107 protein-coding genes (1 of these 107 cut by a window edge) are annotated in these 113,217 nt (G+C 71.7%); 42 read left to right on the top strand and 65 right to left on the bottom strand.

The genetic code is table 11. From position 1 onward, the window contains the following. The 3 genes from D9V37_RS12180 to D9V37_RS21010 all read right to left on the bottom strand — a co-directional run. Positions 1 to 1,143 carry the 5' portion of a UDP-glucose dehydrogenase family protein gene (locus D9V37_RS12180; RefSeq protein WP_121806397.1) on the bottom strand. The gene continues 171 nt to the left of window position 1, outside the view, so the window shows 1,143 of its 1,314 coding nt (coding positions 1-1,143); its start codon is at positions 1,141 to 1,143; its stop codon lies beyond the left edge, outside the window. 55 nt (positions 1,144 to 1,198) lie between these two features. Then, entirely contained in the window at positions 1,199 to 2,905 is a 1,707-nt protein-coding gene (locus D9V37_RS12175) for a WecB/TagA/CpsF family glycosyltransferase (protein WP_121806396.1), read from the bottom strand. A 105-nt stretch (positions 2,906 to 3,010) separates the two neighbouring features. Continuing rightward, positions 3,011 to 3,232 (bottom strand): DapH/DapD/GlmU-related protein, encoded by a 222-nt coding sequence (locus D9V37_RS21010; protein WP_408636200.1) that lies wholly within the window; start codon positions 3,230 to 3,232, stop codon positions 3,011 to 3,013. Positions 3,233 to 3,754: 522 nt separating this feature from the next. On the opposite strand from D9V37_RS21010, the gene D9V37_RS12165 reads away from it, so the two are divergent. Then, positions 3,755 to 4,615, top strand: coding sequence for a glycosyltransferase family 2 protein (locus tag D9V37_RS12165; RefSeq protein ID WP_121806394.1), 861 nt, complete (start codon positions 3,755 to 3,757; stop codon positions 4,613 to 4,615). 36 nt (positions 4,616 to 4,651) lie between these two features. Here D9V37_RS12165 and D9V37_RS12160 read toward each other — a convergent pair whose 3' ends face one another. From D9V37_RS12160 to D9V37_RS12150, 3 genes are all read right to left on the bottom strand, one after another. After that, on the bottom strand, positions 4,652 to 6,022 hold the full coding sequence (locus tag D9V37_RS12160) for an O-antigen ligase family protein (protein WP_121806393.1): 1,371 nt from the start codon (positions 6,020 to 6,022) through the stop codon (positions 4,652 to 4,654). Positions 6,023 to 6,041: 19 nt separating this feature from the next. Next, on the bottom strand, positions 6,042 to 6,869 hold the full coding sequence (locus D9V37_RS12155) for a YveK family protein (protein WP_121806392.1): 828 nt from the start codon (positions 6,867 to 6,869) through the stop codon (positions 6,042 to 6,044). 293 nt (positions 6,870 to 7,162) lie between these two features. Then, positions 7,163 to 8,005 carry a DUF4124 domain-containing protein gene (locus D9V37_RS12150; protein WP_147455933.1) on the bottom strand — a complete coding sequence of 281 codons (843 nt, stop codon included), beginning with the start codon at positions 8,003 to 8,005 and terminating at the stop codon, positions 7,163 to 7,165. On the opposite strand from D9V37_RS12150, the gene D9V37_RS20070 reads away from it, so the two are divergent. From D9V37_RS20070 to D9V37_RS12140, 3 genes are all read left to right on the top strand, one after another. Continuing rightward, positions 8,004 to 8,201, top strand: a complete 198-nt coding sequence (locus D9V37_RS20070) for a hypothetical protein (protein WP_147455932.1) — start codon at positions 8,004 to 8,006, stop codon at positions 8,199 to 8,201. The genes D9V37_RS12150 and D9V37_RS20070 overlap by 2 nt on opposite strands. Before the next feature lie 453 nt (positions 8,202 to 8,654). Then, complete coding sequence (locus D9V37_RS12145) at positions 8,655 to 10,112, top strand: sugar transferase (protein ID WP_158604459.1); 1,458 nt, start codon at positions 8,655 to 8,657, stop codon at positions 10,110 to 10,112. A gap of 7 nt (positions 10,113 to 10,119) precedes the next feature. Continuing rightward, positions 10,120 to 11,220, top strand: a complete 1,101-nt coding sequence (locus D9V37_RS12140; protein WP_121806389.1) for a glycosyltransferase family 4 protein — start codon at positions 10,120 to 10,122, stop codon at positions 11,218 to 11,220. Here D9V37_RS12140 and D9V37_RS12135 read toward each other — a convergent pair. The 5 genes from D9V37_RS12135 to D9V37_RS12115 form a co-directional block, all read right to left on the bottom strand. Continuing rightward, positions 11,205 to 12,230: a hypothetical protein gene (locus tag D9V37_RS12135; protein WP_121806388.1), complete on the bottom strand. Its 1,026-nt coding sequence runs from the start codon at positions 12,228 to 12,230 to the stop codon at positions 11,205 to 11,207. The two genes, D9V37_RS12140 and D9V37_RS12135, sit on opposite strands and share 16 nt — an antisense overlap. A gap of 106 nt (positions 12,231 to 12,336) precedes the next feature. Continuing rightward, on the bottom strand, positions 12,337 to 12,777 hold the full coding sequence (locus tag D9V37_RS12130; RefSeq protein ID WP_121806387.1) for a VOC family protein: 441 nt from the start codon (positions 12,775 to 12,777) through the stop codon (positions 12,337 to 12,339). Continuing rightward, entirely contained in the window at positions 12,774 to 13,133 is a 360-nt protein-coding gene (locus tag D9V37_RS12125; RefSeq protein ID WP_121806386.1) for an MmcQ/YjbR family DNA-binding protein, read from the bottom strand. The genes D9V37_RS12130 and D9V37_RS12125 overlap by 4 nt, the downstream gene beginning before the upstream one ends. Before the next feature lie 7 nt (positions 13,134 to 13,140). Continuing rightward, positions 13,141 to 15,282 (bottom strand): excinuclease ABC subunit UvrB, encoded by a 2,142-nt coding sequence (gene uvrB / locus D9V37_RS12120; RefSeq protein ID WP_121806385.1) that lies wholly within the window; start codon positions 15,280 to 15,282, stop codon positions 13,141 to 13,143. A gap of 70 nt (positions 15,283 to 15,352) precedes the next feature. Continuing rightward, a complete protein-coding gene (locus D9V37_RS12115; RefSeq protein WP_121806384.1) occupies positions 15,353 to 16,429 on the bottom strand; it encodes a DNA polymerase IV in 1,077 nt (358 codons plus the stop codon). 75 nt (positions 16,430 to 16,504) lie between these two features. On the opposite strand from D9V37_RS12115, the gene D9V37_RS12110 reads away from it, so the two are divergent. From D9V37_RS12110 to D9V37_RS12085, 6 genes are all read left to right on the top strand, one after another. Next, positions 16,505 to 17,734 carry a phospholipase D-like domain-containing protein gene (locus tag D9V37_RS12110; RefSeq protein WP_121806562.1) on the top strand — a complete coding sequence of 410 codons (1,230 nt, stop codon included), beginning with the start codon at positions 16,505 to 16,507 and terminating at the stop codon, positions 17,732 to 17,734. 19 nt (positions 17,735 to 17,753) lie between these two features. Then, entirely contained in the window at positions 17,754 to 19,100 is a 1,347-nt protein-coding gene (gene gabT / locus D9V37_RS12105; RefSeq protein ID WP_121806383.1) for a 4-aminobutyrate--2-oxoglutarate transaminase, read from the top strand. Between the two features lie 205 nt (positions 19,101 to 19,305). Continuing rightward, positions 19,306 to 20,802 (top strand): lipopolysaccharide biosynthesis protein, encoded by a 1,497-nt coding sequence (locus tag D9V37_RS12100; RefSeq protein ID WP_158604458.1) that lies wholly within the window; start codon positions 19,306 to 19,308, stop codon positions 20,800 to 20,802. Further along, the gene (locus tag D9V37_RS20895; protein ID WP_269778378.1) at positions 20,802 to 21,335 is read left to right on the top strand and encodes an acyltransferase; all 534 of its coding nucleotides are present in this window, start codon (positions 20,802 to 20,804) and stop codon (positions 21,333 to 21,335) included. Before D9V37_RS12100 ends, D9V37_RS20895 begins: the two co-directional genes overlap by 1 nt. 26 nt (positions 21,336 to 21,361) lie before the next feature. Continuing rightward, positions 21,362 to 22,522, top strand: coding sequence for a glycosyltransferase (locus tag D9V37_RS12090; RefSeq protein WP_158604457.1), 1,161 nt, complete (start codon positions 21,362 to 21,364; stop codon positions 22,520 to 22,522). Then, complete coding sequence (locus D9V37_RS12085) at positions 22,519 to 23,415, top strand: glycosyltransferase (RefSeq protein ID WP_158604456.1); 897 nt, start codon at positions 22,519 to 22,521, stop codon at positions 23,413 to 23,415. The genes D9V37_RS12090 and D9V37_RS12085 overlap by 4 nt, the downstream gene beginning before the upstream one ends. Here the strand turns inward: D9V37_RS12085 and D9V37_RS12080 are convergent. The 3 genes from D9V37_RS12080 to D9V37_RS12070 form a co-directional block, all read right to left on the bottom strand. Next, positions 23,412 to 24,254: a glycosyltransferase family 2 protein gene (locus D9V37_RS12080; protein WP_121806379.1), complete on the bottom strand. Its 843-nt coding sequence runs from the start codon at positions 24,252 to 24,254 to the stop codon at positions 23,412 to 23,414. The two genes, D9V37_RS12085 and D9V37_RS12080, sit on opposite strands and share 4 nt — an antisense overlap. Positions 24,255 to 24,367: 113 nt before the next feature. Then, a complete protein-coding gene (locus D9V37_RS12075; protein WP_121806378.1) occupies positions 24,368 to 25,579 on the bottom strand; it encodes a saccharopine dehydrogenase family protein in 1,212 nt (403 codons plus the stop codon). Between the two features lie 3 nt (positions 25,580 to 25,582). Continuing rightward, positions 25,583 to 27,016, bottom strand: coding sequence for a gamma-aminobutyraldehyde dehydrogenase (locus D9V37_RS12070; protein WP_121806377.1), 1,434 nt, complete (start codon positions 27,014 to 27,016; stop codon positions 25,583 to 25,585). Positions 27,017 to 27,170: 154 nt separating this feature from the next. Here D9V37_RS12070 and D9V37_RS12065 point away from each other — a divergent pair, with 154 nt between their 5' ends. Next, the gene (locus D9V37_RS12065) at positions 27,171 to 28,577 is read left to right on the top strand and encodes an aspartate aminotransferase family protein (RefSeq protein ID WP_121806376.1); all 1,407 of its coding nucleotides are present in this window, start codon (positions 27,171 to 27,173) and stop codon (positions 28,575 to 28,577) included. Positions 28,578 to 28,661: 84 nt separating this feature from the next. On the opposite strand, the gene D9V37_RS12060 is transcribed toward D9V37_RS12065, so the two are convergent. Beyond that, positions 28,662 to 29,246, bottom strand: a complete 585-nt coding sequence (locus tag D9V37_RS12060) for an HAD family hydrolase (RefSeq protein WP_158604455.1) — start codon at positions 29,244 to 29,246, stop codon at positions 28,662 to 28,664. A 23-nt stretch (positions 29,247 to 29,269) separates the two neighbouring features. Between D9V37_RS12060 and D9V37_RS12055 the strand changes: the two genes are divergently transcribed. Both D9V37_RS12055 and D9V37_RS12050 read left to right on the top strand, forming a co-directional pair. After that, positions 29,270 to 30,085: a helix-turn-helix domain-containing protein gene (locus D9V37_RS12055; RefSeq protein ID WP_121806374.1), complete on the top strand. Its 816-nt coding sequence runs from the start codon at positions 29,270 to 29,272 to the stop codon at positions 30,083 to 30,085. Next, a complete protein-coding gene (locus D9V37_RS12050; RefSeq protein ID WP_121806373.1) occupies positions 30,082 to 30,480 on the top strand; it encodes a VOC family protein in 399 nt (132 codons plus the stop codon). The genes D9V37_RS12055 and D9V37_RS12050 overlap by 4 nt, the downstream gene beginning before the upstream one ends. Positions 30,481 to 30,494: 14 nt before the next feature. Here the strand turns inward: D9V37_RS12050 and D9V37_RS12045 are convergent, their stop codons facing one another. The 4 genes from D9V37_RS12045 to D9V37_RS12030 are packed head-to-tail and all read right to left on the bottom strand — an operon-like array spanning position 30,495 to position 34,549. After that, complete coding sequence (locus D9V37_RS12045) at positions 30,495 to 31,292, bottom strand: ABC transporter permease (protein WP_121806372.1); 798 nt, start codon at positions 31,290 to 31,292, stop codon at positions 30,495 to 30,497. Then, a complete protein-coding gene (locus D9V37_RS12040; protein WP_121806371.1) occupies positions 31,292 to 32,200 on the bottom strand; it encodes an ABC transporter permease in 909 nt (302 codons plus the stop codon). Before D9V37_RS12040 ends, D9V37_RS12045 begins: the two co-directional genes overlap by 1 nt. Further along, positions 32,197 to 33,378, bottom strand: coding sequence for an ABC transporter ATP-binding protein (locus D9V37_RS12035; RefSeq protein ID WP_121806370.1), 1,182 nt, complete (start codon positions 33,376 to 33,378; stop codon positions 32,197 to 32,199). Before D9V37_RS12035 ends, D9V37_RS12040 begins: the two co-directional genes overlap by 4 nt. Further along, a complete protein-coding gene (locus D9V37_RS12030) occupies positions 33,362 to 34,549 on the bottom strand; it encodes a polyamine ABC transporter substrate-binding protein (protein WP_232524880.1) in 1,188 nt (395 codons plus the stop codon). Before D9V37_RS12030 ends, D9V37_RS12035 begins: the two co-directional genes overlap by 17 nt. A gap of 150 nt (positions 34,550 to 34,699) precedes the next feature. On the opposite strand from D9V37_RS12030, the gene D9V37_RS12025 reads away from it, so the two are divergent. After that, positions 34,700 to 35,176, top strand: coding sequence for an Lrp/AsnC family transcriptional regulator (locus tag D9V37_RS12025; RefSeq protein WP_121806368.1), 477 nt, complete (start codon positions 34,700 to 34,702; stop codon positions 35,174 to 35,176). 22 nt (positions 35,177 to 35,198) lie between these two features. Here the strand turns inward: D9V37_RS12025 and D9V37_RS12020 are convergent, their stop codons facing one another. After that, on the bottom strand, positions 35,199 to 36,845 hold the full coding sequence (locus D9V37_RS12020) for a fatty acid--CoA ligase (RefSeq protein WP_121806367.1): 1,647 nt from the start codon (positions 36,843 to 36,845) through the stop codon (positions 35,199 to 35,201). 159 nt (positions 36,846 to 37,004) lie between these two features. On the opposite strand from D9V37_RS12020, the gene D9V37_RS12015 reads away from it, so the two are divergent. Continuing rightward, positions 37,005 to 38,264: an endonuclease/exonuclease/phosphatase family protein gene (locus tag D9V37_RS12015; protein WP_121806366.1), complete on the top strand. Its 1,260-nt coding sequence runs from the start codon at positions 37,005 to 37,007 to the stop codon at positions 38,262 to 38,264. Between the two features lie 21 nt (positions 38,265 to 38,285). Continuing rightward, the gene (locus tag D9V37_RS12010; RefSeq protein ID WP_121806365.1) at positions 38,286 to 39,155 is read left to right on the top strand and encodes an alpha/beta fold hydrolase; all 870 of its coding nucleotides are present in this window, start codon (positions 38,286 to 38,288) and stop codon (positions 39,153 to 39,155) included. Here the strand turns inward: D9V37_RS12010 and D9V37_RS12005 are convergent. Continuing rightward, on the bottom strand, positions 39,148 to 40,068 hold the full coding sequence (locus tag D9V37_RS12005) for a DNA-3-methyladenine glycosylase family protein (RefSeq protein ID WP_232524879.1): 921 nt from the start codon (positions 40,066 to 40,068) through the stop codon (positions 39,148 to 39,150). The genes D9V37_RS12010 and D9V37_RS12005 overlap by 8 nt on opposite strands. Before the next feature lie 44 nt (positions 40,069 to 40,112). On the opposite strand from D9V37_RS12005, the gene D9V37_RS12000 reads away from it, so the two are divergent. Next, entirely contained in the window at positions 40,113 to 41,633 is a 1,521-nt protein-coding gene (locus D9V37_RS12000; RefSeq protein WP_121806364.1) for an ATP-dependent DNA ligase, read from the top strand. A gap of 54 nt (positions 41,634 to 41,687) precedes the next feature. Next, a complete protein-coding gene (locus D9V37_RS11995) occupies positions 41,688 to 42,371 on the top strand; it encodes a TetR/AcrR family transcriptional regulator (RefSeq protein WP_121806363.1) in 684 nt (227 codons plus the stop codon). A gap of 288 nt (positions 42,372 to 42,659) precedes the next feature. On the opposite strand, the gene D9V37_RS11990 is transcribed toward D9V37_RS11995, so the two are convergent. Continuing rightward, entirely contained in the window at positions 42,660 to 43,940 is a 1,281-nt protein-coding gene (locus D9V37_RS11990) for an acetyl-CoA C-acetyltransferase (protein WP_121806362.1), read from the bottom strand. 239 nt (positions 43,941 to 44,179) lie between these two features. Between D9V37_RS11990 and D9V37_RS11985 the strand changes: the two genes are divergently transcribed. Genes D9V37_RS11985 through D9V37_RS11975 form a run of 3 tightly spaced genes read left to right on the top strand, consistent with a single transcriptional unit; the run spans position 44,180 to position 47,143 of the window. Next, on the top strand, positions 44,180 to 45,514 hold the full coding sequence (locus D9V37_RS11985; protein ID WP_121806361.1) for a 3-oxoacyl-ACP reductase: 1,335 nt from the start codon (positions 44,180 to 44,182) through the stop codon (positions 45,512 to 45,514). Between the two features lie 5 nt (positions 45,515 to 45,519). Next, entirely contained in the window at positions 45,520 to 46,395 is an 876-nt protein-coding gene (locus D9V37_RS11980) for a MaoC family dehydratase (RefSeq protein WP_121806360.1), read from the top strand. Between the two features lie 13 nt (positions 46,396 to 46,408). Then, a complete protein-coding gene (locus D9V37_RS11975; RefSeq protein WP_121806359.1) occupies positions 46,409 to 47,143 on the top strand; it encodes an SDR family NAD(P)-dependent oxidoreductase in 735 nt (244 codons plus the stop codon). 2 nt (positions 47,144 to 47,145) lie between these two features. On the opposite strand, the gene D9V37_RS11970 is transcribed toward D9V37_RS11975, so the two are convergent. From D9V37_RS11970 to D9V37_RS11905, 14 genes are all read right to left on the bottom strand, one after another. Continuing rightward, positions 47,146 to 48,009 carry an acyl-CoA thioesterase gene (locus D9V37_RS11970; protein ID WP_121806358.1) on the bottom strand — a complete coding sequence of 288 codons (864 nt, stop codon included), beginning with the start codon at positions 48,007 to 48,009 and terminating at the stop codon, positions 47,146 to 47,148. Continuing rightward, entirely contained in the window at positions 48,009 to 48,938 is a 930-nt protein-coding gene (locus D9V37_RS11965; protein ID WP_121806357.1) for a proteasome assembly chaperone family protein, read from the bottom strand. The genes D9V37_RS11970 and D9V37_RS11965 overlap by 1 nt, the downstream gene beginning before the upstream one ends. A 98-nt stretch (positions 48,939 to 49,036) precedes the next feature. After that, positions 49,037 to 50,944, bottom strand: coding sequence for a 1-deoxy-D-xylulose-5-phosphate synthase (dxs, locus tag D9V37_RS11960; protein ID WP_121806356.1), 1,908 nt, complete (start codon positions 50,942 to 50,944; stop codon positions 49,037 to 49,039). An 11-nt stretch (positions 50,945 to 50,955) separates the two neighbouring features. Continuing rightward, positions 50,956 to 51,885, bottom strand: coding sequence for an SMP-30/gluconolactonase/LRE family protein (locus D9V37_RS11955; RefSeq protein WP_121806355.1), 930 nt, complete (start codon positions 51,883 to 51,885; stop codon positions 50,956 to 50,958). 14 nt (positions 51,886 to 51,899) lie between these two features. Next, positions 51,900 to 52,937 (bottom strand): hypothetical protein, encoded by a 1,038-nt coding sequence (locus D9V37_RS11950; protein ID WP_121806354.1) that lies wholly within the window; start codon positions 52,935 to 52,937, stop codon positions 51,900 to 51,902. A 370-nt stretch (positions 52,938 to 53,307) separates the two neighbouring features. Continuing rightward, positions 53,308 to 53,676 carry a hypothetical protein gene (locus D9V37_RS11945; protein WP_121806353.1) on the bottom strand — a complete coding sequence of 123 codons (369 nt, stop codon included), beginning with the start codon at positions 53,674 to 53,676 and terminating at the stop codon, positions 53,308 to 53,310. Positions 53,677 to 53,710: 34 nt separating this feature from the next. Beyond that, on the bottom strand, positions 53,711 to 55,555 hold the full coding sequence (locus D9V37_RS11940; RefSeq protein WP_121806352.1) for a hypothetical protein: 1,845 nt from the start codon (positions 55,553 to 55,555) through the stop codon (positions 53,711 to 53,713). 58 nt (positions 55,556 to 55,613) lie between these two features. After that, on the bottom strand, positions 55,614 to 56,027 hold the full coding sequence (locus D9V37_RS11935) for a YjbQ family protein (RefSeq protein WP_121806351.1): 414 nt from the start codon (positions 56,025 to 56,027) through the stop codon (positions 55,614 to 55,616). Continuing rightward, the gene (locus D9V37_RS11930) at positions 56,024 to 56,320 is read right to left on the bottom strand and encodes a thiamine-binding protein (protein WP_121806350.1); all 297 of its coding nucleotides are present in this window, start codon (positions 56,318 to 56,320) and stop codon (positions 56,024 to 56,026) included. Before D9V37_RS11930 ends, D9V37_RS11935 begins: the two co-directional genes overlap by 4 nt. 102 nt (positions 56,321 to 56,422) lie before the next feature. Next, a complete protein-coding gene (acnA, locus tag D9V37_RS11925) occupies positions 56,423 to 59,125 on the bottom strand; it encodes an aconitate hydratase AcnA (RefSeq protein ID WP_121806349.1) in 2,703 nt (900 codons plus the stop codon). Between the two features lie 357 nt (positions 59,126 to 59,482). Then, positions 59,483 to 59,842, bottom strand: a complete 360-nt coding sequence (locus tag D9V37_RS11920) for an MmcQ/YjbR family DNA-binding protein (RefSeq protein ID WP_121806348.1) — start codon at positions 59,840 to 59,842, stop codon at positions 59,483 to 59,485. Between the two features lie 128 nt (positions 59,843 to 59,970). After that, entirely contained in the window at positions 59,971 to 60,531 is a 561-nt protein-coding gene (locus tag D9V37_RS11915; RefSeq protein ID WP_121806347.1) for a dienelactone hydrolase family protein, read from the bottom strand. 29 nt (positions 60,532 to 60,560) lie between these two features. Further along, positions 60,561 to 61,649, bottom strand: a complete 1,089-nt coding sequence (locus tag D9V37_RS11910; RefSeq protein WP_121806346.1) for a class I SAM-dependent RNA methyltransferase — start codon at positions 61,647 to 61,649, stop codon at positions 60,561 to 60,563. Beyond that, positions 61,646 to 63,673, bottom strand: coding sequence for an APC family permease (locus tag D9V37_RS11905; protein ID WP_121806345.1), 2,028 nt, complete (start codon positions 63,671 to 63,673; stop codon positions 61,646 to 61,648). Before D9V37_RS11905 ends, D9V37_RS11910 begins: the two co-directional genes overlap by 4 nt. A 75-nt stretch (positions 63,674 to 63,748) precedes the next feature. Here D9V37_RS11905 and D9V37_RS11900 point away from each other — a divergent pair, with 75 nt between their 5' ends. Both D9V37_RS11900 and D9V37_RS11895 read left to right on the top strand, forming a co-directional pair. Beyond that, positions 63,749 to 64,396, top strand: a complete 648-nt coding sequence (locus tag D9V37_RS11900) for a potassium channel family protein (protein WP_456299569.1) — start codon at positions 63,749 to 63,751, stop codon at positions 64,394 to 64,396. Next, entirely contained in the window at positions 64,396 to 65,067 is a 672-nt protein-coding gene (locus D9V37_RS11895) for a potassium channel family protein (protein ID WP_121806343.1), read from the top strand. Before D9V37_RS11900 ends, D9V37_RS11895 begins: the two co-directional genes overlap by 1 nt. Before the next feature lie 201 nt (positions 65,068 to 65,268). On the opposite strand, the gene D9V37_RS11890 is transcribed toward D9V37_RS11895, so the two are convergent. The 4 genes from D9V37_RS11890 to dut are packed head-to-tail and all read right to left on the bottom strand — an operon-like array spanning position 65,269 to position 67,443. After that, positions 65,269 to 65,976, bottom strand: coding sequence for a DUF3159 domain-containing protein (locus tag D9V37_RS11890; protein ID WP_232524878.1), 708 nt, complete (start codon positions 65,974 to 65,976; stop codon positions 65,269 to 65,271). After that, positions 65,973 to 66,332 (bottom strand): OB-fold nucleic acid binding domain-containing protein, encoded by a 360-nt coding sequence (locus D9V37_RS11885; RefSeq protein ID WP_121806342.1) that lies wholly within the window; start codon positions 66,330 to 66,332, stop codon positions 65,973 to 65,975. The genes D9V37_RS11890 and D9V37_RS11885 overlap by 4 nt, the downstream gene beginning before the upstream one ends. Beyond that, positions 66,332 to 66,955: a DUF3710 domain-containing protein gene (locus D9V37_RS11880; protein WP_121806341.1), complete on the bottom strand. Its 624-nt coding sequence runs from the start codon at positions 66,953 to 66,955 to the stop codon at positions 66,332 to 66,334. The genes D9V37_RS11885 and D9V37_RS11880 overlap by 1 nt, the downstream gene beginning before the upstream one ends. Further along, positions 66,952 to 67,443, bottom strand: coding sequence for a dUTP diphosphatase (dut, locus tag D9V37_RS11875; protein WP_198412507.1), 492 nt, complete (start codon positions 67,441 to 67,443; stop codon positions 66,952 to 66,954). Before dut ends, D9V37_RS11880 begins: the two co-directional genes overlap by 4 nt. Positions 67,444 to 67,496: 53 nt before the next feature. Between dut and D9V37_RS11870 the strand changes: the two genes are divergently transcribed. Both D9V37_RS11870 and D9V37_RS11865 read left to right on the top strand, forming a co-directional pair. After that, positions 67,497 to 67,937: a DUF3093 domain-containing protein gene (locus tag D9V37_RS11870; RefSeq protein WP_121806340.1), complete on the top strand. Its 441-nt coding sequence runs from the start codon at positions 67,497 to 67,499 to the stop codon at positions 67,935 to 67,937. A 74-nt stretch (positions 67,938 to 68,011) separates the two neighbouring features. Beyond that, on the top strand, positions 68,012 to 68,326 hold the full coding sequence (locus D9V37_RS11865) for a DUF4235 domain-containing protein (RefSeq protein ID WP_121806339.1): 315 nt from the start codon (positions 68,012 to 68,014) through the stop codon (positions 68,324 to 68,326). Positions 68,327 to 68,425: 99 nt separating this feature from the next. On the opposite strand, the gene D9V37_RS11860 is transcribed toward D9V37_RS11865, so the two are convergent. The 3 genes from D9V37_RS11860 to D9V37_RS11850 form a co-directional block, all read right to left on the bottom strand. Continuing rightward, positions 68,426 to 68,716, bottom strand: a complete 291-nt coding sequence (locus D9V37_RS11860) for a DUF4193 domain-containing protein (protein ID WP_121806338.1) — start codon at positions 68,714 to 68,716, stop codon at positions 68,426 to 68,428. Between the two features lie 130 nt (positions 68,717 to 68,846). Beyond that, positions 68,847 to 69,698: an inositol monophosphatase family protein gene (locus D9V37_RS11855; RefSeq protein ID WP_121806557.1), complete on the bottom strand. Its 852-nt coding sequence runs from the start codon at positions 69,696 to 69,698 to the stop codon at positions 68,847 to 68,849. Next, positions 69,695 to 70,828, bottom strand: coding sequence for a ferrochelatase (locus tag D9V37_RS11850; RefSeq protein WP_121806556.1), 1,134 nt, complete (start codon positions 70,826 to 70,828; stop codon positions 69,695 to 69,697). Before D9V37_RS11850 ends, D9V37_RS11855 begins: the two co-directional genes overlap by 4 nt. 63 nt (positions 70,829 to 70,891) lie before the next feature. Here D9V37_RS11850 and D9V37_RS11845 point away from each other — a divergent pair, with 63 nt between their 5' ends. The 3 genes from D9V37_RS11845 (at position 70,892) to D9V37_RS11835 (ending at position 75,343) form a co-directional block, all read left to right on the top strand. Further along, positions 70,892 to 72,184 (top strand): D-arabinono-1,4-lactone oxidase, encoded by a 1,293-nt coding sequence (locus tag D9V37_RS11845; protein ID WP_121806337.1) that lies wholly within the window; start codon positions 70,892 to 70,894, stop codon positions 72,182 to 72,184. A 101-nt stretch (positions 72,185 to 72,285) separates the two neighbouring features. Beyond that, positions 72,286 to 73,272 carry a septation protein SepH gene (sepH, locus tag D9V37_RS11840; protein WP_121806336.1) on the top strand — a complete coding sequence of 329 codons (987 nt, stop codon included), beginning with the start codon at positions 72,286 to 72,288 and terminating at the stop codon, positions 73,270 to 73,272. A gap of 46 nt (positions 73,273 to 73,318) precedes the next feature. Continuing rightward, entirely contained in the window at positions 73,319 to 75,343 is a 2,025-nt protein-coding gene (locus tag D9V37_RS11835) for an SDR family oxidoreductase (protein ID WP_121806335.1), read from the top strand. 201 nt (positions 75,344 to 75,544) lie between these two features. Here D9V37_RS11835 and D9V37_RS11830 read toward each other — a convergent pair whose 3' ends face one another. Further along, complete coding sequence (locus D9V37_RS11830) at positions 75,545 to 76,309, bottom strand: DUF72 domain-containing protein (protein WP_121806334.1); 765 nt, start codon at positions 76,307 to 76,309, stop codon at positions 75,545 to 75,547. Then, positions 76,302 to 77,144, bottom strand: coding sequence for a sulfurtransferase (locus tag D9V37_RS11825; protein WP_121806333.1), 843 nt, complete (start codon positions 77,142 to 77,144; stop codon positions 76,302 to 76,304). The genes D9V37_RS11830 and D9V37_RS11825 overlap by 8 nt, the downstream gene beginning before the upstream one ends. On the opposite strand from D9V37_RS11825, the gene D9V37_RS11820 reads away from it, so the two are divergent. Genes D9V37_RS11820 through D9V37_RS11810 form a run of 3 tightly spaced genes read left to right on the top strand, consistent with a single transcriptional unit; the run spans position 77,143 to position 78,999 of the window. Next, positions 77,143 to 77,628: an HIT family protein gene (locus D9V37_RS11820; protein WP_121806332.1), complete on the top strand. Its 486-nt coding sequence runs from the start codon at positions 77,143 to 77,145 to the stop codon at positions 77,626 to 77,628. The two genes, D9V37_RS11825 and D9V37_RS11820, sit on opposite strands and share 2 nt — an antisense overlap. Before the next feature lie 16 nt (positions 77,629 to 77,644). Continuing rightward, positions 77,645 to 78,316, top strand: a complete 672-nt coding sequence (locus D9V37_RS11815) for a thymidine kinase (protein ID WP_121806331.1) — start codon at positions 77,645 to 77,647, stop codon at positions 78,314 to 78,316. Continuing rightward, positions 78,316 to 78,999, top strand: coding sequence for a TVP38/TMEM64 family protein (locus D9V37_RS11810; protein WP_121806330.1), 684 nt, complete (start codon positions 78,316 to 78,318; stop codon positions 78,997 to 78,999). Before D9V37_RS11815 ends, D9V37_RS11810 begins: the two co-directional genes overlap by 1 nt. Here D9V37_RS11810 and D9V37_RS11805 read toward each other — a convergent pair. The 11 genes from D9V37_RS11805 to D9V37_RS11755 all read right to left on the bottom strand — a co-directional run bounded on the left by D9V37_RS11805 (position 78,976) and on the right by D9V37_RS11755 (position 91,095). Continuing rightward, on the bottom strand, positions 78,976 to 79,983 hold the full coding sequence (locus tag D9V37_RS11805; RefSeq protein WP_121806329.1) for a TauD/TfdA dioxygenase family protein: 1,008 nt from the start codon (positions 79,981 to 79,983) through the stop codon (positions 78,976 to 78,978). The two genes, D9V37_RS11810 and D9V37_RS11805, sit on opposite strands and share 24 nt — an antisense overlap. A gap of 24 nt (positions 79,984 to 80,007) precedes the next feature. Beyond that, on the bottom strand, positions 80,008 to 80,838 hold the full coding sequence (locus D9V37_RS11800) for an ABC transporter permease (protein WP_121806328.1): 831 nt from the start codon (positions 80,836 to 80,838) through the stop codon (positions 80,008 to 80,010). Then, the gene (locus tag D9V37_RS11795; protein WP_121806327.1) at positions 80,831 to 81,646 is read right to left on the bottom strand and encodes an ABC transporter ATP-binding protein; all 816 of its coding nucleotides are present in this window, start codon (positions 81,644 to 81,646) and stop codon (positions 80,831 to 80,833) included. The genes D9V37_RS11800 and D9V37_RS11795 overlap by 8 nt, the downstream gene beginning before the upstream one ends. Before the next feature lie 3 nt (positions 81,647 to 81,649). After that, the gene (locus tag D9V37_RS11790) at positions 81,650 to 82,675 is read right to left on the bottom strand and encodes an ABC transporter substrate-binding protein (protein ID WP_121806326.1); all 1,026 of its coding nucleotides are present in this window, start codon (positions 82,673 to 82,675) and stop codon (positions 81,650 to 81,652) included. Between the two features lie 39 nt (positions 82,676 to 82,714). Next, entirely contained in the window at positions 82,715 to 84,091 is a 1,377-nt protein-coding gene (locus tag D9V37_RS11785; RefSeq protein WP_121806325.1) for an LLM class flavin-dependent oxidoreductase, read from the bottom strand. Positions 84,092 to 84,142: 51 nt separating this feature from the next. Next, positions 84,143 to 85,333: an ROK family transcriptional regulator gene (locus tag D9V37_RS11780; protein WP_121806324.1), complete on the bottom strand. Its 1,191-nt coding sequence runs from the start codon at positions 85,331 to 85,333 to the stop codon at positions 84,143 to 84,145. An 87-nt stretch (positions 85,334 to 85,420) separates the two neighbouring features. Next, the gene (locus D9V37_RS11775; protein WP_232524877.1) at positions 85,421 to 86,551 is read right to left on the bottom strand and encodes an alkaline phosphatase family protein; all 1,131 of its coding nucleotides are present in this window, start codon (positions 86,549 to 86,551) and stop codon (positions 85,421 to 85,423) included. Then, complete coding sequence (locus tag D9V37_RS11770; RefSeq protein WP_121806554.1) at positions 86,548 to 87,159, bottom strand: DUF5998 family protein; 612 nt, start codon at positions 87,157 to 87,159, stop codon at positions 86,548 to 86,550. The genes D9V37_RS11775 and D9V37_RS11770 overlap by 4 nt, the downstream gene beginning before the upstream one ends. A 16-nt stretch (positions 87,160 to 87,175) precedes the next feature. Further along, positions 87,176 to 89,887, bottom strand: a complete 2,712-nt coding sequence (locus D9V37_RS11765; protein WP_121806323.1) for a bifunctional acetate--CoA ligase family protein/GNAT family N-acetyltransferase — start codon at positions 89,885 to 89,887, stop codon at positions 87,176 to 87,178. 9 nt (positions 89,888 to 89,896) lie between these two features. Then, entirely contained in the window at positions 89,897 to 90,157 is a 261-nt protein-coding gene (locus D9V37_RS11760) for a hypothetical protein (protein ID WP_147455931.1), read from the bottom strand. Positions 90,158 to 90,186: 29 nt separating this feature from the next. Next, positions 90,187 to 91,095, bottom strand: coding sequence for a YihY/virulence factor BrkB family protein (locus D9V37_RS11755; protein ID WP_121806553.1), 909 nt, complete (start codon positions 91,093 to 91,095; stop codon positions 90,187 to 90,189). A gap of 18 nt (positions 91,096 to 91,113) precedes the next feature. Between D9V37_RS11755 and D9V37_RS11750 the strand changes: the two genes are divergently transcribed. Then, positions 91,114 to 92,754, top strand: coding sequence for an acyl-CoA dehydrogenase family protein (locus D9V37_RS11750; RefSeq protein WP_121806321.1), 1,641 nt, complete (start codon positions 91,114 to 91,116; stop codon positions 92,752 to 92,754). Between the two features lie 285 nt (positions 92,755 to 93,039). On the opposite strand, the gene D9V37_RS20260 is transcribed toward D9V37_RS11750, so the two are convergent. After that, on the bottom strand, positions 93,040 to 93,534 hold the full coding sequence (locus D9V37_RS20260) for a hypothetical protein (RefSeq protein ID WP_158604453.1): 495 nt from the start codon (positions 93,532 to 93,534) through the stop codon (positions 93,040 to 93,042). Positions 93,535 to 93,852: 318 nt separating this feature from the next. Here D9V37_RS20260 and D9V37_RS20890 point away from each other — a divergent pair, with 318 nt between their 5' ends. Beyond that, positions 93,853 to 95,853, top strand: coding sequence for an LPXTG cell wall anchor domain-containing protein (locus D9V37_RS20890; protein ID WP_121806319.1), 2,001 nt, complete (start codon positions 93,853 to 93,855; stop codon positions 95,851 to 95,853). Between the two features lie 4 nt (positions 95,854 to 95,857). Here the strand turns inward: D9V37_RS20890 and pgm are convergent, their stop codons facing one another. Both pgm and glgC read right to left on the bottom strand, forming a co-directional pair. Continuing rightward, positions 95,858 to 97,492: a phosphoglucomutase (alpha-D-glucose-1,6-bisphosphate-dependent) gene (gene pgm, locus D9V37_RS11730; protein ID WP_121806318.1), complete on the bottom strand. Its 1,635-nt coding sequence runs from the start codon at positions 97,490 to 97,492 to the stop codon at positions 95,858 to 95,860. Further along, positions 97,489 to 98,739, bottom strand: coding sequence for a glucose-1-phosphate adenylyltransferase (gene glgC / locus D9V37_RS11725; protein ID WP_121806317.1), 1,251 nt, complete (start codon positions 98,737 to 98,739; stop codon positions 97,489 to 97,491). Before glgC ends, pgm begins: the two co-directional genes overlap by 4 nt. 48 nt (positions 98,740 to 98,787) lie before the next feature. On the opposite strand from glgC, the gene glgA reads away from it, so the two are divergent. Both glgA and D9V37_RS11715 read left to right on the top strand, forming a co-directional pair. Beyond that, positions 98,788 to 99,978 (top strand): glycogen synthase, encoded by a 1,191-nt coding sequence (glgA, locus tag D9V37_RS11720; RefSeq protein WP_121806316.1) that lies wholly within the window; start codon positions 98,788 to 98,790, stop codon positions 99,976 to 99,978. Between the two features lie 39 nt (positions 99,979 to 100,017). After that, a complete protein-coding gene (locus tag D9V37_RS11715; protein ID WP_121806315.1) occupies positions 100,018 to 100,959 on the top strand; it encodes an NADP-dependent oxidoreductase in 942 nt (313 codons plus the stop codon). Between the two features lie 25 nt (positions 100,960 to 100,984). Here the strand turns inward: D9V37_RS11715 and D9V37_RS11710 are convergent, their stop codons facing one another. Further along, on the bottom strand, positions 100,985 to 102,445 hold the full coding sequence (locus D9V37_RS11710) for a glycine hydroxymethyltransferase (RefSeq protein WP_121806314.1): 1,461 nt from the start codon (positions 102,443 to 102,445) through the stop codon (positions 100,985 to 100,987). Positions 102,446 to 102,706: 261 nt separating this feature from the next. On the opposite strand from D9V37_RS11710, the gene D9V37_RS11705 reads away from it, so the two are divergent. The 4 genes from D9V37_RS11705 (at position 102,707) to cynS (ending at position 106,681) form a co-directional block, all read left to right on the top strand. Next, positions 102,707 to 104,404 carry a nitrite/sulfite reductase gene (locus D9V37_RS11705; protein ID WP_121806313.1) on the top strand — a complete coding sequence of 566 codons (1,698 nt, stop codon included), beginning with the start codon at positions 102,707 to 102,709 and terminating at the stop codon, positions 104,402 to 104,404. 162 nt (positions 104,405 to 104,566) lie between these two features. Further along, positions 104,567 to 105,313 carry a phosphoadenylyl-sulfate reductase gene (locus D9V37_RS11700; RefSeq protein ID WP_121806312.1) on the top strand — a complete coding sequence of 249 codons (747 nt, stop codon included), beginning with the start codon at positions 104,567 to 104,569 and terminating at the stop codon, positions 105,311 to 105,313. 2 nt (positions 105,314 to 105,315) lie between these two features. After that, entirely contained in the window at positions 105,316 to 106,059 is a 744-nt protein-coding gene (locus D9V37_RS11695; protein WP_121806311.1) for a sirohydrochlorin chelatase, read from the top strand. A 181-nt stretch (positions 106,060 to 106,240) separates the two neighbouring features. Beyond that, a complete protein-coding gene (gene cynS / locus D9V37_RS11690; protein WP_121806310.1) occupies positions 106,241 to 106,681 on the top strand; it encodes a cyanase in 441 nt (146 codons plus the stop codon). 1 nt (position 106,682) lies between these two features. Here cynS and D9V37_RS11685 read toward each other — a convergent pair whose 3' ends face one another. Together D9V37_RS11685 and D9V37_RS11680 are read right to left on the bottom strand one after the other, a co-directional pair. Further along, complete coding sequence (locus tag D9V37_RS11685) at positions 106,683 to 107,141, bottom strand: DUF3237 family protein (protein ID WP_121806309.1); 459 nt, start codon at positions 107,139 to 107,141, stop codon at positions 106,683 to 106,685. Continuing rightward, complete coding sequence (locus D9V37_RS11680) at positions 107,138 to 107,893, bottom strand: class I SAM-dependent methyltransferase (protein ID WP_121806308.1); 756 nt, start codon at positions 107,891 to 107,893, stop codon at positions 107,138 to 107,140. Before D9V37_RS11680 ends, D9V37_RS11685 begins: the two co-directional genes overlap by 4 nt. Before the next feature lie 24 nt (positions 107,894 to 107,917). Between D9V37_RS11680 and D9V37_RS11675 the strand changes: the two genes are divergently transcribed. Next, positions 107,918 to 109,378, top strand: coding sequence for a cryptochrome/photolyase family protein (locus D9V37_RS11675; RefSeq protein WP_121806307.1), 1,461 nt, complete (start codon positions 107,918 to 107,920; stop codon positions 109,376 to 109,378). 8 nt (positions 109,379 to 109,386) lie between these two features. Here the strand turns inward: D9V37_RS11675 and D9V37_RS11670 are convergent, their stop codons facing one another. From D9V37_RS11670 to D9V37_RS11660, 3 genes are read right to left on the bottom strand one after another with little or no spacing between them, the layout of a single operon-like run. Then, positions 109,387 to 109,770: a DUF3037 domain-containing protein gene (locus tag D9V37_RS11670; protein WP_121806306.1), complete on the bottom strand. Its 384-nt coding sequence runs from the start codon at positions 109,768 to 109,770 to the stop codon at positions 109,387 to 109,389. Beyond that, complete coding sequence (locus D9V37_RS11665; protein ID WP_121806305.1) at positions 109,758 to 110,528, bottom strand: HipA family kinase; 771 nt, start codon at positions 110,526 to 110,528, stop codon at positions 109,758 to 109,760. The genes D9V37_RS11670 and D9V37_RS11665 overlap by 13 nt, the downstream gene beginning before the upstream one ends. Beyond that, positions 110,522 to 111,367 carry a PPK2 family polyphosphate kinase gene (locus D9V37_RS11660; protein WP_121806304.1) on the bottom strand — a complete coding sequence of 282 codons (846 nt, stop codon included), beginning with the start codon at positions 111,365 to 111,367 and terminating at the stop codon, positions 110,522 to 110,524. The genes D9V37_RS11665 and D9V37_RS11660 overlap by 7 nt, the downstream gene beginning before the upstream one ends. Before the next feature lie 22 nt (positions 111,368 to 111,389). On the opposite strand from D9V37_RS11660, the gene D9V37_RS11655 reads away from it, so the two are divergent. Further along, complete coding sequence (locus D9V37_RS11655) at positions 111,390 to 111,914, top strand: GNAT family N-acetyltransferase (protein ID WP_121806303.1); 525 nt, start codon at positions 111,390 to 111,392, stop codon at positions 111,912 to 111,914. A 101-nt stretch (positions 111,915 to 112,015) separates the two neighbouring features. Next, positions 112,016 to 113,217: 4-alpha-glucanotransferase (locus D9V37_RS11650; RefSeq protein WP_198412506.1), on the top strand; the 1,202-nt coding region annotated here is incomplete at its 3' end.

Raw genomic sequence — 113,217 nt, 5'->3', positions numbered from 1 at the left:
CTCGAGCGCGCCGTCGGTGCTCGCCGAGAACGCCAGGTCGGGCCAGCGCTTCTGGGCGTTGTCGATCGCCTGCGGGTCGGTGACCACGACCTTGGCACCCTGCAGCTGCATCTGGGCGGCGACGCTGAGCGCCGGGGAGTCGCGCACGTCGTCGCTGTGCGGCTTGAAGGACGCGCCGAGCACGGCCACCCGTCGTCCGACGATGGAGCCGCCGCACATCTCGCGGGCCAGGTCGACCATGCGCACGCGACGACGCATGTTGATCGAGTCGACCTCCCTGAGGAAGGTCAGCGCCTGGTCGGCGCCCAGCTCGCCCGCCCGGGCCATGAACGCCCGGATGTCCTTGGGCAGGCACCCGCCGCCGAAGCCCAGGCCGGCGTTGAGGAACTTGCGCCCGATCCGGTCGTCGTGACCGATGGCGTCGGCCAGCATCGTCACGTCGGCGCCGGTGGCCTCGCACAGCTCGGCCATCGCGTTGATGAAGGAGATCTTCGTGGCCAGGAAGGAGTTCGCGGCCACCTTGACCAGCTGCGCCGTGGCCAGGTCGGTGGTGAGCCTGGAGATGCCGGAGGCCAGCGCCTCGGCGTACACCTCGTCCAGCACCGCGGCCGCCTCGACGCCGGCGGGCCCCTCGGGCAGCCCGTAGACGATGCGGTCCGGACGCAGCGTGTCCTCGATGGCGTGGCCCTCCCGCAGGAACTCGGGGTTCCACATCAAGGTGGCGCCCGGCTGCGCCTGGTGCACCTGCGCGGCCAGCTCCTCAGCGGTGCCGACCGGCACGGTGGACTTGCCGACCACGACGTCACCCGGCTGCAGCAACGGCACGAGCGCGTCCATGGCACTGCGCACGTAGCGAAGGTCGGCGGCGTTCTCGCGGGGCTTCTGCGGCGTGCCGACGCACAAGAAGTGCACGCGCGCTCCGGCCACGTCTGCGATGTCGGAGGTGAAGGTCAGCCGCCCGCTGCTCATGCTCTCGCCCAGCAGCTCCTCCAGCCCGGGCTCGAAGAACGGCGGCCGCGCGGCGCTGAGCTGCGCGACCTGCTCGGGCAGGACGTCGACCCCGACGACGGTGTGACCCTGCTGGGCCATGCAGGCGGCGTGGACTGCTCCGAGGTAGCCGCAGCCGATGACGGAGATATGCATGTCGCTCCTTGACGTCGCTGACGAAAGAATCGGGCGGAGGTGGTGCGCCGGCGGTTCAGCCCCGGCGGCGCACCCGCCGCACGGCGGCCCGGCTCAGCATGCCGATGGCGTACGGCGCGTCGTCGACCAGGTAGCGCCGGGCCAGCCGCCGCGGTTCGAGCACGAGCCGGTGGACCCACTCCCCACCGATGCACTGGACCCAGCCCGCAGCCCGCTGGCGATCGCCCGAAGCCATGTCCAGCGCACCGCCGCAGCCGAGGAACCAGGCCCCGGGCAGGACCGGGGCGAGCTCGGCGGCCAGCTGCTCCTGCCGAGGGAACCCGAGGGCGACGAACACCAGGTCGGGCTGGGCACGCCGCAGGTCGGTGGTGAGGCGCCGCATCTGCCACTCGTCGCGCTCGAACCCGGGCGGCGGGGCGCTGACCCCGGCCAGTCGCATGCCCGGGCACAGGCGCTCGAAGGCCTCGCCCGCGCGCTCGGCGACCCCGGGGGCGCCGCCGAGCAGGAACACCGAGCGGCCGCGCACGGCGGCCTCGCCGGCCAGCGACCACACCAGGTCCGACCCGGCCACCCGTTCTGGCAGCGGCGTTCCCTGGATCCGGCTGGCCCAGATCAGTGGCATACCGTCGGGGACGACCAGCTCGCAGTCGTCGATGATCTGGTCGCGCTCGGGCATCGAGCTGAGCTGGCGCATGTGGTCGACGTTGGGCGTCATGATGAGCCCGCCGTCGCCGCGGTCGAGAGCGGCGAAGACGTGCGCGACGATCTCGTCCTCGGACAAGGTGGCCACCGGGACCCCGTCGATGCGCACCGAGTCGACCGCGCCGGGCTCGCGCGCGGCGTCGCTCTGGCTCGAGGAGTCGTCCTGGACCTCGTGAAGCGGCCGGCGGCTGGACTCATCGCGAGCCCAGGTGCCGTGGTCGCCCCATCGGCCGACCATCCGCGCGAGCATGGTGACGGCCACGTAGACCAGCACCGCGCCGGCGTCGTGGGGCCGGCGCAGCAGACGTCGACGCAGCGCGCCGACGGACTCGCCGGTGCTGTGGGCGGTGTCGACCCGCTCGGCACCGAGGTCGTCGTGCTCGGCGATCTGGGCGTTGCCCCGGCTGACACGGCTGCGCACGCGCACCAGGTCGCTCACGGTGCGTGGCGCGTAGACGGTGAAGTCGCCCGGGCTGGTGTGGCGCTCATGGTCGTCGAAGCAGCGCTGGACGAAGAGGTCGTCGGCGATGACGTCGGGGAACGCACCGAACCGTGCCCGGCCGCTGCGCGAGACGCCGTAGACGCCCAGGCCGATCAGACCCCGGCGTGCGTAGGGCAGCTCGCTGAATACGCGGTAGAACGAACGCACGACGCGGCTCGAGCCGCGTACGTCGAAGGTCACCTGCGGCGTGGCCACCCGAGCGTCGTCGGCGGCGAGTGAGTCGATGAGCCCGGGCAGCGCCTCCTCGCCGAGCTCGACGTCGGCGTCGAGGTAGATGCGCGGGAAACCCGTGGCCACCGCGTCGCCGGCGTTGAGCGCACCGACCTTCCCCGCGGCGCCGAGCTCGACCACCTGCAGCTGCGGGAGTCGGTCTCGGAAGCGCCGAGCCACCTCGGCGGTCGCGTCGGTGCAGCCGTTGGCCACCACCACGACGTCACAGGCGCCGATACCGGGTTGGCGGTAAAGCGCCTCGAGACACCGAGGCAGCACCTCGGCCTCGTTGTGGGCGGGGATGACGACACTCGCCTGCGTGGGCGCGAAGTCCTCAGCAACGGTCAAGACCGGGCTACCTCGTCACGAACGGGGAAAGGGCATCATCGACTCTAACCGAACCCTGTGACGTGGAGGTGTCTGCAACATGACGCCCCGATGCGGACGGCGTGCTCAGCCGATAGACTCGTGAGTTTTTTCGCGCCGGCCGATCTCCCTGGCCGGATTGCCTCCGACCACCGTCCACGGCGCTACGTCGCGGGTCACCACCGAGCCAGCCGCCACGATGCTCCCCGTGCCGATGCGACGTCCCGCGACGATCGTCACACCGGCGCCGATCCAGACGTCGTCCTCGACCACGATCCGGCGGTCGGCCACGAAACCCTGCCGGTTCATCGGCAGCGCGGTCGAGTCGACCCGGTGGTTGGCGGCGATGAGCATGCACCGCGGGCCCATCATGACGTCGTCGCCGAGCGTGAGCGGGCCGATGACCAGGGCGTCCATCCCGATGGCGGAGCGGTCGCCGACCTCGATGCCCCGGCCCGACCCGAACCAGGCGCCGTGCTCGATGTTCACCTCGGTGCCGCACCGGTCGAGCATCTGCGTGGCCAGCGCGGCGCGGAAGCGGCGGGCGATCCGGCCGCCGGGACGCGGCGACCACGGCAGGTGACGCCCGATCGCGAGATACAACACGACGGCAGCAGCACGCCTCACTGCCCGCACCGACTACCTCCCGCGCCCTTTCCGCTCCCTGTGCCCCCGGCCACGACGATCGTGACACACGTCCCGCGTGGGCGTCACAGCATCGGCCCAACCGCGCCCGCACCGGTCCCGGCGCCCGCCCACCCCGTCGATACGATCGGGTCTCAGTCGCGTCCCCGCCCTTTTCCCCACCCGACGGGAGGTCGACCGATCCCGATGCCGAACCACTCAGCACCCCAGGTCACCGTGGTCATGCCGGCCATGAACCGCGAGGCCTTCATCGGCGAGGCGCTGCGCAGCATCTCGGCGCAGACCGTGCCTCCGGCAGAGGTGATCGTCGTCGACGACGCCTCGACCGACGCCACCGTCGCGGTAGCGCGCGAGCACGGCGCCACCGTGATCGAGCTGGCCGTCAACGGCGGCTCGGGTCCGGCGCGCAACCGCGGCATCGAGGCTGCGAGCACACCGTGGGTGGCCTTCTTGGACTCCGACGACGCCTGGCTCCCGCACCACCTCGAGGAGCTGCTCGCCGCGGCCGGCGACCACGCACTGGTCACCGCCCCGGGCGCCACACCCGAGGGTCGGGTGATGGGCAACGCTCTACCCACCACTCGCGTGCTGAGCCCGTTCGACGTGCTCACCGGCGACCTGGTGTGCACCAGCGGCACGATGGTGCGCCGCGAGGCGCTCCTCGGCGCCGGCGGCTTCCGCGCTCTGCGCCGGGCTCAGGACCTGGACATGTGGGTTCGGGTGCTCGAGCGCTCCTCGGGCATCGCCCTGTCGCGGATCGGGTTCACCTACGTGCTGCACGACGAGCAGGCCATCCTCGACACCGATCTGATGCGCAGCTGCGTCGACCAGGTGGTCCGGGGCGCGCGCGAGCGTGGATGGCTGAGCCAGCGCGACGCCGACCGGGTGTACGTGCGGCGGCGCTGGGACGACGCCCGGTCCGCCCAGCGTGCCGGGCGCCGCGGCGAGATGACCCATCACCTCGGCTGGGTCGCTCGACGCCCGCACACCTGGCGCACGCTCGGCGCCATGCTCCTGCAGCGACGCCGCGCCCGCCAGGGCGCCTGAGCAGGGCCACCGCACCGCTGCGGAAGGTGCCGCCACTCAGTCGTCGCCGCGCGCCGCGGTCTCGGCGTCGGCCAGGTCATCTGGCGCGTCGGCGGTGCGACGGGTCAGCAGGGCGACGCCGGCAACACCGCCGAACAGCCAGATCAGGTTGTTCGGGAACGGGTAGGGGTTCGGGCTGAGGAGCGTCGGTCCGATCCACACGAGGATCCCGCAAGCGGCGATGAGCCGCCAGGCCTGCATCTCGCGGGTTCGGGCACGGCGGGAGATCACGACGGCGAAGGGCCCGGTGAGCATCGCCGTCCCCCACAGCACCGCGCCGAGGACGCCGGTCTCTGCGGCCAGCGACAAGAACACGTTGTGCACCGCGATCGCGGTGTTGGTCAGCGGGTAGGTGTCGGCCTGCAGCACCCACTGGTCGACCACGTCCACGAAGCGACCCCAGCCCACACCGAAGATCGGCTTCGCCTCGATGATGCGCACCGCGGCGTGGTCGGTGAGGAGACGGTCGTAGACCGAGCGGGCGTTATCGGCGCGGCCTGAGATCGCTGAGGAGAGTGTCGGCACCAACGCCAGCAGTGCGGCGACGACGGCGGCGACGCCGATCGCCGCCACAGGCGCCCAGCGGCGCAGGAGTGGGACGGCTGCGAAGCAGAGCACGATGCTGAGCGCGGCACCGAGCCACACCGAGCGGGTCAGGCACAGCAGGGAGGTGGCCGCGCAGGCGGCGCACGCCACCCCGGCCGCCAGCTGCCACCCGCGATGCCGCGTCAGCATCACCAGCGCGCCGGAGGTCACCATGATCAGCGCTGCCGCCATCCCCATCGGCTCCGAGGCCAGGAACGGGCCGCGCGCACGGCCGGGTTGCAGCCCCAGCGAGGGGTCGCTGATGTAGCGCGGCCAGACCAGCGCGTGCGGGCCGGCGATCTCGAAGATGCCGGTAAGGCCCAGGTAGAGACCGATCAGCGTCAGCGTCTTGAGCAGCAGCATCCGCGAGGCGGCGGTGTCGAAGAACAGCGGACCGAGCACGAACATCGCGAAGGGCACGACGACCCGGTCGGCCAGCGCGAAGGCCTGGCCGGACTCGGCCAGCGTGCCCGTCGAGAGCCAGGACCACAAGATCCACAGCACGGTCGCCGCCATGACCGCGTGGGTGAAGCGCAACCTCAGCCGCCGGGTGCGGTGGTCGAGCAGCAGCATCACCACCGCGAACAGGAGCAGCGGGCGGTCCGGCGGGGCCGGGATCCCGAGCAGGCCGAACTGGCCCGAGAAGACGTTGCAGACCACGAAGCTTAAGAAGAGCCACACGTGCGGCGGCGTGCCCAGCAGGTCGCCCAGCGGCGGGCGCGTCGTCGTCGCCGCCCGGTCCACCCCGGCTGTGCCCTGCCGCTCGACGCGGACCGCGCTCACGGGGACCCCACCGCCCCGCTCACGCCGAACGAAGCCGCTTGCGAGGTCGGCGCAGGCGCTCCAGCAGGTTGGCGGCCAAGAGCGCCACTACGGCTCCCGAGACCACCCCCAGCAGCGCGTACCGCTGCAGCCGGGAGCTGCGGTCGGAGGAGCTGGTGACGGCCTTCTGGACCATGACCAGCTTGCTCGAGGTCGAGGACGTGACACTGCTCTGGTACTTGCTGGCCAGCGCGTCCTTGCGGACCTCCTCGATCGAGGCGGTCTGGGTCGCCTTGACCACGCGCGCCCGCGCGGCCCGGATCGCCGCCGCGCTCGCCTGCGCGGCCGTGAGCTGGTCGAGCTTGGCCTGAGCCGCGGTCAGCGACTGCTGCGCGCGGGTCAGCGAGCTGACCGCGACCTGGTAGGAGTCCAGCAGCGACTTGCCGCTGGTGCTGGACGACTCGTTGACCGCCTTGATCAGCTTGTCGGCCGCCTGCTGGGCGCTGCTGCGCGCAGTGGCGGAGGAGTCCGAGGTGGCGATGATGCGGATGACGTTGCTCTCCGGGATCGGCGTGGCCGCCACTGCGGCGTCGTCGCCGGTGAGCATCTGGTCGTTCACGTAGCGGGCGTAGTTCGAGGCCAGCTGCTCGGCCGCCAGCGGGAAGCCGGCGATGGCGCCCGAGGTCAGGTCGCCGGCACCCACGGCTACGCGAGCCTCGGCGGTGTAGGTGACCGGGCCCACCTCGGCGGCGTAGAAGCCGATCGCGCCACCGAGGATCGCGGCGACCAGCGCCAGCGGCCACCAGCGCAGAAGCGCCTCGACCGGGGTCCGGCGGCGGTCGGGGGCGGGTTGGGCTTGGGCGGACACGAAGGCGGCTCCGAACGGTCGGGGGCTGGTCGGCGATGCGGGCGCTGCGGGCGCTGCGCGAGCAGGACGCGGACGAGATCGGGGGCGGCGAGATCGGGGACGGAAGGACTGAGTCTGCCATGTAGCGCGGACCCGTCCAGCCGGCACGATCGGTTGAGGCGGTCGTCACAGCAGTCCCAGCAGCCTCACCCAGGCCGGGCACGACAGTGGCTGACGGCGAGCCGACCACGACTGACCCGCGGCGGGCTCACCCCGGACCAGGGCTCGACTCAGGGCTCGGACCAGGGCTCGGCTCAGGGCTTGCCGTAGTCCATCGGCAGGGCTTGCAGCCGCTTCCAGGGGAAGTTGCGGAGCACGTCGTAGCCCGGGGTTCCACCGAGCAGCCGGCCCCAGGGGTTGCGGCCGCGGGCGTGGGCCAGGGAGGTGCCGCTCTCAGCCTGCACCGCGACCGCGCCGCCCTTGTCGGTGACGATGAAGCCGTACGTCTTCGCCGCACGGGCGACGATGCGCCCGATGCGGGTCAGGTGCAGCTGAGAGATGTTCACCCGCGGGTCGAGCCGGAACCGGATGCCCTCGGGCACGGCGTCGGGATTGTTGCTGGGATCCCAGCCGTCACTGCGCTGGGCCGGGTAGGAGTAGTGGTAGTAGGCAGCGGCGTTGACCACCAGCAGGTTCATCGCATGGGTGATGCGGCCCTTCTGCAGCTCGCGGATCCCGATGCTGCCGGCGGCGACGGCCAGGCCGGTGGCCGAAGCGCCCATGCCGTCGGCGAAGTAGCCGGCGCTGGTCGAGGCGTGGTCGATCCGGCCGCCCCAGCAGGCGTGCCACTGACCGTTGACGCGCTTGGCCTTCCAGAACTCCCAGAACTGGTCGGTCGACGGCGACCAGATCGACAACTCGCCGTCGGCACCCGTGGCGGGCACGGCGTTGGCGGGGATCGGCACGCTCTTGAAGTGGGCCCGCCCGCTGTAGAGCTGGCTGGGGGTGTAGCTCTTGTTCTGGCAGTTGTCCCACACGACGTCGGCGCGCGGAGTCGTCGCCGGGACCGTGTAGACGCTGGTGTTGTACTGGCTGTAGTTGAACGCCGCGACGCCGTTGTAGCGCGAGCTGACCTGGGCGGCGAGGTTGCGCACCATGGCGGCGCTGCGCGAGTTGAGGGGTGCGTGGCGGACGTTGAGCCGCCACACGCTCCGGGCGCTGAAGATCCCCCGCGTAGGGGAGTACGGCAGCACGCGGCTGGGTCCGCTGCCGGGCGGCGAGACCGAGGTGGTCGCGCTGGGGCTCGAGCTCGGCGAGCTTCCCGACGGACTGCTCGACGGGCTGCCGGACTGACTGCCGGACGGGCTGCCGGACGGGCCGGTGGCAGCGCTGGAGGGTCCGCTCGGCGAGGCTGACGAGCCGGCGGAGGAGCGCCCGCTGTGTCCGCACGCGCTGAGCAGCAGCGCGCCGGTGGCCAGCAGGACACCGGTGCGGAGCAGTCGCCGTCGACCAGATGCGAGACGAGCGTCGACCATGGACACATCCTGTTCTGGAGTCCAAATGAGGGTCGGAGCCCCTCAACGGTAGCGCGGCTTCTGGGTCATTTGCGAAGTTTGATCAGAAAGCCAGCTGTTCGTCGCCGAGATTCTGCCGTGGCGACGTTTCCTCGTGGCGGCGGCTGCACTACGTTGAGGTCTCGGGATCTGGCGGTCGTCCCGGGTGAGTTGGCCGCCACCGGGGATGGGAGACCTCGCGAGCGACGACGCAGCGAGGGTGGACCTGCACGAACGGGGACGGGGAGCCACGATGACGCTACTCGCTGATCGCGAACGACTCGGAGCACTGACCCAGGACCTGCCCAGCCGGGCGTCCCGGTTGGTGCCGTTCGTCGCGCTCGTGCTCGACCTGCTGGTCATCGCCGGCTCGCTCGCGCTGGCCACCGCCGGCCGTTCGAGCGCGTTCCTCTTCGCCCGCCCGGCCGACCTGTCCCAGAGCGCGGCCTACCTGGCGCCGATCGTCGCGGTGGGCTGGGTACTGATGCTGGTGATCCGCGGCGCCTACGCGGCCGACGTCTTCGGCGTCGGTACCGAGGAGTACCGGATCGTGCTGGCCGCCGGTCTGCTGAGCGCGGGGCTCCTGGGCGTGGGGGCCTACCTGCTGCACGTCGAGCTCTCGCGCGGCTTCTTCTCGATCCTGTTCCTGGTCGGCATCCCCGCGATGCTGCTCGCCCGGTTCGCCCTGCGCCGACTGCTGCAGGCAGCACGCCGTCGCGGCGCCCTGGGACGCAGCGTCATGATCATGGGCCACGCGCCCTACGTCGACCTCATCAGCGGGGTGCTGGGGCGTCAGCCCTGGCTGGGGCTACGGGTCGTGGGCTGTCTGACTCCCGACGGCGACGACGGACTCACCCAGGCCGGGGTGCCGGTGGTCGGCCCCATCCGCAACGTCGCCGCCGCGATCGCCGAGCACGAGGTCGACGTGCTCGTGTTCGCCCCCGGCGCCTACACCTCCCCCAGCCAGATCCGCGAGGCGGTCTGGGAGCTCGAAGGTCGCGACGTCGAGTTCGTGGTGGCACCGAGCATGACCGACATCTCCAGCGAGCGGATCAAAATGCGCCCCGTCGGCGGGCTGCCGCTGATCCACGTCACCCCGCCCACCTGGACCGACGCGTCCCGGTGGGGCAAGCGGACCTTCGACGTCGTCGGCGCCCTCTTCTGCCTGGCCGTCCTCAGCCCGGTGCTGGTGGCCTCAGCGGCCTGGGTCAAGCTCCACGACGGTGGCCCGGTGCTCTTCCGCCAGCGCCGCACGGGACGTCACGGCGAGGAGTTCTCCTGCCTCAAGTTCCGCAGCATGGTGCCCGACGCCGAGCGCCGGCTGACCGAGCTGACCACCGACGACAGCACCTCGGTGCTGTTCAAGATGAAGCGGGACCCGCGAGTCACCCGGCCCGGGCGGGTGCTGCGCCGCTTCTCCATCGACGAGCTACCGCAGCTGATCAACGTGCTGCGCGGCGAGATGAGCCTGGTCGGACCGCGTCCGCCGCTGCCCAGCGAGGTGTCCCGCTACGAGGGCCACACTGCCCGGCGACTCCACGTGCGCCCGGGGCTCACCGGTCTGTGGCAGGTCTCCGGCCGCTCGGACCTCTCCTGGGAGGAGGCGGTGCGGCTGGACCTGTACTACGTCGACAACTGGTCGATGATCCAGGACCTCAACATCCTCCTCAAGACGGTCGGCGCCGTGGTGAGCAGCCGCGGCGCCTACTGAGGCCCCGGTGAGCGAAGCACCGCTGCGCGTCGCCTTCGTCGTCGAGCAGACGCTGGGTCACCGCACCCACTCCGAGAGCCTGCACGCCGCGGTCGATCGCAGCCACGACATCGATGCCCGCTGGGTGCCGGTGCCCTTCGAGGTCACCGGACGCGCGCGAGCCCTGCCGCTGTGGAGCAACTGGACGGTGCGGGCCGGCACCCGTGCCCGTCTCGGACTGCGCCGAGTGACCCGCGGCTGGCGCCCCGACCTGGTCTACTTCCACACCCAGGTGAGCGCGGTCCTGGCCGGCCGCTGGCTGCGCCGGGTCCCGGCGGTGATCTCGATGGACGCCACGCCCGTGCAGTACGACAGCATCGGCGCGGCCTACCACCACCACGCCGGCTCTCCCCGCGCCGAGCGGGCCAAGTGGTGGCTCAACCGTCGTGCGCTGCGGCGAGCCCGCGCCGTGATCGCCTTCAGCGACTGGACCCGGGCCAGCCTTATCGAGCACTACGACGTCGACCCCGCCAGGGTCCACGTCATCCCGCCTGGCGTGGACACCACCGTGTGGCAGCCGCGGGCCGACCGCGACGCCGTCCCCGACGAGCCGCTGCGCGTCCTCTTCGCCGGCAACGACTTCGTCCGCAAGGGCGGCCCCGAGCTCCTGCGCGCCTTCGCCGGGCTCGGCCTGCCCGGCGTCGAGCTGCACGTGGTCACCGGCGCCGACGTGGAGTCCGCTCCGGGGGTCCACGTGCATCGAGGGCTGCGCCCCAACAGCGAGGAGCTGATCCGGCTGTTCCAGCGCGCGGATATCTTCTGCATGCCCACGCACGGCGACGCGCTGGGCATCGTCTACCTCGAAGCGGCCGCGTGCGGCGTCCCGGCGATCGGCACCGACGTCGGCGCGGTGCCGGAGGCCGTCGTCGAGGGAGTGACCGGGCTCCTCATCCCCCCTGGCGACGTCGAGGCCCTCACCGCGGCGCTGCGCACCCTGCTCACCGATCCAGCCCGACGCCGCGCCTACGGCACCGCTGCCCGCGAGCTGGCCGAGCGACGCTTCGACGCCCACCGCAACCTCGCGCGCATGCTCGCGATCTGCCGCCAGGCCGCTCAGGGACGCCCGTAGTCCATCGGCAGCGCCTGCAGCCGGTCCCACGGGAAGGCCCGCAACACCTGGGCGGGATTCGTGCCGCTGCGCAGCGAGCCGCGCTCGGCGCTGACCGCGACGGCACCCCCCTGGTCGGTGACGATGAACCCGTAGCGCTGCGCAGCTCGGGCGACGATGCGCCCGACCCGGGTCAGCTGCAGGGACGCGAGGTCCAGCCGCGGATCCAGGCGCAGCCGGATGCCCTCAGGGACGGCGCCGCGAGTGCCGACCGCGGCCGAGCCGTCGCTGCGCTGGGCGGGGTAGGAGAACACTCGCCAGTTCGCCGCCTGGGTCACCGAGAGGCTCATCGCGTGGTCGATCCGGCCGCGACGCAGCTCGCTGCGGCGGATGATCCCGCCCGACAGCGCCACGCCCGACGCGGAGACTCCCGTGCCCCGGCCGAAGTATCCGGCCTGCCGCGAGGCGTGGTCGATCCGGCCGCCCCAGCAGGCGTGCCAGCGGCCGCTCACTCGGTGGGCCTTCCAGAGCTCCCAGAGTCGGTCGGCCGACGGCGAGTACACGGCCAGATTGCCGTCGGAGCCCCCGGCGGGCCGAGCCCGGGCCGGGATGGGCACCGAGCGGAAGGCGCCGCCTCGGCCCACCAGCTGGGTCGGCTGGTAGCCCTTGTGCTGGCAGTCGTCGAAGACCACGTCGATCCGCCGCGTCCGGCGGGGAACGGTGTAGGTGGCCGTCGTGAAGAGGTCGTCGTTGAAGGCGGCGACGCCGCCCCAGTGGTCGCGGACCTGCGTGCTCACCGTGGCCGCGATGGCCGCACTGTCGGGGCCGAGCGGTGCGCGACGCACGTCGAGGCGCCAGGCGCTGCGTGGTCCGAAGACCCCGCCGGCGGGCAGGTGGGCCACCACCCGCGCCGGGCCGGCGCCACGGGCCACGGCCGGGCTCGGGTCGGCCAGCTGACCGAGCACGAGGGGCGCCACCACCACGGCGACGACGAGAGGCGAGGCGGAGCGGAACAGGTGCGAGCGAGGCACGACGGGACACGTCCTGGTCTCGGGGGCGGATGAGCGCCTGGCAACCTATCGGCATCCGTGGCCGGCGTCAGCCCAGATGCGGCTCGCCCGCCCCATCGAGCGCCTCTCAGTCCAGGCAGAACTCGTTGCCCTCCGGGTCCTCCAGCCAAATGAACCCCTGCTCCGGGCCGCCGTCGGGGTCGACCCGGCGCACCTGCCGCGCCCCCAGCCCGACCAGCCGATCGGCCTCGGTCTGGAGCGTGGCCATGCGCTCGGCGCCCGTCTGCCCCGGAGCGGCCCGGACGTCGAGGTGCACCCGGTTCTTCGCCGACTTGGGCTCGGGCACCTTCTGGATGAACAGCCGCGGCCCCGTCTCGCCCTCCGCCGGCACCAGCGCGGAGCGGTCGTTGCGGTGCTCGGCCGGCACGCCCCAGGCGTCGAGCGCGGCATCCCAGGAGTCGAACCCGGGTGGCGGCGGCTGGAGGCGGTAGCCGAGGACCTCGCACCAGAAGGTGGCGAGGGCGGCGGGGTCGGCGGCGTCGAAGGTCACCTGGAACTCTCGGGTCATTGCTTCCAGCCTCTCGGTCGTTGGGTCCTCGGCAGCTTGCCCACCACGATCAGGTACGAGTCGTCGACCGCGGATCGGATCTCGTCGGCGGGGATACCGGCGTCGATCACCAGCTGGTTCCAGCCGCGGCCGCCGAGGTAGGGCATCGAGGAGGCGTGGTGGGGATAGCGATCCAGCCACACGTCGGCGACCTCGCGGTCGGGACCGGCCTTCACCCCGCAGCTGTGCTCGTTGACGAAGCAGAAGATCTTGCCCGCCGGCGCGACCTTCACCACCGGCCACACCGGGTCGAAGGGGTGGTCCGACCAGGCTCCGGGCTTGGCCAGGCAGTGTTCGAGGAGCTCGGCGGCGTCCACCCCGTGCCTACCGGGTGGCTTCCATCATCTGCCGCAGCTCCTTCTTCAGCTCCGAGACCTCATCGCGCAGCCGCGCAGCGACCTCGAACTGCAGCTCGGCCGCCGCGGCCTTCATCTGCTCGGTGAGCTGCTGGATGAGCTCGGCCAGGTCGGAGCTGGGCAGGCCGGCCAGGTCGGGGAGGTTCTCCCGGTCCTGCTTCTCCCGCTTGCTCTCGAGCCGGGACAGCCCGGGCACCGGCGCCTTCTTGGACTTGTCGCCACGCACCCCCGTGCCCTGCCAGGTGGCGAGCAGCTCCTGGGTGGTCTCGTCCTCGCGCGCCAGCATCTCGGTGATGTCGGCGATCTTCTTGCGCAGCGGCTGCGGGTCGACGCCGTTGGCCTTGTTGTAGGCCACCTGCTTCTCCCGGCGGCGGTTGGTCTCGTCGATGGCCGACTCCATCGACGGCGTGACCTGGTCGGCGTACATGAACACCTGACCGGACACGTTGCGGGCCGCGCGGCCGATGGTCTGGATCAGCGACTTGTCCGAGCGAAGGAAGCCCTCCTTGTCGGCGTCGAGGATGGCCACGAGCGAGACCTCCGGCAGGTCCAGGCCCTCACGGAGCAGGTTGATGCCGACCAGGACGTCGTACTCCCCCAGCCGCAGGTCGCGCAGCAGCTCGATCCGCTTGAGGGTGTCGACCTCCGAGTGCAGGTAGCGGGTGCGGACGCCGGCCTCGAGGAGGTAATCGGTGAGGTCCTCGGACATCTTCTTGGTCAGGGTCGTGACCAGGACCCGCTCGTTCTTCTCCACCCGCAGGTTGATCTCGCCGATGAGGTCGTCGATCTGGCCCTTGGTGGGCTTGACGATGACCTCGGGGTCGACCAGGCCGGTGGGCCGGATGATCTGCTCGACGACGTGGTCCTCGCCCCCGACCTTCGCCATCTCGTAGTTGCCGGGAGTGGCCGAGAGGTAGATGGTCTGCCCGATGCGGTCGACGAATTCCTCCCACCGCAGCGGCCGGTTGTCCATGGCGCTGGGCAGCCGGAAACCGTGGTCGACCAGGTTGCGCTTGCGCGACATGTCGCCCTCGTACATGCCGCCGATCTGCGGCACCGCGACGTGCGACTCGTCGACGACGAGCACGAAGTCCTCGGGGAAGTAGTCCAGCAGCGTGTTCGGAGCGCTCCCTCGACTCCGGCCGTCCATGTGCATCGAGTAGTTCTCGATGCCCGAGCACGAACCGACCTGGCGCATCATCTCGATGTCGTAGGAGGTGCGCATCTGCAGCCGCTGGGCCTCCAGCAGCTGGCCGTTGCGCTGGAACTCGGCGAGCCGCTCGGCCAGCTCCTCCTCGATCCCCTTGATCGCGCGCTCCATGCGCTCGGGTCCGGCCACGTAGTGGGTGGCGGGGAAGACGTAGAGCTCCTGGTCGTCGCTGATCACCTCGCCCGTGACCGGGTGCAGCGCCATCAGCCGCTCCACCTCGTCGCCGAAGAACTCCACGCGCACGGCGTGCTCCTCGTAGACCGGGAAGATCTCCAGGGTGTCGCCGCGCACCCGGAACGTCCCGCGGGTGAACGAGAGGTCGTTGCGCGTGTACTGGATCTCCACCAGCCGGCGCAGGATCGAGTCGCGGTCGCGCTCGTCGCCGACCTTGAGCCGCAGCATCCGGTCGACGTACTCCTGCGGGGTGCCCAGGCCGTAGATGCAGGAGACCGTGGAGACGACGATGACGTCGCGGCGGGTGAGCAGGCTGTTGGTGGCCGAGTGCCGCAGCCGCTCCACCTCCTCGTTGATCGAGGAGTCCTTCTCGATGTAGGTGTCGGTCTGCGGGACGTAGGCCTCGGGCTGGTAGTAGTCGTAGTAGCTGACGAAGTACTCGATCGCGTTGTTCGGAAAGAGCTGCCTCAGCTCGTTGGCGAACTGCGCGGCCAGCGTCTTGTTGGGCTGCATCACCAGGATCGGCCGCTGCAGCTTCTCCGCCACCCACGCCACCGTGGCGGTCTTGCCGGTGCCGGTGGCACCGAGCAGGACGACGTCCTTCTCACCGCCCTGCATCCGCTTGGCGATCTCGGCGATAGCGGCCGGCTGGTCGCCCGAGGGCTGGTAGTCCGACTCGACGTGGAAGGGCGCCACGCGGCGCTCGAGATCGGTGACGGGACGCATGCTGCGAGCCTACGAGGACCCACCGACAGTCCGCCCCGATCGGGCCGGCGACGTCGCACGGACGGGCCTCTCACGGGCTGCCGCGGCGGCCGTGGGTGCGCGGGGGGTCGTAGCCGTCCGGCGGTGGCGACATCTCCGCCCGCACGCCCAGCAGCCGCACCGGACGGTCGTCGCCGAGCGCCTCGTAGAGCGCGTAGGCGACTGCCCCGACGACGGCGGGATCGTCGGTCGGCTCGGGAAGCTTGCGGACGCGGGTGGAGGTGAAGAAGGGCGCGAACCGCACCTTGAGGTGCACTCGTTGGCAGGGCCGACCCTCGGCGCGGATGTCCTCGACCACCCGCTCGGCCAGCGTCAGCAGCGCAGCCCGCACCTCCTCGGGCGTCCCCAGGTCCTGCTGGTAGGTGGTCTCTCGCCCATGAGCGCGCGCCACCCAGGGCGTGTCGTCGACGACGCTGCTGCTCACCCCGCGCCCCAACCGACCCAGATGCGGGCCGGTGCCGGGCCCGAACTCAGCGGCGAGCACGTCGTCCGAGGCTGCCGCCAGCTCGCGCACCGTGGCGATCTCCAGCCCGGCCAGCCGCGCGGCGATCCGCGGCCCGACGCCCCACAGCGCCTGGGTGGGGCGCTCGCCCATCACCTCGAACCAGTTCTCGCGGGTGAGCCTGAACCGGCCGCCCGGCTTGCCGAACTCGGTGGCGATCTTGGCCCGCACCTTCGTGTCGCCGATGCCGACCGAGCAGTGCAGCGACGTCGCGGCCAGCACGGCGGCCTGCAGCTCGAAGGCCGTCCGCTCCAGGTCGTCGGTGGCCACGCCGACGAAGGCCTCGTCCCAGCCGAGCACCTCGACCACCGCGCCCGGATGTGCCCGGAGCGTGTCCATCACCGTGGCCGAGGCCGCTTCGTAGACAGGGCGGTCCACAGGCAGGAAGACCGCCTCCGGGCACCGCTTCCGCGCCGTCCGCAGCGCCATGCCGGAGCGGATGCCGTGCTCGCGCGCCTCGTAGGACGCGGTGGACACCACCGCCCGCTCCGTGGGGTCGCCGCGACCGCCCACCACCACGGGCAGGCCCCGCAGCTCCGGGCGTCGCAGCAGCTCGACTGCGGCCAGGAACTGGTCCATGTCGACGTGGAGCACCCAGGAGGTCATGCCCACATCATCGGCACAGTGTTGACTAGTGCCGTGGCTCGTCCCGCTCCGCTGATCAACTTCGGCCACCCCCTCATGCAGGTGCTGCGACGCGCCCTCCTCGGGCTGCTCGGGATCCAGGTGGCGCTCGTCGCCGGGCTCACCCTCACCGACTCCTACCGGCGTCGCGGCAAGAAGCCGCAGCCCTTCCCGGTGACCAAGCCCCAGCAGGTGCCGGTGGGCGAAGGCACGGTGACGACCTACACCTACGGCCAGGACCTCTACGACGACATGATCGCGGCCATCGACGCCGCCCGGCACCAGGTGCTCTTCGAGACCTACATCTGGAAGGGCGACGAGGTCGGCGAGAGTTTCAAGGCGGCGCTCGCACGGGCCGCCGACCGCGGCGTGGAGGTCTACGCGATCTACGACGCGTTCGCGAACCTCGTGGTCCCGCCGGCGTTCAAGCGGTTCCCGCCCTCGCTGCGGGTGCTGGCCTACCCCGTCTACAACGCGGGCCTACGGTTCTTCGACCTGCGCCGATACGGCCGCGACCACCGCAAGATCCTCGTCGTCGACGACGACACCGCGTTCGTGGGCGGCTACAACGTGGGCGCGGCCTACGCCACGGAGTGGCGCGACACGCACTGCCGGATCACCGGACCCGGCGTGTGGGACCTCAAGCGGGCGTTCGCCGACTTCTGGAACAGCCAGCGTGGCCGGCGGTGGGCCGACGGCGACGAGCGGCCGCTGCTGATCGAGACCGCCAGCGCGTGGGAGTCGCGCATCCGGGTGCACCGCAACCTGCCGCGGCAGTGGAGCTTCCCGATCCGGGCGATGTACCTGGACGCCATCGACCGCGCGCGCCGCAACATCTGGATGACCCACGCCTACTTCATCCCCGACGAGAACTTCGTCGAGGCGCTGGTGGCCGCCGCCCGGCGCGGCGTGGACGTGCGGATCCTGCTGCCGCAGACCTCGAACCACGTCGTCGCCGACTGGCTCAGCCGCGGCTACTTCAGCCAGCTCCTGTCCGCCGGGGTGCGGATCTTCCGCTACCAGGACGCGATGGTGCACGCGAAGACCGCCACGGTCGACGGTGAGTGGTCGACGATCGGCACCGCCAACATCGACCGGCTCTCCATGACCGGTAACTACGAGGTGAACGTCGAGTTCATCGACGCCGGGCTGGCCCGGGCCATGGAGGAGGTGTTCCGCACCGACGAGTCCAACGCCGTCGAGCTGATGGCCGGCGACTGGGCCGGTCGCGGGTTCACCCGGCGGTTCGCCGAGGTGGTCCTCGCGCCCTTGCGGCCGGTGCTCTGAGCGGGTCTACGCTCCCCGCATGAGCACGCACGAGGGCGGACCCGGGCTCCCGCAGGAACGACGCATCGTCACCGAGATCCCCGGGCCGAGGTCGCAGGAGATCCACGCCCGACGGCAGGCCGTGGTGGCCGCCGGGGTCGGCAGCGTGCTGCCGGTGTACGTCGAGAAGGCGGGCGGCGGCGTGGTGGTCGACGTCGACGGCAACAGCCTGATCGACCTGGCCAGCGGCATCGCCGTCACCAGCGTCGGCAACAGCGCGCCCGCCGTCGTGCAGGGCGTCACCGAGCAGGTCGCCGCCTTCACCCACACCTGCTTCATGGTCGCGCCCTACGAGGGCTACGTGGAGGTCTGCGAGAAGCTCGCGGCGCTCACGCCGGGCGACCACGCCAAGAAGGCCGCGCTGTTCAACTCCGGCGCCGAGGCGGTGGAGAACGCGGTGAAGATCGCGCGGGTGCACACCGGCCGCGACGCGGTGGTGGTCGTCGACCACGCCTACCACGGGCGTACCAACCTCACGATGGCGATGACGGCCAAGAACATGCCGTACAAGCAGGGCTTCGGGCCCTTCGCCGGCGAGGTGTACCGCGCGCCGATGTCCTACCCCTTCCGCGAGCCGGCGCCGATCACCGGGCCCGAGGCCGCGGCTCGCACCATCGAGGTGATCGAGAAGCAGGTCGGCGCCGACAACGTCGCCTGCGTCGTCATCGAGCCGGTGCTCGGCGAGGGCGGCTTCGTCGTCCCCGCACCCGGTTACCTCACGGCCGTCAGCGAGTGGTGCACCGCCCACGGCGTCGTCTTCGTGGCCGACGAGATCCAGTCCGGCATGTGCCGCACCGGCACCTGGTTCGCCAGCGAGCACGAGGACGTCGTGCCCGACCTGGTCACGGTGGCCAAGGGCGTGGCCGGCGGGCTTCCGCTGGCAGCGGTCGTGGGTCGCTCCGAGATGATGGACGCCGTCCACGGTGGCGGCCTGGGCGGCACCTACGGCGGCAACCCGGTGGCCTGCGCGGCGGCCCTCGGCGCGATCGCCACGATGGAGGAACTCGACCTCAACGCCCGCGCCCGCGCCATCGAGGCCACCATGACCGAGCGGCTGCGCATCCTGGCCGACAAGGCGCCCGCCATCGGCGACGTCCGTGGCCGAGGCGCGATGATCGCCATCGAGATCGTCCGGCCCGGCACCACCGAGCCCGACGCGGCCCTCACCTCGGCCATCGCCACCGGCTGCCACCAGCAGGGCGTGCTGATGCTGACCTGCGGCACCTTCGGCAACGTGCTGCGCTTCCTGCCGCCGCTCGTGATGCCCGATCACCTGCTCGACGAGGCGCTCGACGTGCTCGAGGAGGTCGTCACCGGCCTGGTCTGAGCGCCGTCGGCGGGCGTGGAACACTGGGGTTCCTCACGACGCCGCACGGAAGGGGAGCCCGCAGCCCGTGAGTGATCCGTCTCGTCCGCCCTTCCTCGGGCGTCCCGGTGGTCGTCCGACGTCCGCGCCGCTCCATCCCGAGCCGGCGGGCGCGACGACCATCACGGCCCCGGTCTCGGACGCCCCGGTCATGGAAGCACCGGTCATGGAAGCACCGGAGCTGCCAGCTGATCCCGACCGCTCCGAGTCGCACGCCGCGGCCACGAAGCGAGGCGTGGCCTGGTCCTCGGTGGGCCGGGCCGCCATCCAGGTCGTGCAGTTCGGGTCCGGGCTGGTGCTGGCCCGCCTCCTCTCACCGACCGAGTTCGGTGTGATGGCCAGCCTGGGGGTCGTCTCCTCCTTCGCCATCCTGCTCTTCGAGATGGGCCTCAGCTCGGTCCTCGTCGCCAAGCGCCAGCCCACCGAGGCCGATTTCGCGACGGTGTTCTGGGTCAACGCCATCTCCGGCGTGCTGTTCTTCGCGCTGCTCTCGGCCATCGGTCCGCTCATCGGCAGTTTCTTCCACCAGCCGGTGATCTCCTCGCTCGCCCCCATCGTCGGGCTGGCCTTCCTGGTGAACCTGGGGGTGTGCCAGCAGGCCGTCCTCACCCGGGCGCTGCGGTTCAAGGAGATCGCCGTCATCGAGACCATCGCGGCCGTCCTCAACTTCGGCACCGTCATCGTGCTGGCGGTGCTCGGCGTCGGCGTCTACTCGCTGGCGATCGGGCCGGTGGTCGGCAGTGCCGCCACCTCGGCGCTGCTGTGGTGGCTGGTGCCGTGGCGCCCGCGACACTTCATCAGCCTCTCGTCGTGGCGCTCGATCTGGAAGTACTCCGGGCCGTTGCTGGGCTTCAACGTCGTGAACTACTGGAGCCGCAACGCCGACAACCTGATGATCGGGCGGGTCCTCGGGGCTGGCTCGCTCGGCTTCTACAACCGCGGCTACAACCTGATGCTGCTGCCGGTCACCCAGCTCGCGCAGGTGCTCGGCCGGGTCATGTTCCCGGTGTTCACCGCGATGCGCGACGAACCGGGTCGCGCCGGGTCCGCGTACCGCCGGGTGGTGAGGATCCTCAACCTCGTCTCTGTCCCCATCCTCGCCGGTATGGCGGCCGTCGCACCGGGTCTGGTCCCGTTCCTGTGGGGCCACCAGTGGCTGCCCACCGTGCCCATCCTGATCGTGCTGTGCCTGGCCGGCATCCCGCAGAGCCTGGCCACGACGGTCGGCTGGATCTACCAGTCCCACGAGGCCACCGGCCGGCAGTTCTGGACCGGCACCACGTTCGCCGTCTTCAACGTCGCGGCCATGGCCATCGGCCTGCACTGGGGTGCCGTGGGTGTCGGCACCGGTCTGCTCATCAGCTCGTGGATCGGGCTGCTCCCCGTCCTGGACTACGCCACCCGGCTCATCGGAGTCAGGGCCACGCGCGTGCTCCTCGACACGCTGCCCACCTGGGTCGTCGGCGCGGTGATGTTCGTGTGCGTGCGCGAGCTGCCGCGCGTGCTGGGAGCCTCCGCCGAGAACGGCGCGGTGCTGGCCCTGCAGGTGGCGCTCGGCGGCTGCTTGTACGTCGGTGGTGTCGCCCTCCTGCAGCGCTCGGCGCTCACCGAGTTCTGGCTCGCGGTGCGCCCGCGGTCCTCGGCCTCGGGAGCTGACGCCTGATGCTCCGCCGACTCCGCGGGCTGCGACGCCGCGTGGCGCCCATCCGGCGCGCACGCGTGCGGCTCCAGCTCCGCCACCAGAGCTTCCACAGCGACATCGTCGTTCATCCGAGTGCCCGATTCGTCGGACCCGGGGTCGTGATCGGCCCCCGTGCGCGCATCCGAGCGAACTGCGTGCTGTACGGGCCGTGCAAGCTCGAGGACGACGTCTTCATCAACGACGGCGTCTGGATCGACCAGCAGACCACCATCGGTGCCAGCTGCGCCATCGGGCCCTTCGCCCGCTTCATCACCCACACACACGAGACCGGTGGCGGACTGCACCGCGCGGGCGACGTTTCCGTGCGCCCCATCCACGTGGGTCCCGGCGCCTGGATCGGCGCCGAGGCATCGGTGCTCCCGGGAGTCAGCATCGGCGCGGGAGCAGTCGTCGCCGCCGGCTCGCTGGTCACCCGCGACGTCCCCCCGCACACGATGGTCATGGGACGTCCGGCGCGCGTCGTGTCCCGGCTGGACCGGGAGGACGAGCGATGAGACCGGCGCAACGAGGACAACCGCGCGTGGCGATCTTCCGCAGCAGGTTCCTGCCGCCGTCGGAGACCTTCGTCCGTGACCAGCTGGAGCGCTATCGAGACGTCGACGCGCTCGCCCTGGCCGACGCGGTGGTCCCCGACGGTCTTCGGCTCGTTGACCGTCCGGTCCACCTCGTCGACGGTGCGGGACTAGCGGACCGTGCGCGGTCCGCCGCCCTGCGGCTCCGAGGCGCATCCGAACGGACCAAGAGGGACCAGCGGGTCGCCCGCCGCCTGCACAGGCTCGACGTCGACGTTCTCCACGCACACTTCGGGCCCGACGCTGCATCGGTGCGCGGTGGAGCGGTTCAGGCCGGGGTCCCACTGGTGGCGACCTTCCACGGCTTCGACGCGACCGTCGACTTTGCACACTTCGTCTCGGCCGGTGGGTCACAGGCCCAGATGGTCGAGGACTGGTCCCTGCTCACTCAGGACGTCAGCGCCTTCGTCGCGGTGAGCAGCCACATCAAGGACTCACTGGTGGCGCGGGGGGTGCCAGAGCAGAGGATCTCCGTCGTCCCCTGCGGCATCGACGTGGCCTCGTTCGACCCCACGCCGGTGCCTGACCACGGCGGTCTGCTGTTCGTCGGGCGGCTGGTGGAGAAAAAGGGACTCGCGGACCTTCTGCAGGCCCTGAGCACCATCGGCGAGCCCCCGCCACTGACGGTGATCGGCGACGGCCCGCTGCGGGAGGATCTCGAGCAGCTGGCTCGGGAGCTGGGAGTCTCGGTGTCGTTCGTCGGCACGGCCGGCACTTCCGTGGTCAAGGAGGCGATCAAGGCCGCTCGCCTGGTCGTCATGCCGTCGCGCACCGCCGCCAGCGGCGACAGCGAGGGCCTTCCGGTCGTTGCTTTGGAGGCGCAGGCTTCGGGCCGCCCGGTCTTGGCCTACGCCCACAGTGGACTGCGCGACGCCGTGCTCGACGGCCGGACGGGGATCCTCGTGCCCGAGGCCGACGTCGGCGAGCTCGGTCGAGCGCTGACCTCGATGCTGGGCGACAGCGAGAAGCTCGCCGAGATGGGTCGAGCAGCACGCGAACGAGTCGCCGAGCGCTTCGACATCTCCACCACCATCGCCGACCTGGAGCACATCTACCGCGAGGTGGCGGCTCCGAGCGGGCCCCGATCTACCGGGAGCAGTGCCGAGTGACTCCCGCCATCCAGCCCGACCGGCCCGCGTCCGAGCTCACCGTCGCCGTCGTCGTGCCCGTCCGCGGGCACGGCGAGCTCCTGACGGGCCTACTCGAGTGCCTGGCCCGCCAGGACCGCAGGCCCGATCACATCGTGCTGGCCGACGACTCCCCCGACGGCTCGCTCGAGCCCCCCACGCCCGACCTGACCGTCGTCCGCAGCGGCGGCGTCGGCCCCTACGGCGCGCGCAATCGGGCCTGGCGCAGCGTCGAGGCGGACGTGTACCTCTTCGTGGACGCACGGAGCCGTCCACGCGACACCTGGTGCGGTGCGCTCACCGCTCTGTTCGCCGAACCCGACGTCGACCTGGCCGGCTCGGAGATCAACGTCCTGCCCGGTCCGACGCTCCCGGCGCGAGCCGCTCACGCCGAGCAGCTCTTCGCCGTCCGCGGCTACGTCGACCAGCCGTGGTTCCTGCCCTACTTCCCGACCTGCAACCTGGGCATCCGGCGCAGCGCGCTCGAGCGGGTGCAGGGGTTCGGCGAGGTGCGCAGCGGTGGGGACGCCGACCTGTGCTGGCGGGTGATCGAGTCGGGCGGCGGGTACGCCGTGGACCGCTCGGTGCAGCTGGACTGGGTGCCGCGGGTGAAGGTGCGCGACTTCCTCGAGCAGCGCTACCGCTACGGCGGGAGCAACGTCGCCCTGCGCCGCAGCTGGGCGGGCCGCGGCATGGCCGCCCCCGTGCCGCCCGCACTGGGCGACCTCGCCCGGCGAGCGGCACTCATCGCCCTCCGCACACCCTGGGCCGCGGTCAGACGCCGCGAGGACCGGCTGCAGGCCCAGCTCCTGGCCTCCGCCTACGTGGCGCGCGATCTCGGGGTGCGACGAGCGCTGCGCCGCGCCGAGGGCTAGCCGCCGCGCCGGAGCGCCTCGGCCCGGCCGACCCACTGGCCCAGCTGCGCCACCAGGGCGCGGCGACGGACCGGGTCGCGGGGCGACCTGGCCAGGCCCAGCACCGTGCGTGGCAGCAGTCGCGTGATCGGGGCGAGACCCGGTCGTGGCATGCCGGCGGCACCGAACTGCCGGTAGAGCCGCACGTGAGAGGCGCCGAACGCCCGATTCTGGCGGAAGGCACCCGCGGTGGTGGGGCGGCGTACGTAGTCGATGGCGGCGTCGTCCACGAAGACCAACCGGTGCCCGGCGAGCTGAGCCCGCCAGAACCACTCGGTCTCGTCCCCGCCGCCGCGGTAGCTCTCGTCGAACGGGCCGATCGCGCCCACCACCGAGCGGGCGAAGCCGCAGTTGGCCCCGGTGGCCCACGGGAGGAACCCCAGGTTGTCGTTGAGGACACGCTGCCACTCGCCCAGCGGCGCCGCCTGGTCCGAGACCCGCCGCAACGAGCCGCCCATCAGCTCGGCGCCGTCGCTGAAGCACCGCCAGTAGGCCTCGACCCAACCGGGGTGCACCAGGTCGTCGACGTCGCACAGCAGCACCAACGGCGCGGCTCCGTGGGCGATGCCCGCGTTGCGCGCGTGGTTGATGCCACGACGCGCGGAGGCGTCGGCCACCTCGAAGCGGTCGTCGAACTCGGCGACCACCTCGGCCGACCCGTCGGTCGAGCCGTTGTCGGCCACGACGACGCGGAAGGGGACCGAGGACTGCTGCTCGGCGAGCGCGCTCAGCTGGGCACGCAACGTCGCGGCCCCGTTGAAGCACGGGATGACGACGTCCACCTGCGCTTGCTCGCTCACCGTCCCCCACCTCGATCTCGGCGTCCTGACGCTCGCGGGTCTCCCGCAACCTAGCGAAGCCGGGTCACGAACAGATGACCGAGTGGCGCGTCAGGCGACCGGTAGGGCGGGTCTCACACCGCCAGCTCCCGCACGCCCCACGGTGACCCGTATTCGGTCAGCAGGTCCAAGAACGGCTGGGAGGCGAACGCCTCCGGGCCGAGCACGCCGGCGCCGGCCCAGGTGCCGGCGGCCAGCAGCTCGAGCGCCACCACCGGGTTGACGGCGGTCTGCCAGACCACGCACTGGTGGCCGTACTCCTTCATCGACCAGTCGTTGTCGACCACGTGGTAGAGGTACGTCGAGCGCGGCTCGCCGTCCCGGCCCGTGCCCGTCACCCAGAGGCCGGCGCAGGTCTTGCCGTGCATCTGCCCGCCGAGCCCGGCGGGGTCGGGCAGGCAGGCGGCCACGAGGTCGCGCGGGGAGACCTCCACACCGCCCACCCGGACCTTGTCGGTGCGGTCGAGGCCGAGCTTGTGGAGCGTCTTGAGGACGTCGATGAACTCGTCGCCCAGGCCGTACTTGAAGGTGGCGCGCTGGCAGTCGACCCAGCGCGGCATGAGGAGCACCTCCTCGTGCTCGACGTTGACGCACTCGACCGGACCGATGCCCTCGGGGAAGTCGAAGACCTCCGGTTCGCTGAACGGCTCGGTCGTGAACCACTCGCGGCCCTTCTCCCAGATGACCGGCGGGTTGAGACACTCCTCGATGGTGGTCCAGATCGAGAAGGAGGGTGCGAAGTCGTAGCCGTCGACCACCAGGTTCGCGCCGTCGCGAGTGCCGAGCTCGTCGATCTCGGAGAAGAGATGGTCCGCGGCGTGGCGGGCGAAGACGTCGGAGAGCCCGGGCTCCACGCCCATGCCCACCAGCGCCAGCCGGCCGGCGCCCTCCCACAGGTTGGCCTTCGCGAACTGCTCGTCGCCCAGCTTCACGCCGACCTGCTCGTACGGCAGCGAGGGGTGGGGCCGCGAGAGGCTCATCGCCATGTCCAGGTAGTCCGCGCCGGCGGCGAAGGCGCCGTCGAAGATGCTCATGACGAAGCGCGGGTCGACGGCGTTCATCACATGGGTGACGTCGTGCGCCTGGCACAGCGCCGCCACCGACTCCGCCGAGGAGGCATCGACCTGCGCGGCCACGAACCTCGGGTCGTCCAGCGCCTGGACCGCGCGGGAGGCGCGGGCCTGGTCGTAGTCGGCGACCACGCAGCGCTCGAAGAAGTCCCGGCGCGCGGCGATGGCGGTGAACGCCGAGCCCACTCCCCCGGCGCCGACCAACAGGATCCGCACCGCCTACTCCCCGATGTAGGACATCACGTGCTTGACCCGGGTGTAGTCCTCCAGGCCGTACATCGAGAGGTCCTTGCCGTAGCCGGAGTGCTTGAAGCCGCCGTGCGGCATCTCGGCGACCAGCGGGATGTGGGTGTTGATCCACACGCAGCCGAAGTCGAGCTTGCGGGCCATCCGCATCGCGCGGCCGTGGTCCTTGGTCCACACGCTGGAGGCCAGCCCGTACTCGACGCCGTTGGCCCAGGCCAGCGCCTGGGCCTCGTCGGAGAACCGCTGCACGGTGATGACCGGGCCGAAGATCTCGTGCTGGATCTGCTCGTCGGACTGCCGCAGCCCCGAGAGCACCGTGGGCTCGTAGAAGTAGCCGGTGGCGCCCTGGCGGTGCCCGCCGGCCGCGACGTCGGCGTGGTCGGGCAGCCGGTCGACCAGGCCCGTGACGTGGTCGAGCTGGCGCTCGTTGTTGAGCGGGCCGTAGAGCACGTCGTCGTCGTCGGGACCTCCGGTGCGGGTACCCCGCGCCTGCTCGGCCAGGGCCGCCACGAAGTCGTCGTGGACGCCCGGACCGGCCAGCACCCGGGTGGCGGCGGTGCAGTCCTGACCGGCGTTGAAGTAGCCCGCGGTGGCGATGCCCTCGGCGGCGGCCGCCACGTCGGCGTCGTCGAAGACGATGACCGGCGCCTTGCCGCCCAGCTCGAGGTGCACCCGCTTGACGTCCTTGGCCGCCGACGCCGCGACCTGCATGCCGGCGCGCACCGAGCCGGTGATCGCCACCAGCTGCGGGGTGGGGTGCTCGACCACCAGGCGGCCGGTGTCGCGGTCGCCGGTGACCACGTTGAGCACGCCCGGGGGCAGGAACTCCTGGCAGACCTGCGCCAGCAGCGTCGAGGAGGCCGGCGTGGTGTCGCTGGGCTTGAGGACGATGGTGTTGCCGGCCGCCAGGGCGGGGGCGATCTTCCAGACCATCATCATCATCGGGTAGTTCCACGGCGTCACCTGGCCGACGACGCCGATGGGCTCGCGCCGGATGAACGAGGTGTGGTCGGCCAGGTACTCCCCGCCGGCCTTGCCCTCCAGGACCCGCGCGGCGCCGGCGAAGAACCGGATCTGGTCGACCGCCGGCGGGATCTCCTCCTCCAGCGTCAGCTGCAGCGGCTTGCCGGTGTCGCGGGACTCGACCTCGACGAACTCCTGGGCCCGCGACTCCAGCGCGTCGGCGATCTTGAGCAGCGCCTGCTGGCGCTGCGAGGGCGTCGTGTCGCGCCAGGTCTCGAACGCCTCCGAGGCCGCCGTGTAGGCCCGGTCGACGTCCTCGGCCCCCGACATCGGCGCACTGGCGTAGACCTCCCCGGTGCTCGGATCGATCACGTCGTAGGTCTCGCCGGAGGCCGCGGGCACCGAGCGCCCGCCGACGACGTTGCTGAAGCTGAGGTCCGCCATGGTCGGAGACTAACGACGCCAGGCACGGAATCGGTAGGCATCTTCGACCTTTTCTTCGGATTCCGGCGCCGACGCGCCCGGATCCGGTTGCGTTCGCTCGTGTGGTCGGCGCAGACTGGCCGCGAATCCCACCCGGACGAAGGTCGTGCGAACCATGACAGAACCCCTGACCGACACCACCGTGGACGAGAGCTGGCGTCAGCAGGCGGCCAAGGACCACCTGTGGATGCACTTCACCCGGCACTCCGGCTACGACACCCACGACGTGCCGACCATCGTGCGCGGCGACGGCTGCTACGTGTGGGACTCCGCCGGCAACCGCTACCTCGACGGCCTGGCCGGCCTGTTCGTCGTGCAGGCCGGCCACGGCCGCACCGAGCTGGCCGAGGCGGCAGCCAAGCAGGCCTCCGAGCTCGCCTTCTTCCCGCTGTGGTCCTACGCCCACCCGAACGCCATCGACCTGGCCGCCCGCGTCGCCGAGTACGCCCCGGGCGAGCTCAACCGGGTCTTCTTCACCACCGGCGGCGGCGAGGCCGTCGAGAGCGCCTGGAAGCTGGCCAAGCAGTACTTCAAGCTCACCGGCAAGCCCACCAAGCACAAGGTGATCAGCCGGGCCATCGCCTACCACGGCACCCCGCAGGGCGCGCTGTCGATCACCGGGCTGCCGGGCATGAAGGCGCCGTTCGAGCCGCTGGTGCCCTCGACGTTCCGGGTGCCCAACACGAACTTCTACCGCGCCCCCGAGCAGTTCCAGACCGGCGCTTCCGACGATGAGGAGAAGTTCGGCCGCTGGGCCGCCGACCGGATCGCCGAGGCCATCGAGTTCGAGGGCCCCGAGACCGTCGCGGCGGTGTTCTTGGAGCCGGTGCAGAACTCCGGCGGCTGCTTCCCCCCGCCTCCCGGTTACTTCCAGCGGGTGCGCGAGATCTGCGACGAGTACGACGTGCTGCTGGTCTCCGACGAGGTCATCTGCGCCTTCGGCCGGCTGGGCACCATGTTCGCCGCGGAGCGCTACGGCTACCAGCCCGACATCATCACCTGCGCGAAGGGCCTCACCTCGGGCTACTCCCCGCTGGGGGCCATGATCGCCACGGACCGGCTCTTCGAGCCGTTCAGCAAGGGCGAGAACATGTTCGCCCACGGCTACACCTTCGGCGGTCACCCGGTCTCGACGGCGGTGGCGATGGCCAACCTCGACATCTTCGAGCGCGAGCAGCTCAACGAGCACGTTCGCGCCACCGAGGGCGACTTCCGCGCCACGCTGGAGAAGCTGCTGGACCTGCCCATCGTGGGCGACGTCCGCGGCGACGGCTACTTCTACGGCATCGAGCTGGTCAAGGACAAGACGACCAAGGAGACCTTCGACGACGAGGAGTCCGAGCGGCTGCTGCGCGGCTTCCTGTCCGGCGCGCTCTACGAGGCCGGCCTGTACTGCCGCGCCGACGACCGCGGCGACCCGGTGATCCAGCTGTCCCCGCCGCTCATCGCCGACCAGGCGATCTTCGACCAGATCGAGGCCACCCTGCGCGACGTCCTCACCCGGGCCTGGGACCAGCTCTAAGCGCCGGCCGGACGTCCGTTCACCACGGTGCCTTGGTGGACGGACGGTTCCCATGACGAACTGACCGTGGGAACTGTCCGTTCGTCATGGGAAGTCCAGCGCCGCTCGCAGGTCGGCGACGCCGGTGAAACGGATCGCGCGGATGCCGACCGAGGCGGCGCCGTCGACGTTGGCCTGACGGTCGTCGACGAAGGTGACGTCGCCGGCCGGCACGTCGAGCTCGGCCAGCACGTGCTCGAAGATCGCCGGGTCGGGCTTGGACAGTCCGAGCCGGGCGCTGACGAACTTCTGCTCGAACACCGAGGTCCAGGCCAGCTCGTCGAAGGCGTCGGCCTGCCAGTGCGGGGCGTTGGAGAGCAGCGCCAGCCGGACGCCGTCGGCCCGCAGCTCGTCGAGCAGGTCGATCATGTCGGGGTCGAGCACCGCCCAGGAGTCGCGGTCGGCGGCCACGAGGTCCGCGACGTCGGCCTGCGCCAGCTCGCGGTCGGCCACGGCCGACCAGTACTCAGTCGACGACAGCCCGGCGTCGAAGGCGGCCCGGTGCTCCCAGTACCGGTCGGCGAGCAGCTGCGGCTCGAGGCCGATGCGAGCGGCCAGGTCATCGCGGATTCGTCGCTCGGGCGGGCGGCTGATCACCTCGCCGTAATCCACGAGAAGCCATGGGGTCACAGCCACGACCCTAGGGTGGAGCGGTGCAGGAGCACTGGGTGCCCCCGCCCGATCCCAGGCTTGGCGGCCTGGTCGCGGGCATCAGCGGGTACGCCTACGAGGGTCTGGCCCCCGGCGTGCACGTCGGCATGCCCGGTCCGGCCCTCACGCTCATCCTCCCGCTCGAGGACCCGATCGTCGTCTCCGACGGCGCCGCTGCGTCCCGGGCGTGGCCGGCCCTGGCCTCGGGCCTCTTCGCGACGCCGATGCAGGTGCACCACGACGGCTCCCAGCACGGCGTGCAGGTCGACCTCACCCCGGCCGGCGCCCGCGCGCTGCTGGGCGTACCTGCCGGCGAGCTCGCCCAGACACTCGTCGCCCTCGACGACCTGGCCCCCGGCCTGGCCGACGCCGGCCGCGACGGCGCGACCCTGCGCGCGCGGACCCGCAGCGTCGTCGAGGCCCTCGTGCGACGCCTCGCGGCGAACGGTGCGCCACCGCCGGAGGTGGCTCACGCCTGGACTGAGATCCACCGCACCCGCGGCGCGGTGGCCGTGGGAGCGCTGGCGGCGCAGGTCGGCTGGTCCACGCGCCACCTCGGCGAGAGGTTCAAGGACGAGTACGGCCTCTCGCCCAAGACCGCCGGCCGGCTGGTGCGCTTCGACCGCGCCCGGCGGATGGTCGCCGCCGGGGTCCCGCTCGCCGAGACCGCCACCCGGTGCGGCTACGCCGACCAGGCCCACCTCAACCGCGACTGGCAGGGCTTCGTGGGCCTCTCCCCCACCCGCTGGCGTGCCGAGGACCGGCTCGTATTCGTCCAAGACCGTGACCGGCCCGAGGTCGCAGGCTGTCGGTCATGACACGAGAAGACCGCAACATCTGGAACGGCATCACCTGCGAGGACGCACTCGCCGAGCGCGCCTGGCTCGCCGCACTCGGCTTCGATGAGGGCATCTGCGTCGCCGGCGAGGCCGAGGGCACCGTGATGCACAGCGAGATGCTGTGGCCCGAGGGCGGCCGCGTGATGGTGCACTCCGCGGGCGGCAAGGCCGACGACACCTTCGCGGTGGCGGTCGGCGGCGCCTCGAGCTACGTGGTCAGCGCCGATCCCGACGCCGTGCACGCCCGCGCCGTCGAGCTCGGCGCCCCCTTCGTCCGCGAGATGGAGGAGACCGACTACGGCTCCCGCGGGTTCAGCGTGAAGGACCACGAGGGCAATCGCTGGAGCTTCGGCACCTACGCGGGCGCGGAGTAGACGCGGACGAGGCCTCAGGCCAGCGCCCGCTCCTGCCGCCTCCGGTTGAGCTCGGCCCCCACCACGATCGCGACCGAGATGACGAACATGACGGTGCCCACGACGTTGACCTGCATCGGCACGCCGCGCTGGGCGACGCCCCAGACGTACATCGGGAACGTGGTGGTGTTGCCGGCGTTGAGGTTGGTGATGATGAAGTCGTCGAAGCTGAGCGAGAAGGAGAGCAGCGCGGCGCCGAGGATGCCGGGGAAGACCAGCGGGAAGGTCACCCGCCAGAACGTCTGCGCCTCGGTGGCGTAGAGGTCCATGGCCGCCTGCTCGAGGTTGGTGTCGAGCCCGGCCAGCCGAGCCCGGACCGTGACGACCACGAACGAGAGACAGAACATGATGTGGGCGATCAGGATCGTCCAGAACCCCAGCCGGCCACCGAAGCCGCCCGCCACGAACAGCGCGAGCAGCGAGGAGCCCATGACGATCTCCGGTGAGGCCATGGGCAGGAAGATCAGCACGTTGGACACGGTCCGCCCGCGGAACTGGTGACGGACCAGGGCGAAGGCCATCAGCGTGCCGAGCACCGTGGCCACGATCGTGGCCAGCAGCCCGATCTCGATGCTGCGCCCGACCGCGGAGCACATGCTCGGGCTCTGGCAGGGATGCAGCCAGTTCTGGAGCGTGAAGCCGTCGAAGCGGTAGATCAGCTTGCTGCGCGGCTTGTTGAAGCTCATCAACACGACCACGAAGATCGGCACGAACATGTAGACGATCACCAGCAGTCCGCCGAGCAGGACCGCGTTGCGCTGCAACCACCGCATCAGAGCAGCTCCTCGGTGCCGGCACGGCGGACGTAGAGCAGCACCATCACCAAGATCAGCGCCATGAGGATGACCGAGAGCGCACCGGCTGCGGGGTAGTTGTTGGCGTTGGTGAACAGGTCCTGGATGACGTTGCCGATCATGCGTTGCTTCGGGCTGCCCAGCAGCTGGGCGTTGATGTAGTCGCCCACCGCCGGGATGAAGGTCAGCAGCGTGCCCGAGACCACCCCGGGCAGCGAGAGCGGCCACGTGACCTTGAAGAACCCGACGACGGGCGAGGCGTACAGGTCGCCGGAGGCCTCGATGAGCCGGTGGTCGATCTTGTCGACGCTGGCGAACAGCGGCAGCACCATGAAGGGCAGGAAGTTGTAGACCAGTCCGGCGATGACGGCCACCGGCGTGGCCAGCAGCCGACCCTCGGGGCCGATGAGGTGGAGGAACTGCAGCGAGTTGACGATGAACCCGTCGTCACGCAGCAGCAGCTTCCACGACAGCGTGCGCACCAGGAAGCTGGTGAAGAACGGCGCGATCACCAGCACCAGCATCAGGTTCTTCCAGCGCCCGGCCTTGAACGCGATCGCGTAGGCGAGCACGTAGCCGAGCACCAGGCAGATGGCGGTGGCCACCGCGCCGTACCACAGCGAGCGCAGCAGCGGGCCCCAGTAGTCGTGCAGGGCGTGCCAGAAGTTCGAGAACGCCCAGGTCATGTCGTAGCCGTGCAGCACCGACCCGTCGGGGTCGTAGAGGCTGGTGGCGACCAGGGAGTAGAAGGGGATGACGAAGAAGACGACCAGCCACAGCGCTCCGGGCAGCAGCAGCCAGTACGCGGTGAGCCGCCGCCGCTGGCGTGGCGGTTCCGCGGGCGGCTCGGCGGAGCGCGTCTGCGGCGGCGTGGCGGTCGCCGTCACGACGCGTCGTCCTCCACGCCGGCCGAGGCGTCCTGGCTGTGGTCGAGCAGGAAGGCGTACTCCGGGCGCCAGGAGACCTCGACCGGCTCGCCCTGCCGAAACAGCCGGCGCCGACCGGTGTTCTGCTCGAAGACCTGCAGCTCCTGGCCCCACGGCATCCGCACCAGGTACTGGGTGCTGACGCCGACGAAGCTGACATCGGTGACGACGCCGCCGGGGATGGAGTTGCCGGGGGCGTCGATCGCGTCGCCGCTCTCGCCCAGCAGCACCTTCTCGGGCCGGATGCCCAGCCAGACCGGGTTGTTGTCGACGACGTCGACGTGCGCCCGGCTCGCCGGCACGGTGGCCAGCGTGCCCTGCATGTCGACGACGACCTGGTCGCCGTCGCGTCCCTTGAGCGTGCCCTCGATGAGGTTCGACTGGCCCAGGAAGTTGGCCACGAACGTGGTGCGCGGGTTCTCGTAGAGGTCGCCGGGGGCGCCCATCTGCTCGATCACCCCGGCGTTCATCACCGCGATGGTGTCGGCCATCGTCATGGCCTCCTCCTGGTCGTGGGTGACGTGGACGAAGGTGAGGCCGACCTCGGTCTGGATGCGCTTGATCTCGATCTGCATCGAGCGCCGCAGCTTGAGGTCGAGCGCTCCCAGCGGCTCGTCGAGCAGCAGCACCTCGGGCCGGTTGATCAGCGCGCGGGCCAGGGCCACCCGCTGCTGCTGACCGCCGGAGAGCTGCGCCGGCTTCTTGCGCGCCTGGCTGTCGAGCTCGACCAGCTCGAGCATGTCGCCCACCTGCTTCTCGACGTCCTTGCCCCGCCGGCGGCGCAGCCCAAAGGCGACGTTCTCGAAGATGTCGAGGTGCGGGAAGAGCGCGTAGTTCTGGAACACGGTGTTGACCGGTCGCCGGTAGGGCTTGTCCCAGGTGATGTCGCGGTCGCCGAGATGCATCGAGCCCGACGTCGGCGTCTCCAGGCCGGCCACCATGCGCAGCGTGGTGGTCTTGCCGCACCCCGAGGGGCCGAGCAGCGCGAAGAAGGATCCGCTGGGTACGTCGAGGTCGAGGGAGTCGACGGCGGTGAAGGCCGCGAACTGCTTGGTCAGGCTGCGCAGCCGCAGCCCGTCGAACGAGCCGCCGTCGCCCGTCTGGGCCGGCTGCGCGGTGCGCTCAGCCACCTGTGACATCGGACCACTCTCCTTCGTACGTCTGCTCCTGCTTGTCATCGAGCGCCATGAAGCCGTGGGACCCCTTCAGCGCGTCCTCGGAGGGGAAGATCAGCGGGTTGTCCACCAGCGTCTTGTCGATCTTCTCCATCTCCTGCTGCGCGCCCTGGACGGGGCAGATGTAGTTCACGTACGCCGCGAGCTTCGCCGCCACCGCGGGCTCGTAGTAGTAGTCGATCCACTTCTCGGCGTTGGTGCGGTGCGTGGCCTTGTTCGGCACCAGCATGTTGTCGGCCCACAGCATCAGCCCCTCCTCGGGGCTGACGAACTTGATGTCGGGGTTGTCGAACTGGGCCTGGATGACGTCGCCGGACCAGGCCTCGCAGGCGACGATGTTGCCGGCGGTGAGGTCCTGGATGTACTCGTTGCCGGTGAAGGCGCGCACGTGGCCGCTCTTGACCGACTTGCGCAGCATCTCGATGCCGTTCTCCCACTGCTGGGAGGTGAACTTCTCCGGCTGGCCGCCCGCCAGCAGCACCATGAAGCCCATGGTGTCGCGCATCTCCGAGAGCAGCGTGATCTTGCCCTTGAGGTCGGAGCGAGTGAGCAGCTCGGAGAAGCTGCCCACGGGCTTGGTGAGCTTGGCGTTGTAGGCGATGCCCGTGAGCCCGCTCTGCCAGGGCGCGGAGTAGGTGCGGTTCTTGTCCCAGGCGCGGCCCTGCAGCGCCGGGATCAGGTTGTCGTGGAGGTTCTGCACCTTCGCGGAGTCCAGCGGCTGCACCCAGCCCAGGCCGATCATCTTCGCGGCCATCCAGTCGGTGAGCACCATCATGTCGCGGTTGACGGCCTGGCAGCTGCCGAGCTGGTTGCGGACCTTGGCGAAGAACTCGGCGTTGTCGCTGACGTCGTCGGTGTAGGAGACCGTGATGCCGGTGGCCTTCTCGAAGTCCTGCAGCGTGCTGGTGGTCTTCTTGGTGGCCGGGTCGATGTAGGCCGGCCAGTTCGAGACCACCAGGCGCTTCTGGGACGCCGAGACGTCCGGCGCACGACACGTCCTGGGGTCCTGGACCGCCGACGGTGTGCCGAACGCGGGCAGCACCGCCACACTGCCGATGCCCAACGCGGCGAGTCCACCGCCGCGGATCAGCGCCCGACGACCCAGCCGCGGGCCTCCACCGGGTGATGCAGCCACACGGGCCTCCCTCCATGTGCCGGTCACCTTCTCATCAGGTGGGGTCGATGACAAGGAATCCGTTGCGGTGTCACACGACCGCCACGGAACCGTGACATGGATGGCCGTTCTGGTTGCGGAATCTGTGCTCGGCACGGACCATGAGGCGTCATGAGCGAGCGGACGTCGAGCAGGTCGTCGGTGGGTCTGGACGACGTCTCCAAGCAGATCATCGAGCAGCTGCAGCAGGACGGTCGCCGCTCCTACGCCGCGATCGGCAAGGCCGTCGGACTGTCCGAGGCCGCGGTCCGTCAGCGGGTCCAGCGCCTCACCGAGGCCGGCATCATGCAGATCGTCGCCGTCACCGACCCGCTCCAGCTCGGGTTCGGCCGCCAGGCCATGGTGGGCATCCGCGTCGACGGTCCGCTCGAGCCGGTCGCGGACGCCCTGGCCGCCATGGACGAGGTCGACTACGTGGTGATGACGGCCGGCACCTACGACGTGCTGTGCGAGGTCGTCAGCACCGGGGACGAGGAGCTGCTCGACCTCGTCTCGACCCGGATCCGCGCGATCCCCGGTGTCCGCACCACCGAGACGTTCGTCTACCTGCGACTGGCCAAGCAGACCTACAGCTGGGGCGTGCGGTAGGCCGCCAGGTTCGAACCAGGGTTCAGGAGACCTCGATCTCCCCGTCGGCGTACCACTTACGGATTACCTTCTTGTCGAACTTGCCGACCGAGGTGCGCGGCACCTCGTCGATGAAGGCCCACGCGTCGGGCAGCTGCCACTTGGCGAAGTCGCGCAGCAGGTGCTCGCGCAGCTCCTCGGCCGTGACCGACTGCCCCTCGCGCACCACGACGGAGGCCAGCGGACGCTCCTGCCACTTCTCGTCGGGGATGCCGATCACGGCGGCCTCCTTGACCGCCGGGTGACCCATCAGCGCGTTCTCCAGGTCGACCGAGGAGATCCACTCACCGCCCGACTTGATGACGTCCTTGGCGCGGTCGGTCAGCGTGATGTAGCCGAGCGGGTCGAGATGGCCGACGTCGCCGGTGCGCAGCCAGCCGTCGTTGAACTTGGCGGCCACCTCGGGGTCGTCGGACTCGTAATAGCCCGCGGTCACCCACGGGCCGCGGACCTCGACCTCGCCGACCGCCTCGCCGTCGGAGGGCAGCTCGCTGCCGTCGTCGGCGGTGATCCTGGCCTCGACCCCGCACTGCACCCGGCCCTGGCTGCCCAGGAAGCGCCACGCCTCCTCGCTGCCCTCCTCGACTCCGAGGGGCACGCCGGCGGCCGTGGCCACCGGCGAGGTCTCGGTCATGCCCCACGCCTGCAGGATTGTGATGTCGTGCCGCTCGGCGAGCGCCTTCTGCAGCGAGACCGGGACGGCCGAGCCGCCGCAGAGGATCTTGCGGATCGAGTCCAGCTTCACCTCGGGGTGGTCGTCGAGGTAGCCCAGGACGTCGTTCCACACCGTCGGCACGGCCCCGGACAGGGTCGGCTGGGACTCCAGGATGAACCGGACCAGGGGCTCGGCCTGCAGCCAGCGGTCGGGCATGCACAGCGAGGCCCCGCTCATCAGCGCGGCGTAGGACAGTCCCCAGCTGTTGGCGTGGAACATCGGCACGATCGGCAGCACGCGGTCGCGGTAGGACATCCCCGCCACGTTGCCGGTCGTCACCATCTCCGAGTGCAGCCAGGCCGAGCGGTGGCTGTAGACGACGCCCTTGGGGTTGCCGGTGGTGCCGCTGGTGTAGCACATCGCGGCGGCGTCGCGCTCGTCCACGTCGGGCCAGTCGAAGTCCTCGGCCTGGGAGTCGAGCAGCTCGTCGAGCACGAGGACCTGCTTGCCTGAGGCGCCCAGCGCGTCGAGGTCGGCGGCGGCAGCCTCCGGGCCGGCGACGAGCACGGTGTGCACCGTCTCGAACTCCCCCACGTGCCGGGCCAGCAGCGGCACCAGTGAGTCGTCGACGATCACCACCTGGTCCTCTGCGTGGTTGGCGATGTACACCAGCTGTTCGGGGAAGAGCCGGATGTTGAGGGTGTGCAGCACCGCGCCCATCGAGGGCACCGCCAGATAGGCCATCAGGTGCTCGGTGTTGTTCCACTGGAAGGTGCCGACCCGCTGGTCGCCCACCACGCCGAGCGAGCGCAGCGCGTTGGCCAGCTGCGCGGAGCGTCGACCCAGGTCGTTGTAGCTCATCGAGCGGACGCCGTCGGCGGTCGCGGTGACCACCTCGGAGTCGCGGTGGACCGTCGTGCCGTGCTTGAGCACCGACCCGAGGGTGAGCTGGACGTCTTGCATCGTGCTGCGCATGGGGCCTCCTCGCCACTGTGCGCCGATCCTCCCCATCGCCGGCGCCCCACACAAGAAGCACCGCGGTCCAGACCGGAACTTCGCCAAACGTAACCAATGCCCAGTTTGTCCGTTTAGTCTGTTGAGAGACGTTATCGATCCAGGGAGCCTCGCTTACCGATGTCCGCGCCCACATTCCCGACCACCCGCACCGTGCGTCTGCTGGCGCTCTCGCTGTCCGCCTCGCTGGGTGTGGTGGGGCTGACGGCGGCCTCCTCCCTCGGCGCCGACCCGGCCGCCGGCGGTCGCGCCACCGCGCTGGCCGCGGCCCACGCCGCCGTGCACGCCGACGCGGACCGCAAGCACAAGAAGAAGAAGAAGCACCACCACACCAAGATCAAGAACCGCAAGCTGGGCATCCCGTCTCCGCACGCGGTCACCGGTCCCGCCGCCAACCAGGCCTCGATCACCTGGTCGAAGACCAAGGGCGCCAACCGGTACTCGGTGCTGTGGAGCTCGGGCCCCTACGGCAAGTGGCCCGGCCCGACCACGTACGTCGGCCCCAAGTGGCTGTCGGGCTCCACGCGCAGCGCCACCCTCGACATCAGCGGTCTAGGCGCCTACCAGCTCTCCCCCGCCTACGGGAACCCGGTCTTCATGGACCTGTGGGCCGACAACTCCCGCGACCGCGCTCCGCGCCACAAGTCCAAGTACGTCGCGGTGTGGCCGCAGATCGCCACCCCGGCCGCCGGCGCCGCGGTGCGCCTGGGCCAGTACAACCTCGACGGCATCTCGCAGAACTGGGGCGCCGACGCCCAGAACATCGCCGCGTCGGGCGCCAACATCGTCGCCGTGCAGGAGACCAACGGCAGCCGGGGCGACGGCGGCCGCCAGGTCGCCAGTGCGCTGGGCTGGGGCATCGTCAACCCCGAGGCGAGCGAGGCGATCCTGTACAACCCCAGCGTGTTCTCCTCCTGCTCCTCGAGCCTAGTGGCGGGGTGGAGCACGGCCACCTGCACGACGCGAGCCGGCTCGAAGACCTTCCGGGTGACCTCGGTCCACTACGGCGGCACGAACGCCCAGACCGGCGCGGCGGCGCAGGCGACCGCCAACGCGCTGCCCAACGACGGGATGCCGACCATCATCGCCGGCGACTTCACCTCCAACCGGGAGCCCTACGGCAGCGCCGAGCAGGCGCAGCCGGTCCTGGTGCGCAACGGCTTCTGGGACGCCCAGGCCTCGCTGTCGCGGGTGAACGCGAACTACTCGACATTCAACGGTCACAAGACCGCGTCGCCGAACCCGTCGGGCCAGGGCACGCGCGCCGACTACATCATGATGCGCGGCATCAACGGCAGCTTCGCCTACCACAACGTCGTCAACACCTACGGCAACCCCTCGGACCACAACCTGATCTGGGCGGACATCCAGATCCCCTGAGGCGGCCCTAGGCTTCGTCGCATGCCGAAGCTCAGCCTGGCCGACGGCCGTGTCCTGGACTACCACGATGCCGGCGGCAGGGGTGCCGTCCTGCTCTACCACCACGGCACGCCCGGGTCGGTGACCCCGCTGACCGCCTTCGTCGAGGCCGCCGAGCGGGCGGGCCTGCGCCTGGTGAGCTACTCGCGGGCCGGCTACGGCGCCTCCGACCGCAACCCCGGCCGCAGCGTCGTCGACGTGGTCGACGACGTGCGCCAGCTGCTGGACCACCTCGACGTCGAGCGCTGCGTGAGCGCCGGCTGGTCGGGGGGCGGACCGCACGCCCTGGCCACCGCCGCGGTGCTGCCCGACCGCGTGGCCGCCGTCGCCAGCCTGGCCGGTGTCGCCCCGTACGGCGTCGACGGGCTGGACTTCCTGGCCGGCATGGGTGAGCAGAACATCGAGGAGTTCGGCGCGGCGCTCGAAGGCGAGCCCGCGCTGCGCACCTACCTCGAGCCCGAGGGCGCCGCGATGGCCCAGACCGACGGCCCCGGCATCGTCACCGGCATGGCCAGCCTGCTGCCCGACGTCGACCGGGCCGAGCTGAGCGACAGCTTCGGCGCCGACCTGGCCGCGCAGTTCAGGGAGGGCCTGCGCAACGGGGTCGACGGCTGGCTCGACGACGACCTGGCCTTCATCTCCCCGTGGGGCTTCGACCTCGACGCCGTCCGGGTGCCCTCCTACGTCTGGCAGGGCGACCTGGACCTGATGGTCCCCTTCGCCCACGGCGAGTGGCTCGCCGCGCACCTGCCGGGCACGCGCCCTCACCTGCTCGCGGGCGAGGGCCACCTCTCGATCACCCTGGGCGCGACCGACCAGATCTTCGGACTCCTGGCCGACGCCCTCACCTGACGGGCAGGTGGGTGCGCGGCGCCATGCGCGCGCCGTGCCTGGGTCGTGCGAGCCCGGCCAGCTCGACCAGCCGCTGCACCCGGTAGCGGTGCCCGCGCCAGGGCTCGAGCAGCTCCGCGAGGCGCTCGTCGTCGTCGACGGCCTCGCCCGTCAGGGCCCAGAAGATGTTCTTGCCGACGTGGTAGTCGCCGAAGCTCACCGCGTCGGCGTCGCCGTGCGCGCGGAACCGCACCTCGGCCGAGGTCCACGCCCCGATGCCCGGCAGCGCCCGCAGCCGCCGGTCGGCCTCCACCGCGCCGAGCTCGATGGTGCGCTCGAGGTTCGAGGCGTAGGACGCCGCGCGCACCAGCGGACGCGACCGGGCCGGGTCGACGTGCGCGCGCAGCCATCCCCACGACGGGATGGTCCGCACGGTCGCGGCGGCCGGCTGCACCCACAACCCGACCTCCACCCCAGGCCCCGGCGCCCGCTCGCCGAAGCGGTGCACGATGCGACGGAAGCCGGCGAAGGCCTCCTGCCCGGTCACCTTCTGCTCGATGATCGCCGGCATCAGGGCCTCCATCACCAGGCCGGTGCGGGTCACGCGCCAGTCGCGGTGGCGTCGCCAGGCGTGCTCGAGCACGGGGTGATGCGGCACGAACCCCGACACGTCGTCGTCGGCACCCAGCAGCGCTGGCAGGTGGTCCAGCGCCCAGCCGGCTCCCTCGCCCCACGACTCCCCCACCACCTCGCCGGCGGTGGTGCGCACGTGCAGCGTGGCGGTGCCCTGCGGCGTCCGCAGCCCGCGCCAGACCGAGGCCCCGGGCGTCCGGAAGGTCGGGTCGCCGGGTCCCTTGCGCAGGATCGAGAGGATCTGCCGGACCGGCACCGGCCGGCCGGCCCGCCAGGTGCGGACCTGCGGCAACCTGCTCACACCACGACACGGTAGATGTCGGTGGCGACGGTTTGAATGGCGACATGCGACTGGCCGACCTCGTCACCACCTTCGACGCCGTGCGTGCCACGCGATCGCGCAAGGCCAAGACGGCCGCGGTCGCCGAGGCGCTGCGTGCCGCCGACCTCGACGAGGTGCCGCTGGTCGCCTCCTACCTGATGGGGTCGCTGCGCCAGCGCCGCACCGGGGTCGGCTGGCGCTCGCTGACCGACCTGCCCGCACCGGCCGCCGAGGCCTCGCTCGGCGTCAGCGAGGTCGACGCCGCGTTCGAGGAGCTCGCCGGCGTGGCGGGAGCGGGCTCCCAGAGCGAGCGTCGCCGGCTGCTGGAGCACCTCGTCGGCGCCGCCACCGAGCCCGAGCAGGCGCTGCTGCGCGGCCTGGTGACCGGCGAGATCCGCACGGGCGCGCTCGAGGGCGTCCTGGTCGAGGGCATCGCCGCGGCGTTCGAGATCCCGGTCGGCGTCGTCCGGCGGGCCGTGATGCTGGCCGGCTCCGCCCCGGTGGCGGCCGGGCTGGCGGCCACCGGCGGCGAGCCTGCGCTGCGCGACGTGCGCCTGGAGGTGGGCCGGCCCGTGCAGCCCATGCTCGCGGGCAGCGCGCCCGACCTCACCGCGGCCCTGGCGTCGGTAGGGCTGCCGTGCCTGGTCGACGGCAAGCTCGACGGGATCCGGATCCAGGCACACCGCAGCGGCGACGAGGTGCGCATCTGGTCGCGCAGCCTGGACGACCTGACCGATCGCTTCCCCGAGCTGGTCAGCGTCGTCCGCGAGCTGCCGGCGAGCTCGCTGGCGCTCGACGGCGAAGCGCTGCTGGTCGACGAGACCGGGCGGCCGCGCGCGTTCCAGGAGACCGCCTCGCGCTCGATGACCCTGACGTCCGGCCCGGGCGCCACCGAGGCGGCGATGACGCCGTACTTCTTCGACGTGCTGCACCTCGACGGCCGCGATCTGATCGACGTCGCGGCCGTCGAGCGCGCCGAGGTGCTCGCCGCGGTGGTGCCGCCGGCCTTCGTGGTGCCCCGCGTGCTGGCCACCACCGAGCAGGAGGCGGCCGACCAGCAGAGCGAGGTCCTCGCCCGCGGCCACGAGGGCGTGGTGGTGAAGTCGCTCGACGGCAGCTGGGAGGCCGGTCGCCGCGGCTCGGGCTGGGTGAAGGTGAAGCCGCGCCACACCCTCGACCTGGTCGTGCTCGCCGTCGAGTGGGGCAGCGGCCGCCGCCGCGGCCTGCTCTCCAACATCCACCTCGGCGCCCGCGACCCGAGCACCGGCGGCTGGGTGATGCTGGGCAAGACCTTCAAGGGGATGACCGACGAGATGCTGGCCTGGCAGACCGAGCGGTTCCTGGCGCTGGAGACCTACCGCGACGGACACGTCGTCCACGTCCAGCCGGTCCAGGTGGTCGAGATCGCCTTCGACGGCCTGCAACGCTCCACCCGCTACCCCGGCGGCCTGGCCCTGCGTTTCGCGCGCGTGCTGGGCTACCGCGAGGACAAGCGCGCGGAGGAGGCCGACACCATCGAGACCGTGCGCGATCTGGCCCGTTGAGGTCTGTGTCACGTCTGTGCAACTCGGCGTTACATCTGTCGTTACCCTGAGGTCGTGAGCACGCCCGCGAGTACCGACCGGCGTCGCAGCGCCGCCCTGGCGCGACGCCGCAAGCGCGAGCAGGAGATCCTGGCCGCCACCCGCGCCCTGTTCGACGAGCGCGGGGTCCGCGACGCGCAGATCGAGGACGTCGCCCGGGCCGTCGGGGTCAACCGCGCCATCATCTACCGGCACTTCACCGGCAAGGAGGAGCTCTTCGCGCTCACCCTCGTCGGCTACCTCGACGACCTCCACTCCCGGCTGACCGGCACCGCCTCCGGCGTCGAGGACGGCGACCCCGTGAGTCGCGTCCGCGCCATCACCGAGGCCTTCGTCGACTTCGGGCTGGAGTTCCCGGCCTTCGTCGACTGCGCGCAGACCCTGATGCGCCGCCCAGGCCCCGAGCTGCTCGAGGAGATCTCCGAGAGCGCCCTGTTCCGCCTCGGGCGCGGCATCGCCGGCTGCCTGAGCGTGCTCAGCGCAGCCCTGCGGGCCGGCGTCGACGCCGGTGAGTTCGCCATCGACGACGTCGACCTGGTGGCCAACACCCTCTACGCCACCGGCCTCGGCGCCCTGCAGCTCGCCCGCGTCGGCATGCTGGTGAAGGAGGCCGCCCCCGGCGTCCCGATGGTGGCCCCCCTCTCCGCTCAGCAGGTCAAGGACCACCTGGTGCGCAGCGCCTTGGCACTGGCCCGCTGAGGTGGCGCAGCCGTTGCCGTAAATCGCCGGTGCACCGGCGAGTGACGGCGCTCACCACCGACGTGTCGGTGGTGCCTGCCCAGCTTCCGTAGCAGCTCACGTCCGCCGTCGACGACACCGCACAGGTGCTGGCGAATCCCCCATCTCGGACAGTGACCTACCGAAACCCCGCGCTACGGCCCGACATCTGCGACAAATTCACGGGGTTTTGCCGGGTGCCCGGCAAAACCCCCGCCGCTGTCGTTTCGGGTCCTGCGATCGGGAGCGCCACGTCTCGCTGCGCTCGCCTCAGCGCTCCAGGATCGCGGTCACGCCCTGCCCGCCGGCGGCGCAGATCGAGATCAGGCCCCGCCCGGAGCCCTTCTGCTCGAGGAGCTTGGCGAGGTTGGCCAGGATCCGCGCGCCGGTGGCGGCGAAGGGGTGACCGGCGGCCAGCGAGGAGCCGTTGACGTTCAGCTTGGAGCGGTCGATGGAGCCCAGCGGGGCGTCGAGGCCCACGCGCTCCTTGCAGAACACCGGGTCCTCCCAGGCCTTGAGGGTCGAGAGCACCTGGGAGGCGAACGCCTCGTGGATCTCGTAGAAGTCGAAGTCCTGCAGCGTGAGCCCGTTGCGCTCCAGCAACCGCGGCACGGCATACGCCGGCGCCATCAGCAGGCCCTCGCCGCCGTGCACGTAGTCGACGGCCGCGGTCTCGGCGTCGACGAACCAGGCGCGCACCGCGATGCCGTGCGCCTCGGCCCACTCCTCGGTGGCCAAGAGCGCGACGGCGGCACCGTCGGTCAGCGGTGTGGAGTTGGCGGCGGTCATGGTGGCAGCCTCGCCCTTGCCGAAGACCGGCTTGAGCTTGGCCAGCTTCTCCAGCGAGGAGTCGGCGCGCAGGTTCTGGTCGCGCTCGAGGCCGTCGAAGGCGGTGATCAGGTCGTCTTGGAAGCCGGACTCGTACGACGCGGCGAGGTGCTGGTGGGAGGCGACGGCCAGCTCGTCCTGGGCCTCGCGGCTGATCTGCCACTCCAGCGTCGTCAGCGCCTGGTGCTCGCCCATCGACAGCTTGGTGCGGGGCTCGCCGTTCTGCGGGATCGACGGCACCAGGTACTGCGGGCGGATCTTGGCCAGGGCGGCCAGCCGGCCCTGCGTGGTCTTGGCCCGGTTGGCCTCGAGCAGGATCTGGCGGAGCTTCTCCCCGATCGCGATCGGCGCGTCGGAGGTGGTGTCGGTGCCGCCGGCGATGCCGGCGTCGATCTGCCCCAGCGCGATCTTGTTGGCGATGTAGATCGCCGACTGCAGCCCGGTGCCGCACGCCTGCTGCAGGTCGACGGCCGGGGTGGTCGGCGCGAGCCGGGAGCCGAGCACCGACTCACGGGTGAGGTTGAAGTCGCGACTGTGCTTGAGCACCGCGCCGGCGGCCACCTCCCCCAGTCGCTCCCCCGCGAGGCCGTAGCGCGCCACCAGGCCGTCGATGGCGGCGGTCAGCATCTCCTGGTTGCTGGCCGTGGCGTAGACGGTGTTGGAGCGGGCGAACGGGATCCGGTTGCCACCGAGGACGGCGACACGTCGGGTGCCTGCGGGCATGGGTTCCTCCTGCGCATCGAGGGCTGTGCTGCACCGTACGGGCTGCAGGCCCGGACGGGGCCGGTCGGTCCGGTCCGGGGCTACCCGTGGGTAGGTTGACTCCCATCCTGTCTCGCGCCCGGTGGAAAGGGAACGCCGTGAGGGGCAGGTCACGAAAGGTGGACACTGAGTTACACCACTCGTTACGTTCGACGAACCTACCGCTGAGCGACCCCGACCTCGCAGGAGTGCGTCCCGCCATGACCGACCGCTACCAGGCCTTCACCACCACGCCGATCGGCAAGCTGCTGGTCAAGAACCTCGGCCTGCCCGCCCCGGTCAAGCTGGACCGCTGGACTCCGGGCTCACCGCTGGTCGACGGCACCGTGGTCACCGGCGGCGCCGGCCGGCTGGTCGACCAGCTCACCGCCTCGCTGGACAAGCTGGAGATCGCCAACACCGACGAGGCGGTCGAGGGCCAGACCTACAAGGGCCTGGTCTTCGACGCCACCGGTATCCGCACCGCCGAGGACCTCGTGGAGCTCGAGCGCTTCTTCACCCCCAAGCTGCGCAGCCTCGCCCGCTGCAGCCGCGTCCTGGTGCTCGGCGCGATCCCCGAGAAGCTGACCGGCGAGGACCGCGTGGCCCAGCGTGCCCTCGAGGGATTCACCCGCTCGCTGGGCAAGGAGATCGGCCGCGGCTCGACCGTGCAGCTGGTCTACGTCGCCGAGGGCGCCGAGCAGGCACTCGAGAGCACCCTGGCCTTCTACCTCTCGCCCAAGTCCGCCTACGTCTCGGGCCAGGTCGTCCGGATCGGCGCCACGGGCGTCACCAAGGCCAAGCCGGTCCCCTCGGTCGAGCAGCCGCTGACGAACAAGGTCGCGATCGTCACCGGCGCCTCGCGCGGCATCGGCGAGCAGATCGCGCGCGTGCTGCACCGCGACGGTGCGAAGGTGCTGGGCATCGACGTCCCGCAGGCCGCCAGCGAGCTGCTGGCGGTGACCAAGGAGCTCGACGGCGACAGCCTGACCCTCGACATCACCGGCCCCGACGCCCCGCAGCGCATCGCCCAGTACGTCAAGGACACCTACGGCCAGGTCGACGTCGTGGTCCACAACGCCGGCATCACCCGCGACAAGCGGCTGGCCAACATGGCAGAGGACCGCTTCGCCTCGGTCGTGGCGGTCAACCTCATCGCGCCCGAGCGGATCACCGCCGAGCTGCTGGCCCAGAACCTGATCAAGGACAACGGGCGCATCATCGGGGTCTCCTCCATGGCCGGTATCGCCGGCAACCTCGGTCAGACCAACTACGCCGCCTCCAAGGCCGGCGTCATCGGCTGGGTCGACGAGCTCGCGCCCACGCTGAAGAAAGGCATCACGATCAACGCGGTGGCCCCGGGCTTCATCCAGACCAAGATGACCGACGCCATGCCGTTCGCCAGCCGCGAGGTCGGCCAGCGCCTGAACGCGATGAGCCAGGCGGGGCAACCGGTGGACGTGGCCGAGGCCATCGCCTGGTACGCCTCCCCCGGCTCCACCGCCGTGAACGGCAACACCGTCCGCGTGTGCGGCCAGATGATGCTGGGAGCCTGAGCACGATGACGACGAAGGTGGTGCAGGACAACCCGTCGGGCGCGGCGACGATGCTCAAGGCCGCGCTGCCGGTGCTGCCGGGCGTGAACCTGCTTCCCGGGATCGCCAAGAAGGGCGGCGACCTGCCCGACCTCACGCTGGTGCGCGAGGGCATCGCGGTCGACCCTGCACACGTCGCCGCGTACGCGCGCGTCTGCGAGTTCCCGACCCGCCAGCACCTGCCGCTGACGTACCCGCACCTGCTCTCCTTCCCCCTGCAGATGGCGATCATGACCGACGCCTCCTTCCCCTACCCGGCGATCGGGTCGGTGCACCTGGCCAACACCATCACCCAGCACCGACAGATCCGGCTCGGCGAGACCCTCGGCGTCACGGTGCGGCCCGCGAACCGGCACCAGCACGCCAAAGGCACCGTCTTCGACCTGGTCACCGAGGTCAGGGCCGACGGCGAGACGGTGTGGGAGTCGACCTCGCAGTACCTGCGGGTCGGACGCGGCGACCCGGAGGCCCCCGCCGAGCGCGACCGGCTCGAGATCGTGCCGCCCGGACCCATCACCTGGCGGCTGCCGGCCGACCTCGGCCGCCGCTACGCCGCGGTCTCCGGCGACCACAACCCGATCCACCTCTACGGGCTGACCGCCAAGGCCTTCGGGTTCAAGCAGCAGATCGCCCACGGAATGTGCACGCTGGCCCGTTCGGTCGCCGCGCTCGACAACCGGCTCCCGGAGGCCGCCACCGTCGTGGCGGAGTTCAAGAAGCCGGTGTTCCTTCCCGCGAAGGTCGCCTTCGGCTCCCGGATCGGCCACGACGACGTGGAGTTCTCCTTGACCCGCCCGAAGGACGGCGCCCCACACCTGGTGGGCCGGGCGAGCGCCCTGTAGTACGACTGGGGACATGGCCTCCTACGTCGTCACCGGTGGAGCTCGGGGCGTCGGACGCGCGATCGCCGAGCGGCTGAGCGCCGAGGGCGACGTGGTGGTGCTCGACGTCGTCGACGACCCCCCTCCGCACGACACGGGCCTGGTGCTGCTCACCGGGGACGCAGGTGACGAGGACGACGCACGCCGCGCGGCGCGGACCGCCGAGGAGCTGAGCCCACTGGCTGGCTGGGTCAACAACGCGGCGGTCTTCCGCGACGCCGACCTGGCGACGTCGCCTGCCGGTGAGGTGATGGAGCTGATCGAGGCCAACCTGCGGCTGGCGGTGGTGGGCACCGGCGTGGCCGTGAGCCACTTCCTCGCCCACGACCGCGGCGGCGCCATCGTGAACGTGTCCTCGCACCAGGCGCAGCGCGCCGTGCGAGGGGCGCTCCCGTACGCCACGGCCAAGGCGGCCACCGAAGGTCTGACGCGAGCCGCTGCGGTCGACCACGGCCCGGACGGGATCCGGGTCAACGCGGTGGCGCTCGGCTCGATCGTCACCGACCGTTCGCAGGCCTACCGGGACGTCCATCCCGACGTCGACTCCCAGCTGGCGCGGCTCCACCCGCTGGGCCGGGCGGGGTCGGTCGAGGAGGTGGCCCGCACGGTCGCGTTCCTGCTCAGCGACGACGCCTCGTTCGTGAGCGGCGCGGTGCTGCCCGTCGACGGTGGTCGTGCCGCGCGCGGGGACGACCCGGAGGCGCGGTAGCGCTACCGCGTGCGGACCCGGATCAGGCCCTCCTGGGCCACGCTCGCGCCGAGCACACCGGACTCGGTGAACACGCGCGCGACGGCGAAGCCGCGGGCGCCCGACGCCGAGGGCGAGACCTGGTCGTAGAGCCACCACCGGTCGGCGCGGAACCGGCGGTGGAACCACATCGCGTGGTCCAGCGAGGCCGGCATCAGCTTCGGCGAGCCGATCATGATCCGGTGCGGCACCAGCGAGACGGCCAGCAACGTCAGGTCGCTGGCGTAGGTGAAGACGGCGTCGTGCAGCGTCGGGTCGTCGGGCAGCTCGCCGTTGATCCGCACCCACAGCCGGTTGCGGGCCGGGTGCTGGTCGGGTGCGAGGCCGCCGCTCTCGGAGGAGTCGCCGGCCCAACGGATGTCGAGCGCGGCCCACTCCTTGTCCCACTCCTCGGCCGCCTCCGGCGCGTGGTCGCGGAACAGGTCGCTCAGCTGCGGGCACTCCTGGGGCGGCGTCACGTCGGGCATCGCGTCCTGGTGGTCGAGCCCGTCCTCGTCGATCTGGTAGCTGACGGTCTGGAAGTAGATCTCCTGACCGTGCTGGCGCGCGGCCACCCGGCGGGTGGTGAAGGAGCGGCCGTCGCGCAGGTCGTCGACGTCGTAGACGATCGGCACCGCCGGATCGCCGGGCCGCAGGAAGTAGGAGTGCAGCGAGTGCACGTGGTGCTCGGCGTCGACGGTCCTGCTGGCCGCGACCAGGGACTGCGCGGCCACCTGACCGCCGAACACCCGCTGGCGCGAGGTGTCGGGCTGGGTGCCGCGGAACAGGTTGTCGTCGATGCGCTCGAGGTCGAGCAGGCCGACGAGCTCCTCCACCGAGTGCGGCATCAGCTCTCGTCCCGCTTCTCGTCGCCGTCGAGGCCGGCGAGGAACTGCTCGAACTGGGCGCCGATCTCGTCGCCCGACGGCAGCGGTTCGCCCTCGGCGAGCAGACCCTGGTCCTGCTCGGCCGCGCGGTGGAAGGCGTCGTACTGCTGCTCCAGGCCGGACACGACCTCGCGCACCTCCTCGGAGTCGGCGATCTGCTGCTCGATCTCGCCGGCCTGCCGCTCGGCCGCCTCGCGCAGCCCGGTCAGGTCCCAGGTGAGCTCGGTCGATCCGCCGATCGACTCCAGCAGCGCCACCGAGGCCTGCGGGTAGCCCAGCTGCGCGACGTAGTGCGGGATGTGGGCGACGAACCCGAGGACCGGGTGGCCCCACTCCCCCAGCCGCAGCTCCAGCAGGGCCTGAGCGCTGGAGGGGATCCGGATCTCCCCGCGCCAGCTGTTGGGCTGCACGAGCAGCGACTCGTCGGTGGCGTGGTTGGTCAGCTGCACCGGGCGCGTGTGCGGCACCGCCATCGGCACCGAGCCCAGCATCGCGATCAGCCGGACGCCGAAGTGCTCGACGACCGCGCGGACCGCGCCGGCGAAGCCCTCCCAGCGGATGTCCGGCTCGGGACCGGTGAGCAGCAGGTAGGGCGTGCCGGCGGCGTCGCGCAGCAGCCTCACGACCAGCCGCGGCGCGTCGTAGTCGGTGTAGTGGTTCTCGTGGAAGGTCATCGCGGGCCGCCGGGCGCGGTAGTCGTAGAACTCGTCGACCTCCAGGCTGGCGACCACACGGCCGGCGTCGGACTCGAGCAGGTAGGTGATGGCCAGGGCCGAGGCGCTGCCGGCGTCGAGGAACCCGTCGAGACCGACGACGAGCACCGGACCCACGGGCAGCGCACCGAGCTCCGGCACCTCGTCGACGATGTGCACGAAACGGGCCTGCGGCATGGGACAACCCTAGTGTTCACCGGGTGGACGTCGTGACGCCGGCCGTGACGCCGGCCGTGACGCCGGCCGGGCTCGCCGCGCAGGTTCGCGGCGTCGGCTCAGCGGTCTGAGCCGACCGGAGGCGTCAACGCTCCTGGGTCCGGCAGCGCCGCGATGTCCTCGACCACCTGGCGCGCGATGGTCTGCGGGGTCAGGCCCACCCGCTCGAGGATGGAGTCGCGCGAGGCGTGGTCGAGGAACTCCTGCGGGATGCCGTGGATGCGCACCGGGGTGGCGACCCGGCGCTCGGCCAGCAGCTGGAGCAGCGCCGCGCCGCAGCCGCCCGCCACACCGTTGTCCTCGACGGTGACCACCAGCCGGTGGCCGCGGGCCAGGTCCACCACGGCCTCGTCGTAGGGCTTCACCCAGCGCGGGTCGACGACGGTGACGCCGATGCCCTGCGCCACCAGCCGCTTCCCGACGTCGACCGCGGTGGTCGCCATCGAGCCCACGCCGACCAGCAGCACGTCGCGGGCGCCGTCGCGGGCCAGCACGTCGAGGCCCCCGACGCGATCGACGGCGTCGAGGTCGACGGGCGGACCGCCCTTGGGATAGCGGACGACCGTGGGGGCGTCGGCGACCTCGACCGCCTCGCGCAGCAGCTCGCGCAGCCGGGTGGCGTCGCGTGGGGCGGCCAGCCGCAGGCCGGGCACGATCTGCAGGAAGGACAGGTCCCACATGCCGTTGTGGCTGGCCCCGTCGGGACCCGTGACGCCGGAGCGGTCGAGCACGAAGGTGACACCGAGGCGGTGCATCGCGACGTCCATGAGGATCTGGTCGAAGGCCCGGTTGAGGAACGTCGCGTAGACCGCGAACACCGGGTGGAGGCCGCCCAGCGCGAGCCCCGCCGCCGAGGTGGTGGCGTGCTGCTCGGCGATGCCGACGTCGAAGACCCGGTCGGGGTAGGCCGCGGCGAAGCGGTCGAGGCCGACCGGGTAGAGCATCGCGGCGGTGATGCCGACCAGGTCGGGACGCTCGGCCCCGAGCGCGACCATCTCCTCGGCGAACACGTCGCTCCACTGCCGGCCCTTGGGCTTCTCCGCCCCGGTGAGGACGTCGAACGGCCCGGGGCCGTGCATCTGGTCCTCCTCGTGCTGCTCGGCGTGGTCGTAGCCGAAGCCCTTGCGGGTGATGGCGTGGACGATCACCGGCCCGCCGAACCGCTTGGCCTGCCGCAGCGCCTGCTCGAGCGCCACCCGGTCGTGGCCGTCGACGGGGCCGACGTACTTCAGCCCGAGGTCCTCGAAGAGTCCTTGCGGGGCCAGGGCGTCCTTCATGCCCTTCTTCATCGCGTGGAGCGCGTCGTAGACCGCCGGGCCGACGCCGCGGACGCCGTTGAGCCGGGTCTTGACGACGTCGAGCACCTGCTCGTAACGGGGGTTGGTGCGCAGCGCGGTGAGGTGCTCGGCCAGCCCGCCGACGGTCGGGGTGTAGGAGCGGCCGTTGTCGTTCACGACGATGACCACCGGCCGGTCCTGGCCCGCGGCGATGTTGTTGAGCGCCTCCCAGGCCATGCCGCCGGTCAGCGCCCCGTCGCCGATGACGGCCACGACGGTGCGGTCCTCGCCGCGGATGGAGAACGCCTTGGCCAGGCCGTCGGCGTAGGAGAGCGAGGTGGAGGCGTGCTGGTTCTCCACGACGTCGTGCTCGGACTCCGACCGCGAGGGGTAGCCCGAGAGGCCGCCCTCCTGCTTGAGCCGGTCGAAGCCGTCGGCCCGGCCGGTGAGCATCTTGTGGACGTAGCTCTGGTGGCCGGTGTCGAAGACGATCGGCTCGCGCGGGGAGTCGAAGACCCGGTGCAGGGCGATGGTGAGCTCCACGACGCCGAGGTTCGGCCCGAGGTGACCGCCCGTGCGCGAGACCTTGGTGACCAGGAAGTCGCGGATCTCGGTGGCGAGCTCGTCGAGCTCCCCGGGGTCGAGGGACCGCAGGTCGGCAGGACCGCGCAGCCGTTCGAGGTGACCCATGACAGGTGAGTTTACGAGGCCGGAACGTCCATCACCGCGACCGCACCCTCCTCCAGGCTGCCCAGCCAGACCCGGCCGTCGTGCTCGCGTACGCCGGTGACCATGTGGTAGCCCGAGGCGTCGCCGGCCAGGTCGTGCACCGTGCGGCCCTGCGCGTCGAAGGCCATCACCCGCACCGTCCGCTTCGGCTTGGGCTGCAGGGCGCCGGGGACGGCGGTGGCAGCGCGGCCGATCAGCCCCGGCGCACGCTGCAGCAGGCTCACGACCGGGTCGGTGGGCGAGGCGATCGTCACCCACACGAGACCGTCGGAGCCGAGCGAGATGTTGTCGGGGTAGCCGGGCAGGTCGGCGACCAGCAGCTCGCGCTGACCAGACCGCTCGCCGGTGAGCCAGCGGCGGACGACCGTGCGCGCGGCCGTCTCGGCCACCGCCACCCAGGAGTCGTCGGGGGCCAGCGCGACCCCGTTGGCGAAGGCCAGCCCGTCGAGCACCGTCTCCACCTCACCGCTCGCGCGACGCACCAGGAGGCGTCCGGTGCGGGTGTCCTGCACCAGGTCGTCCTTCCACTGCTCGATGCCGTACCGGGTGCTGGAGTCGGAGAACCAGACGTCACCGTTGCCGGCCACCGCCGCGTTGTTGCAGAACCGCATCGGCCGGCCGCCCACCTCGGTGACCAGCTCCTCGACGTCGCCGGACCCGCTGACGTGGACCGCCAGCAGCCCGCGGTGGGCGTCGGCGACCAGGAGCCGGCCGTCGGCGAGCAGCTCGAGGCCCAGTGGCCGTCCGCCGGTGGTGGCGACGCGGTCCACGCGAGCACCGTCGGGCCGCACCCGGAAGATGCTCCCCTCGACCGTGCCGGTGTACACCAGCCCGTCGTCGGCCACGACGACGTCCTCGGCGCCGTGCGCGGGGACCGGGACGACGGTGACAGGCAGCGACATGCGCCGACCCTAGGTCACTCCTTGTTGCGCTCCTTGTTGACCTTCACGGCCTTGGAGAAGACGGTGACGGGACGGTGACCGGGCAGCGTGTAGGTGACGCCGACCAGGACGTGGTGGCCCGCGAGGCGCTCCTTCATGCGCAGCGAGCGGTGGTGGGCGCCCTTGATGGCCACCCGCTCCTTGTTGCGGCGCTGGTGCGCCTTGGTCGCCCGGAGCTGGTACCACTGGTAGCCGGTGATCGTCGCTCCGGCCGGGGCCACGGCGGCGTCGGCCACCAGCCGGTGGCCGACCACGGCCTTGCCCTGGATCGTGGGGGCGCTGGCCGGCGTGGGGTCGTTCGCCAGGACCAGGGTGGTCGAGGCCGCGGCGCAGATCACCGACCCGTGGGCGGTGAGCAGGCTGGCGAGGCTCGAGAGACCGAGCAGCGAGTCCGACTCGACGACGGACAGCTGGTGCCCGGCGTCGGCCGCGGACACGACGTAGGACGACGAGGCCGAGCGCTGGACGGGCTGCGCGACGCCCGAGCGGTACCAGCTGAAGACGCGTGCGGCCGGGTCACCCAGGCCACCGACGAGGCTCGCCGAGGAGGCGGTGAGGGTCTGGCCCACCACGGACGATCCCGTGATCACGCCCGGGTGAGCGCAGGCGAACCGGAAGGTGGAGTCGGGCGTGATCGACAAGAGCGCGCCGTCGGCGGCCGACACTCCGCTCACGCTGCCAGTCCCGCCCAGCGGGTTGGTCGCCTGGGCGCCGCACACGCCATCGGGCACGTGCGTGAACGTCGCCTCGTAGTAGTCGGGGATCACCGGGATCAGCTGGTTCGGGTGCGGCGTCGCCGACACCGCTGCGGGTGAGTAGGTGCTGCCGTCGGGACGTGTGCACAGCAGGCTCACCCGCCAACCGGGGATGACCGAGGTGGAGTTGATGTGCACGGCGACCGCATGGTCGTTCGACGACGCCATCGCCGGCGCGGCCGTGACGGCCAGACCGGCTGCGAGCGCGGTGGTGACCAGCGGCGCGAGAGCGCGCGAGGCATTGTGAATGACGGACATGGGAATGTCCCTTCCCCCTTGATGTGCCCGGCGCGACCGCCTGGCGAAACGACCGTAAGCTGAACTTGTCGACGGAATGCAGGAAATGCCGGAATTGGTCCGCTTGGCCGGGTCGGTCTCCGGTATTCCCGGAGGCTGTCGGCCGGCGCCGTGCGGACGCCGGCCGGCCCCTGCGGCCAGTGGACGCATACTGTCGTGGCGGAAATCGTCGCCGGGTGGGCGTAGCCGGCCGGCCGCACGGTCAGCGTCGCGAATACCCGAACGCGTCGCTCGATCGAATGACCGCCGGACGACGAGACGGTCTAGCCCGGCATTTTCGATCCGCGGAAAACTCTCAAATGCGGCCAGAGAAAAGTCGCGACATCAGCGCTCAGATCCGCGGCACGAAACGCCGTCCGCGCAGGCCGTCCTCGACCAGTCCGACCGCTCGCCGCTGACCGATCAGCCGCGCCTGCTCGTGGTGCAGCGTCTCCACGGCGCGCTCCAGCACGACGCCGTCGACGACTTCCGCCAGCTCCACCCGCAGTCCGCTCAGGCCGCGTTCGACGCCGAGCTGGCAGGCCTCGGCGTGCAGCACCGCGAATCGGGCCAGCACCAACAGGTGGCGACGCAAGAGCGGATAGCCGCGGTAATCCGGCGGACACACGTCGAGCAGCCATGCGCCCGCCGTGCGCTCCCAGTCCGGAGCGCCGGGCGGGCGGACCTCCCGCGGCCAACCGGGCGGTTGGTAGGCGACCATGTGGACAGCCTAGCCGGCTTGTCGAACGTGTGTGCTACTTCTTGACCGCCGTCGTGGCGGCAGAGGTGGCGAGCGCGGAGAAGTAGCCGGCGCGGATCCAGCTCACGCGTACCGAGATCCGCTTGCCCTTGTCGGCCTTGGTGAGCTTGTAGGCCGTGGCCGTGGCCCGCGCGATCGGTACTCCGTTGCGCAGCCACTGGAAGCTCGCTGCAGCGGCCGGGGTGGCCGTACCGGCCCGGGCGCTCAGCCGCTTGCCGACCTTCGCGGTGCCGGCGAGCGTCGGACGGCCGGTGACCGCCAGGCTGGGGCGGACGACCGGGGCCGTCTGGGCCGGCTGTGCCGTGACCGTGCCGAGCGAGAGAGTCGTGCGTGAGCTCCGGTAGCCCCTCAGCGCGCCGGTGACCAGCACGGAGACCGGCTGGCCGACGTCGGCGGAGGTCGGGACGTAGCTGCTGGCGGCGGCGCTCGGGCCCACGACGCGGTTGCCGACGTACCAGGTGTAGGTCACCAGCGTCGGCCGAGGGCTGGCCGCCCACGACGCGCTGACGCCGAGGCCGCCGGCGCCGACCTGCAGGCCACCCGAGGTGGAGACCGCCGGTGACGACACGCTGCCCGCGAGGCCGTCGAGGTCGACGTAGCCCAGCGAGTCGGGCGCGGCGAACCCGGTCGACGACGCGGAGAGGCTGACGTTGGCCCCGGCGGTCAGGTAGCGCACCGGCGAGCCGTCGCGCGGGTCGATGGAGATGCGGTAGCTCCGGCCCGGGGTGAGTCCGCGCAGCACGAAGTCGCCGGCCGCGTCGAGCACGTCGGCCACCCGCGACGGTGCGGAGCCGGCGGGATCCCACGCGCGGACGAACGCATCGCCCTCGGGCACGTCGGCGCCGACGACCGTGCCCGTGATGCTCGCCCCGCGGCTCAGGGTGAGGTTCTCGACCAGCGGCGAGGTCTGGGCCGGCGGGATGGTCGCGGCAACGGAGACCGCCGGTTGCAGGTCCGTGGAGTCCTCGACGGACGCGGCGGCCACCGTCAGCTGCGTGCCCGTGGGCACGTGCGTGAGCGAGTAGGTGCCGTCGTCGCGGGCACGGGTGGTCATGATCGGCACGCCGTCGGCCAGCGCCCGGACGTCGATACCGGCGGCGGAGGAGCCCGCGGGAGCGCTGAGGGTGCCCGTGATCGTGCCGCCGGCCGGAAGCTGCTGGGGGGCGAAGGTGGTGGCGGCCGACACTGTGATCGCCGGCGAGACGGAGGTCGCCAGATGCTGGTTCGCGGCGACGTCGTTGGGGACCGCGCGGATCCGGTACGTGGCGGGGAGCACCGCGAAGGAGTAGGTGCCGTCGGCGCTGCCGTCGGGGGCGTTGGTGTAGTCGGCCTCCCAGGCCGTCCCGACCTGGCGCTCCAGCGTCACCACGCTGGCTGCCGCCGCGCCACTGGTGCTCACCACGGTGCCCGACACGGTCACGGGCTCGGTGGTCAGCGTGGTGTCGATCGTCTGCGCCTGGCTGGAGACGGCCACCGCCGTGGCCGACTCGGGGAAGTCGCCACCGTGGCAGCCGACCGGCCCGTTGAGGCTGTCACCGGCGATGCCGTCGAAGCACAGTCGGTAGTCCGCACCGGCCGGCACGTCGGCGATGGTGTAGCTGCCGTCGAGGCCCACGTTCTGGTCCTGAAGGTCGGGCGCGGCAACCCACACGCCGTCCTGCTGGACCTCGAGCTCGGCGGTCAGAACCTCCACGCCCGGCTGTGCGGTCACGACCCCGCTGATGGAGCCGGTGGTCGACGGGGTCGAAGCGGCGGCCGACGGCGCGCCGACCAGGCCCGTGCCCGCGCACACCAGGACAGCAACGAGCGCGACGACACGCGCGCGTACGTCCTGCGACATGGCCCCGCTCCATGGTCCCCCGGGTCTGACGAGGACCACCGTAGAGGAAATGTCCGTTTCAGGAGGCGGAATCGGTGAGAAGGCTGAGGCGGACCCGCCGGTCGGGGTTGTCGACGTTGAGGTCGACCAGGCAGATGCTCTGCCACGTTCCGAGCGCCAGCCGGCTGCCGAGCACGGGCACGCTCGCGTAGGGCGGCACCAGCGCGGGCATCACGTGCGAACGACCGTGACCGGGGCTGCCGTGGCGGTGGCGCCAGCGGTCGTCGGCGGGCAGCAGGTCGCCCAGGGCGGCGAGCAGGTCGTCGTCGGAACCGGCACCGGTCTCGAGGATCGCGATACCGGCCGTGGCGTGCGGCACGAAGACGTGCAGGAGGCCGTCGCCCGCGCCGGCGACGAAGTCGGCACAGGCCCGGGTCAGGTCGCGGACGACCTCGTGCGAGCCGGTGCGGACGTCGAGCAGCGTGCTCCTCACCGCAGCCGCTCCTCCACCCGCTCGACCTTGGCGGAGAGCTGGCCGGTGAAGCCGGGCCGGATGTCGGCCTTGAGCACCAGGGAGACCCGCGGCGAGACGGCGGTGCACACCTCGACGGCCTGCTTGACCACGGCCATCACCTCGTCCCACTCGCCCTCGATGTTGGTGAACATCGCATTGGTCTCGTTGGGCAGGCCCGAGGCGCGGACCACCCGCACCACCTCCGCGACGGCGTCGCTGACCGACCCGGTCTCGTCGGCGGTGCCCGGGCTGATGCTGAAAGCGACGATCATGCGTCCACCCTAGGAGCGCGGTTCCCACGACGAACGGACGGTTCCCACGAGTCGTTCATCGTGGGAACCGTCCGTTCACCAAGGCACCGTGGGGAACGGACCTCAGCCGCGCCGCAGGTTGCGCAGCACGAACGGCATGATCCCGCCGTTGCGGTAGTAGTTGGCCTCGCCGGGGGTGTCGATGCGGACGGTGGCCTCGAACTCGCTGGTCTCGCCGTGGGAGGCGTCGCTGCCCGGTGCCGGCTCGACCTTCACCGTGACCGTGCGCGGGGTGCCGCCCTGGTTGAGCTCGGTGATGCCCGAGACGCTGATGACCTCCTCGCCGGTCAGGCCGAGGTCGTCGGCGGTCTTGCCGGGCGGGAACTGCAGCGGCAGGACGCCCATGCCGATCAGGTTGGAGCGGTGGATCCGCTCGTAGGACTCCGCGATGACGACCTTGACCCCGAGCAGCGCCGTGCCCTTCGCCGCCCAGTCGCGCGAGGAGCCCGAGCCGTACTCCTTGCCCGCCAGCACCACCAAGGGGGTGCCAGCTGCGATGTAGTTCTCCGAGGCCTCGAACACCGAGGTGACCTCGCCGTCCGCGGTGAAGTCGCGGGTGAACCCGCCCTCGGTGCCCGGCGCCAGCTGGTTGCGCAGCCGGATGTTGGCGAAGGTGCCGCGGATCATCACCTCGTGGTTGCCGCGGCGCGAGCCGTAGGAGTTGAAGTCGCGCTGCTCGACGCCGTGCTCGGCCAGGTACCTCCCCGCCGGGGAGTCCTTCTTGATCGCGCCGGCGGGCGAGATGTGGTCGGTGGTCACCGAGTCGCCGAGCTTGAGCAGCACCCGGGCGCCCTCGATGTCGGTCACCGGCTCCGGCTCCTCGGGCATGCCCTCGAAGTACGGCGCCTTGCGGACGTAGGTGGAGTCCTGGTCCCACTCGAAGGTGTTGCCCTCGGGGGTGGGCAGCGACTGCCAGCGCTCGTCGCCGGCGAAAACGTCGGCGTAGTCGCCGGTGAACATGTCGGAGGTGATCGCGCTGGCGATGACGTCCTCGACCTCGGTCGGCGAGGGCCAGATGTCCTTGAGGAACACGTCGTTGCCGTCCTCGTCCTGGCCCAGCGGGTCCTCGAACAGGTCGACGGTCATCGAGCCGGCCAGCGCGTACGCCACCACCAGCGGCGGCGAGGCGAGGTAGTTCATCTTCACGTCGGGGTTGATCCGACCCTCGAAGTTCCGGTTGCCCGAGAGCACCGAGACGACGGCCAGGTCGGCCTCGTTGACGGCGTCGCTGACCTCGGGGATCAGCGGGCCGGAGTTGCCGATGCAGGTGGTGCAGCCGTAACCGACGAGGTTGAAGCCGAGCTTGTCCAGGTACGGCGTGAGGCCGGCCTTCTCGTAGTAGTCGGAGACCACCTTCGAGCCGGGCGCGAGCGAGGTCTTGACCCATGGCTTGCGCTGCAGGCCCTTCTCGACGGCGTTCTTGGCCAGCAGCGCGGCACCGATCATCACCGACGGGTTGGAGGTGTTGGTGCAGCTGGTGATGGCCGCGATGCTCACCGCACCGTGGGTGATCTCCAGCTCCTCACCGTCCAGCGTGAGCGAGGCCGTCTTGGCCTTCTCGTCGGTGTAGTCGGCCAGCGCCTTGTCGAACGCCGTGGCCGCCTTGGCCAGCTCCACGCGGTCCTGCGGCCGCTTGGGGCCGGCGAGCGAGGGGACGACCTCGCCGAGGTCGAGCTCGAGCCGCTCGGAGTAGCGCGGTTCGGCGGCTGGGTCGTGCCAGAGGCCCTGCTCCTTGGCGTAGGCCTCCACCAGCGCGAGCTGCTCGGCGTCGCGGCCGGTGAGCTCGAGGTACTTCAGGGTCTCCTCGTCGATCGGGAAGACCGCGATGGTGGAGCCGAACTCCGGGCTCATGTTGCCGATGGTGGCGCGGTTGGCCAGCGGCAGCGCCGACACGCCCTCGCCGTAGAACTCCACGAACTTCCCGACCACGCCGTGCTGGCGCAGCATCTCGGTGATGGTGAGCACCAGGTCGGTGGCGGTGGAGCCCTCGGGCAGCTCGCCGGACAGCTTGAAGCCGACCACGCGCGGGATGAGCATCGAGACCGGCTGGCCGAGCATCGCGGCCTCGGCCTCGATGCCGCCGACGCCCCAGCCCACCACGCCGATGCCGTTGACCATCGTGGTGTGGGAGTCGGTGCCGACGCAGGTGTCGGGGTAGGCCGTCAGCTCGCCATCGACCTCGCGGGTGAAGGTGACGCGGGCCAGGTGCTCGATGTTGACCTGGTGGACGATGCCGGTGCCGGGCGGCACGACCTTGAAGTCGTCGAAGGCGCCCTGGCCCCAGCGGAGGAACTGGTAGCGCTCCCGGTTGCGCTCGTACTCGATCTCGACGTTGCGCTCGAAGGCCTCCGGCGTGCCGAAGACGTCGGCGATGACGGAGTGGTCGATGACCATCTCGGCCGGCGCGAGCGGGTTGATCTTCGACGGGTCGCCGCCGAGGTCGCTCATCGCCTCGCGCATCGTGGCGAGGTCGACGACGCAGGGCACGCCGGTGAAGTCCTGCATGATCACCCGCGCCGGGGTGAACTGGATCTCCTTGCTGGGATCGGCGTCCGCGTCCCAGCCGGCCAGCGCCTTGATGTCGTCGGCGGTGATGTCGGCGCCGTCCTCGGTGCGCAGCAGGTTCTCCAGCAGCACCTTGAGCGAGAACGGCAGCGAGGCGACGTCGAGCCCCTCGCCCGTGACGGCGTCGAGCCGGTAGATCTGGTAGCTCTGCCCGCCGACCTCCAACGTGCTCTTCGCGCCGAAGCTGTCCGCACTCGCCATCGAGATCTCCTAGATCGCCTAGCTGCCGGGTCCTCGTCCATCTTGCCCACGCCGGTGGCGCGCTCGGAAGGAAGGCTTGCCTCACTTCGCCGAGAACCAAATTATCTTGACGTCAAGATACCACGCGCCGAGAGCCAAGCGGAGCGAAGCGCTCGATCAGCGCGGGAGGTCGAGGAGCCGACGCCAGATCCGCAGCGCAGCAAGGAGCTGGCGTCGGCGTCTCGAAACCCGCGGGGGTTGAGCGGTTGAGCACGGGGGTTTCGAGACGCTCGCGGGGCGACCTCCTCGACCACCGTGCTCCGGGGCGACCTCCTCGACCAGCGTGCTTCAGAGCGACCCCTCGACCAGCCCGCCGCATCACACCGGCAGCCGCTCACCCCGGCCCTCGACGACGTCGGCCGGCGCCGTCAGCCGCCACGCCTCGAAGACGAGCTCGGCGAGCTCGTCGCGCTCGACGCCGGCCAGGTGCACCACCACCCAGCCGAATCCGGCACTGGTGAACTGCTTCTCGAAGACGCCGGGGCGCTCGGCCACCAGCGCCTCTTGCTCGGCGATCGTCTGCCGCAGGCCGAGGGTGCTCGTGCGCGGCCACAGGTAGCCGTAGGTGCGCCCGGCGACGCGGTAGGTAATCCACTGCTCGTGCTCGACGGCGCTGACGTCGTCGAGCTGCTCGGCCAGCTCGACGTAGTCCGCGATGGTGCACCCCACGGCGGTCATCCTGCCGCCGGGCGCCGACAGTCACCACCGCACCAGCTCCCCCACACCAGCCCGTGCTCCCCCACCGGAGCTCGCGTGGGTCAGTGACGGTTCACCACGGCACCGTGAGGAACCGTCACCGCCGAGGCTCAGCCCAGCAGCGCCGCCGCCCGCTCGAGGACCAGATCCGTGGCGCCCGCGTCGTACTCGGCCAGCGAGCTGTCGGTGAACAGATGGCCCCGGCCGGGGTAGGAGAACAGCTCGCCGCCGGCCTCGGCCACGAGCTGCTCGGCGTAGGGGCGGTCCTCGTCGAACCAGGGGTCCTCGGTCATCGCGTGAATCTGGAGGCCGACGCCGACGGGCCAGGGGCCGCCGAACTCCGAGGTCGGCATCGCCGAGTGCAAGAACAGCGCTCCTCGGGCGCCCGGGCGGGTGACGACGAGCTGCTCGGCCGGGATGACGCCCAAGGACATCCCGGCGTAGACCACCTCCGCCGGCAGCCGCTCGGCGGCGGCGACCCCGCGCGCGGCCACGGTGTCGAACCCGATCTCCTGCGCGTGGGCGACTCCGGCCTCGACCGTGTCGAACGTGCGCCCCTCGAAGAGGTCCGGCGTGTGCACGGTGTGGCCTGCCGCGCGCAGCCGGTCGGCGAAGGCGGCGACGCCGTCGGTCAGGCCCTGGGCGTGGTGGAACAAGATGATCTCGCGCATGCACCGACCCTAGGAGCGGTTCCGGACGATCAGCGTCCGGCTTCGAGCAGCGCCACGCACTCGACGTGGTGGGTCATCGGGAACAGGTCGAAGGCCCGCAGCCGCTGCGGCCGGTAGCCGTGACCGGCGAAGATGGCGAGGTCGCGGGCCAGCGCGGCAGGGTCGCAGGCGACGTAGGCCACGGCGCGCGGGGACAGCGCGGCGATGGCGGCCACCACCCGCTTCTTGGCGCCGACGCGCGGCGGGTCCAGGACGACCAGGTCGACGTGGTCGGGCGTCGCACCGCGCTCGAGCCAGCGCTGGACGTCGGAGCAGACGACCTCGGCGGTGGTGTTATCGGCGGCGTGGGCGGCGGCCTTCCGGTCGCCCTCGACCGCGATCACGTCATCGCCCAGGTGGGCCGCGAACAGCCCGACGCCGGCGTACAGGTCCAGCGCCGACTCCCCCGGCCGGGGCGCGAGGAAGTCCAGGACGCAGTCGACCAGGACCTCGGGCGCGCGCACGTGGGGCTGCCAGAAGCCGTCGGGCTCGACGGCGAAGCGGTGGCCGTCGACGGTCTCGGAACGGGGGTTTCGAGACGGTTGCTGCGCAACCTCCTCAACCACCGGGACCGGGCCGTGGGCGTCGATGAGGCAGTCGTCGATCTCCACCACCTCGTGGGAGCGGTGCTGGCGCAGGCCCTTGCGCCCGCCGGGGAGGTCCACGTAGCGCATCCGGGAGCGCCAGCGCAGGGTCGGCGGCACCTCCTCCACCTCGACGTCGGAGGCGATGCCGGCCAGCCGCTCGAGCTGCTCGCGCACCACCGACGTCTTCAGCGAGCGCTGGTAGGCGGGTGTGGCGTGCTGGAAGTCGCAGCCCCCGCAGGCCCCCGGGCCGGCGTAGGGACAGGGCGGCTCGACGCGGTGCGACGAGGCCTCGAGCACCTCGACCGCGTCGCCGCGCAGGAACCGGTCGCCGTCCTCGGTGATCTCCACGACCACCCGCTCCCCGGGCAGCGCGTGCCGCACGAAGACGACGCGACCGTCCAGACCCTCGGGTCGCGCGACCACGTGGCCGCCGTGCGCGACGTTGCCCGCGACCGCCTCGTACCGCTCCCCCACCACCGACGACTGGCTCACCGGCGGTTCAGCGTGCGGCCGCGCCGGACGTCGCCGGCCTTGACCCTCGTGTCGTTCCAGGCCTCGCGCTCGCGGGCGGCCTCGGAGGACTCGAGCTGGTAGGGCACCGAGGTGACCATGACGCCGGGCGTGAACAGCAGCCGGCCCTTGAGGCGCAGTGCGGTCTGGTTGTGCAGCAGCTGCTCCCACCAGTGGCCGACGACGTATTCGGGGATGTAGACCGCGACGACGCCGCGCGGGTTCGCCTCGCGGATGCTGATGGCGTACTCCACGATCGGCCGGATGATCTCCCGGTAGGGCGAGTAGAGGACCTTGAGGGGGATGTCGATGCGCCGCTTGTCCCACTCCTCGAGGATCTTGTCGGTGGAGCTCGGGTCGATGTCGACCAGCACGCCCTCGAGGATGTTGGGCCGCGTCGCCTTCGCGAACGCCAGCGCGCGCATCGTCGGCTTGTGCAGCTTGGAGACCAGCACGATCGCGTGCACGCGCGTGGGCAGCACGATGTCGCGCTCGTCGACGATCAGTTCCTTCGCGACGCGGTCGTAGTGGCGGTGGATGCCCTGCATCAGCGCGAAGAACACGATCATGGCCAAGATCGCGATCCAGGCGCCGGCCAGGAACTTGGTGAGCAGCACGATGACGAACACGACCGCGGTCATCGCCAGGCCGAAGGTGTTGATCGCGCGCGAGCGGTACATCCTGCGACGCGCGGCATGGTCGGTCTCGGTCTTCAGGTGCCGCGTCCAGTGCCGGATCATGCCGAGCTGGCTGAGGTTGAAGGAGACGAAGACCCCGACGATGTAGAGCTGGATCAACCGCGTCGGCTCGGCGCGGAAGGCCACGATCAGCACGACGGCGAAGCCGGCCAGGATCAAGATGCCGTTGGAGTAGGCGAGCCGGTCGCCGCGCGAGCCGAGCGCGCGCGGCATGAAGCCGTCCTTGGCCAGGATCGAGCCCAGCACCGGGAAGCCGTTGAAGGCCGTGTTCGCGGCGAGGATGAGGATGATCCCCGTCATCGCGACGACGTAGTAGAAGCCCGGCGAGAAGCCGTCGAAGACCGCGCGGGAGATCTGGGCGATGACGGTGTGCTCGTCGTAGCCGGCGGGCAGGGCCGAGCCGTCGGCCTGGCGCAACCGGTCGAGCTGGTTCGGGTCGACGTACTTCAGGCCCATCTCGCGAGCCAGGATCACGATGCTGAGCAGCATCGTGATGGCGATCGAGCCGAGCAGCAGCAGCGTGGTGGCGGCGTTCTTGCTCTTGGGCTTGCGGAAGGCGGGCACGCCGTTGGAGATCGCCTCGACGCCGGTCAGCGCCGCACAGCCGCTGGAGAACGCGCGGGCCAGCAGGAAGATGAGCGCCAGCTGGCCGATGTGACCGCCGTAGCCCGCCTCCGGCCGGATGGTGAGGTCGGCGCTCTCGACCTTCGGCAGGTCGCCCGACGCCGCCCGGAACGCCCCGTAGATGGCCATGCCGATGACGCCCACCATGAACCCGTACGTCGGCACCGCGAAGAACGCGCCGGACTCGCGCACGCCGCGCAGGTTCATCGCCGTGAGCACCAGCACCAGGAGCACGGCCCACTCGGTCTCGTGGCCCTGCACGAACGGCAGCGCCGAGCCGGCGTTCTGCACGCCGGAGGAGACCGACACCGCGACGGTGAGCACGTAGTCGACCAGCAGCGCGCTGGCCACCGTGACGCCGGCGGTGCGGCCCAGGTTGACGGTGGCCACCTCGTAGTCGCCGCCGCCGCTGGGGTAGGCGTGCACGTTCTGCCGGTAGGAGGCCACCACGGTGAGCATCACGATGGCGACGACGATGCCGATCTTCCAGCTGAAGGCGTACGCCGAGACGCCCGCGACCGAGAGCATGATGAAGACCTCGTCGGGCGCGTAGGCCACGCTGGAGAGCGCGTCGCTGGCGAAGACCGGCAGCGCGATCCGCTTGGGCAGGAGCGTCTCGCCGAGCTGAGAGCTGCGGAGCTTTCGCCCCAGCAGGATCCGTTTGGAGACGTCGCCGACACCCACGTCCGTCAACGGTAGAGCAACCGGAGCATCGGCGGACCATCCCCGGTAACGTTCCGCGGTGTGCACGTCGTGATCATGGGCTGCGGCCGCGTCGGCTCGACGCTCGCGCGCAGTCTCGAGGACCGCAACCACACCGTGGCGGTCATCGACTCCGACCCCGACTCATTCCGCCGCCTGGGCCCGATGTTCAACGGCACCAAGGTGACCGGCTACGGCTTCGACCAGGGCGTGCTCACCGAGGCGGGCATCCAGCGCGCCGACGCCTTCGCCGCGGTCTCCTCCGGCGACAACTCCAACATCATCGCCGCCCGCGTGGCCCGCGAGACCTTCGGCATCGGCTCGGTCGTCGCCCGGATCTACGACCCCGGACGCGCCGAGGTCTACCAGCGGCTGGGCATCACCACGGTCGCCACGGTGAAGTGGACGGCCGACCAGGTGCTGCGCCGGCTGCTCCCGGCCGGCGCCGAGCCCGACTTTCGCGACCCGTCGGGCACCATCCGCGTCGACCAGGTCCTCGCCCCCGAGGCCTGGGTCGGCCACACCACGCGCTCCTTCCAGGAGCAGACGGCGGCCCGGATCGCCTGGCTCGACCGGCTCGGCGAGGGCGTGCTGCCCAGCCGCGACTCGATGATCCAGGAGAACGACCAGCTCCACCTGGTGATGCGCGAGGAGCAGGCCGCCGACGCCTACACCGCCATGGAGAAGGGCCCGGAGAGCGACTGATGAGGGTAGCCATCGCCGGAGCAGGGGCCGTCGGCCGCTCGATCGCCCGGGAGCTGATCGGCAACGGTCACGAGGTGCTCCTCATCGACAAGAACCCCGGCTCCATCAAGCCCGACCGGGTGCCCGACGCCGAGTGGCTGCTGGCCGACTCCTGCGAGCTCTCCTCGCTCGAGGAGGCGCGGCTGCAGCACTGCGACGTCGTCATCGCCGCCACCGGCGACGACAAGGCCAACCTCGTCACCTCGCTCCTGGCCAAGACCGAGTTCGGGGTGCCCCGCACGGTCGGCCGGGTGAACCACCCCAACAACGAGTGGCTCTTCACCGAGGCCTGGGGCGTCGACGTCAACGTCTCCACCCCGCGGATCATGTCCTCGCTCGTGGAGGAGGCCGTCACCGTCGGCGACCTGGTGCGGCTGTTCACCTTCCGCAAGGGCCGCGCGAACCTGGTCGAGATGACGCTGCCCGACGACTCCCCCTACGTCGGCAAGCCGTCGGGCCTGGTGCCGTTCCCCGAGAACTGCGCGCTGGTGACCATCATCCGCGACGGGCAGGTCTACACCCCCGACGCGGAGCAGCCCATCGAGGCCGGCGACGAGCTGCTGCTGGTCGCCCCCGCCGACGTCGAGGACGAGCTCGAGCGGCTGCTGGCTCCTGAGGAGCACAAGGACTGAGTCGGTGCGCTGGTTGAGGAGGTCGCCCGCGACCGTCTCGAAACCCGCGCCCACGCGCGACCACGACGACGGCCCCGGCGGTGGTCGAGCAGCGAGGCGAGAAACGAGCGAGCGCGTCGAGGCCACCCCACAGCAGACCGGCGAGGCCGCTCGACCCGCGCATGCCCTGCTCGCAGCGGCGCGCGTGCGTGACGGCGCTGCTCAGGCCTCGGCCCGGGGGGTCTTGTTGCGAGTCAGCAGCCAGACCATCCCCAGCAGGGCCACCACCTGCAGCGGCCAGCCCATCGCCAGCTTGGCGCCGGCGATGACCCCGACCGCGGCGTCGGGGTCCATCGCGCCGGTGCGGCCCGCCACGTAGAGCGGGGCCTGCACGACGACGCGGAGCAGGCACGGCGCTGCGAGCAGCAGCGTCAGCCGGCCGCAGAGCCGGACGACCTGGGGGTCGTCGTGCCAGGCGGTCGGGTCGCCGGTGACGCTGCCGACCATGAAGCCCACCAGCGGCCAGCGCACCACGGTGCTGAGCACCAGCAGCACTGCGTAGACGCTGTTGTAGATCAGGCCCGGCAGGAAGTACGCCAGCGCCTGATCGTTGGCGTCTCCCCCGCCGCGGGCCGCACGCCAGGCGAAGAAGGCGCCGATGCCGATGCCGACGAGGGCGTTGAGCACGAACTGCGGGGTCTGCCGCTGCACCAGTCGCGCCACCAGCAGCAGCCCGGCGCACACTAGGCTCAGCACGACGGCGAACCGGAGGTCCTTGCTCAGCAGGAAGGTGACGGTGAAGACCAGCGTCGGTACGGCGGCCTCGGCCATGCCGCGGATCCCGCCGAGCGCCTTCGACAGCTGCGCACGGACGACGTGCTCGACGCTCTCGACGCCAGCCGTGCCGGCAGCGGGTCGCTCCTCGCTCACTTGAGGTCGTAGCGCGGGTTGTACATCACCCGCAGCCCGTCGTGGACCCCGATGCGTCCCTCGACCCGGACCTTGCGGCCCGGGGTGATGCCGGCGATGCGGCGTCGGCCGAGCCAGAGCACCGTGATCGACCCGGTGCCGTCGTAGAGGTCGGCCTCCAGGGCCGGCGCGCCGCCGCGAGGGCGGAGGGTGACCGTCTTGAGGGTGCCCTGGAGCACCACCCGCTCGCGGTCGGGTGCGTCGCCGATGCACAGCAGGCCGGACTGCTCGGTGTCGCGGCGCAGGTCGCGCGACTCCTCGCGGGCCGAGTTCGCCCACCGGCTCAGGCTGTGCCGCAGCCCCGATCTGTCGCCCATCAGCCGGCTCCGGGCGGCAGCGTCAGCGCGATCGCCTCACCGGGAGGCATCGCGCCGGTGCCGCGCCGCACCACCACCGAGCGGATCTGGTCCTCCCAGTGCGCGGCGTCCTCCGGCTCGACGGCCGGACGGCCGAGCAACGTCGCGCGCAGGAACCAGCGAGCGCCGGTCACGCCGATGACCCGGGTGGGCTGCACGGCGGCCTGCCCGTCGGGGGTGGTCACCGGGAGCTGGGTCATCAGCTCGGTGCCGAAGTCGCCGCTACGCTCGTTGGCCGTGCCGCCGTGCTGGGCGGTCTCACCGGCGATGGCCCGGCGGACCTCCGCCCACAGGTCGCCGCCACGACTGGAGGCGAAGGCACGCAGCTCCAACGCACCGTCGTCGGCGGCCAGCACCACCGCGATGACCTCGCCGGAGACCTCGTCGACCTGCAGCCTCAGCTCGATGCCGTCGGGCGGCGGTGCCACCAGGAGACCGCCGAGGTCGACGTGGTCGGCGAAGGTCGCGTCGCTCTCCAGGTCGAGGTCGTCGGCGTCGTAGGGACCCGTCCCGGCGTCGGTCGGGGCGACCGGCTCGGCCGGTGCCGCCTGCGTCGTCGCGGCGGACCGTCGGCGCAGCCTCACGTCGTCTCCTCCGTCGTCGGCTCACTGGTGGCGAACCCTCCGGTCGAACCGTATCCCCCGGTCCCGCGAAGCGACTGCGGAAGCAGCTCGGTCTCCACGAAGCGGGCGTGCTCCACTCGCTGCACCACGAGCTGGGCCACCCGGTCGCCACGGGTGAGACTCACCGGCTCCCGCGGGTCGAGGTTGACCAGCAGCACCTTGATCTCGCCGCGGTAGCCCGCGTCCACCGTGCCGGGGGTGTTGAGCACCGTCAGCCCGTGCCGGGCGGCCAGTCCCGAGCGCGGGTGCACCAGCGCGACGTAGCCCTCCGGAAGCGCCACGGCCAACCCGGTGGGCACCAGGACGCGCTCTCCCGGGGCGAGGGTGACGTCGACCGCGGTGTGCAGATCGGCCCCGGCGTCGCCGGGGTGGGCGTACGCCGGCAGGGGCAGGCCGGCGTCGAGGCGATGCACCAGGATCTGCACCGAGGGATCGACCGCGTTCTCCACAGCGCGTGACCCTACTCAGCCGCGACGCGCGGCGTTTGGCAGGCTGACCCCCTGTGGAGGCGGCCTACAGCGAGCGGCTCGTGCCGCCGCTGCGGTGGTGGGTGCAGGCCACCATGTCCCTGGCGGTGATCTGGCTGGCCATGATCGTCTCGACTCCGGCCTGGCTGGCCTGGACCGGCACCGGGGCCTTCGCCGCCGTCACCTACGGCCTGCTGGCCTACATCGGCTCGGCCCGCGTGGTGGTCACCGGCGCCGAGCTGCGTGCCGGACGGGCCCACATCGCCCGGGGCCTGCTGGGCACCCCGGTGGCGCTCGACGTCGCCCAGACCCGCCGGGTGCTCGGAGTCGACGCCGACGCACGCGCCTTCCTGCTCAGCCGCCCCTACCTGACCACCGCGGTACGGGTGCCGGTGCTCGACCCGGCCGACCCCGCTCCGTACTGGCTGATCGCCAGCCGTCATCCCGAGCGGCTCGTGGCGGCGCTGCAGGGCTGACGCCGGAGGTTGCCCCCTCATTCCCGGCGCCGACCGCGACCGATCCCCACCCCACCTCTCGTTAGGGTGGTCCCATGGCCAAGAAGAACAAGGGCGAGAAGTCCAGCTCGAAGTCCTGGGCGGTCTTGTCCGCGGTGTCCGGCATCGCCGCCGCCACCGTGGCCCGCAAGGCACTCAACTCCGGCTGGAAGGCCGCCACCGGCAAGCAGCCGCCGGCCAACCCGGCCGACCCCGACGTCGCCGTGCGCGAGGCGGTCGCCTGGGCGGTGGCCAGCGGCGCGATCGTGGCGCTGGCCAGGATGTACGCCGGCCGCCGCGCTGCGCGGTACTACGTGAAGTCCACCGGCCACCTCCCGCCCGACCTGCGCAAGGACGACCAGGAGCGCTGAGCACTCGCCCGAGAGCTGAGCACTCCGGAACGCAACGAGACCCCCGCGATCGCGGGGGTCTCGGGTCGAAGACGGTGCCGAAGACAGTGAGGTGCGCTCCTAGGCGCAGTCGCGGCAGATCATCTTCTTCGTGTCGGCGAGCTGGCTGCGGTGGTGCACCAGGAAGCAGCTCATGCAGGTGAACTCGTCGTCCTGACGGGGCTTGACCTCCACGGCCAGCTCCTCGTGGGACAGGTCGGCTCCGGGCAGCTCGAACGATTCGGCGGCCTCGGCCTCGTCCTCGTCGACCTTGCCGGAGTTCTTGTCGTGACGACGGGCCTTGAGCTCCTCGATGCTCTCTTCGCTCTGGTCCTCGTCGGTCTTGCGTGGCGCGTCGTAGTCGGTGGCCATGTCGGGTTCCTCTTTTTCTCCTCAGACGTCTTCGGCGCCAGATTGTGCACGACGGAACAAGCTCGCGCATCCCCCATACGTGCCGTGTCGCGCACAACACGTCCCGCCACACGTGGCGGTGACACCGGAGTCAGTGAACGCTGGTGTTCCCCGCCGTGTTCCCGACGAATCCCGATTCGGCGAGAACGTCGGCGAATCCGGAGAAATCACCCTTTGGTGCGGCCACCGTGAGGCGGTTTCCCGCCGGACTGGTCCAGATGGCCACCTCGGCGCCCGCCTCGGCCGCGACCAGCCCCGCCGCGGCGTCATCCCAGGGGTGGGTGCCCTCCTCGGCGTAGCCGTCGAGACGCCCGGCGGCCACGCTGCACAGGTCCAGGGCGGCCGAGCCGCCGCGGCGGACGTCGCGCACCCGCTCCAGCAGCCGGGCCACGTAGCCGGCCTGGGCCAGTCGGACCTCGCGGACGTAGTTGAAGCCGGTGCCGATCAGGCGCTGCTCCATCGGCACGACGTCGCGCACGGCGATCGGCTCGCCGTTGCAGTACGCACCGCCGCCGAGGGTGGCGGTGTAGACCTCCCCCAGCGCCGGCGCGTGCACCACGGCGGCCACGACCCGGCCAGCACCGTCGGTGCCGTCGGCGCCGTCGTGGTCGACCTGCTCGACGGCGACGCACACCGCGTACGCACGGTGGCCGTAGAGGTAGTTGACGGTGCCGTCGATCGGGTCGACGACCCAGCGCAGGCCGGAGGTGCCGGGCAGGTCGTCGCCCTCCTCGCCGAGGAAGCCGTCGTCGGGGCGCGCCGAGAGCAGCCGCGTACGCAGCAGGTCCTCGGCGGCGTGGTCGGCGCGGGTGACGATGTCGGTCGGGGAGCTCTTCTCCCCCGCCACGTCGACCCCCTCCGTGCGCATGCGCAGCACCAGCTCCGCGGCCTCGGCCGCCGCCCCGACCGCCAGGTCGAGCAGATCGGCGTACGGCCGGGTCACCGGCTGCCCACGACGGCCGGGCGTGTGGACCGCGGGTTCGTGCAGCAGCCCGGCGCGCACCGGTCCCAGGCCGCGGGTAGCGAGCCGACCGCCGTGCGGACCGGGTCCTCACCGCGCTCCCCGGCCGCCCGCTCCAGCAGCAGGTCACGCACCATGGCCACGAACCTCGGGTCGACCCCGGCGGTCGCGGCGCGTACGCACGGCAGGCCCAGCTCGCCGGCGGTGGCCAGCGCCTCGGTGTCGAGGTCGTAGACGACCTCCATGTGGTCGGAGACGAACCCGATCGGCACCAGCACCACGGCCTTGGCGCCGCGTGTGGCGAGCGCGCGCAGGTGGTCGTTCACGTCGGGCTCCAGCCATGGGATCCGCGGCGAGCCCGAGCGCGAGCAGTACACCAGCTCGGCGCCGTGGCGCAGCCCGGTCTCCAGGCGCACCCGCTCGACCACCTCCGCCGCCGTGCTGCGGTGCTGGGCGACGTAGGCCCGACCGAGCGGGCCGCTGGCCTCGTTCATCTGCTCGGGCACGGAGTGGGTGACGAAGACCAGCTCGGCCTCGCGACGCACGTCGTCGGGCAGGTCGGCCAGGGCCGCGAGCGTCGCGTCGACCATGGGCTCCACGAAGCCGGGGTGGTTGAAGTAGACCCGGGCCTTGTCGAGCTCGGGGGGTGGGGCGCCACCCTCGGCCAGCAGTGCTTCGCGCGCCACGGTGAGGTCCTCGCGGTACTGCCGGCACCCGGAGTAGGAGGAGTACGCCGAGGTCACCAGGCACAGCGCGCGGCGCACGCCGTCGTCGCGCATCCGGCGCAGCTCGTCGAGCAGGAACGGACCCCAGTTGCGGTTGCCCCAGTAGATCGGGAGGTCGACGCCCGCCCCGGCGAGGTCCTCGCGGATCGCGGCGGCCAGCGCCCGGTTCTGGTCGTTGATCGGGCTGCGGCCACCGAAGGCGTAGTAGTGCTCACCGACCTCGGCCAACCGTTCGTCGGGGATGTCGCGACCCGCCGTCACGTTGCGCAGGAACGGCACGACGTCCTCGGGCTGCTCGGGTCCGCCGAAGGAGACCAGCAGCAGCGCGTCGTAGGGGGAGACGTCGGTGCTGAGCACGGGCTGCGACTCGGGGACGGACTCGCTCACGGACACCAGCCCATCCTAGAAAGGCCGCCGAAGCGCACGCGCCACGGCCTATCCTCGGGAGACGTGTGGAGCAACTGGAGCGGAACCGTGGTCGCCCGCCCCCGCCGCGTGCTCGCGCCGCGCGATGCCGCCGAGGTGGCTGCCGCGATCGTCGGCGCCCGCGAGGAGGGTCTCGCCGTCCGGATGGTCGGCTCGGGCCACTCCTTCACCGCGGTCGCCGCCACCGACGGCGTCATGCTGCGACCCGACCTGCTGCGCGGCATCACCGCGGTCGACCGCGAGGCGATGACCGTCACCGCGCTGGCCGGAACGGGCCTGCGCGAGCTCAACCTCACCCTGACCCGGCTGGGTCTCTCCCTGCACAACATGGGCGACATCGACGCCCAGACGCTGGCCGGAGCGGTCTCGACCGGCACCCACGGCACCGGCGGGCGCACGGCCGGGCTCGCCGCGCAGGTCGTGGCGATGGAGCTGGTCACCGGCGACGGCAGCGTGCTGCGGGTCGACGCCGAGAGCCAGCCCGAGCTGTTCGCCGTCGCGCGCGTCGGCCTGGGCGCCCTCGGCGTGCTGACCAGCCTCACGCTCGCCGTCGAGGAGCGGTTCACCCTGCACGCGCACGAGGCGCCGATGCGGTGGGACCGGGCGCTGGCGACCTTCGCCGAGGAGGTGGCCGCCCACGACTACTACGAGATGTACTGGTTCCCCCACACCGACCGGCTCTCGGTCAAGCGCAACGACCGCGTGCCCGAGGAGCGCTCGGCGCCGCTCCCCCGCTGGCGCCGGCTGCTCGAGGACGAGCTGATGGCCAACTCCCTCTTCGGTGGGGTGCAGCGGCTCGGTGACGCCGCACCGGGTCTGGTGCCGCCGCTGGCGAAGGTCTCGGCGCAGGCCCTGGGCGAGCGCCGGTACGCCGATGTCGCGCACCGGGTCTTCACCAGCCCACGGCGGGTGCGGTTCAAGGAGATGGAGTACGCCGTGCCGGCCGAGGCGGGCATGAGCGCGCTGGCCGAGCTGCGTCGGCTCGTCGAGGCCCGCGGGTGGCGGATCTCCTTCCCCGTGGAGGTGCGCTACGCCCCGGCCGACGACGTCGCGCTGTCCACCGCCGTCGGGCGCGACACCGTCTACCTGGCCTGCCACGTGAACCACCGCACCGACCACACCGCGTACTTCACCGAGGTGGAGCAGGTGCTCCGCGCCCACGACGGCCGGCCGCACTGGGGCAAGATGCACACCCGCACGGCCGCCGACCTGGCCCCCGCCTACCCGGCGTGGGACGACGTGGCAGCTTGGCGCGACAAGCTCGACCCCGAGCGGGTCTTCGGCAACGACTACCTCACCCGGGTCCTCGGCCCCTGAGCTGGGCGAGGTCACACCCGACACGGCGTGTCTGCTTGCACGAGATGGCCTGTGCTTGCCAGTAGGGTCGCGACAAGGCGGACGAAGGAGTAGGAACGACGATGCGGGACCTCACACCAGTGAGGCTCACCGGGGGCGGCAAGGTGCTGGTCCTGGTGGACGGACACGGTGAGGAGTACGCGGTCCCCATCGACGACCGGCTCCGGGAGACGCTGGGCGTCTCTCTCCAGCAGGCGGAGAGGCAGCTCACCAGGAAGGAGCCGACGGTGGAGAGCACGCTGCGACCCCGCGACATCCAGTCCCGCATCCGTGCGGGCGAGTCGGCCGAGGACGTCGCCGCCGTCGCCGGCACGTCGGTGGAGAAGGTCATGATCTTCGCCGGGCCGGTGCTGGCCGAGCGCGCCCACGTGGCGCGCAACGCCCAGACCGCGTCCGTGCGACGCCGCAGCGGCGACGCCGGCGGTCAGGTGCGCACTCTCGGCCCCGCGGCGGCCGTCCGGTTGCGCGAGGAGGGCGTCGACCCCGAGTCGATCGAGTGGGACGCCTGGCGGCGCGAGGACGGCCGCTGGGTGCTCACCGCCGCCTACCACCACGACGCCGAGTCGCGGCTGGCCCGCTTCGTCTTCGACCAGCCCGGCCACTTCGTCACCGCCGAGGACGACGAGGGTCGCTGGCTCGTCGGCGACGGCGCCGCTCGTGGTCGGGCCGCCACCACCGAGGCGGCCCCCGAGGGCCTGCGGCTGGCTCCGGCACCGCGTGCGGGCGTCGACGCCGAGCTCGGTGACGACGCCATCGAGCTGGTCTCGCACGGCGACGCCGACTGGATCGCCTCGGTGCCCCGGCAGCATGTCGAGCCCACCGTCGAGCACACCGTGGAGCCCACCGTGGAGGTGGAGCCGGCGGCTGAGGAGCCGGCCGACGACGCCTCGACGACCGAGCCGGTCGCCGAGGAACCTGCCGCGCAGGACGAGCCACCGCGGCCACCCACCCAGCTGCCCCGCCCCGAGTCCACACCCGGCCGGAAGAACCGGCGCGCCTCGGTGCCCAGCTGGGACGAGATCATGTTCGGCGGCGGCCGCGGCGAGTAGCCGCAAGAGGTAGTCCTCCTCGACCCGTCCGCCTAGCCTGTCGCCCATGGCGTACTTCGTGACCGGCGCGACCGGGTTCATCGGGCGGCACCTGGTGCGCGAGCTGGTCGACCATCGAGACGGCCAGGTGTTCTGCCTGGTGCGCGAGGGCTCTCAGCAAAAGATCGACGTGCTCGCCCGCCAGCTCGGCACGGATCGGGTGGTCGCGGTCGAGGGCGACCTGGGCGCCGAGGGCCTCGGTGTCGACCCGGCCTGGGTGGCCGAGCACGCCGGCTCGATCGACCACCTCTTCCACGTCGCGGCGATCTACGACATGACGGCCTCCGATGAGATGAACGAGGAGCTGAACGTCGGCGGCACCCGCGAGGCGCTAGCGCTGGCGCAGGCTCTCGACGTCGGTTGCTTCCACCAGGTCTCCTCGGTCGCGGCGGCCGGTGACTACGAGGGCACCTTCGACGAGACCATGTTCGACGAGGGGCAGCGCCTCCCCTCGCCCTACCACCGCACGAAGTTCGAGTCCGAGAAGCTGGTGCGCCAGCAGCAGGCGGTGCCGTGGCGGGTCTACCGCCCGGCCATCGTCGTGGGGCACTCCGAGACCGGCGAGATGGACAAGGTCGACGGGCCCTACTACTTCTTCGGCGTGCTCAAGCGGGTGCGCGACGTGCTCCCGGCCTGGCTGCCGCTGGTCGGTGTCGACCTCGGCGACACCAACCTGGTGCCGGTCGACTACGTGGCCAAGGCGATGGACCACCTGGCCCACGTGCCCGATCTGGACGGCGAGACCTTCCACCTGGTCAACCCCGAGCCGCAGCCGTTGGTCGAGGTGGTCAACACGCTCTCCGCGGCCGCCGGGGCGCCGCAGTTCGCGGTGCCCGTCGACCGGACCACCACCCAGCGGCTGGTGCCGCCTGGGCTGCTGCCGCGCCTCCTGCGTCCGCGGACCATCGTCGACCAGGTGCTGCACTCCGACCTGGGCCGGATCGCGCTGGAGCAGACCATCGGCCGCCTCGGCATCCCTCCGGCAGTCGTCGGGCACGTCACCTTCCCCTCGGTCTTCGCCAGCCGGCGTACCGAGAAGGCCTTGGCCGGCTCCGGGCTCTCGGTGCCGTTGCTGGAGGGCTACGCCTCCGTGCTGTGGGCGTGGTGGGAGGACGTCCTGGACGACTCGGTGCGCAGCAACCGGGGCGCGGTCGAGGCGCTCTCGGGCAAGACGGTCGTCATCACCGGTGCCTCCTCCGGCATCGGCCGGGTCACCGCGATCAAGGTGGCCAAGGTCGGCGGCGTCCCGATCCTGGTGGCGCGCGGCCGCGAGAAGCTCGAGGCGCTGCGCGACCTGATCGAGTCCCAGCACGGCGAGGCCTACGTCTACCCGTGCGACCTCTCCGACCTCGACGCCATCGACTCGCTGACCAAGCAGATCAGTGAGGACTTCGAGCACGTCGACTACGTCGTCAACAACGCCGGCCGCTCGATCCGGCGCTCGCTGAAGCTGTCGGAGGACCGCTTCCACGACTTCGAGCGCACCATGCAGCTCAACTACTTCGGCGCCATCCGGATGGTGATCGGGCTGCTGCCCCGGATGCGCGAGCAGCACAGCGGCCACATCGTCAACGTGTCCTCGATCGGTGTGCAGACCAACCCGCCGCGCTTCTCCGCCTACGTCGCCTCGAAGTCGGCGCTGGACTCCTGGAGCAACGTCGTCGCCTCCGAGCTGGTCGGCTACGGGATCTCCTTCACCTCCATCCACATGCCGCTGGTGCGGACGCCGATGATCGCGCCCACCAAGCTCTACGACCGGTTCCCGACCATCAGCCCGGCGCAGGCGGCAGAGAAGGTGCTCGACGCCTTGGTCGACCGGCCGCACGAGATCAACACCGCGCTGGGCAACCTCGGTGCCGTCGCCCACACCGTCGCCCCGAAGACGGCGTTCCGGGTGCTGCACCTGGCCTACCAGGTCTTCCCGGACTCCGCTGCTGCCCGGAACGTCGAGGGTCGGGGCGCCGACGGGGTCGGGAAGTCCCAGGGCGAGCAGATCGCGCTGGCCAAGCTGCTGCGCGGCATTCACTGGTGAGCGCAGCTGCCGCAGGCAGCTGAGCTCACCAGTGAATGGAGCCGAGACGTCGGATCGTGCGGGTCGCCCGCCGCGCGAAGCGCCCTCCACGACCCGCGGGATGCGACGTCTCGGCACAACAACGAAGCGCGACGTCTCGACGGACCTGGACGAGCGAGGACGCGACGCCTCAGCGGCCCAGACGAGCGAGGACGCGACGCCTCAGCTGTTCTGGGCACCTCGGCCCGGCGCCAGCCGTTCGATGAGCCCCATGGCGTCGCGCGGGGCGTAGCCCTTGATGTCGTTGTCGAAGAAGACGAAGACGTCTTGCCGCTGCGCCCAGTCGGAGACGGTGGCCGCCCAGCGCTCCAGCGCGGCGGCGTCGTAGCCGCTGGCGTAGAGCTCCTGGTCGCCGTGCAGCCGCACGTAGCGGAAGCCGGCCGTGTCCTCTTCGACCCGGGGCCACCGGCCTGCGGTGTCGGCCAGCACGACGGCCACATCGTGGCGACGCAGCAGGTCGTAGGCCTGCGAGGTGGCGAAGGTGGGGCTGCGGAACTCCAGCGCGTGACGCACGGGCCGTCCCTCCGGGCTCTCCCGCGGGACGGCGGCGAAGAAGGCATCGAGCCGCTCGGGGTCGAAGGAGTGGGTCTGCGGCAGCTGCCACAGCACCGGCCCGAGCTTCGGCCCGAGCTCCCAGACCCCCTCGAAGAAGCGGCGCAGCGGCTCCGCGGGGTCGGCGAGCTTCTTCATGTGGGTGATGAAGCGACTGCCCTTGAGCGCGAAGACGAAGTCGTCCGGTGTCTCCTCGCGCCAGCGCCGGTAGGACTCCGGCTTCTGCAGGGCGTAGAAGGAGCCGTTGATCTCGATCGCGGTGAGCCGGGCCGCGGCGTAGGCGAGCTCGTCGCGCTGCCGCAGGCCCTTTGGGTAGAAGTCGCCGCGCCAGGGCGCGTAGGTCCAGCCGGAGACGCCGACCCGGACCTCAGCCACCGGTGGCCACGGGGCGGTCGGGGTCGCTGACCCAGCCGCTCCACGAACCCGGGTAGAGCACCGCGGGGATGCCGGCGAGCTCGAGGGCGAGCACGTCGTGGCAGGCGGTCACCCCGCTGCCGCAGTAGACCGCCACGGGCGCCGAGCCGTCCACACCGCCCGCCGCGTAGAGCGCCGCGATCTGGGTGGCCGGCCGGAACCGGCCGTCGGCGCTCAGGTTGGTCTCGGTCGGGACGTTGACCGCGCCGGGGACGTGCCCGGCCACCGGATCGACCGGCTCGACGTCGCCGCGGAAGCGCTCCGGCGCGCGGGCGTCGACCAGCACGCCGTCCCAGTCCCGCACCTCGTCGGGCCCCAGCGCCGGCTGCTGCCCCGGTCGCACCACCAGGTCGCCGGGCTCGACGGATGCCGGTGCGCCCTCCTGCACCGGCCCGTTCCAGGCCGGCCAGCCGCCGTCGAGCACCTGTACGTCGTCCTTGCCCGCCCAGCGCAGCAGCCACCAGCAGCGGGCCGCCGCCCGCCCGCCCCAGTCGTCGTAGACCACCACGGGACGGTCCTGACGCACCCCGGCGCGGCGCATCGCCGCCTGGAGGTCGCCGGGGTCCGGCAGCGGGTGACGCCCCTGCCCCTCCTGCCCCTCCTGCCCCTCCCGCCCGTCCCGCCCGTGCGGCGCCGCGGCCAGGTCGGCGTCGAGGTCGACGTACACCGCGCCCGCGACGTGCCCGCGCGCGTACTCCTGTGCCCCGGGCGGCCCGCCCATCCGGTAGCGGACGTCGAGGACGGTGACCTCCTCGAGGCGCTCGGCGAGCTCGGCGGCGCTGATGAGCGGATGCATGGCCCGATCGTGCCAGGGTGAGCCGGTGGACTTCCGCGAGGACCGGATCGGATCGGCGCTGCGCGGTGAGAACCCCACGGTGCTGGCGCGGCTGCCGGCGGCGTTCGCCGTCATCGGCGACGTGCAGTGGCTGCCGGGGTACTGCGTGCTGCTCAGCGACGACCCCGCCGCGACGCGGCTGAGCGATCTCGCCCCGGACGCCCGGCTGGCCTTCCTGGCCTCGATGGAGCGGCTCGGGTCCGCCGTTGAGCAGGTCTGCGGGGCCCTGGACCCGGCCTTTCGTCGCGTGAACCTGGAGATCCTCGGCAACACCGACCCCTTCCTGCACGCCCACGTGTGGCCGCGCTACGACTGGGAGCCACCCGAGCTGGTGGGCCACCCGGTCTGGCTCTACCCGCACGAGCGGTGGCAGGACCCCGCGACGGCCCTCGGGCCGCAGCACGCCGAGCTGCGCGCGGCGCTGGCCGTCGTCTTGTCGGGGTGATGGAAGGATCGCCCGCGTGGCCGAGCTGCAGTTCTTCACTGGGACGATGGACTCCGGGAAGAGCACGCTCGCGCTGCAGACCAACCACAACCACCACGTCCGGGGCCGGATCGGGCGCATCTTCACCACCCACGACCGGGCCGGCGCCGCGACGCTGTCGTCGCGCCTGGGGCTGACCCACGACGCCATCGAGGTCGGCGGCGGGTTCGACTTCTGGCGCTACGTCGTCGACCAGCTCACCGGCGGCGCACGCATCGACTACCTGGTGTGCGACGAGGCGCAGTTCTACGAGCCGTCGCAGATCGACCAGCTGGCGCGGGTGGTCGACGAGCTGCAGATCGACGTGTTCGCTTTCGGCATCCTCACCGACTTCCGCACCGTCTTGTTCCCCGGCAGCGCGCGCCTGGTGGAGCTGGCCGACCGTACCAACGTGCTCCAGGTCGAGGCGTTGTGCTGGTGCGGACGCCGGGCCACCCACAACGCCCGCACCGAGAACGGCGAGATGGTCACCGAGGGCGAGGTCATCGTGGTCGGCGACGTCGAGGACCCCTCGGCCCAGCAGCCGCCCGAGGTCGGCTACGAGGTGCTGTGCCGCCAGCACCACCGGCGCCGCATGACCGCCGCCCGCGCCCGCGCGGTGTCGCTGGTCAGCGAGCCCCTCCCGTTCGACCAGCCGTTCGGGGAGTGATGACCGCCCGCCGCCGGCTCGCCCTCAGGCTGGCGCTGCTGCTGGCGGTGGTGGCGCTCTACGTGTTCGTGCAGGCTCGCTACGGCGTCAGCACGCTGCAGGTGCGGCACTGGGTCGACGGTCTCGGCCCGTGGGCCGCCCCCGGGTTCGTGGCCTCCTACGTGGCCGTCGCGTTGGTACCGATCCCGAAGGCGCCGTTCTCGGTCGCCGGCGGAGCGGTGTTCGGCATCGCGGCCGGCATCCCCCTGGTGCTGGTGGGAGCCGTCGGTGGAGCCACGCTGGCCTTCGCCATCGCGCGCAGGCTGGGCCGCTCGCCGGTGCGTGGGATGGAGTCCGACCGGGCCCGCGAGCTGGACGACCGGGTCGCCGCCCACGGCTTCGTCGCGGTGCTTCTCGCCCGGTTGTTCCCGGTCATCCCCTACACCAGCGTCAACTACCTCTTCGGCCTCACCGGCCTGCGGCTGCCCGTGTTCACGGTGACCACGCTCGTCGGCGTGGTGCCGAGCATCTCGGCCTACGTCGTGTTCGGCAGCCTCGGAGCGACGCCGGTCTCGTGGCCGTTCGCCGTGCTCGGCGGCGTGGTGATCTTGACCTCCGGCCTGCTCGGCCTGCGCGCGCGGCACCGGCGCGCGCAGGACGAGACGCAGGCCGTGAGCGCCTCAGACCTGGGCGGCGACGGGTGAGAAGTGGCTGGCGTCGCCCTTGCGCGGGGTGCTGCGGACGCCGTCGACGCTGACGGGCACGTCGCCGGCCAGAGTGATGCGGTGCAGCACCCGGTGCTGGTCGTCGTAGTCGTCGACGGCGCGGTGCTCGGTGGCCTGGTTGTCCCAGATGGCAAGGTCGCCTGCCCGCCAGCTCCAGCGCACGGTGTTCTCCGGACGCTCGACGTGGCGCTGCAGCAGCCGGAACAGATCCTCGGAGTCCTGCGTGGACAGGCCCACGAACCGGCGGACGAAGTGGCCCAGCAGCAGGGTGCGCTCGCCGGTCACCGGGTGCACCCGCACCACCGGGTGCTCGGTCTCGTACTCGACGTGGCGGAACTCCGCGCGGTAGGCCTCCTCCTTGACGTCGATGCCGCCGACCCGCTTCTCGTCGACGTCGGCGGCATAGTCGTAGAGGTTGGAGTGCACGGCCCAGAGCCGCTCGACCAGAGCCTTGAGGGCGGGCGAGAGCTGCTCGTAGGCGCGGGTGGTGTTGGCCCAGATCGTCGTGCCGCCGTACGGCGGCAGCTCGACGGCGCGCAGCAGCGAGGCCGCGGGGATGCGGTCGACGAAGGTGACGTCGGTGTGCCAGCTGGTGGCCTTGCTGTGGTCGGAGTCGATCGGCAGCACGGCGTCGCCGTCGCCGGCCACCGTGGGGTGGGGCTTGGTCAGCGTGCCCAGCAGCGCCGCGAAGGCCTGCTGGTCGGCGTCGCCGGCGTGGTGCTGTCCGCGCAGGAAGATCACCTGGTGGGCGGCCAGCGCGCGCTTGACCTCGGCGACCTGGTCGGCAGGGACGTCCGCGCCGATGCGGACGCCGCTCACCTGCGCGCCGATGTGGGCGCCGACCTTGCGGACGGCGATGGTCTCGTAGCCGGGCTCGGGCAGCGCCTGCGTGGCGATGTCCTCGCTGTCGACGACGTGGATCTCGGGCCGGTCGGTCTCGAGCAGGTCGAGCTGTGCGGTCATGGTCGTTCCTCTCTGGGTGTGGGGTCAGGCGCGCCAGCGGGAGAACCGGCGCTCGAGCGCGACCAGGCCGTAGGTGACGGCGAGGCCGAGCAGGGTGGTGGTGAGGATCGCGGCGTACATCTGCGGGATGAGGAAGTTCAGCTGCGTGTAGTTGATGAGGAAGCCCAGCCCGGCGGTCGCGCCGACCAGCTCGGCCGCGATGAGCACGAGGATGGCGGCGGCCCCGGAGATCCGGATGCCGGTGAAGATCGTCGGCACCGCGGCCGGGAAGACGACCTTGCGGAACGTGGCCACCGGCCCGAGGCCGAGCACCCGTGCCGAGCGCAGCAGCTGCTGGTCGACCGTCGCGACGCCGCTCACCGTGCTGAGGAGCACCGGGAAGAAGCAGGCGTAGGTGACGATGGCGATCTTCGAGGTCTCACCGATCCCCAGGATCAGGCTGAACGCCGGCAGCAGCGCGAGCGCGGCGGTGTTGCGGAACACTTCGAGCGGGGCGGTGAGCAGCTCGCGCACCGGCCGGTACCAGGCGATCGCGACGCCGGTCGGGATCGCCACGGCCGTGGCCAGCGAGAAACCGGCGACCGAGCGGACGACGCTGGCGCGCAGGTTCCGCAGCAGCTCACCGTTGCCGAGCATCTCCCACCACGCCGCCAGCACCTTGTGCAGCGGCGGCAGGAAGTAGTCGTTGATCAGTCCCAGCTGGGGCACCACCTCCCAGACCAGGGCCAGGATGAGAACTCCCAGCACGCCCCGCCCGATGCGGCCGAGGCGGGCCGTCGAGGCGACCACCCGGGCCGAGGAGGCCTGTCGTGGGTTGAGTCCGGACGTGGTGCGTTCGGCGATGGCGCTAGGCAACGGAGGCCACCTCCGACCGCCGGGCGCCCTCACGCAGCAGCGTCCAGATCTCGTGCCGGTAGCCGGCGAAGCGCTGGGTGCCGCGGACGTCGGTGTCGTCGCCGACGCGGTGGTCGAGCCTGATGTCGACCACGGTGCGGATCGAGCCGGGCCGGTTGCTCATCACCGCGACCCGCTGGCCGAGGTAGACCGCCTCGTCGATGTCGTGGGTGATGAAGACGACCGTGGTGCCGGTGCGCTGCCAGATCTCGACCAGCTCCTCCTGCAGCCGCTCGCGGGTCTGGGCGTCCAGGGCGCCGAACGGCTCGTCCATCAGCAGCACTCCCGGCTCGTAGGACAACGAGCGCGCGATGGCGATGCGCTGCTTCATGCCGCCGGACAGCTCGTGGGGGTACCGGTGGGCGAACTCCTTCAGCCCCACGAGGTCGAGGTAGCGGCGGGCTCGCTCGGTGCGCTCGGCGCGCTTGTGGTCCGTCGTCGCCTCGAGCGCGAACTCGATGTTGCCCAGCGCCGTGCGCCACGGCAGGAGGGTGTACTGCTGGAAGACCACGCTGCGGTCGGGGCCCGGCTCGGTGACCTCGCGACCGTCGACCCGGACCGTGCCCGAGGTCGGCCGGCTCAGCCCCGCCACCAGGTCGAGGATGGTCGACTTGCCGCATCCCGACGGCCCGACCAGCGTGAGGAACTCTCCCGCCTCGACTCTTAGGTCGACGCCGTCCAGCGCGACGAAGTCGCGCCGGCTGCGATCCTCCTCGCTGCGGACGGAGAACACCTGCCCGACGCCGTGCAGCTCGATCCGTGAACTCATCAGTCAGCCCTTCGCCAGGTCGTTGTACTGGTTGGTGTAGACGTCGCTGTCCTTGATCTTCGTGGGGTCGACGTCGCCTCGTGAGCTCAGCCAGTCGAGCCAGATCGAGACGTCCTTGTCCTTGATGGCCGCAGTCGTCGACGTCGCCACGCCGGTGGTGCCGGCCCAGTTCTGGTCGACGGCCTCGACGTAGCCGGCGTAGCCGTTCTTGCGCAGCCAGGCGTCGTAGACCTTCAGCACCTCGGCGCGGTCGTGGCTCTCGATGTACCGCACGGCCTTGGCCACCCCGGTCACGAGCGTGCGCGACGTCGTCGGGTTCTGCTTGAGGAACTGGTCCATCATCGCGGCGCCGCCGCCGTTGTAGTCGCCGACGACGTCGGTGTCCTTGACCAGCGGCTGCAGCTTGACGCCGGTCGACTCCGCGGCCTTGACCGTCCCGCTGCCGATGACGGCGGCGTCGACCTGGTGTCCTTGCAGCGCCTGGATCATGTTCAGCGGCGGCAGCGGCACCAGCGTCACCTGCTTGATCTGGCTCTTCGACAGCCCGCTCTTCTCCAGCCAGGTGTCGAGCACGGCCTCGGCGTTGGCCCCGAGGGTGTTGACGGCGACCTTCTTGCCGATGAGCGCCTTCGCGTCCGTGATCGAAGATCCGGCCAGCGTGACCGTCTGCGAGCTGATCTTCTGGTTCGAGCCGTAGGTCGAGACCACGGCCTTGATCGGCGCGCCGGTGGCCACCACCTGGGCGATGGAGCCGAAGAAGCAGCTGGCGCTGATGTCGATCTGCCGGCTGGTCAGCGCCTGCACGCTCTGCGGGCCGCCGGTGACGTCGCCGATCTTCTTCAGCTTCAGCCCCTTGAGGTAGCCCAGGGCGTCGGCGAGCTGGATGACGTCGACACCGCCGGCCTGGGACTGGTAGCGGATCGTCGTGGTCTCACCGCTCTGGCCACCGCAGCCGCTGAGCGCGCCGACGGCGAGCAGGAGGGACGCGGCCAGGGTGGCGAGACGTCGTGGTCGGCCAGTCGTGGGCATGGCTGTCCTCTGTCCGTGGATGGATGGGGTGGTGGTGGGTCAGCGGGCGCCGGCGAGCGGCAGGTCGGCGCTCAGCGGCCACGAGCCGGCGTAGCCGCTGGCGGGCCGTGGGAGTCCGTAGTGCTCACGCAACGTCGAACCGGTGTACTCGGTGCGGAACAGGCCGCGGTCCTGCAGGATCGGGACGACCTTCTCGGTGAAGGCGTCGAGGAGCTGCGGGTAGAGCGGCGGCATGATGTTGAAGCCGTCGGCGGCGCGGTTCTCGAACCAGGTCTGGATGACGTCGGCGACCTGCACCGGCGTGCCGTGGACGACGTTGTGCCCGCGGCCGCCCGCGAGCCGGTGCAGCAGCTCACGCAGCGTCGGCCGGTCGCGCTCGACGATGTTGGCGACGACCTGCGTGCGGCTGCGCTGGTTGTCCAGTACGTTGCCCGCGCCGCCGAACAGCTCGGCCGGCACGCGCTCGTCGAGCTCCAGGTGGTGCAGCGAGGTGCCGGCGATCTTCTCCAGCTGGCCGAGCCCGAACTCGGGCACGGTGAGCCCGTTGACGTACTGGTAGAGCTCCTCGGCCTGGGTCGCGGTGTCGGCGATGAACGGGCTGATGCCGGGCAGCACGAGCACGTGGCCCGGGTCGCGGCCCAGCGAGACCGCGCGGGACTTGATGTCGTCGTAGAAGGCCTGGGCGTCGCCGAGCGTCTGGTGGGCGGTGAAGATGGCCTCGGCGTTGCGCGCGGCGAAGGCGCGGCCGGCGTTGGAGGAGCCGGCCTGCACGTAGACCGGCCGGCCTTGCGGCGTCCGCGGGCTCGAGAACGGGCCCCTCACCTTCAGGTACCGCCCGGCGTGGTCGATGCGGTGCACCTTGGAGGTGTCGACGTAGTCGCCGCTCGCGCGGTCGGCCACCACCGCGTCGTCCTCCCAGCTGTCCCAGAGGCGGGTGACGACGTCGAGGAACTCCTGGGCTCGCGCGTACCGCTCCTCGTTGCCGGGCACGCCGTCGAGGCCGAAGTTGTGCGCGGCGTCCTCGTTGTAGGTGGTGACGACGTTCCAGCCCGCCCGGCCGCCGGAGATCGTGTCGAGGCTGGCGAAGAGCCGCGCGAGGTTGAACGGCTCGTAGAACGAGGTCGACGCCGTGGAGATCAGCCCGATGCGCTCGGTGACCGTCGCCAGCGCGGTGAGCAGCGTGATCGGCTCGAACTGGTTGCTGGGGCGGTAGCCGGTGCCGTACCACGCGGGGCTGTCGGCGAGGAAGACCGCGTCGAGCTTCGCCGCCTCCACCCGACGGGCGATGTCCTGGTACCAGGCGATGTCGGCGATGTGCTCGACGGCGCTGTCGGGATGGCGCCACGAGGCCTCGTGGTGACCGGTGTCGTGCAGGAAGGCGTTGAGGCGGAGCTGGCGGGTCGGCGTCTCAGGCATTTAATAAGACTAAGTCAGTAGTAATACTAGGCAACAATGCCGCGCACTGAACTAAGTCGATGTCGCCGCGACGCGCGTCACACTGGTCGGGTCGGCGTAGAGCCGGTCGAGGACGATGCCACCGCCGGCCACCGCCAGCGACGCGGCCGCGAAGCTGGAGGGCACCACGACGTCGGTGGCGTCGGCCAGCCCGCCCAGCCCGGCCAGCTCGGCCAGCAGCGCCTCGCGCACCGTCGGCAACCAGCAGAAGCCGGGCTCGAAGACCATGAGCACCTCGGGGTCGAACAGGTCGACCAGGGTCGCCACCGCTCGGCCAATCTCGCGCGAGCGCTCGGTGAACAGCTCCAGCAGCCGGTCGTCGTCCTCGGCGAGGACCCGCAGCTCGCCCTCGTGCCTGGCCGCGACACCCAGAGCGGCGGCCCGGGCGAGCAGGCCCTGGCCCGACACGGCGTCCTGCAGCCAGCCCACGCGGCCCGACGCCGAGCGAGGGCCCTCGTGGACGCGACCGTCGAGGGAGAACGCGACGTCGACGACGTTGCCCACGAAGAGGTGCACCGCACTGCGGCGCGCCCGCTCGGCGTGCCGCCCGAAGAGCTGCTCGGCGCGCAGCAGCCCGCGGCTGTGACCCTCCACGAAGGTCGCCAACCCGGTCGCTGCGGCGACCGGCGCCTGCAGGGGCACGTCGTGCCAACCGAGCACCGGGTGGTCCACGACGACACCGGCCTCGGCATCGACCCAGCCGCCGACGGCGACCCCGACGCCGAGCACCTGCCGCTCGGGGTGCGCAGCGCGCAACCGGGCGACCTGCTCGGCGATGCCGGCCGTCACCTGCGCCGGACTCGGGCCCTCGTGAGGCAGCTCGCAGCCCTCGACGATCCGCCCGCGTGGGTCGAGCAGCGCCACCGTCACGTGCGAGACGGCCACGTGGACGCCGATTGCCCCCAGCCGGTCGATCTCGAGGTCCAGCGGCACGTGCGGCCGGCCGAACCCGGGCGGACCCGCGGCCTCCGGCACCTCGCGCACCAGCCCGCGCTCGAGCAGCCCGGCGGCCAGGTTGCTCACCGAGGCCGCCGAGAGCCCGGCCAGCCGGGCCAGGTTGCTCCGGGCGATGGGACCGTGGTCGAGCACGGCTCGCAGCACCGCAGCAGAGGAGTCACCGCGCAGGGCGGGTCGCTGCGCGGGCAGGTCCGCTCGTCGGGTCGTCGTCGACGGGCGTGGCTGCCCGGGCGCTAACCGAACCATTTCAGGAGACTAACAAGAGTTAGCCGCCGCGCCGCGACCGTCCCAGTGGGTCGCCTCCCCAGGCACCATGGGGAACGGACCGGCGCCTCAGTCCACGAGCACCGGGATCAACATCTCCGCAGGCGTGAGCGAGCCGTGCATGCCGATCAGCTTCATCTCGTAGGGGAAGTCGGCCGAGGAGACCAGCGCCGTCCGGTCGCCGGCCGCCGCCACGACGTCGCCGAGGCGCGGCGCCACGCGGTCCTCCACCGCGCCGAACCAGCCGCGCGCGATCGCCTCCTCGCGCGGGAGCACCAGCGCGCGGTCGGCCAGCACCTCGGCCCAGGTGGCGGCGACGTCGGCTGCGGCTCCCGGTGCGGCGTAGACGTGGCGGAAGCGGGCCTCGCCGCCGAGCAGGGCGACGCCGTCGCGCAGGCCCGGGGTCTCGTCGACGTCGACCTGGTGCTCCGGGCCGGTGTCGACCATGCCGTGGTCGGCCACCACCACCAGCCGCGTCGACGGCGGCAGCGCTTCGCGCAGCTGCTCGACCTGGGCGTCGATGGTGATGAGCTGCTGTCGCCAGGCCGGGGAGTCGACACCGAAGCGGTGGCCGGTCCAGTCCAGGTCGGATTCGTAGACGTAGGTGACGGACGGTGCGTAGGCCGAGGCGGCCACCGCCGAGGCGATCCGCTCCCCCACGTGGTCGCCGCCCACCAGGGCCGCGCCGCGCTGGCTGGCCACGGTGAGCCCGGTGCCGCGGAACTCGCGCTTGCTCACTACCGTCGTCACCACGCCGGCGCGCGAGAGCCGGTCGAAGGCCGTCTCGTGCGGCTGCCACTGCAGCGGGTCGACGTCGGCGTCCCAGAACAGCGAGTTGAGCAGCTGCTCGGTGCCGGGCACCCGTTGGGTGAACCCGACCATGCCGTGGCCGCCGGGGGGCAGCGCCGTGCCCAGCGACGTCAGCGAGGTCGCGGTGGTCGACGGCACCCCGGCCGTGCCCGGCTCGGACCGCGCCAGCAGCGAGCTCAGGTACGGCGCGTGGTCGCGGTGGGCGGCCAGCAGCTCGCGACCCATGCCGTCGACCAGCATCACCACGTACGACGGCGCCGGCGGCAGCTCGAGGCTCACCGGCGCGAAGCCGGCGTCCACCCCCAGCGCGACCCCGACGGCAGGCAGGACGTCGGCCAGCGTGCGCCCGCCGTAGACGGGCTCGACCAGCTCGACGATCGCGGGGATCACCGGGCCTGGGTGCTCTCCGAGAGCGACTCGGCGAAGCCCAGCAGGTCGTCCACGGCGTCGGCCCCGTCGGCCGCCGAGGACACGCGGATGGAGAAGTCGTCGGAGCCCACCACGCCGGTGTAGCCGTGGTCGGCGTCGCACTCGGGGTCCTGGCACATCGCCGGCTCGAGGTCGAGGCGCGCGACGCCGCCCCAGCCGATGGTGAGCACGGCCTCGGCCGGCCGGTCCAGCGCCGCGTCGGGCGTGGCCGGGTTGGCGACCATCCGGTTCACCACCACCGAGCGAACCTGCGAGAGGCCCACGGCCTCGGTGGAGGTCGAGGTGTAGGGCTCGGGCAGCAGGTCGTCGGGCGGGTGCTCGTCGGTGTGGGCCACGACCAGCCGGGTCGGGGTCAAGACGGCCACCGTGATGTGACGGCGCACCTCGTCGCGGTCGATGGTCGGCTCGTGGTGCACCAGGTAGGAGACCACCGGCTCGCCGGCCACCGCGGCCCGGATGCCCTCGTTGACGACCACCGGGTAGTACCCGGTCTGCTCGACGGCCGAGACCAGCTCGCCGGCTCGGTCGCGCGGCGTGTGCTCACGCCCGGTCACCGCATGACTGCGCATGCCGGTCATCTTGGCATCACGACGGCAGCGTGTCGCCCGGCTGGGTGGTGAGCCGGCGCGCGAACCAGTCCGAACGCGCGTCCGCGACCGGCGCGACGGCGGCGGTGGCGCCGAGCACGCAGACCCCGTCGGCGGTCACGTGCACGAGGTCCAGCTCGATGCGGCGCAGCTGCGGCAGGTCGTTCTTGAGCAGCGCGACGCGGCGCAGCAGGTCCTCGATCGCGGCGACGTCGACTAGGTCGGAGCCGCGGTAGCCGAAGAGCAGCGGCGCGGCCCGGATCTCGCGGACCATCTCGGCCGCCTCCAGCGCCGTGATCGGCGGGATCCGGAAGGCGCGGTCGCCGACCAGCTCGGTGAGGTTGCCGGCGATGGAGAAGGAGATGGTCGGCCCGAACAGCGGGTCCTCGACGCCGCCGATGTCGACCGGCACCCCGGGGGCGGCCACCTTCTGCACCACGAAGCCGGCGTCCTCGGGCTGCGAGATCAGCTCGCTCAGGGAGCGCCACGCCTCGCGCATCTCCTGCTCGCCGTCGATGTTGCGCCACACGTGGGCCAGGTCGGCGCGGCTGCGCAGCCGCTCGGCGGTGGCCTTGAGGACGACGTCCCAGCCCAGCCGCTTGCCGACGTCGACGGCCTCCTCGACGTCGGCCACCGGCACCCGTTCCCACGCCGGCACCCCGTAGGCGGCCAGCAGCTGCTGGATCTCGGGGTAGTCCAGGTCGCGGCCCTCGGGGGCGTGCATGAGGATCTCGTTGAGCTGGCGGCGCGCGCGGCCCAGGTCGACGTCGTCCAGGGAGTCCCCGCCGCCTTCGGGCTTCTCCAGCCAGCTGGCGTAGGCCACCACGCGCCCCAGCGCCCGCACCGCCGCCTCGACCGCCGGGTAGGAGGGCACCGAGCCCCGGCCCACCACGCTGCCGGCCAGGTCGGGCACCCGCAGCAGCTCCGGCACGCCCTCGGCGCCCAGGAAAGTCGAGACCAGCGGCTTGTCGGACTGCTCGCCGACCCTGGCGAGGACGTCGGCCACGGCCGCGCCGGTGGTGTTCAGCGGCGGGATGTAGATGGCCACCACGGCGTCGACGTCGTCGTCATCGATGGCGGCGTCGAGAGCGCTCTCGAACTCCCCCGCGCCGGCCTCGACGCCGAGCAGCACCGACTTGCTCACCGAGAGCCCGCTGCCCACCGCGGCGTCGGCGGCCAGCAGCGCGATGGCGTCGGAGTTGCCGACCAGCGCGATCCGCCCGCCGCGCGGCAGCGGCTGGTGAGCCAGCAGCTGACCGACGTCGAACATCTCGTCGAGGTTGTCCACCTGGATGACGCCGGCCTGCTTGAACATCGCGTCGACGGCCGCCGGCGGGGCGCCGATCGAGCGCACCGCGTGACCCACCGGGACGCCCTGGGTGGCGCGGCCCGAGCGCACCGCCACCACCGGCTTGTGGCGCGAGACCCGGCGGGCGATCCGGGAGAACTTGCGCGGGTTACCGATCGACTCCAGGTAGAGCAGGATCACCTCGGTGGCCGGGTCCTCCTCCCAGTACTGCAGCAGGTCGTTGCCCGACACGTCGGCGCGGTTGCCGGCGCTGACGAAGGTCGAGAGGCCCAGGCCGCGGGCCGAGGTCTCCTCCAAGATGGCGGTGCCCAGCGCCCCGGACTGGCAGAAGAAGCCGACCCGGCCGTGCTGCGGCATGCTCGGCGCGAGGGAGGCGTTCAGGCCCACCTCGGGGTCGGTGTTGATGATGCCCAGGCAGTTCGGCCCCACCAGCCGCAGCCCGTAGCTGCGGGCCAGGCCGACCATGCGCCGCTGCCGCTCCCGGCCCTCCTGACCGGTCTCGGCGAAGCCGGCCGAGATCACCACCAGCCCGTGCACGCCCTTGGCCGCGCAGTCCAAGACGACGTCGGGCACGGCGTCGGCGGGCACCGCGACCACGGCCACGTCGACGTCGCCGGGGATCTCGCTCACCGAGGCGTAGGCCGGCATGCCGGAGACCGGCTCGGAGGAGGGGTTCACCGCGTAGACGCGACCGGTGTAGCCGCCGAGCACCAGGTGGCGCACCAGCGCCTGGCCGATGGTGTCCTGGCGGCGCGAGGCGCCGATGACTGCGACGCTGCGGGCGCCGAAGAAGCCGGCGATCGAGGCGGCCTCGGATCGGTGCTCGCGGTCCTGCATGACCCCGATGGCGGTGTCGGTGGGGTCGATCGGGAACTCCAGGCGCATGACGCCCTCGGCGAAGCCGCCCTTGACCTCGTAGCCGGCGTCGCGGAAGACCTGGATCATCTTCTGGTTCTCCGGCAGCACCTCGGCGACGAAGCGGCGTACGCCCCGCTCGCGGCCGGCCTGCGCGAGGTGCTCGAGCAGCACCTGCGCGATGCCGCGGCCCTGGTGCTCGTCCTCGACCAGGAACGCCACCTCGGCCTCACCGTCGCCGACGACGTCGTAGCGGCCGATGGCGATCATCTTCTCGGCCACCAGCATCACCAGCGCCACCCGGTCGCGGTGGTCGACGGTGGTGAAGCGCACCAGGTCGCGCTCGGACAGGCGCGGCATCGGGGCGAAGAAGCGCAGGTACTTCGACTGGTCGGAGACCCGCGAGTAGAACTGCTCGAGCAGGTCGCGGTCGCTGGGCCGCACCGGCCTCAGCTGCGCGGTGTGGCCGTCGCGCAGGAGGACGTCGGCCTCCCAGTGGGCGGGGTAGGAGGGCGCCGCGGCATCGGGGTCCGCAGCGTCAGCCATACCCCCAGATTACCGGCGGAACGGCAGGACCCGGGCGACCCGCGGGGTCAGGCACTCCTCGAGCGTCACCCGGCCGTCGGGCCAGGTGCACAGCGTCACCCAGTCACCGGGCTTCGGGGCGCTGGCACGGTCGCGCGCGACGGTGGCCAGCATCCGGGCGCCGTAGGAGGCGCGACGCTCGCCGGCGTCGGTCAGCACGACCGCGACGCCGGTCTCGACCCGCAGCACGCAGCCGACGGGTCGACGACCGCCCACCCGCAGCGCCGTCAAAGCCGCAAGCCTCCTTCGAACGTGCTCACCTACTCGACGATAGGCGCTCGACCCACACCACGCAGGTCGATTTCCTCCACCGACGCGTTCAGAGCGGCCCCGATGAGCACGGCGATGGAGAGCAGATAGAGCCACAGCAGCACCGCGATGGGGGCGGCCAGCGGACCGTAGATCGACGTCGAGTCCTCCGCCGTGCCCAGCAGCACCCACCGCAGCAGCGCCGAGCCCAGCACCCACACCGCCACCGTGAACACCGCGCCCGGCAGGTTGCGCCGCCAGCGGGTCCGCACCGGCACCGAGACGTGGTAGAGCGTGGCCAGGAAGCAGACCGACAGCACGATCACCACCGGCCAGTACAGGTCGTAGAGGAACTCCACGTTCGACGGGATCCACTCGCGCACCAGCCGCGGACCGGCCAGCACCAGCGGCAGGGTCACCACACCGGTCACCAGGCCCAGGACGTACAGGCCGAAGGACAGCACGCGGGTGCGCACGATGCCGCGCCGCCCGCCCAGGCCGTACATGATCGTGATGGTGTCGACGAAGACGTTGAGCGCCCGCGAGCCCGACCACAGCGCCAGCACGAAGCCGACCGAGACGACGTCGTAACGACCGCCGGCGAGCACGTCGTCCAGGGTGGGCCGCACGATGCTGCCCACGGTCTGCGGAGTCAGCGCGTTGGACACCACGCTGAGGATGCCGTCGCGCAGGTCGTCGACCTGGTCGTGGGAGAACCGCGCGACGACGTAGCCCACCGAGCCCGCCAGCGCGAAGATCAGCGGCGGCAGCGAGAGGATGGCGAAGAACGCCGCCTCCGCGGCGAGCCCGGTCACGCGGTTGCGCACGCACGTGGCCGTGGTGGTGACGACCAGCCGCCAGGTCTGGTGGCGCAGCCCGGACAGGGAGGGCGCGCCGCTCCCGCTGCTCTCCACCGCCATGGCCACTACGGTAGAGAAGTGGGTCCGTCGTACCGGTCAGCGAGCAACCAGGCCCCGCTCCTGGCCGGTCACAACACCCTCACCGGCGACGCCGCCCTGTGCGAGGCGCTCGCCCGTCACGGCGGGCCGGGCCTGGTCGAGGACCTCACCGCGCTGGGAGCGCAGGCCGGCAGCGCCGAGGCACGCGAGCACGGCCGGCTGGCCAACCGGCACGAGCCGGAGCTGGTGCCCTACGACCGTTACGGCAACCGGGTGGACGAGGTCGAGTTCCACCCCTCCTGGCACTGGCTGATGCGCCACGCGGTCGGCCACGGGCTGCAGGCGGCCGCCTGGGAGCAGCAGGCCGACGGCGCACGGCACGCCCACCTGCGCCGCGCGGCGGGCTTCGTGGCCTGGCAGCCGGAGCCGGGGCACCTGTGCCCGATGTCGATGACGTACGCCGCGGTACCCGCGCTGCGCGCCGACGAGACGCTGGCTAAGGAGTGGACGCCCCGCCTCGCGGCCACCACCTACCAGCCCGGCCTGGTCGACCCCGCCGCCAAGGCCGGCTGCTTGGCCGGCATGGGCATGACCGAGAAGCAGGGCGGCTCCGACGTCCGCGCGAACACCACGACCGCCACGCCCACCGCCGTCGACGGCGAGTACACGCTGTCGGGCCACAAGTGGTTCACCTCCGCGCCGATGAACGACGTCTTCCTGGTCCTGGCCCAGGCCCCGGGCGGACTGACCTGCTTCCTGCTGCCCCGGGTGCTCCCCGACGGCACCCGCAACCGGCTCGACGTCGTCCGCCTCAAGGACAAGCTCGGCAACCGCTCCAACGCCTCGGCGGAGCTGGAGCTCGAGGGCACCTGGGTGCAGCGGCTGGGCGAGGAGGGCCGTGGCGTGAGGACCATCATCGAGATGGTGGCCGCCACGCGGTTGGACTGCGTGCTCGGCTCGGCCGGGCTGATGCGCCGAGCCGTCGACGAGGCGGCCTGGCACGTGACGCACCGCTCGGCCTTCGGCGCCCGGCTCGTCGACCAACCGCTGATGCGCAACGTCGTCGCGGACCTGGCCCTGGAGACCGAGGCCGCGATCGTGCTGGCGATGCGGCTCGCGGCCGCCGCCGACCGGCCCGACGACGAGCACGAGCGCGCGCTGCGCCGGATCGCGCTGCCGCTGGCCAAGTTCTGGGTGTGCAAGCGCACCTCGTTCGTCGTGGCCGAGGCGCTGGAGTGCCTGGGCGGCAACGGCTACGTCGAGGAGTCCGGGCTGCCGCTGCTGTTCCGCGAGTCCCCGCTGAACTCGGTGTGGGAGGGCTCGGGCAACGTCAACGCCCTCGACGTGCTGCGAGCGCTGGGTCGCGAGCCCGCGGTGCTCGAGGCCTGGCTGGCGGAGGTCGAGCCGGCCCGTGGCGAGGACCCGCGGCTGGACCTCGCCGTGACCGACGTCCTGGAGACGCTGGGCGACGCCACGACGCTGGAGTCCGGCGCGCGCCGGCTCGCCGCCCGGATGGCGGTGGTGCTGCAGGCCGCGCTGCTGGTCCGGTTCGGGCCGTCGCAGGTGGCCGAGGCGTTCTGCGCCTCCCGTCTCGATGCCTCCTTCGGAGTGCTGGGCACGCTTCCCGCGGGGTCCGCGGCGGGGATGCTCGTGGAGCGTGCCACCCCCAGCGTCGGCTGACGTCGGTCGCAAACCAGACATGTCGGAAGACATTCCGGACATGGCGTGACCTGCAGGTTTATCAAGGCGTTGCCTGTGAGAAGGCTCTGACCCGCGCGACGTCTCGTCGCGCCACTGCCCAGGGGAGAACAACATGCTGCTCAGCCGCATGCGCCGCACAACGGGGTTCGGGATCGCTGGATGCGTCCTGGCCGCGCTGGGGTGCGCTTTGACCATGATCGGCTTCGCGATGGCGCCGGCGACCGCGAGCGGTCGTGCTGCGGGTGAGCCCACCTGCACCCCAAGCTACTGCCCGTCGGGGCCGAGCACCGGTCCCTCGGGCCCGAGCACCGCGCCGTCCGGTCCCAGCACCGCGCCGTCCGGCCCGAGCACCGCGCCGTCCGGCCCGAGCACGGGCCCCTCCGGCCCGAGCACCGCGCCGTCCGGCCCGAGCACCGGCCCCTCCGGCCCCAGCACCGGCCCGTCCGGCCCCAGCACCGGCCCCTCCGGCCCCAGCACCGGCCCCTCCCGCCCCAGCACCGGCCCCTCCGGCCCCAGCACCGGCCCGTCCGGCCCCAGCACCGGCCCCTCCGGCCCCAGCACCGGCCCGACCTCTCCCACCACGACGCCTCCGGTGGTCTCGCCGCCCACCACCAGCGCGCCCTCGACGCCCACCACCACGCCGCCCATCGTGTCGGCGCCGAGCACGGGCACGACCACCGAGGCGGCCACCACCGGCTCCAACAGCTCGTCGGGCACCAGCAGCGGCGAGACCACCGGCAGCGCCACCACCAGCAGCACGGGTGGCCTGCCCGACACCGGCGGCGTGAGCGACCTGCTGCTCACGCTGGGTCTGGGCCTGATGGTCACCGGCGCACTCATGCTGCTCCTGTACCGGATCCGGCCCACCGTCGCCTGAGACGAGCACGAGCGACAGGCACAGCGTGACGGGCGAGACGGTGGACCGACACGGTCGACCGTCTCGCCTGTGTCGCCGCTGTTACCTGCGAGACCCGGCCGGCCGTGTCGCTACGTCGATCCAGGTCCTCCATGTCGTTGACTGGGAGCGATCGCAGCGGGGGGTCGTGGCGGTCGCGGTGACGACTTGGGGACTCCTTCATGCTCAACCAACGCCTGCGCGCTCTCGGTTCGCTCAACCCGGTGTGGGGACGGGTGCTCGCCGCCCTCGGCCTCGCCCTCGTCCTGGTCGGGGTCACCACCCTGCCGGCCTCGGCCCACCACCCCACGATCAACGCCAGCGCCGACTGCGCGGGCACGGTCGGCTACACCTCGACTGCCTGGACCAGTGACCAGCCGGGGGCCCGGACGAACTCCGACATCCGGATCCAGGCCCTCATCGGCTCGTCGTGGACCGAGGTCGGTCGCGGCGCCTACAGCCCGAGCAACGGCTACTCCTTCCGTGGCACGTTCAGCGAGCAGCCCTCCAGCTTCCCCTTCCGGATGCGTGCGTACGCCGCCACCCAGTGGGGCGACGGCGCCGGCGGCGGCTACTCCCCCGAGATCACCGTCGGCGCCCCCAGCGGCTGCACCCCGAGCAGTCCGGTGCTCAAGCCCTCGGCCACGGTCGACCACACCTGCACCGGCTACACGGTGCACCTGAACAACACCCAGAGCACCGACACGGTCACCTTCACCACCACGGTCAACGGCACCGACAAGACCACCTCGGTGGCCAAGGGCGAGACCGCCACCGTCACCGGTCCGGTGAGCGATCACCACGACTACACGATCCGGGTCACGGCCACGGGGATGTCGCCGGTGACGAGCACCTTCTCCACCGACTCCTGCACGGCGCCGCCCACGACGCAACCGCCGACCGGGAGCATCGCCACCCACTGCGACACCTACACCGTCAGCGTCCACAACCCGAACAGCACCGGCAGCATCGACTACTCGGTGAGCCAGGGCGGCACCACGGTCCACACCGGCACGGTCGGCGCCGGCGACACCGGCACCTGGACCAGCGGGCACCTCTCCCCCGGCGACTACCACGTCGTGGTCACCAGCGGCTCGACGACGGTCGTCGACCAGCAGGTCCACCTCGTCGGCTGCCAGTCGGCGGGTACGCCCACCGGGCACGTCAGCATCAGCTGCACCGGCTACAGCGTCACGGTGGCCAACACCGGAGGCGGCACCACCGAGGCGGCCTTCGAGGTCACCGTGAACGGCCACAGCACCACCGTGAACACCGACAGCACCCCCAAGACCGTCACCGGTCCGCTGTCCTCCGGCGCCAACACCGTCGCGGTGTCCTCCGTCGGCAGCCAGCTCGACACCGCGAGCCTGGACACCGCCACCTGCACCTCGCCCCCCGCCAGTGGCACCCCGACCGGCAGCGTGACGATCGACTGCAACGGCTACAACGTCACGGTCGCCAACACCGGCGGCGGCACCACCCAGGTGCCCTTCGAGGTCACCGTGAACGGGCAGACCACCACGGTCCAGGCCGACAGCACCCCGCAGCACGTCACCGGGGCGGTCGGCTCGGGCTCCACCACCGTCTCGGTGTCCTCCAGCGGCACACAGCTCGACACCCAGAGCTTCAACGCGGTGGGCTGCACCCAGGTCAGCCCGCCCACGGTGGCGCCGGCGGCGCTGATCCGGGCCAACTGCACCGGCATCCTCACCATCCTCGACAACTCCGGCAGCAGCGTGGACACCACCTACGTCGTGACCACCCACGCCGGCACCTCGCAGGCCGAGGAGCACAGCTTCACCGTGCCGGCCCACGAGAAGCTCTCGCCGCCCCTGTGGCCGGTGAGCAACGGCGTGCACCAGACGGTCACCGTCACCGCGCCCGCGATGAGCGAGGTGTCGCGGACCTTCACCCGCGAGGACTGCACGCAGGTCTCCGCGCCGTCCACCGGCACCACCGGCACCACCGGCGGCAGCGGCACCTCGGGCACCACGTCGACCTCGACGTCCGCGACCACGTCGGGCACCACCTCGGGCACCGCGACCACCCAGGTCTCGCCGCCCACCAACCTGCCGAAGACCGGCAACCAGCTCAGCCCGGTGCTGCTGTGGCTGGGTGCCGCGATGATGCTGATCGGGATGACGCTGCTGCGCGGCTGGCGCCGGCCGGTCCGATCCGCCTGACCGGCTAGCCCAACGCCGCGCCGACCACCTCCCGCGCCTGATCCTGCACGGCGCGGAGGTGGTCGGGGCCGCGGAAGGACTCGGCGTAGATCTTGTAGACGTCCTCGGTGCCCGAGGGCCGGGCCGCGAACCACGCCGACTCGGTGGTCACCTTCAGCCCGCCGATCTTGGCACCGTTGCCGGGGGCCTCGGTGAGCTTGGCGGTGATGGGCTCGCCGGCCAGCTCGGTGGCGCTCACGTCGTCGGGCGAGAGGGCGGCCAGCCGGGCCTTCTGCTCGCGGTCGGCCGGGGCGTCCACCCGCGCGTACGCCGGGTCGCCGTGCTCGGCCACCAGGTCGGCGTAGTGCTCGCTGGGCGTGCGACCGGTGGCGGCGAGGATCTCCGAGGCGAGCAGCGCCAGCAGGATGCCGTCCTTGTCGGTGGTCCAGGTGGTGCCGTCGTGGCGCAGGAACGAGGCGCCTGCGGACTCCTCCCCGCCGAAGCCGAACGAGCCGTCGATCAGGCCCGGGACGAACCACTTGAACCCCACCGGCACCTCCACCAGCGGCTTGCCCAGCGACTGCGCGACCCGGTCGATCATCGAGGAGGAGACCAACGTCTTGCCGATCCGCGCGGTGCCGGGCCAGTCCGGTCGGCCGCCGCCGAACAGGTAGCCGATGGCGACGGCGAGGTAGTGGTTGGGATTCATCAGGCCGGCGTCGGGCGTGACGATGCCGTGCCGGTCGGCGTCGGCGTCGTTGCCGGTGGCGATCTGGTACTCGTGGCGACGCTCGATGAGCGAGGCCATGGCCGATGGCGAGGAGCAGTCCATGCGGATCTTGCCGTCCCAGTCCAGGGTCATGAACCGCCACGTCGGGTCGACAGCCGGGTTGACCACCGTGAGGTCCAGGCGCAGCCGCTCGGCGATCTCGCCCCAGTAGCCGACGCTGGCGCCGCCGAGCGGGTCGGCGCCGATGCGGATGCCGGCCTCGCGGATCCGGTCGATGTCGAGCACCGCCGGCAGGTCGTCGACGTAGTGGCCCAGGAAGTCGTAGCGCTCGACCCGGTCACGGGCCTGGCGCAGCGGCAGTCGCCTCACCTCGACCAGCGCGTCGCGCATCAGCTCGTTGGCGCGGGCCGCGATGGTGCTGGTGGCGTCGCTGTCGGCCGGGCCCCCGTGCGGCGGGTTGTACTTGAAGCCGCCGTCGGAGGGTGGGTTGTGCGAGGGAGTGACGACGATGCCGTCGGCCAGGCCCGAGGTCCGCCCGCGGTTGGCTCGGATGATGGCGTGGGAGACCGCAGGCGTGGGCGTGTAGCCGTCGCGCTCGTCGACCAGCACGGTCACGTCGTTGGCCACCAGCACCTCGAGCGCCGTCTGGGTGGCGGGAGTGCTCAGCGCGTGGGTGTCGGCGCCGAGGAACAGCGGGCCGTCGTAGCCCTGCGCGGCCCGGTACTCGCAGATCGCCTGCGTGGTGGCCAGGATGTGCCCCTCGTTGAAGGAGGTGCGCAGCGAGCTGCCGCGGTGCCCGCTGGTACCGAAGACCACCTGCTGGTCGGGGTCGTCGGGGTCGGGCACGTCGGTGAAGTACGCCGTCACCAGGGCGGGGACGTCGACCAGGTCGCGGGGTTCGGCCGGCTGCCCGGCCCTGCTGTCGTTCACCGCGGCACCGACTGTCCCTTGGCCAGGATGGTCAGCCCGTCCTCGACCACGAAACCGGCGGCGCGGTCGGCCTCCGGGTCGACGCCGATCTGCGCACCCGGTGGCACCACCACGTGCTTGTCGAGGATCGCGTTGCGCACCACGGCTCCGGCGCCGACCGTGACCCCGTTGAGCAGCACCGAGTCGGAGACCTCGGCACCGGCCTCCACGCGGACGCGCGGGGAGAGCACCGAGCTGTTCACGCGCCCGCCGGTGATGACGACGCCCGGGGACAGGATCGAGTTGAAGGTCTTGATCGGCTTGCCCAGCTCGCTCTCGACCAGCTTCGCCGGCGGCAGCGGGCCGTAGCTGGTGTAGATCGGCCACTGGTCGTTGTAGAGGTTGAAGACCGGCAGCGGCGCCACCAGGTCCATGTGCGCGGCGAAGTAGGAGCTCATCGTGCCCACGTCGCGCCAGTAGCCGCGGTCGCGGTCGTTGGAGCCGGGGACGTCGTTGTCCTTGTAGTCGTAGACGCCGGCGTCGCCGCGCTCGACGAACCACGGGATGATGTCGCCGCCCATGTCGTGCTTGGAGCCCTCGATGTCGGCGTCGCGGGTGACGGCCTCGCGCAGCGCGTCGGCGTCGAAGACGTAGTTGCCCATCGAGGCCAGCACCTCCTCGGGCGAGTCCGGCAGCCCCTGCGGATCCTTCGGCTTCTCCAGGAAGGCGCGGATCCGGCTCGGCTTGTCGGGGTCGACGTCGATGACCCCAAACTGGTCGGCGAGCCCGATCGGCTGCCGGATCGCGGCCACGGTGGCGGCCGCGCCGGACTGCACGTGGGCGTCGACCATCTGGTCGAAGTCCATGCGGTACACGTGATCGGCACCGACGACCACGACGATGTCGGGCTGCTCGTCGGAGAGCAGGTTGAGCGACTGGTAGATGGCATCGGCGCTGCCCAGGTACCAGCGCTTGCCGACCCGCTGCTGGGCCGGCACCGGCGTCACGTAGTTGCCGAGCATCGTCGACATCCGCCACGTGGTGGAGATGTGGCGGTCCAGGCTGTGCGACTTGTACTGGGTGAGCACCACCACGCGCAGGTACCCGGAGTTGACGACGTTCGAGAGCGCGAAGTCGATGAGCCGGTAGATGCCCCCGAACGGCACCGCGGGCTTCGCCCGGTCGGCGGTCAGCGGCATCAGCCGCTTGCCCTCACCGCCGGCCAGCACGATCGCCAGGACGTTCTTGCGCGACGGCGTGACGTTCATGTGAACGAACCTATCCGCGCTCGCCCGCGGCGCATACCGTCTGCTCTCATGCGAGTGGACGTCCTGAGCAAGGAGTACCCCCCGGAGATCTACGGCGGGGCCGGGGTGCACGTCGCCGAGCTGGTGCGGGCTCTGCGGGCCGTGCCCGACGTCGACGCCCGCGTGCACGCCTTCGGCGCGCACCGCGAGGAGGAGGGCACCACCTCCTACGCCGACCTGATCGAGCTGGTCGGCGCCAACCCCGCGATCAAGACCCTCGGGGTCGACCTCGTCATGGCCGGCGACTGCGCCGGCGCCGACGTCGTGCACTCCCACACCTGGTACGCCAACCTGGCCGGGCACCTGGCCTCGCTGCTCCACGACGCCCCGCACGTCGTCACCGCCCACAGCCTGGAGCCGATGCGGCCCTGGAAGGCCGAGCAGCTCGGCGGCGGCTACGCGGTCTCCAGCTGGGCCGAGCGTACCGCGTACGAGTCCGCGGCCGCGGTCATCGCGGTCAGCGGGGCGATGCGCGACGACGTGCTGCGCAGCTACCCCGCCGTCGACCCGGACCGGGTCCACGTGGTGCACAACGGCATCGACACCGACCTGTGGTCGCCGACTCCGAACCCCGACCGGGTGCGCGAGCTCGGCGTCGACCCCGACCGGCCCAGCGTCGTCTTCGTCGGCCGGATCACCCGGCAGAAGGGGCTGCCGCTGTTCCTGCGCGCGGCGGCGCAGCTGCCGCCCGAGGTGCAGCTCGTGCTGTGCGCCGGCGCCCCCGACACCCCCGAGATCGAGGCCGAGGTGCGTGGCCTGGTCGACGGGCTGGCCGCCTCGCGCGAGGGCGTCGTGTGGATCGGCGAGATGCTGCCGCGCGCCGACGTCGTCGCGCTGCTCACCGCGGCGCAGGTGTTCGTCTGCCCGTCGGTCTACGAGCCACTGGGCATCGTCAACCTCGAGGCGATGGCGTGCCGGACCGCGGTCGTGGCCACCGCCACCGGCGGCATCCCCGAGGTGGTCGTGCCCGGCGAGACCGGCTGGCTGGTGCCCATCGAGCAGGCCGACGACGGCACCGGCACCCCGCTCGACCCCGAGACCTACGTCGCCGACCTCGCCGCCGCCCTCAACGACGCCGTCGCCGACCCCGCCCGCGCCGAGGCGTACGGTGCCGCCGGCCGCCGCCGCGCCCAGGAGTCCTTCGGCTGGCCCGCCATCGCCGAGCGGACGCTGGAGATCTACCGCTCCTTACGCGTGTAGCGACGGAAGCCTTCTGGCCATCACGCTGTTGGGCTGCTCATGCGAGCGATCGGAGTCAACCAGTACGGCGGTCCCGAGGCCCTGGAGGTGCTCGACCTCCCCGAGCCCCACGCCGGTGCCGGGGAGGTGCGGATCCGCGTCCACGCGGCCGCGGTCAACCCCACCGACACCGGCCTGCGATCCGGGCTCTACGACGAGCGGTTCGGTGAGCGGAAGCCGCCCTACGTGCCCGGCATGGACGCCGCCGGTGTCCTCGACGAGATCGGTGAGGGCGTGGCGGACTGGCAGGTCGGCGACGAGGTCCTGGCCATCGTGCTGCCCACGGGCCCGCACGGCGGGGCGTACGCCGACCAGGTGGTGGTGCCGGCCGAGTCGGTGGTGGCCAAGCCCGACGGCATCGACATGGCCCACGGCGCCACCCTGCTCATGAACGCGCTCACGGCCCGGCTGGCGCTGGACGCCTTCGACCTCGAGGAGGGCTCGACGGTGGCGGTGACGGGTGCGGCGGGTTCGTTCGGCGGCTACGTGATCGAGCTGGCCAAGGCCGACGGCCTACGGGTCCTGGCCGACGCCTCGGAGCAGGACGTAGCGCTGGTGGGCGAGCTGGGCGCCGACGACGTCGTCGAGCGCGGCGAGGGCGTCACCGAGCGCTTCCGCGAGCTGGCGCCCGACGGCGTCGACGCGCTCGCCGACGGCGCGGTGCGCGACGCCGAGGTGCTGGCGGCGGTCAAGGACGGCGGCGCGCTCGCCACGGTGCGCGGCTGGGACGGCCCCAGCGAGCGCGACATCGCCATCACGCCGGTGATGGTCTTCGCCCACGCCGGGCGCACCGAGCTCCTGGAGCGGCTGCGCGACCAGGCCGACGACGGCACGCTCACGCTGCGTGTCGCCGACGTGCTGCCGGCCGAGGAGGCAGTCGAGGCGCACCGCCGGCTCGAGGCCGGCGGCGTCAGGGGCCGGCTGGTGCTCGACTTCACCTGAGCACCGCCGGCTGACCCGCGCCGGATCAGGTCAGCTCGAGACCCGGGTAGAGCGGGTTGCGGGCGAGCATCTCGTCGATGCGCGCGTGAGTGCGTTCGGCGACGCCGTCGGCGAGCACGAAGGTGGCCTTGGAGGGCGCACCCGCCTTGGTGGTGCCGGCCGTGGTGTGGGAGAGGACGTCGACGATCAGCTCGGCCACGGTGTCGAACTCGCTCGACCCGAAGCCGCGGGTGGTGAGCGCGGGGGTCCCGAGCCGGACGCCGGTGGTGTACCAGGCGCCGTTGGGGTCCTGCGGCACCGAGTTGCGGTTGGTCACCACGCCCGCCTCGAGGAGCGCCGACTCGGCCTGGCGCCCGGTGAGCCCGAAGGAGCGCACGTCGAGCAGCACCAGGTGGTTGTCGGTGCCGCCGGTGACCAGCGTGGCGCCGCGGGTGAGGAAGCCCTCGGCCAGCGACTTGGCGTTGTCGGCGATGCGCTGGGCGTACTCGGCGAACTCCGGGCGGCGGGCCTCGGCGAAGGCCACCGCCTTGGCCGCCATGACGTGCGAGAGCGGACCGCCGAGCACCATCGGGCAGCCGCGGTCGACGTCGGCCGCGAACTCCTCCTGGGCGAGCACGAGGCCGCCGCGCGGGCCGCGCAGCGACTTGTGGGTGGTCGAGGTGGTGACGTGGGCGTGCGGCACCGGGTCCTCGTCGCCGGTGAATACCTTGCCCGCCACCAGGCCGGCGAAGTGGGCCATGTCGACCATGAGGGTGGCGCCGACCTCGTCGGCGATCTCGCGCATCTTGGCGAAGTTCACCCGGCGCGGGTAGGCGGAGTAGCCGGCGACCAGCACCATCGGCTTGAACTCGCGGGCCAGCTCGGCCACGCGGTCGTAGTCCAGCAGCCCGGTCTCGGGGTCGGTGCCGTACTGGCGCTGGTGGAACATCTTGCCGGAGATGTTGGGCCGGAAGCCGTGGGTGAGGTGGCCGCCGGCGTCGAGCGACATGCCGAGCAGCCGCTGGTTGCCCAGCTCGTGGCGCAGCGTCTCCCAGTCCTGCTCGGTCAGGTCGTTGACGCTCTTGGCCCCGAGCTTCTCCAGCGCCGGCGTCTCCACCCGGTGGGCCAGGATCGACCAGAAGGCCACCAGGTTGGCGTCGATGCCCGAGTGCGGCTGGGCGTAGGCGTACGGCGCACCGAACAGCTCGCGGGCGTGCTCGGCGGCCAGCGCCTCGACGGTGTCGACGTTCTGGCAGGCGGCGTAGAAGCGGTGACCGACCGTGCCCTCGGCGTACTTGTCGCTGAACCAGGTGCCCATCGTCAGCAGCACCGCCGGCGAGGCGTAGTTCTCGCTGGCGATCAACTTCAGCGATCCGCGCTGGTCGGCCAGCTCCTGGCGGGTGGCCTCGGCGATGCGGGGCTCGACGGACGCGATCACCTCCAGCGCGGCGTCGTAGGCGGTCGAGGCGGCCTTGGCGTACGGAAGCACCGGGGATTGCTCGGACATGGCGCCAGACTAGAGCCGCTGTCCAGTTGTCCACATCGTGGATAGGTGTCTCACTGCATGAGATTCAGGTTTGGTGGGAGGGGGTCCACCAGCCGAGACTCGTGTCCATGACCGCTGACCGCACGACCTGGCTCGTGGCCCGACGCCACGTGGACCTCGGTCGCCTGCGCAGCGCCATGTGTCTTCCTCGCTGATCTCTGCTGACCCCTGCTGCCCTCGGCTGCTCTCTGCGCACCCCAGCACTGTTCAAGGAAGCGACGGATGACCTCTCCTGCGATCGCCCGCACCACGCCCAACGGCACCGAGATCCCTCGTGCCAAGCGTGGCGAGGGTCAGTGGCTGCTCGGTTACACCGAGCCGCTGAACAAGAACGAGCAGTCCAAGAAGGACGACAACCCGCTCAACGTCCGCGCGCGCATCCTCAACATCTACTCCAAGCGCGGGTTCTCCTCCATCGACCCCGCCGACCTGCGCGGCCGGTTCCGCTGGATGGGCCTCTACACCCAGCGCGCCCCCGGCCTCGACGGCGGCAAGACCGCGATGCTGGAGGAGGAGGAGCTCGACGACGAGTACTTCATGATGCGCGTGCGCTCCGACGGCGCGATCCTCCCCGCCGCCACCCTCCGCGCCCTGGGCGTCGTCGGGCGCGACTACGCGCGTGACACCGCCGACGTCACCGACCGCGAGAACATCCAGTACCACTGGATCCGCATCGAGGACGTCCCCGCGATCTGGGAGACCCTCGACGCCGCCGGGCTCGACACCACGGAGGCCTGCGGCGACAGTCCGCGGCCGTTCCTGGGCTCGCCCGTGGCCGGCGTCGCCGCCGACGAGATCATCGACGGCACCTCCGCGCTGGAGGAGATCAAGCGTCGCTACATCGGCGATCCCGCCTTCTCGAACCTGCCGCGCAAGTTCAAGACCGCGCTGACCGGCCACCCCAGCCACGACGTGTCGCCGGAGACCAACGACGTCTCCTTCGTGGGCACGGTGCACCCCGAGCACGGCCCCGGGTTCGACCTGTGGGTCGGCGGCGGCCTGTCCACCAACCCGATGCTCGCCCAGAAGCTGGGGGTCTGGATCGCGTTAAAGGACGTGCCCGACGTCTGGGCGGCCGTCGCCTCCACCTTCCGCGACTACGGCTACCGCCGGCTGCGCTCGCGGGCGCGGCTGAAGTTCCTGGTCGCCGACTGGGGCAAGGAGAAGTTCCGCGAGGTGCTCGAGAAGGAGTACCTGGGCCGCGCGCTCGTCGACAACCCCTCGCCGCAGGCACCCGAGGCGCAGGGCGACCACATCGGCGTCCACGAGCAGCACGACGGCCGGTTCTACGTCGGCCTCGCGCCCGTCGTCGGCCGCGTCTCCGGCACGATCCTCACCGACCTGGCCGACCTGGTCGAGCAGGTCGGCGCCGACGGCGCCCGGCTGACCGCCTACCAGAAGATCGTGGTGCTCGGCGTCGACGCCGACCGCGTCGAGGAGTTCTGCGAGGGCGCCGAGCGCATCGGGCTCACCGCCCGGCCCAGCAACTGGCGGCGCAGCACGATGGCCTGCACCGGCATCGAGTTCTGCAAGCTGGCCATCGTCGAGACCAAGGACCGCGCCCGGCGGCTGGTCGACGAGCTCGAGCAGCGCTTCCCCGAGCTCGACGTGCCGATCAGCGTCAACGTCAACGGCTGTCCCAACGCCTGCGCGCGCACCCAGGTGGCCGACATCGGCCTCAAGGGCCAGCTGGTCATGGACGACGACGGCCACCAGGTCGAGGGCTTCCAGGTGCACCTGGGCGGTGCCCTCGGGCTGCACGCGGACTTCGGCCGCAAGCTGCGCGCGCACAAGGTCACCAGCGCCGGTCTCGGCGACTACGTCAGCGGCGTCGTGACCAACTACCTGGAGCACCGCAAGGACGACGAGTCCTTCGCGGGCTGGGCCGCCCGCGCCGACGAGGAGCTGCTCCGTGGCTAGCAACCAGCGGGCGTTCCCGAACCACTGCCCCTACTGCGGCGACACCGACCTGTGGCCCCACCAGTCCTCCGAGGACTCCCCCGGTTTCGGGGAGTGGGAATGCCGCTCGTGCCTGCGAGCATTCAAGCTGACGATGATCGGACAACTCCACAGGAGCCAGTCATGACCGCCGTCAGCACCATGCGGGCCCGCGCGGCCCGCGGCTCCGACACCGTCGGACGCAGCACCGAGGAGCTGCGCGAGATCGTCGACAACGTCGGCGCCGAGCTCGAGCTCGCCCCCGCCGAGGTCATCGTGGAGTGGGCCGTCGCCACCTTCGGCGACCGGTTCGCCATCACGGCCTCGATGGGCGACGCCGTGCTCTCCCACCTCGCCTCGAAGGTCGCCCCGGGCGTCGACGTCGTGTTCCTCGACACCGGCTACCACTTCGCCGAGACCATCGGCACCCGCGACGCGGTGGCCGCCACCCTCGACGTCACCCTGGTCAACGTCACGCCCGAGCAGACCGTGGCCCAGCAGGACGCGGCCTACGGCAAGGACCTCTTCGCCCGCGACCCCGACCTGTGCTGCGCGCTGCGCAAGGTGCAGCCGCTGGCCAAGACGCTGGCGAACTACGACGCCTGGGCCACCGGGCTGCGCCGGGAGGAGACCCACAACCGGGTCATCGCCCCCGTCGTCGGCTGGGACGAGAAGAAGCAGAAGGTGCGCGTCTCGCCCCTGGCCCGCTGGTCCGACGCCCAGGTCGAGGCCTACATCGCCGAGAACGGCGTCCTGGTCAACCCGCTGCAGTACGACGGGTACCCCTCCATCGGCTGCTGGCCGTGCACGCAGCGGGTCGCCGAGGGCGCCGACCCGCGCAGCGGGCGCTGGGCCGGGCTGAACAAGACCGAGTGCGGGATCAACCAGTAGCCATGACCGCCCCTGCCATCGTCACGCTCGCCCACGGCAGCCGCGACCCGCGGCACGCCGCCACCGTCGCCCAGCTGGTCGGCGAGGTCCGAGCGCTGCGCCCAGACCTGGTCGTCGAGCCGGCCTACCTCGAGCTCTCCATGCCCTCGCTGGACACTGTCGTCGACCGGCTCGTGCGCCGCGGCGTCGAGGAGATCGTCGTCGTGCCGCTGCTGCTGAGCGAGGCCTACCACGCGAAGGTCGACGTCCCCGCGGGCGTGCAGGCCGCCACCGAGCGGCACCCGTCGCTGAAGATCCGCGCCAGCAAGGTGCTCGGGCTGGAGGCCGAGTACCTCGAGGTGCTCGACCGCCGACTGCGCGACGCCCTCAGCACGGCCCGCGTGCGCGAGCTCGACGCCCTGGTGCTGGCCGCGGCCGGCTCCAGCGACGCCCTGGCCAACGCCGCGGTCGCTCGGCTCGCGCGCATCTGGGGTGCCCGGCACCGGCTGCCGGTGCGGGCGGCCTACGCCTCGGCCACTCCCCCGGCCACCGGGGAGGCCGTGCGCGCCTTCTGGCAGCAGGGCCGCCGCCACGTCGCCGTCGCCTCGATGTTCCTGGCACCCGGGTTCCTGCCCGACCGGGCCGCCGAGCTGGCCCTGGAGGCCGGCGCCGTCGCCGTCTCCGAGCCGCTGGGCGCCGACCCGGTGCTGGCCCGCGCCATCCTGGCCCGCTACGCCGTGGGTGCCGTCGAGCTCGTCCCGGTGTAGCGGCGGCCGGGTCGCTACGGGGTGGACGCCGCTGGCCCGGGTCGTCCGTTCACCACGGCACCATGGTGAACGGATGGTTCCCACGACGTACGACCCGTGGGAACCATCCATTCGTCGTGGGAAGCACAGCGCCCACGGCTCGCGTCACGCCGCTGTCATCCAAGCGACCTAGCCTGAGACCATGAGTGCAGCAGCCGAGCTCCGTGAGCGTGTCCTGACCGCCAAGCAATCCGCCGGGCTCACCTGGTCGGAGATCGCCGACACGCTCGACCGGCCGAAGGAGTGGACCGTCTCGGCGCTGTTCGGGATGCACCCGGTGCCGAAGGACCTGGCCGAGCGGGCCGGGGCGCTGCTGGACCTGGACCCCGCCGACGTCGCGCTGCTGCAGCGCCAGCCCTACCGCACGGCCGAGCCGGAGCTGGCCAGCGACCCCACGATCTACCGCTTCCACGAGGCGCTCGCGGTCTACGGGCCGGCCATCAAGGAGCTGATCCACGAGGAGTTCGGCGACGGCATCATGAGCGCCATCAACTTCAAGCTTGACGTCAGCCGCCGTCCGGATCCCGGCGGCGACCGGGTGGTCGTCACCTTCGACGGCAAGTTCCTCGACTACGCCTGGTAGCTCAGCGCACCTCGTAGAAGTCGATCTCGACGCTCGCGGGCCGGCGCCGGCCCACGCCGAGCACGATCCGGCGCGCGAGGGGCGCCAGCTCGGGGTCGTCGGTGCTGAACCGGGCCACGGTGCGCATGTAGACCTGCTCGGGGTCGACCGGCTCGCCGCGCAGCAGGGCCTGGCCGGTCTCCGCGGAGGTGGTGCGGACGCCGTCGTTCTCCACCAGCAGCAGGCCGCCGGTGTCGAGGTCGACCGCATAGCGGGCCGAAAGCTCGATGAACTCGGCGTCGGCGTCCTGCCAGTCGGCGCCGCCGGGCCGGACGGTGCCGGTGCGACCGCTGGCGAAGCTCACGGTGCCGCCCTCGATCGGGATCATCCGCCGCAGCCGACCGTTGGCGCCCCCCACCGCGACCGGTGCGCCGACGTCGACCAGCGCGGTGGCTACGAACACGAGCGCGGGCGGCGTCATGCCACCCGCCGGGCCAGGTGCAGCTGCAGGTCGCGTCGCACCGGCACCGGGTCGGGCAGCATCGCCCGGATCCGGCCCAGCACGTCGTCGCGCTGGGCGTCGGGCAGCACGATGAACGCCGAGACCGTCGACATCTGGCCGATCAGGTCGTCGGCGGCCAGGTCGTAGAACCGGGTCAGGTCGTGCTCGACGACCTCGTCGAAGAGCGGTGAGTCCCGCAGCTCGTTGGCCGGCCACGCGGTGCCGTCGTCGCTGCCGCGGGCACCGGAGGTGCGCTCACCACCCACGGCCTCACGGCGCACCCGGCCGACCTCGGCGTCGAGTGCCTCGTCGGCGATGTTCGTCGGTCCGCCCAGGCAGCCGAACCAGCCGCCCGGCACCAGCAGCTCCGCCGCGTGCTGCCAGCGGGTGTCGGGGTCGGTCCAGTGGAACGCCGCGGCGGCGTAGAGCAGGTCGACCGGCTCGGCGTGGAGCTGCTCGAAGGTGGTGGGCACGATCGTCACCGGCAGCCCCGCCGTCGTGCGCGCGAGCACGGCGGCCATGTCGGGGTCGGGCTCGACGGCGCTCACCGGCACTCCGCGAGCCGCGACCACGCGGGTGGCCTTGCCGGTGCCCGCGCCGACCTCGATCGCCGACGACGGGCCGCTGGCCAGCAGCAGGTCGACCACGTCGTCGCCGTAGCCGGGCCGGTAGCGCTCGTAGCGCTCGGCGACCGATCCGAAGCTCAGACTGCGGGGTGAGGGGTACGCCATGGTTCCCAATCTAGGCTCGCGGAGATGAGCCGACCCGTTCGGCTGGTGTACCCACACCAGCTCTTCGCCCAGCACCTGCAGGCAGCCGCGGGCACCACCTTCGTGATGGTCGAGGACGACCTGTTCTTCCGCCAGTACCGGTTCCACACCCAGAAGCTGGTGCTGCACCGGGCCTCGATGCGGCGCTTCGCGACCCGGCTGCGCGAGGCCGGCTACGACGTCGAGGTGGTCGAGACCGACGGCCGGTCGGCGAGCGGCAGCCGGTTGGTCGAGGTGCTCGAGCGGCTGCGGCCCGACCGGGTCCGTGTCTACGACGTGGTCGACGACTGGCTCGCGCGCGACTGCACCGCCGCCCTGACGGATGCGGGCTACGAACTGCGCGGCGACGACGTGCTGGAGTCGCCGAACTTCCTCACCACGCGCCAGCAGCTGCACGAGTGGTTCGGCGCCCACCCGGCGCGCATGCAGCACTTCTACTCCTGGCAGCGCCAGCGGCTCGACGTGCTGGTCGAGGGCGACCGGCCGGTCGGTGGGCAGTGGTCCTTCGACCCCGAGAACCGCAAGAAGCTCCCGAAGGACCACCCGGTGCCCGAGGTCGCGTGGCCCGCACGGGTGCCGGAGGTGGACGAGGCCATCGACTGGGTGCGCGAGCGGTTCCCCGACAACCCCGGCGACGCCACCGCCTTCCACTGGCCGACCTCCCACGACGAGGCCGCGGCCGGCTACCGGGCGTTCCTGGCCGAGCGGTTCGAGCAGTTCGGCCCCTACGAAGACGCGATCGCCGCCGACCAGCCGTTCCTGTTCCACTCCGCGATCACGCCGGGCCTCAACATCGGGCTGCTCGACCCACATGACGTCCTGGACCGGGCGCTGGAGGTCGACGGCGTCGAGCTGGCGTCGCTGGAGGGATTCGTCCGTCAGCTGATCGGCTGGCGGGAGTACATGCGCGCCACCTACCACCACTACGGACGCCGGATGCGCTCGGGCAACCGGCTCGTGCACACCCGCCCGCTCGCCGAGGGCTGGTGGACCGCCGAGGTCGGCCTGGCCCCGATCGACCGGGTGGTCGAGCGCGTGCTCGAGCACGGTTGGTGCCACCACATCGAGCGGCTGATGGTGCTCGGCAACGCGATGTGTCTGATGCGCACCGACCCGGACGCCGTCTACGAGTGGTTCATGGAGATGTTCGTCGACGCCTACGACTGGGTGATGGTGCCGAACGTCTACGCCATGAGCCAGTTCGCCGCCGGCGAGGCCATCACCACCAAGCCCTACGTCTCCGGCTCGAACTACCTGCGCAAGATGAGCGACTTCCCCCGCGGGGACTGGGATGCCGCCTGGGACGGGCTGTACTGGACCTTCGTGCGCGACCACCGCGACGTCTTCGAGCACAACGCCCGCTCGAACTTCGCGGTGCGCCACTACGACGGCCTCGACGCGGCGAAGAAGGCCGCGCACACGAAGGCCGCCTCACCCTGGCTGTGAGGCTCGCGCTACCTGACCAGCGCCTCGAGCAGCCGCCCCAGCTCGGCGGCGGGGTCCTCGGTCAGGCCGCCGTGCACCGGGCCCGGTTGCACGACGGTCGAGCGCGGGGCCTTGAGGAAGCCGAACCGGGTGGAGAGGTCGCGACCGGCCACCTCGCCCAGGTCCTCCTCGCCACGGCAGACGCCCTCGACGAACCGCAGCCCGGCGTAGACCGCCTCGACGTCCACGCCGGGCGCGAGTGCCCGCAGCCGTTCGACGGCGACGTCGCAGCGGCAGTCCAGGAAGCCGGTGGCCTGGCAGTAGAGCACCACGCCGACGTTGACGAACTCCTCGCGGTCCACGCGCGGCACGCAGCGCAGCGTGACGTACTGGTAGGGGTTCACGGCAGCCACGGCCGTCCGCCGTCGCGCCGCGCGCGCAGGAACTCCACGTAGACCGAGCGCAACGCCTCCGGGGTCTCGGTCCCCGGCACCGACGTCAGCCAGGCGTCCGGCACGTCGGCGACCACCGAGCGCAGGACACCGTCGTCCACCGCGGCCGCGCACACCTCGTCCACCGTGCGGGCGGCGGCGACCCTTCGCGCCAGCACGTGGTCGCCGACGTCGTAGGGCTGGGCGGCGAACCGCTCCGGCGAGCCGACGCCGCCGGTCCAGCCGTGGTGGAAGTACAGCGCCGCGCCGTGGTCGATCAGCCACGGCCGGCCGTGCCAGACCAGCAGATTGGGGTTGCGCCACGAGCGGTCGACGTTGGCGACGAAGGAGTCGAGCCACAGCAGCCGGCCGGCGAAGTCCTCACCCACCACGTGGCTGGTGTCGAACCCGAACGAGCCGGGCAGGAAGTCGACGCCCAGGTTCGAGCCGAGGCTGGCCTGCAGCAGGTCCTGCACCTCCTCGTCGGCCTCGTAGCGCGCGATCGGCTCGGTGAGCTCGACGGTGACCTGGCGCGGCGTGTCCAGCCCGAGCGCCCGGGCGAGACCGGCCACCACCACCTCGGCCACCAGCACGTTGACACCCTGGCCGGCGCCGCGGAACTTGGTGACGTAGATGCCCAGGTCGTCGGCCTCCACCAGTCCGGGCAGCGAGCCGCCCTCGCGCAGCGGCGCGACGTAGCGGGTGGCCCGGACCTGCTGGAGACCGGCAGCGACTACCACGTCTCGCCGACCAGCCGGGCCCGCTGGACGTCGACGTCGTAGCTCGGCTTCGGCCACCCCAGGTCGAGCCCACGCAGCGCCTCGAGGGCCAGGGTGGCCACGGCCCAGTTGCGGTACCACTTGTGGTCGCTGGGCACGACGAACCAGGGGGCCGCCTCGGTGTTGCACCGCTCCAGGGCGATCTCGTAGGCCTCGGTGTAGGCCGGCCAGACGGCTCGCTCGTCGACGTCGCCGGGGTTGAACTTCCACTGCTTGTGGGGGGTCTCCAGGCGGCTCAGCAGCCGCTCCTTCTGGGTGTCGGGCGAGATGTGCAGCATGCACTTGACGACGGTGGTGCCCGCCTCGACCAGCCGCTGCTCGAAGTCGTTGATCGCGCCGTAGCGGCGCTCGATCTCCGCCGGCTCGGCCATCTGGTGCACCCGCTGGATGAGCACGTCCTCGTAGTGGGAGCGGTCGAAGAAGCCGATCCGGCCGGCCGCCGGCACCGCCCGCTCGACGCGCCAGAGGAAGTCGTGGGCGCGCTCCTCCTCGGTGGGCTTGCCGAAGGAGGTGATCCGCAGCGCCGAGGGGTTGAACACCCCGGCCGCGTGCTTGAGCACCCCGCCCTTCCCGCTGGTGTCCATCCCCTGTAGCACCACCAGCACGCGCCGCGGGTCTCCGACGTAGCCACCCGCGAGCAGCTTCTCCTCCAGGTCGAACAGCTCGGGGTCCATGGCCTCGAGCGCGGCCTTGCCCTCGGCCTTGCCGCCCTTGAGGCCGGGGGTGGCGGACGGGTCGTGGTCGGCCAGGCTCACCGGGCCCGCCGGGAGCTGGAGACGGTCTATGAGGGACGTCGGCATGCGCCGAGGCTAGCGTCGTGCCGTGCGATCCACCCCGGTGCCGGACCCGCCGCAGCTCGACGACGGTGAGATCCGTCTGCGTCGGCGACGCATCTCGGACGTTCCCGCGATCGCGAGCGGCGTGAACGACCCGGAGAGCTTGCGCTGGCTCGACGCTCCCCCGCCGAATGCGGACGACGCCGAGGCCAGCCTGCGCCGTGTGGAGGAGGCCTTCGGGCGTGGGACGGCGGCCCCCCTGGTCATCGCCGACGTGGGCACCGATGCTCCGCTCGGACTGCTCTCCGTGCAGTTCCGCAGCGACACCGTGGCCACCCTCGCCTACACCGTCTTCCCGGCCGCCCGGGGTCGCGGAGCAGCCACCCGGGCCGTGGCGCTCGCACGCGAGTGGGCGTTCAGTGGTCTCGCGCTGGCCGAGCTCCGCCTCGAGATCGACGGCGACAACGAGGCTTCGCTCCGGGTGGCCGAGCGGGCCGGCTTCGCGCTGCTTCCCGAGGTCCTCACGCCCCGGGGCGAGCGGGTCTACGCCGTCCGCGGCCCGGCACGGTGACGCCCCGCAGGTGACGGCCGACCCCGTGAGCGTCGAGCTCTGCTCGGCGTGGCTGCGGGTCGGCGACGACTGATCGAGGTGCGTCGAGGAGGATGTCCTCGATGTCCACACCTCGTCGCAGCGGCGTCCAGCTGCACATCACGTCCCTACCCGAGGGCCGGCTCGGCGACTCCGCCCGGGCGTTCGTCGACTGGCTGGCCGAGGCCGGGCAGTCGGTGTGGCAGGTGCTGCCGCTCTCGGTGCCCGACGAGCACGGCTCGCCCTACAAGTCGCCCTCGGCCTTCGCCTGCTCCCCCGCCCTGCTGGAGCACCCGGCCGCACCGGTCACCCAGGAGGAGATCGCCGCCTTCACCGCCCGTGAGGCGTACTGGGTGCCGTCGTGGACCCGCTTCGGCGGCGACGTCGCCGACCAGGTGCGCTTCGAGCGCGAGTGGGGCGACCTGCGCCGCTACGCCGCCGAGCGCGGCGTCGAGGTGATGGGCGACGTGCCGATCTACGTCGCGCCCGAGGGTGCCGATGAGAAGCACTGGCCCGGTTTCTTCCGCGACGACGCCGTGGCCGGCGTCCCACCGGACGCCTACGCCGCGACCGGCCAGCTGTGGGGCAACCCGCTCTACCGCTGGGACGTGCTCGCCGCCGACGAGTACCGCTGGTGGGTCGAGCGGCTGCGGCGCACGTTCTCGCTGTTCGACCTGGTGCGGCTGGACCACTTCCGCGGCTTCGCGGCGTACTGGGCCGTACCGGCCGGCGACGCGACGGCCATGAACGGGGTGTGGGAGACCGGGCCCGGCCGGGCGCTCTTCGACGCGGCGACCGACTCCCTGGGCGCGCTGCCCGTGCTGGCCGAGGACCTCGGCGACATCGACCAGCCGGTGCACGACCTGCGTGACGCCCTCGGCTACCCGGGCATGGCAGTGCTGCAGTTCGGGTTCGACCCCGGCTCGGGCGACAACACCCACGACCCGGTGAACCTGCGCGAGCACCAGGTCGTCTACACCGGCACCCACGACAACGACACCACCGTCGGCTGGTGGGACACGCTGCCCGCCGAGCGCCGGACGCTGGCCGAGGCCGCCGGCGTCGACCCGGCCGACCCGTCGTGGAGCCTCATCGCGCTGGCGTGGTCGAGTCCGTGCGAGCTGGCGATGACCCAGGCCCAGGACCTGCTCTCGCTGGGCACCGAGGCCCGGATGAACCAGCCCGGGCTGGAGGGCGGCTGGCGCTGGCGCATGGAGCCCGGCACGCTCACCCCAGCGCTGGCGGCCCGGCTGCGCGAGGCGACCCAGGACGCGGGGCGGGCCGG

Source organism: Nocardioides mangrovicus (assembly GCF_003674065.1).
Lineage (GTDB): Bacteria > Actinomycetota > Actinomycetes > Propionibacteriales > Nocardioidaceae > Marmoricola > Marmoricola mangrovicus.
Note: the sequence above shows the minus strand (reverse complement) of the source record. Positions and strands in the feature narration are given on the sequence as shown.

Coding starts and splice junctions, on each gene's coding strand:
- D9V37_RS11945 (WP_121806353.1), bottom strand. CDS start 53,676: ATGGTCGCCTACCAACCGCCCGGTTGGCCGCGGGAGGTCCGCCCGCCC.
- cynS (WP_121806310.1), top strand. CDS start 106,241: ATGAGTGCAGCAGCCGAGCTCCGTGAGCGTGTCCTGACCGCCAAGCAA.
- D9V37_RS11985 (WP_121806361.1), top strand. CDS start 44,180: ATGACCGACCGCTACCAGGCCTTCACCACCACGCCGATCGGCAAGCTG.
- D9V37_RS11955 (WP_121806355.1), bottom strand. CDS start 51,885: ATGTCGCTGCCTGTCACCGTCGTCCCGGTCCCCGCGCACGGCGCCGAG.
- D9V37_RS12045 (WP_121806372.1), bottom strand. CDS start 31,292: ATGCGGTGGTTGCAGCGCAACGCGGTCCTGCTCGGCGGACTGCTGGTG.
- D9V37_RS12035 (WP_121806370.1), bottom strand. CDS start 33,378: ATGTCACAGGTGGCTGAGCGCACCGCGCAGCCGGCCCAGACGGGCGAC.
- D9V37_RS11975 (WP_121806359.1), top strand. CDS start 46,409: ATGGCCTCCTACGTCGTCACCGGTGGAGCTCGGGGCGTCGGACGCGCG.
- D9V37_RS11810 (WP_121806330.1), top strand. CDS start 78,316: ATGACCGCCCGCCGCCGGCTCGCCCTCAGGCTGGCGCTGCTGCTGGCG.
- D9V37_RS11790 (WP_121806326.1), bottom strand. CDS start 82,675: ATGCCCACGACTGGCCGACCACGACGTCTCGCCACCCTGGCCGCGTCC.
- D9V37_RS11820 (WP_121806332.1), top strand. CDS start 77,143: ATGGCCCGATCGTGCCAGGGTGAGCCGGTGGACTTCCGCGAGGACCGG.
- D9V37_RS11900 (WP_456299569.1), top strand. CDS start 63,749: ATGGGCTGCGGCCGCGTCGGCTCGACGCTCGCGCGCAGTCTCGAGGAC.
- D9V37_RS12145 (WP_158604459.1), top strand. CDS start 8,655: ATGACGCTACTCGCTGATCGCGAACGACTCGGAGCACTGACCCAGGAC.
- D9V37_RS20070 (WP_147455932.1), top strand. CDS start 8,004: ATGGCGGCGCTGCGCGAGTTGAGGGGTGCGTGGCGGACGTTGAGCCGC.
- D9V37_RS11795 (WP_121806327.1), bottom strand. CDS start 81,646: ATGAGTTCACGGATCGAGCTGCACGGCGTCGGGCAGGTGTTCTCCGTC.
- D9V37_RS12020 (WP_121806367.1), bottom strand. CDS start 36,845: ATGCGCAGCACGATGCAAGACGTCCAGCTCACCCTCGGGTCGGTGCTC.
- D9V37_RS12070 (WP_121806377.1), bottom strand. CDS start 27,016: ATGGCGGACCTCAGCTTCAGCAACGTCGTCGGCGGGCGCTCGGTGCCC.
- D9V37_RS11715 (WP_121806315.1), top strand. CDS start 100,018: ATGCGAGCGATCGGAGTCAACCAGTACGGCGGTCCCGAGGCCCTGGAG.
- D9V37_RS20890 (WP_121806319.1), top strand. CDS start 93,853: ATGCTCAACCAACGCCTGCGCGCTCTCGGTTCGCTCAACCCGGTGTGG.
- D9V37_RS11785 (WP_121806325.1), bottom strand. CDS start 84,091: ATGCCTGAGACGCCGACCCGCCAGCTCCGCCTCAACGCCTTCCTGCAC.
- dxs (WP_121806356.1), bottom strand. CDS start 50,944: ATGGGTCACCTCGAACGGCTGCGCGGTCCTGCCGACCTGCGGTCCCTC.
- D9V37_RS12015 (WP_121806366.1), top strand. CDS start 37,005: ATGTCCGCGCCCACATTCCCGACCACCCGCACCGTGCGTCTGCTGGCG.
- D9V37_RS11765 (WP_121806323.1), bottom strand. CDS start 89,887: ATGGCTGACGCTGCGGACCCCGATGCCGCGGCGCCCTCCTACCCCGCC.
- D9V37_RS11895 (WP_121806343.1), top strand. CDS start 64,396: ATGAGGGTAGCCATCGCCGGAGCAGGGGCCGTCGGCCGCTCGATCGCC.
- gabT (WP_121806383.1), top strand. CDS start 17,754: ATGAGCACGCACGAGGGCGGACCCGGGCTCCCGCAGGAACGACGCATC.
- acnA (WP_121806349.1), bottom strand. CDS start 59,125: ATGGCGAGTGCGGACAGCTTCGGCGCGAAGAGCACGTTGGAGGTCGGC.
- D9V37_RS11700 (WP_121806312.1), top strand. CDS start 104,567: ATGACCGCCGTCAGCACCATGCGGGCCCGCGCGGCCCGCGGCTCCGAC.
- D9V37_RS20895 (WP_269778378.1), top strand. CDS start 20,802: ATGCTCCGCCGACTCCGCGGGCTGCGACGCCGCGTGGCGCCCATCCGG.
- D9V37_RS12065 (WP_121806376.1), top strand. CDS start 27,171: ATGACAGAACCCCTGACCGACACCACCGTGGACGAGAGCTGGCGTCAG.
- D9V37_RS11660 (WP_121806304.1), bottom strand. CDS start 111,367: ATGCCGACGTCCCTCATAGACCGTCTCCAGCTCCCGGCGGGCCCGGTG.
- glgA (WP_121806316.1), top strand. CDS start 98,788: ATGCGAGTGGACGTCCTGAGCAAGGAGTACCCCCCGGAGATCTACGGC.
- D9V37_RS12100 (WP_158604458.1), top strand. CDS start 19,306: ATGGAAGCACCGGAGCTGCCAGCTGATCCCGACCGCTCCGAGTCGCAC.
- D9V37_RS11710 (WP_121806314.1), bottom strand. CDS start 102,445: ATGTCCGAGCAATCCCCGGTGCTTCCGTACGCCAAGGCCGCCTCGACC.
- D9V37_RS11930 (WP_121806350.1), bottom strand. CDS start 56,320: ATGATCGTCGCTTTCAGCATCAGCCCGGGCACCGCCGACGAGACCGGG.
- D9V37_RS11980 (WP_121806360.1), top strand. CDS start 45,520: ATGACGACGAAGGTGGTGCAGGACAACCCGTCGGGCGCGGCGACGATG.
- D9V37_RS11705 (WP_121806313.1), top strand. CDS start 102,707: ATGACCTCTCCTGCGATCGCCCGCACCACGCCCAACGGCACCGAGATC.
- D9V37_RS11835 (WP_121806335.1), top strand. CDS start 73,319: ATGGCGTACTTCGTGACCGGCGCGACCGGGTTCATCGGGCGGCACCTG.
- D9V37_RS11885 (WP_121806342.1), bottom strand. CDS start 66,332: ATGGGCGACAGATCGGGGCTGCGGCACAGCCTGAGCCGGTGGGCGAAC.
- D9V37_RS11770 (WP_121806554.1), bottom strand. CDS start 87,159: ATGCGCAGTCATGCGGTGACCGGGCGTGAGCACACGCCGCGCGACCGA.
- D9V37_RS11915 (WP_121806347.1), bottom strand. CDS start 60,531: ATGCGCGAGATCATCTTGTTCCACCACGCCCAGGGCCTGACCGACGGC.
- D9V37_RS12115 (WP_121806384.1), bottom strand. CDS start 16,429: ATGACCTCCTGGGTGCTCCACGTCGACATGGACCAGTTCCTGGCCGCA.
- D9V37_RS11965 (WP_121806357.1), bottom strand. CDS start 48,938: ATGCCGCAGGCCCGTTTCGTGCACATCGTCGACGAGGTGCCGGAGCTC.
- D9V37_RS11990 (WP_121806362.1), bottom strand. CDS start 43,940: ATGCCCGCAGGCACCCGACGTGTCGCCGTCCTCGGTGGCAACCGGATC.
- D9V37_RS11940 (WP_121806352.1), bottom strand. CDS start 55,555: ATGTCGCAGGACGTACGCGCGCGTGTCGTCGCGCTCGTTGCTGTCCTG.
- D9V37_RS12025 (WP_121806368.1), top strand. CDS start 34,700: ATGAGCGAGCGGACGTCGAGCAGGTCGTCGGTGGGTCTGGACGACGTC.
- D9V37_RS11970 (WP_121806358.1), bottom strand. CDS start 48,009: ATGCCGCACTCGGTGGAGGAGCTCGTCGGCCTGCTCGACCTCGAGCGC.
- D9V37_RS11865 (WP_121806339.1), top strand. CDS start 68,012: ATGGCCAAGAAGAACAAGGGCGAGAAGTCCAGCTCGAAGTCCTGGGCG.
- D9V37_RS12010 (WP_121806365.1), top strand. CDS start 38,286: ATGCCGAAGCTCAGCCTGGCCGACGGCCGTGTCCTGGACTACCACGAT.
- D9V37_RS12130 (WP_121806387.1), bottom strand. CDS start 12,777: ATGACCCGAGAGTTCCAGGTGACCTTCGACGCCGCCGACCCCGCCGCC.
- D9V37_RS12150 (WP_147455933.1), bottom strand. CDS start 8,005: ATGGTGCGCAACCTCGCCGCCCAGGTCAGCTCGCGCTACAACGGCGTC.
- sepH (WP_121806336.1), top strand. CDS start 72,286: ATGCGGGACCTCACACCAGTGAGGCTCACCGGGGGCGGCAAGGTGCTG.
- D9V37_RS11825 (WP_121806333.1), bottom strand. CDS start 77,144: ATGCATCCGCTCATCAGCGCCGCCGAGCTCGCCGAGCGCCTCGAGGAG.
- D9V37_RS11680 (WP_121806308.1), bottom strand. CDS start 107,893: ATGGCGTACCCCTCACCCCGCAGTCTGAGCTTCGGATCGGTCGCCGAG.
- D9V37_RS11950 (WP_121806354.1), bottom strand. CDS start 52,937: ATGTCCGTCATTCACAATGCCTCGCGCGCTCTCGCGCCGCTGGTCACC.
- D9V37_RS21010 (WP_408636200.1), bottom strand. CDS start 3,232: ATGAACCGGCAGGGTTTCGTGGCCGACCGCCGGATCGTGGTCGAGGAC.
- D9V37_RS11695 (WP_121806311.1), top strand. CDS start 105,316: ATGACCGCCCCTGCCATCGTCACGCTCGCCCACGGCAGCCGCGACCCG.
- D9V37_RS12000 (WP_121806364.1), top strand. CDS start 40,113: ATGCGACTGGCCGACCTCGTCACCACCTTCGACGCCGTGCGTGCCACG.
- D9V37_RS11920 (WP_121806348.1), bottom strand. CDS start 59,842: ATGACCGCCGTGGGGTGCACCATCGCGGACTACGTCGAGCTGGCCGAG.
- D9V37_RS11675 (WP_121806307.1), top strand. CDS start 107,918: ATGAGCCGACCCGTTCGGCTGGTGTACCCACACCAGCTCTTCGCCCAG.
- D9V37_RS11780 (WP_121806324.1), bottom strand. CDS start 85,333: ATGGTTCGGTTAGCGCCCGGGCAGCCACGCCCGTCGACGACGACCCGA.
- glgC (WP_121806317.1), bottom strand. CDS start 98,739: ATGAACGTCACGCCGTCGCGCAAGAACGTCCTGGCGATCGTGCTGGCC.
- D9V37_RS12165 (WP_121806394.1), top strand. CDS start 3,755: ATGCCGAACCACTCAGCACCCCAGGTCACCGTGGTCATGCCGGCCATG.
- D9V37_RS12110 (WP_121806562.1), top strand. CDS start 16,505: ATGCAGGTGCTGCGACGCGCCCTCCTCGGGCTGCTCGGGATCCAGGTG.
- D9V37_RS11805 (WP_121806329.1), bottom strand. CDS start 79,983: ATGACCGCACAGCTCGACCTGCTCGAGACCGACCGGCCCGAGATCCAC.
- D9V37_RS11755 (WP_121806553.1), bottom strand. CDS start 91,095: ATGGCGGTGGAGAGCAGCGGGAGCGGCGCGCCCTCCCTGTCCGGGCTG.
- D9V37_RS12050 (WP_121806373.1), top strand. CDS start 30,082: ATGACACGAGAAGACCGCAACATCTGGAACGGCATCACCTGCGAGGAC.
- D9V37_RS11860 (WP_121806338.1), bottom strand. CDS start 68,716: ATGGCCACCGACTACGACGCGCCACGCAAGACCGACGAGGACCAGAGC.
- uvrB (WP_121806385.1), bottom strand. CDS start 15,282: ATGCGTCCCGTCACCGATCTCGAGCGCCGCGTGGCGCCCTTCCACGTC.
- D9V37_RS11685 (WP_121806309.1), bottom strand. CDS start 107,141: ATGACGCCGCCCGCGCTCGTGTTCGTAGCCACCGCGCTGGTCGACGTC.